Source organism: Paenibacillus sp. EB106-06-01-XG199 (assembly GCF_058791575.1).
Window position 1 is genome coordinate 519,045 of sequence record NZ_JBYTDQ010000002.1, and the last position, 115,343, is coordinate 634,387.

Annotated in this window: 111 protein-coding genes, 1 tRNA gene, 4 pseudogenes and 2 other annotated features (1 of these 118 only partly in view); of the genes and pseudogenes, 32 read left to right on the forward strand and 84 right to left on the reverse strand. The window is 50.5% G+C overall.

Annotated elements, in window-relative coordinates:
* Positions 1-126: 126 nt before the first annotated feature.
* Positions 127-546 carry a DUF2500 domain-containing protein gene (locus AC3WT9_RS08270; protein ID WP_341378336.1) on the reverse strand — a complete coding sequence of 140 codons (420 nt, stop codon included), beginning with the start codon at positions 544-546 and terminating at the stop codon, positions 127-129.
* A gap of 180 nt (positions 547-726) precedes the next feature.
* On the opposite strand from AC3WT9_RS08270, the gene AC3WT9_RS08275 reads away from it, so the two are divergent.
* The 4 genes from AC3WT9_RS08275 to AC3WT9_RS08290 all read left to right on the forward strand — a co-directional run bounded on the left by AC3WT9_RS08275 (position 727) and on the right by AC3WT9_RS08290 (position 3,814).
* Positions 727-1,092 (forward strand): hypothetical protein, encoded by a 366-nt coding sequence (locus AC3WT9_RS08275; protein ID WP_341092459.1) that lies wholly within the window; start codon positions 727-729, stop codon positions 1,090-1,092.
* Between the two features lie 75 nt (positions 1,093-1,167).
* A complete protein-coding gene (locus tag AC3WT9_RS08280; RefSeq protein ID WP_341092458.1) occupies positions 1,168-1,662 on the forward strand; it encodes a cation:proton antiporter regulatory subunit in 495 nt (164 codons plus the stop codon).
* 3 nt (positions 1,663-1,665) lie between these two features.
* On the forward strand, positions 1,666-2,913 hold the full coding sequence (locus tag AC3WT9_RS08285; RefSeq protein ID WP_341092457.1) for a cation:proton antiporter: 1,248 nt from the start codon (positions 1,666-1,668) through the stop codon (positions 2,911-2,913).
* Positions 2,914-2,944: 31 nt separating this feature from the next.
* Positions 2,945-3,814, forward strand: a complete 870-nt coding sequence (locus tag AC3WT9_RS08290; protein ID WP_341378334.1) for a YitT family protein — start codon at positions 2,945-2,947, stop codon at positions 3,812-3,814.
* Positions 3,815-3,942: 128 nt separating this feature from the next.
* Here the strand turns inward: AC3WT9_RS08290 and AC3WT9_RS08295 are convergent, their stop codons facing one another.
* From AC3WT9_RS08295 to AC3WT9_RS08310, 4 genes are all read right to left on the reverse strand, one after another.
* Positions 3,943-4,230, reverse strand: coding sequence for a stage VI sporulation protein F (locus AC3WT9_RS08295; RefSeq protein WP_341378333.1), 288 nt, complete (start codon positions 4,228-4,230; stop codon positions 3,943-3,945).
* Between the two features lie 66 nt (positions 4,231-4,296).
* Complete coding sequence (gene recG, locus AC3WT9_RS08300; RefSeq protein ID WP_341378332.1) at positions 4,297-6,348, reverse strand: ATP-dependent DNA helicase RecG; 2,052 nt, start codon at positions 6,346-6,348, stop codon at positions 4,297-4,299.
* Positions 6,349-6,361: 13 nt separating this feature from the next.
* Positions 6,362-7,222, reverse strand: coding sequence for a DegV family protein (locus AC3WT9_RS08305; protein WP_341378331.1), 861 nt, complete (start codon positions 7,220-7,222; stop codon positions 6,362-6,364).
* A gap of 83 nt (positions 7,223-7,305) precedes the next feature.
* On the reverse strand, positions 7,306-9,084 hold the full coding sequence (locus AC3WT9_RS08310; protein WP_341092451.1) for a DAK2 domain-containing protein: 1,779 nt from the start codon (positions 9,082-9,084) through the stop codon (positions 7,306-7,308).
* 191 nt (positions 9,085-9,275) lie between these two features.
* On the opposite strand from AC3WT9_RS08310, the gene rpmB reads away from it, so the two are divergent.
* Complete coding sequence (rpmB, locus tag AC3WT9_RS08315) at positions 9,276-9,464, forward strand: 50S ribosomal protein L28 (protein ID WP_019911441.1); 189 nt, start codon at positions 9,276-9,278, stop codon at positions 9,462-9,464.
* Between the two features lie 100 nt (positions 9,465-9,564).
* Here rpmB and spoVM read toward each other — a convergent pair whose 3' ends face one another.
* From spoVM to AC3WT9_RS08410, 19 genes are all read right to left on the reverse strand, one after another.
* A complete protein-coding gene (gene spoVM, locus AC3WT9_RS08320; RefSeq protein ID WP_020431362.1) occupies positions 9,565-9,645 on the reverse strand; it encodes a stage V sporulation protein SpoVM in 81 nt (26 codons plus the stop codon).
* A 185-nt stretch (positions 9,646-9,830) separates the two neighbouring features.
* A complete protein-coding gene (gene rpe / locus AC3WT9_RS08325) occupies positions 9,831-10,499 on the reverse strand; it encodes a ribulose-phosphate 3-epimerase (protein ID WP_341092450.1) in 669 nt (222 codons plus the stop codon).
* Between the two features lie 3 nt (positions 10,500-10,502).
* On the reverse strand, positions 10,503-11,408 hold the full coding sequence (rsgA, locus tag AC3WT9_RS08330) for a ribosome small subunit-dependent GTPase A (protein ID WP_341092449.1): 906 nt from the start codon (positions 11,406-11,408) through the stop codon (positions 10,503-10,505).
* Between the two features lie 106 nt (positions 11,409-11,514).
* Entirely contained in the window at positions 11,515-13,755 is a 2,241-nt protein-coding gene (gene pknB / locus AC3WT9_RS08335; RefSeq protein ID WP_341378330.1) for a Stk1 family PASTA domain-containing Ser/Thr kinase, read from the reverse strand.
* Positions 13,752-14,528 (reverse strand): Stp1/IreP family PP2C-type Ser/Thr phosphatase, encoded by a 777-nt coding sequence (locus tag AC3WT9_RS08340; RefSeq protein WP_341092445.1) that lies wholly within the window; start codon positions 14,526-14,528, stop codon positions 13,752-13,754. The genes pknB and AC3WT9_RS08340 overlap by 4 nt, the downstream gene beginning before the upstream one ends.
* Positions 14,529-14,534: 6 nt before the next feature.
* Positions 14,535-15,575 (reverse strand): dual-specificity RNA methyltransferase RlmN, encoded by a 1,041-nt coding sequence (rlmN, locus tag AC3WT9_RS08345; RefSeq protein ID WP_038590574.1) that lies wholly within the window; start codon positions 15,573-15,575, stop codon positions 14,535-14,537.
* Between the two features lie 179 nt (positions 15,576-15,754).
* Positions 15,755-17,239 (reverse strand): 16S rRNA (cytosine(967)-C(5))-methyltransferase RsmB, encoded by a 1,485-nt coding sequence (rsmB, locus tag AC3WT9_RS08350; RefSeq protein ID WP_341378329.1) that lies wholly within the window; start codon positions 17,237-17,239, stop codon positions 15,755-15,757.
* Positions 17,236-18,174 carry a methionyl-tRNA formyltransferase gene (gene fmt / locus AC3WT9_RS08355; protein ID WP_341378328.1) on the reverse strand — a complete coding sequence of 313 codons (939 nt, stop codon included), beginning with the start codon at positions 18,172-18,174 and terminating at the stop codon, positions 17,236-17,238. Before fmt ends, rsmB begins: the two co-directional genes overlap by 4 nt.
* A 5-nt stretch (positions 18,175-18,179) precedes the next feature.
* Positions 18,180-18,665, reverse strand: coding sequence for a peptide deformylase (def, locus tag AC3WT9_RS08360; RefSeq protein WP_038590565.1), 486 nt, complete (start codon positions 18,663-18,665; stop codon positions 18,180-18,182).
* Positions 18,666-18,776: 111 nt separating this feature from the next.
* Positions 18,777-21,308 carry a primosomal protein N' gene (priA, locus tag AC3WT9_RS08365; protein WP_341378327.1) on the reverse strand — a complete coding sequence of 844 codons (2,532 nt, stop codon included), beginning with the start codon at positions 21,306-21,308 and terminating at the stop codon, positions 18,777-18,779.
* Positions 21,308-22,543 (reverse strand): bifunctional phosphopantothenoylcysteine decarboxylase/phosphopantothenate--cysteine ligase CoaBC, encoded by a 1,236-nt coding sequence (coaBC, locus tag AC3WT9_RS08370; RefSeq protein WP_341092437.1) that lies wholly within the window; start codon positions 22,541-22,543, stop codon positions 21,308-21,310. Before coaBC ends, priA begins: the two co-directional genes overlap by 1 nt.
* Positions 22,544-22,883: 340 nt before the next feature.
* Positions 22,884-23,084: a DNA-directed RNA polymerase subunit omega gene (rpoZ, locus tag AC3WT9_RS08375; protein ID WP_038590559.1), complete on the reverse strand. Its 201-nt coding sequence runs from the start codon at positions 23,082-23,084 to the stop codon at positions 22,884-22,886.
* Positions 23,085-23,138: 54 nt separating this feature from the next.
* Positions 23,139-23,708: a guanylate kinase gene (gene gmk / locus AC3WT9_RS08380; protein WP_341092436.1), complete on the reverse strand. Its 570-nt coding sequence runs from the start codon at positions 23,706-23,708 to the stop codon at positions 23,139-23,141.
* Between the two features lie 18 nt (positions 23,709-23,726).
* On the reverse strand, positions 23,727-23,987 hold the full coding sequence (gene remA / locus AC3WT9_RS08385; protein ID WP_006209218.1) for an extracellular matrix/biofilm regulator RemA: 261 nt from the start codon (positions 23,985-23,987) through the stop codon (positions 23,727-23,729).
* 51 nt (positions 23,988-24,038) lie between these two features.
* Positions 24,039-24,935: a YicC/YloC family endoribonuclease gene (locus AC3WT9_RS08390; RefSeq protein ID WP_341378326.1), complete on the reverse strand. Its 897-nt coding sequence runs from the start codon at positions 24,933-24,935 to the stop codon at positions 24,039-24,041.
* Positions 24,936-24,973: 38 nt separating this feature from the next.
* Positions 24,974-26,848, reverse strand: coding sequence for a bifunctional homocysteine S-methyltransferase/methylenetetrahydrofolate reductase (locus tag AC3WT9_RS08395; protein WP_341092435.1), 1,875 nt, complete (start codon positions 26,846-26,848; stop codon positions 24,974-24,976).
* 397 nt (positions 26,849-27,245) lie between these two features.
* Positions 27,246-28,013 carry a Ger(x)C family spore germination protein gene (locus AC3WT9_RS08400; protein WP_341378325.1) on the reverse strand — a complete coding sequence of 256 codons (768 nt, stop codon included), beginning with the start codon at positions 28,011-28,013 and terminating at the stop codon, positions 27,246-27,248.
* A gap of 231 nt (positions 28,014-28,244) precedes the next feature.
* Positions 28,245-29,081, reverse strand: a complete 837-nt coding sequence (dapF, locus tag AC3WT9_RS08405) for a diaminopimelate epimerase (protein WP_341092431.1) — start codon at positions 29,079-29,081, stop codon at positions 28,245-28,247.
* Positions 29,082-29,164: 83 nt separating this feature from the next.
* The gene (locus AC3WT9_RS08410) at positions 29,165-31,981 is read right to left on the reverse strand and encodes a calcium-translocating P-type ATPase, SERCA-type (RefSeq protein ID WP_341092430.1); all 2,817 of its coding nucleotides are present in this window, start codon (positions 31,979-31,981) and stop codon (positions 29,165-29,167) included.
* 192 nt (positions 31,982-32,173) lie between these two features.
* On the opposite strand from AC3WT9_RS08410, the gene AC3WT9_RS08415 reads away from it, so the two are divergent.
* Complete coding sequence (locus AC3WT9_RS08415) at positions 32,174-34,087, forward strand: Rqc2 family fibronectin-binding protein (protein ID WP_341378323.1); 1,914 nt, start codon at positions 32,174-32,176, stop codon at positions 34,085-34,087.
* Between the two features lie 156 nt (positions 34,088-34,243).
* On the opposite strand, the gene AC3WT9_RS08420 is transcribed toward AC3WT9_RS08415, so the two are convergent.
* From AC3WT9_RS08420 to AC3WT9_RS08465, 10 genes are all read right to left on the reverse strand, one after another.
* A complete protein-coding gene (locus AC3WT9_RS08420) occupies positions 34,244-35,131 on the reverse strand; it encodes a PHP domain-containing protein (RefSeq protein WP_341380363.1) in 888 nt (295 codons plus the stop codon).
* Positions 35,132-35,153: 22 nt separating this feature from the next.
* On the reverse strand, positions 35,154-35,723 hold the full coding sequence (locus AC3WT9_RS08425) for a GNAT family N-acetyltransferase (protein WP_341380362.1): 570 nt from the start codon (positions 35,721-35,723) through the stop codon (positions 35,154-35,156).
* A gap of 86 nt (positions 35,724-35,809) precedes the next feature.
* On the reverse strand, positions 35,810-36,709 hold the full coding sequence (locus AC3WT9_RS08430; protein ID WP_341378322.1) for a selenium metabolism-associated LysR family transcriptional regulator: 900 nt from the start codon (positions 36,707-36,709) through the stop codon (positions 35,810-35,812).
* Positions 36,710-36,826: 117 nt separating this feature from the next.
* Positions 36,827-37,264: a hypothetical protein gene (locus AC3WT9_RS08435; protein WP_341097647.1), complete on the reverse strand. Its 438-nt coding sequence runs from the start codon at positions 37,262-37,264 to the stop codon at positions 36,827-36,829.
* A 373-nt stretch (positions 37,265-37,637) separates the two neighbouring features.
* The gene (locus tag AC3WT9_RS08440) at positions 37,638-37,901 is read right to left on the reverse strand and encodes a YlbG family protein (protein WP_020432997.1); all 264 of its coding nucleotides are present in this window, start codon (positions 37,899-37,901) and stop codon (positions 37,638-37,640) included.
* A 39-nt stretch (positions 37,902-37,940) separates the two neighbouring features.
* On the reverse strand, positions 37,941-38,381 hold the full coding sequence (locus AC3WT9_RS08445; RefSeq protein ID WP_038590509.1) for a YlbF/YmcA family competence regulator: 441 nt from the start codon (positions 38,379-38,381) through the stop codon (positions 37,941-37,943).
* Between the two features lie 46 nt (positions 38,382-38,427).
* Positions 38,428-40,416: a helicase-associated domain-containing protein gene (locus AC3WT9_RS08450; protein ID WP_341378321.1), complete on the reverse strand. Its 1,989-nt coding sequence runs from the start codon at positions 40,414-40,416 to the stop codon at positions 38,428-38,430.
* Positions 40,413-42,116: a DNA repair helicase XPB gene (locus AC3WT9_RS08455; RefSeq protein WP_341378320.1), complete on the reverse strand. Its 1,704-nt coding sequence runs from the start codon at positions 42,114-42,116 to the stop codon at positions 40,413-40,415. The genes AC3WT9_RS08450 and AC3WT9_RS08455 overlap by 4 nt, the downstream gene beginning before the upstream one ends.
* Before the next feature lie 121 nt (positions 42,117-42,237).
* Complete coding sequence (locus tag AC3WT9_RS08460) at positions 42,238-42,669, reverse strand: CBS domain-containing protein (protein ID WP_341092420.1); 432 nt, start codon at positions 42,667-42,669, stop codon at positions 42,238-42,240.
* Between the two features lie 77 nt (positions 42,670-42,746).
* Positions 42,747-43,916: a M20 family metallopeptidase gene (locus AC3WT9_RS08465; protein WP_341092418.1), complete on the reverse strand. Its 1,170-nt coding sequence runs from the start codon at positions 43,914-43,916 to the stop codon at positions 42,747-42,749.
* Between the two features lie 239 nt (positions 43,917-44,155).
* On the opposite strand from AC3WT9_RS08465, the gene AC3WT9_RS08470 reads away from it, so the two are divergent.
* Both AC3WT9_RS08470 and ftsW read left to right on the forward strand, forming a co-directional pair.
* Positions 44,156-44,503 (forward strand): YugN family protein, encoded by a 348-nt coding sequence (locus tag AC3WT9_RS08470; protein WP_341092417.1) that lies wholly within the window; start codon positions 44,156-44,158, stop codon positions 44,501-44,503.
* Entirely contained in the window at positions 44,500-45,744 is a 1,245-nt protein-coding gene (ftsW, locus tag AC3WT9_RS08475; RefSeq protein ID WP_341092416.1) for a putative lipid II flippase FtsW, read from the forward strand. The genes AC3WT9_RS08470 and ftsW overlap by 4 nt, the downstream gene beginning before the upstream one ends.
* Before the next feature lie 130 nt (positions 45,745-45,874).
* Here the strand turns inward: ftsW and AC3WT9_RS08480 are convergent, their stop codons facing one another.
* Positions 45,875-46,240, reverse strand: a complete 366-nt coding sequence (locus AC3WT9_RS08480) for an Asp23/Gls24 family envelope stress response protein (RefSeq protein ID WP_019911482.1) — start codon at positions 46,238-46,240, stop codon at positions 45,875-45,877.
* 155 nt (positions 46,241-46,395) lie between these two features.
* Between AC3WT9_RS08480 and cax the strand changes: the two genes are divergently transcribed.
* The gene (gene cax, locus AC3WT9_RS08485; RefSeq protein WP_341092414.1) at positions 46,396-47,466 is read left to right on the forward strand and encodes a calcium/proton exchanger; all 1,071 of its coding nucleotides are present in this window, start codon (positions 46,396-46,398) and stop codon (positions 47,464-47,466) included.
* Between the two features lie 105 nt (positions 47,467-47,571).
* Here cax and AC3WT9_RS08490 read toward each other — a convergent pair whose 3' ends face one another.
* From AC3WT9_RS08490 to AC3WT9_RS08510, 5 genes are all read right to left on the reverse strand, one after another.
* Entirely contained in the window at positions 47,572-47,874 is a 303-nt protein-coding gene (locus tag AC3WT9_RS08490; protein WP_038590492.1) for an Fpa/YlaN family protein, read from the reverse strand.
* A 148-nt stretch (positions 47,875-48,022) separates the two neighbouring features.
* Complete coding sequence (locus AC3WT9_RS08495) at positions 48,023-48,268, reverse strand: HPr family phosphocarrier protein (RefSeq protein ID WP_038590490.1); 246 nt, start codon at positions 48,266-48,268, stop codon at positions 48,023-48,025.
* 104 nt (positions 48,269-48,372) lie between these two features.
* Positions 48,373-49,488 (reverse strand): aminopeptidase, encoded by a 1,116-nt coding sequence (locus tag AC3WT9_RS08500; RefSeq protein WP_038590487.1) that lies wholly within the window; start codon positions 49,486-49,488, stop codon positions 48,373-48,375.
* A 98-nt stretch (positions 49,489-49,586) separates the two neighbouring features.
* Positions 49,587-50,474 carry a hypothetical protein gene (locus AC3WT9_RS08505; RefSeq protein ID WP_341378319.1) on the reverse strand — a complete coding sequence of 296 codons (888 nt, stop codon included), beginning with the start codon at positions 50,472-50,474 and terminating at the stop codon, positions 49,587-49,589.
* 139 nt (positions 50,475-50,613) lie between these two features.
* On the reverse strand, positions 50,614-52,626 hold the full coding sequence (locus tag AC3WT9_RS08510; protein ID WP_341092410.1) for a sensor domain-containing diguanylate cyclase: 2,013 nt from the start codon (positions 52,624-52,626) through the stop codon (positions 50,614-50,616).
* Between the two features lie 391 nt (positions 52,627-53,017).
* On the opposite strand from AC3WT9_RS08510, the gene rpsD reads away from it, so the two are divergent.
* Together rpsD and AC3WT9_RS08520 are read left to right on the forward strand one after the other, a co-directional pair.
* Positions 53,018-53,617: a 30S ribosomal protein S4 gene (gene rpsD / locus AC3WT9_RS08515; protein WP_038590482.1), complete on the forward strand. Its 600-nt coding sequence runs from the start codon at positions 53,018-53,020 to the stop codon at positions 53,615-53,617.
* A 170-nt stretch (positions 53,618-53,787) separates the two neighbouring features.
* Complete coding sequence (locus tag AC3WT9_RS08520) at positions 53,788-54,321, forward strand: GNAT family N-acetyltransferase (protein ID WP_341092408.1); 534 nt, start codon at positions 53,788-53,790, stop codon at positions 54,319-54,321.
* A 21-nt stretch (positions 54,322-54,342) separates the two neighbouring features.
* Here AC3WT9_RS08520 and tyrS read toward each other — a convergent pair whose 3' ends face one another.
* Positions 54,343-55,596, reverse strand: a complete 1,254-nt coding sequence (tyrS, locus tag AC3WT9_RS08525) for a tyrosine--tRNA ligase (protein ID WP_492407535.1) — start codon at positions 55,594-55,596, stop codon at positions 54,343-54,345.
* Positions 55,597-55,664: 68 nt separating this feature from the next.
* Positions 55,665-55,920, reverse strand: a binding site (T-box leader).
* A 137-nt stretch (positions 55,921-56,057) separates the two neighbouring features.
* Here tyrS and AC3WT9_RS08530 point away from each other — a divergent pair.
* A complete protein-coding gene (locus AC3WT9_RS08530; protein ID WP_492407536.1) occupies positions 56,058-58,967 on the forward strand; it encodes a transglycosylase domain-containing protein in 2,910 nt (969 codons plus the stop codon).
* A gap of 102 nt (positions 58,968-59,069) precedes the next feature.
* On the opposite strand, the gene acsA is transcribed toward AC3WT9_RS08530, so the two are convergent.
* Complete coding sequence (gene acsA, locus AC3WT9_RS08535; RefSeq protein ID WP_341092404.1) at positions 59,070-60,794, reverse strand: acetate--CoA ligase; 1,725 nt, start codon at positions 60,792-60,794, stop codon at positions 59,070-59,072.
* A 161-nt stretch (positions 60,795-60,955) separates the two neighbouring features.
* On the opposite strand from acsA, the gene AC3WT9_RS08540 reads away from it, so the two are divergent.
* Positions 60,956-61,588 carry a GNAT family N-acetyltransferase gene (locus tag AC3WT9_RS08540; RefSeq protein WP_076112048.1) on the forward strand — a complete coding sequence of 211 codons (633 nt, stop codon included), beginning with the start codon at positions 60,956-60,958 and terminating at the stop codon, positions 61,586-61,588.
* Positions 61,589-61,606: 18 nt separating this feature from the next.
* Here AC3WT9_RS08540 and AC3WT9_RS08545 read toward each other — a convergent pair whose 3' ends face one another.
* The 3 genes from AC3WT9_RS08545 to AC3WT9_RS08555 all read right to left on the reverse strand — a co-directional run bounded on the left by AC3WT9_RS08545 (position 61,607) and on the right by AC3WT9_RS08555 (position 64,195).
* On the reverse strand, positions 61,607-62,302 hold the full coding sequence (locus AC3WT9_RS08545; RefSeq protein ID WP_341092403.1) for a 5'-methylthioadenosine/adenosylhomocysteine nucleosidase: 696 nt from the start codon (positions 62,300-62,302) through the stop codon (positions 61,607-61,609).
* Positions 62,303-62,395: 93 nt separating this feature from the next.
* Positions 62,396-63,406, reverse strand: coding sequence for a catabolite control protein A (gene ccpA, locus AC3WT9_RS08550; protein WP_038590464.1), 1,011 nt, complete (start codon positions 63,404-63,406; stop codon positions 62,396-62,398).
* Positions 63,407-63,742: 336 nt separating this feature from the next.
* The gene (locus tag AC3WT9_RS08555; protein ID WP_341378314.1) at positions 63,743-64,195 is read right to left on the reverse strand and encodes a hypothetical protein; all 453 of its coding nucleotides are present in this window, start codon (positions 64,193-64,195) and stop codon (positions 63,743-63,745) included.
* A gap of 213 nt (positions 64,196-64,408) precedes the next feature.
* Here AC3WT9_RS08555 and AC3WT9_RS08560 point away from each other — a divergent pair, with 213 nt between their 5' ends.
* Positions 64,409-64,933, forward strand: a complete 525-nt coding sequence (locus AC3WT9_RS08560; protein ID WP_341378313.1) for a type 1 glutamine amidotransferase domain-containing protein — start codon at positions 64,409-64,411, stop codon at positions 64,931-64,933.
* 88 nt (positions 64,934-65,021) lie between these two features.
* Here the strand turns inward: AC3WT9_RS08560 and AC3WT9_RS08565 are convergent, their stop codons facing one another.
* The 7 genes from AC3WT9_RS08565 to aroA form a co-directional block, all read right to left on the reverse strand.
* The gene (locus tag AC3WT9_RS08565; protein WP_341092397.1) at positions 65,022-65,441 is read right to left on the reverse strand and encodes a sigma factor; all 420 of its coding nucleotides are present in this window, start codon (positions 65,439-65,441) and stop codon (positions 65,022-65,024) included.
* 186 nt (positions 65,442-65,627) lie between these two features.
* The gene (gene ptsP, locus AC3WT9_RS08570; RefSeq protein ID WP_341092395.1) at positions 65,628-67,394 is read right to left on the reverse strand and encodes a phosphoenolpyruvate--protein phosphotransferase; all 1,767 of its coding nucleotides are present in this window, start codon (positions 67,392-67,394) and stop codon (positions 65,628-65,630) included.
* Positions 67,391-69,277: a glucose PTS transporter subunit IIA gene (locus AC3WT9_RS08575; RefSeq protein WP_341092392.1), complete on the reverse strand. Its 1,887-nt coding sequence runs from the start codon at positions 69,275-69,277 to the stop codon at positions 67,391-67,393. The genes ptsP and AC3WT9_RS08575 overlap by 4 nt, the downstream gene beginning before the upstream one ends.
* Positions 69,278-69,459: 182 nt before the next feature.
* Positions 69,460-69,585, reverse strand: coding sequence for a hypothetical protein (locus AC3WT9_RS08580; protein WP_492407537.1), 126 nt, complete (start codon positions 69,583-69,585; stop codon positions 69,460-69,462).
* Positions 69,586-69,916: 331 nt separating this feature from the next.
* On the reverse strand, positions 69,917-70,585 hold the full coding sequence (locus AC3WT9_RS08585) for a putative endonuclease domain-containing protein (RefSeq protein ID WP_492407538.1): 669 nt from the start codon (positions 70,583-70,585) through the stop codon (positions 69,917-69,919).
* 230 nt (positions 70,586-70,815) lie between these two features.
* A complete protein-coding gene (locus tag AC3WT9_RS08590; RefSeq protein ID WP_340898839.1) occupies positions 70,816-71,250 on the reverse strand; it encodes a CoA-binding protein in 435 nt (144 codons plus the stop codon).
* Between the two features lie 94 nt (positions 71,251-71,344).
* A complete protein-coding gene (gene aroA / locus AC3WT9_RS08595) occupies positions 71,345-72,637 on the reverse strand; it encodes a 3-phosphoshikimate 1-carboxyvinyltransferase (protein ID WP_341092387.1) in 1,293 nt (430 codons plus the stop codon).
* A 112-nt stretch (positions 72,638-72,749) separates the two neighbouring features.
* Here aroA and AC3WT9_RS08600 point away from each other — a divergent pair, with 112 nt between their 5' ends.
* On the forward strand, positions 72,750-73,058 hold the full coding sequence (locus tag AC3WT9_RS08600; RefSeq protein WP_038590436.1) for a rhodanese-like domain-containing protein: 309 nt from the start codon (positions 72,750-72,752) through the stop codon (positions 73,056-73,058).
* A gap of 25 nt (positions 73,059-73,083) precedes the next feature.
* Here the strand turns inward: AC3WT9_RS08600 and AC3WT9_RS08605 are convergent, their stop codons facing one another.
* The 3 genes from AC3WT9_RS08605 to AC3WT9_RS08615 all read right to left on the reverse strand — a co-directional run bounded on the left by AC3WT9_RS08605 (position 73,084) and on the right by AC3WT9_RS08615 (position 76,056).
* Positions 73,084-73,626 carry a shikimate kinase gene (locus tag AC3WT9_RS08605; RefSeq protein ID WP_341378311.1) on the reverse strand — a complete coding sequence of 181 codons (543 nt, stop codon included), beginning with the start codon at positions 73,624-73,626 and terminating at the stop codon, positions 73,084-73,086.
* Positions 73,627-73,781: 155 nt separating this feature from the next.
* Complete coding sequence (gene gnd / locus AC3WT9_RS08610) at positions 73,782-75,194, reverse strand: NADP-dependent phosphogluconate dehydrogenase (RefSeq protein WP_341378310.1); 1,413 nt, start codon at positions 75,192-75,194, stop codon at positions 73,782-73,784.
* A 265-nt stretch (positions 75,195-75,459) separates the two neighbouring features.
* The gene (locus AC3WT9_RS08615) at positions 75,460-76,056 is read right to left on the reverse strand and encodes a YkzI domain-containing protein (RefSeq protein WP_076112069.1); all 597 of its coding nucleotides are present in this window, start codon (positions 76,054-76,056) and stop codon (positions 75,460-75,462) included.
* Between the two features lie 309 nt (positions 76,057-76,365).
* Between AC3WT9_RS08615 and AC3WT9_RS08620 the strand changes: the two genes are divergently transcribed.
* Entirely contained in the window at positions 76,366-76,989 is a 624-nt protein-coding gene (locus tag AC3WT9_RS08620) for a DUF1054 domain-containing protein (RefSeq protein WP_341092384.1), read from the forward strand.
* A gap of 107 nt (positions 76,990-77,096) precedes the next feature.
* Here the strand turns inward: AC3WT9_RS08620 and AC3WT9_RS08625 are convergent, their stop codons facing one another.
* A complete protein-coding gene (locus tag AC3WT9_RS08625; protein ID WP_341092383.1) occupies positions 77,097-78,386 on the reverse strand; it encodes an MFS transporter in 1,290 nt (429 codons plus the stop codon).
* An 89-nt stretch (positions 78,387-78,475) separates the two neighbouring features.
* On the opposite strand from AC3WT9_RS08625, the gene AC3WT9_RS08630 reads away from it, so the two are divergent.
* A complete protein-coding gene (locus AC3WT9_RS08630; RefSeq protein ID WP_341092381.1) occupies positions 78,476-79,951 on the forward strand; it encodes an aminotransferase class I/II-fold pyridoxal phosphate-dependent enzyme in 1,476 nt (491 codons plus the stop codon).
* 121 nt (positions 79,952-80,072) lie between these two features.
* Here AC3WT9_RS08630 and AC3WT9_RS08635 read toward each other — a convergent pair whose 3' ends face one another.
* Both AC3WT9_RS08635 and AC3WT9_RS08640 read right to left on the reverse strand, forming a co-directional pair.
* On the reverse strand, positions 80,073-80,396 hold the full coding sequence (locus AC3WT9_RS08635; protein WP_215175585.1) for a DUF1292 domain-containing protein: 324 nt from the start codon (positions 80,394-80,396) through the stop codon (positions 80,073-80,075).
* A gap of 91 nt (positions 80,397-80,487) precedes the next feature.
* Entirely contained in the window at positions 80,488-81,039 is a 552-nt protein-coding gene (locus AC3WT9_RS08640) for a copper amine oxidase (protein WP_341092380.1), read from the reverse strand.
* A 167-nt stretch (positions 81,040-81,206) separates the two neighbouring features.
* Here AC3WT9_RS08640 and AC3WT9_RS08645 point away from each other — a divergent pair, with 167 nt between their 5' ends.
* On the forward strand, positions 81,207-81,944 hold the full coding sequence (locus AC3WT9_RS08645) for an MBL fold metallo-hydrolase (RefSeq protein ID WP_341092378.1): 738 nt from the start codon (positions 81,207-81,209) through the stop codon (positions 81,942-81,944).
* Positions 81,945-82,112: 168 nt separating this feature from the next.
* On the opposite strand, the gene AC3WT9_RS08650 is transcribed toward AC3WT9_RS08645, so the two are convergent.
* From AC3WT9_RS08650 to AC3WT9_RS08660, 3 genes are all read right to left on the reverse strand, one after another.
* A complete protein-coding gene (locus AC3WT9_RS08650) occupies positions 82,113-82,349 on the reverse strand; it encodes a DUF3892 domain-containing protein (RefSeq protein WP_341092377.1) in 237 nt (78 codons plus the stop codon).
* Positions 82,350-82,434: 85 nt separating this feature from the next.
* Entirely contained in the window at positions 82,435-82,878 is a 444-nt protein-coding gene (locus AC3WT9_RS08655; protein ID WP_341092376.1) for a GNAT family N-acetyltransferase, read from the reverse strand.
* Between the two features lie 82 nt (positions 82,879-82,960).
* On the reverse strand, positions 82,961-83,176 hold the full coding sequence (locus tag AC3WT9_RS08660; RefSeq protein WP_341092374.1) for a hypothetical protein: 216 nt from the start codon (positions 83,174-83,176) through the stop codon (positions 82,961-82,963).
* A 159-nt stretch (positions 83,177-83,335) separates the two neighbouring features.
* Positions 83,336-83,601, forward strand: a binding site (T-box leader).
* A 211-nt stretch (positions 83,602-83,812) separates the two neighbouring features.
* Here AC3WT9_RS08660 and metG point away from each other — a divergent pair.
* Positions 83,813-85,477, forward strand: a complete 1,665-nt coding sequence (gene metG / locus AC3WT9_RS08665) for a methionine--tRNA ligase (protein ID WP_341092372.1) — start codon at positions 83,813-83,815, stop codon at positions 85,475-85,477.
* A gap of 130 nt (positions 85,478-85,607) precedes the next feature.
* On the opposite strand, the pseudogene AC3WT9_RS08670 reads toward metG, so the two are convergent.
* From AC3WT9_RS08670 to AC3WT9_RS08695, 6 genes and pseudogenes are all read right to left on the reverse strand, one after another.
* Positions 85,608-86,521: pseudogene (locus tag AC3WT9_RS08670) on the reverse strand (RNA-guided endonuclease TnpB family protein); the annotation flags it as partial.
* A gap of 18 nt (positions 86,522-86,539) precedes the next feature.
* A pseudogene (locus AC3WT9_RS08675) lies at positions 86,540-86,857 on the reverse strand (helix-turn-helix domain-containing protein); the annotation flags it as partial.
* Positions 86,858-87,258: 401 nt separating this feature from the next.
* A complete protein-coding gene (locus AC3WT9_RS08680) occupies positions 87,259-87,996 on the reverse strand; it encodes a creatininase family protein (protein ID WP_341092370.1) in 738 nt (245 codons plus the stop codon).
* A 212-nt stretch (positions 87,997-88,208) separates the two neighbouring features.
* On the reverse strand, positions 88,209-88,691 hold the full coding sequence (locus AC3WT9_RS08685; RefSeq protein ID WP_341092369.1) for an NUDIX hydrolase: 483 nt from the start codon (positions 88,689-88,691) through the stop codon (positions 88,209-88,211).
* A 21-nt stretch (positions 88,692-88,712) separates the two neighbouring features.
* Positions 88,713-89,147, reverse strand: a complete 435-nt coding sequence (locus tag AC3WT9_RS08690; protein WP_341092368.1) for an NUDIX hydrolase — start codon at positions 89,145-89,147, stop codon at positions 88,713-88,715.
* A gap of 127 nt (positions 89,148-89,274) precedes the next feature.
* The gene (locus AC3WT9_RS08695; RefSeq protein WP_341092367.1) at positions 89,275-89,811 is read right to left on the reverse strand and encodes a cupin domain-containing protein; all 537 of its coding nucleotides are present in this window, start codon (positions 89,809-89,811) and stop codon (positions 89,275-89,277) included.
* A 136-nt stretch (positions 89,812-89,947) separates the two neighbouring features.
* Here AC3WT9_RS08695 and AC3WT9_RS08700 point away from each other — a divergent pair.
* Positions 89,948-90,019, forward strand: a tRNA-Val gene (locus tag AC3WT9_RS08700).
* Positions 90,020-90,353: 334 nt separating this feature from the next.
* Here AC3WT9_RS08700 and AC3WT9_RS08705 read toward each other — a convergent pair.
* From AC3WT9_RS08705 to AC3WT9_RS08725, 5 genes are all read right to left on the reverse strand, one after another.
* Complete coding sequence (locus tag AC3WT9_RS08705) at positions 90,354-90,488, reverse strand: cyclic lactone autoinducer peptide (RefSeq protein WP_341092366.1); 135 nt, start codon at positions 90,486-90,488, stop codon at positions 90,354-90,356.
* Between the two features lie 2 nt (positions 90,489-90,490).
* On the reverse strand, positions 90,491-91,015 hold the full coding sequence (locus tag AC3WT9_RS08710; protein ID WP_341092365.1) for an accessory gene regulator ArgB-like protein: 525 nt from the start codon (positions 91,013-91,015) through the stop codon (positions 90,491-90,493).
* Positions 91,008-91,463: a hypothetical protein gene (locus AC3WT9_RS08715; RefSeq protein ID WP_342481729.1), complete on the reverse strand. Its 456-nt coding sequence runs from the start codon at positions 91,461-91,463 to the stop codon at positions 91,008-91,010. The genes AC3WT9_RS08710 and AC3WT9_RS08715 overlap by 8 nt, the downstream gene beginning before the upstream one ends.
* Positions 91,464-92,258: 795 nt before the next feature.
* Positions 92,259-92,546 (reverse strand): hypothetical protein, encoded by a 288-nt coding sequence (locus tag AC3WT9_RS08720; protein WP_341092361.1) that lies wholly within the window; start codon positions 92,544-92,546, stop codon positions 92,259-92,261.
* 222 nt (positions 92,547-92,768) lie between these two features.
* The gene (locus AC3WT9_RS08725; RefSeq protein ID WP_341092360.1) at positions 92,769-94,370 is read right to left on the reverse strand and encodes a helix-turn-helix domain-containing protein; all 1,602 of its coding nucleotides are present in this window, start codon (positions 94,368-94,370) and stop codon (positions 92,769-92,771) included.
* A 69-nt stretch (positions 94,371-94,439) separates the two neighbouring features.
* On the opposite strand from AC3WT9_RS08725, the gene AC3WT9_RS08730 reads away from it, so the two are divergent.
* Together AC3WT9_RS08730 and AC3WT9_RS08735 are read left to right on the forward strand one after the other, a co-directional pair.
* A complete protein-coding gene (locus tag AC3WT9_RS08730) occupies positions 94,440-94,646 on the forward strand; it encodes a helix-turn-helix transcriptional regulator (RefSeq protein WP_341092358.1) in 207 nt (68 codons plus the stop codon).
* Entirely contained in the window at positions 94,643-94,918 is a 276-nt protein-coding gene (locus tag AC3WT9_RS08735; protein WP_341378300.1) for a hypothetical protein, read from the forward strand. Before AC3WT9_RS08730 ends, AC3WT9_RS08735 begins: the two co-directional genes overlap by 4 nt.
* A gap of 220 nt (positions 94,919-95,138) precedes the next feature.
* Here the strand turns inward: AC3WT9_RS08735 and AC3WT9_RS08740 are convergent, their stop codons facing one another.
* A complete protein-coding gene (locus AC3WT9_RS08740) occupies positions 95,139-96,158 on the reverse strand; it encodes an ABC transporter substrate-binding protein (protein WP_341092355.1) in 1,020 nt (339 codons plus the stop codon).
* A gap of 283 nt (positions 96,159-96,441) precedes the next feature.
* On the opposite strand from AC3WT9_RS08740, the gene AC3WT9_RS08745 reads away from it, so the two are divergent.
* Both AC3WT9_RS08745 and AC3WT9_RS08750 read left to right on the forward strand, forming a co-directional pair.
* Positions 96,442-97,608: a LacI family DNA-binding transcriptional regulator gene (locus tag AC3WT9_RS08745; RefSeq protein WP_341092352.1), complete on the forward strand. Its 1,167-nt coding sequence runs from the start codon at positions 96,442-96,444 to the stop codon at positions 97,606-97,608.
* 182 nt (positions 97,609-97,790) lie between these two features.
* On the forward strand, positions 97,791-100,226 hold the full coding sequence (locus tag AC3WT9_RS08750) for a glycoside hydrolase family 94 protein (RefSeq protein WP_341378299.1): 2,436 nt from the start codon (positions 97,791-97,793) through the stop codon (positions 100,224-100,226).
* 197 nt (positions 100,227-100,423) lie between these two features.
* Here AC3WT9_RS08750 and AC3WT9_RS08755 read toward each other — a convergent pair whose 3' ends face one another.
* Entirely contained in the window at positions 100,424-102,388 is a 1,965-nt protein-coding gene (locus tag AC3WT9_RS08755; RefSeq protein WP_341378298.1) for a glycoside hydrolase family 127 protein, read from the reverse strand.
* A 170-nt stretch (positions 102,389-102,558) separates the two neighbouring features.
* On the opposite strand from AC3WT9_RS08755, the gene AC3WT9_RS08760 reads away from it, so the two are divergent.
* A complete protein-coding gene (locus tag AC3WT9_RS08760) occupies positions 102,559-103,431 on the forward strand; it encodes a helix-turn-helix domain-containing protein (RefSeq protein ID WP_341378297.1) in 873 nt (290 codons plus the stop codon).
* Here AC3WT9_RS08760 and AC3WT9_RS08765 read toward each other — a convergent pair.
* Complete coding sequence (locus AC3WT9_RS08765; protein ID WP_341378296.1) at positions 103,423-103,650, reverse strand: hypothetical protein; 228 nt, start codon at positions 103,648-103,650, stop codon at positions 103,423-103,425. The genes AC3WT9_RS08760 and AC3WT9_RS08765 overlap by 9 nt on opposite strands.
* Before the next feature lie 184 nt (positions 103,651-103,834).
* Here AC3WT9_RS08765 and AC3WT9_RS08770 point away from each other — a divergent pair, with 184 nt between their 5' ends.
* The 7 genes and pseudogenes from AC3WT9_RS08770 (at position 103,835) to AC3WT9_RS08800 (ending at position 107,644) form a co-directional block, all read left to right on the forward strand.
* The gene (locus AC3WT9_RS08770) at positions 103,835-104,353 is read left to right on the forward strand and encodes a DUF3231 family protein (protein ID WP_341097645.1); all 519 of its coding nucleotides are present in this window, start codon (positions 103,835-103,837) and stop codon (positions 104,351-104,353) included.
* A gap of 113 nt (positions 104,354-104,466) precedes the next feature.
* A complete protein-coding gene (locus tag AC3WT9_RS08775) occupies positions 104,467-105,048 on the forward strand; it encodes a YitT family protein (protein WP_341097644.1) in 582 nt (193 codons plus the stop codon).
* A 210-nt stretch (positions 105,049-105,258) separates the two neighbouring features.
* The gene (locus AC3WT9_RS08780; RefSeq protein WP_492407581.1) at positions 105,259-105,783 is read left to right on the forward strand and encodes a class I SAM-dependent methyltransferase; all 525 of its coding nucleotides are present in this window, start codon (positions 105,259-105,261) and stop codon (positions 105,781-105,783) included.
* A gap of 42 nt (positions 105,784-105,825) precedes the next feature.
* Positions 105,826-106,035, forward strand: a pseudogene (locus AC3WT9_RS08785) (alpha/beta fold hydrolase); the annotation flags it as partial.
* Positions 106,036-106,075: 40 nt separating this feature from the next.
* Positions 106,076-106,315 (forward strand): annotated as a pseudogene (locus AC3WT9_RS08790) (DinB/UmuC family translesion DNA polymerase); the annotation flags it as partial.
* 114 nt (positions 106,316-106,429) lie between these two features.
* A complete protein-coding gene (locus AC3WT9_RS08795; protein ID WP_341092341.1) occupies positions 106,430-107,197 on the forward strand; it encodes a threonine/serine exporter family protein in 768 nt (255 codons plus the stop codon).
* A 24-nt stretch (positions 107,198-107,221) separates the two neighbouring features.
* Complete coding sequence (locus tag AC3WT9_RS08800; protein ID WP_339225855.1) at positions 107,222-107,644, forward strand: threonine/serine exporter family protein; 423 nt, start codon at positions 107,222-107,224, stop codon at positions 107,642-107,644.
* A gap of 155 nt (positions 107,645-107,799) precedes the next feature.
* Here the strand turns inward: AC3WT9_RS08800 and AC3WT9_RS08805 are convergent, their stop codons facing one another.
* The 9 genes from AC3WT9_RS08805 to AC3WT9_RS08845 all read right to left on the reverse strand — a co-directional run.
* Positions 107,800-108,321: a GNAT family N-acetyltransferase gene (locus tag AC3WT9_RS08805; RefSeq protein WP_341092338.1), complete on the reverse strand. Its 522-nt coding sequence runs from the start codon at positions 108,319-108,321 to the stop codon at positions 107,800-107,802.
* Between the two features lie 2 nt (positions 108,322-108,323).
* Positions 108,324-110,345: a Na+/H+ antiporter gene (locus AC3WT9_RS08810; RefSeq protein ID WP_492407539.1), complete on the reverse strand. Its 2,022-nt coding sequence runs from the start codon at positions 110,343-110,345 to the stop codon at positions 108,324-108,326.
* Between the two features lie 275 nt (positions 110,346-110,620).
* Complete coding sequence (locus tag AC3WT9_RS08815) at positions 110,621-111,496, reverse strand: beta-1,6-N-acetylglucosaminyltransferase (RefSeq protein ID WP_492407540.1); 876 nt, start codon at positions 111,494-111,496, stop codon at positions 110,621-110,623.
* A gap of 67 nt (positions 111,497-111,563) precedes the next feature.
* Positions 111,564-112,439 carry a VOC family protein gene (locus AC3WT9_RS08820; protein ID WP_341378294.1) on the reverse strand — a complete coding sequence of 292 codons (876 nt, stop codon included), beginning with the start codon at positions 112,437-112,439 and terminating at the stop codon, positions 111,564-111,566.
* A 199-nt stretch (positions 112,440-112,638) separates the two neighbouring features.
* Complete coding sequence (locus AC3WT9_RS08825; RefSeq protein ID WP_341378293.1) at positions 112,639-113,376, reverse strand: metallophosphoesterase family protein; 738 nt, start codon at positions 113,374-113,376, stop codon at positions 112,639-112,641.
* Between the two features lie 39 nt (positions 113,377-113,415).
* Positions 113,416-113,802, reverse strand: a complete 387-nt coding sequence (locus AC3WT9_RS08830) for a hypothetical protein (RefSeq protein WP_341092329.1) — start codon at positions 113,800-113,802, stop codon at positions 113,416-113,418.
* Entirely contained in the window at positions 113,799-114,365 is a 567-nt protein-coding gene (locus AC3WT9_RS08835; RefSeq protein ID WP_341092327.1) for a GNAT family N-acetyltransferase, read from the reverse strand. Before AC3WT9_RS08835 ends, AC3WT9_RS08830 begins: the two co-directional genes overlap by 4 nt.
* Positions 114,366-114,381: 16 nt before the next feature.
* Positions 114,382-114,561: a hypothetical protein gene (locus tag AC3WT9_RS08840; protein WP_038590313.1), complete on the reverse strand. Its 180-nt coding sequence runs from the start codon at positions 114,559-114,561 to the stop codon at positions 114,382-114,384.
* A gap of 418 nt (positions 114,562-114,979) precedes the next feature.
* A protein-coding gene (locus tag AC3WT9_RS08845; RefSeq protein WP_038590310.1) for an Rrf2 family transcriptional regulator crosses the window boundary here: on the reverse strand, positions 114,980-115,343 show its 3' portion. 59 nt of this gene lie beyond the right edge of the window; only the last 364 of its 423 coding nucleotides appear in the window; its start codon lies off the right edge, out of view; the stop codon is at positions 114,980-114,982.

Here is a 115,343-nt window from a genome sequence, read left to right on the forward strand (position 1 = left end):
CTCATGTTATAAATTGGTGTATAGCAAATCACTTATATGGAGTTTTACCCAAAATTAACCGCAGAATTCTGAAAATTTAAGAACATTTTTCAAAGCTTGCTCAGAAACATCTGCAAACAAGGACGATTAGCCTTCAGTATTTTGAAAACAGGGATGCTCAAAGCCCTTAAACCTGGTTCCCTGATATACAAGCTCCCCCCGGTCTCCTTCAACAATCAATCCAAATGCCTTATTCGGTACCTGCAGTTCGACGCGGCGTCCATCTTGAAACTCAAATGTTACATAGTAGCTCGTATGGGCCCCTGAATCGCCTGATCCGCCCCAAACCTGTGTCCGTTTGGTCATTGCCGCAGCGTACACGGAGACCAAGGGACTGGCATTATTATTACTCCAGATGCTAATGGATTTGATGATAAAAAAGATAAAAAAACCAATCACCAGCAAAAAAATCAGCTTAAAAAAGAAAGGCATTCCATAGATAAAACTCCAAAAAAAACTGCCCTGCGGAAATTGCCCAAAACCGCTAATAAAGCTCTGTCCGTTCAAATCCATCTCTCCTCTTTCAAAAAAAATATAAAAAGTAAGATTTACTTTAAAATACGCTTTATTTCTCCATCAGTTTCAGTTTTTCAGCCTTGAAAAATGAAAAAAGATCTGATTTGAATTTGGCCCGGCTAAGAACGTATGTTATGCTTTATATACAAGATACAGTAAGGAGGTGATCTCATGAGGGCATATCTAGCGTATTCCCCCTACTCAAAACTGCTTCGGTCCGCATTTATTCCGATTCTTCTGTTTACCCTGATAGCCGGAGCCATCGGTGCTTTCAGCACTGTGGAGGATGAAGGGGAGACCTACAAATTTGAACGCTACGAGCATAAAATGGCGACACCGGTTCGTGCACATTCAACACCAATTAAAATTGTACCCGCTGTCCGCTTACCGCATCATGGGATCACTCCGGTAGTTCTGCCGGAATCTCCCGTACCTGTACTTGTTGTTTCGTTATCCCCAATTATTTACATTACGCTGAAGCGACTGCTGCTGCAACCGCTTAGATATACTTCAAATTTGGTGCATCGCCCCATTTAACGACAGAAAAAGAAATGCATATTGGCTCACACAGAAGAACAATCTTATGACATATCAATTGGAGGCTGGACTTTCATGAACTATAGAGAATCAGATCTGCCCGGAATCGGCAAAAAATTCCTGCTGCAAACGCGCAGCGGCGACAAGCTAGTGGTCATTGTGCATGACGACGGCAGACGCGAGCTGTACCATTTTGATTATGATGATCCGGATCAGAGTGTATCCATGGTTGCACTGGACGATGATGAAGCAAGGCATATCTCTGCCATTATCGGCGGAGTCACCTATAAGCCCAAGGCCCTGGAGTCCATTGAGGTGGCACTGGATGATTTGATCATCGAATGGTACCGCCTCGAGTCAGGCTTCAAATGTATCGGGCATACGATCGGCGAACTGGATGTTCGTGCACGTGCAGGCGTCACTATTATTGCGATCATTGAAAAAAACCACCAGAAACATCTAAGTCCTGGACCGGAAGTTTTGCTGAAGGCGAACTGTACCGTTGTTGCTGCCGGGGAGAGACATCAGCATAAGCAGTTCAAACACATTCTACGAAATGGATGTGGTTAATAGATGAGCCATTATATTATTTTTGAAGTAGGCCTGGCCATTGTCCTGATTGCGCTTGCCGGAATCATCTCCACCAAACTCCGCTTTTCTGTAATTCCTTTCTATATTCTTATCGGGATGGCCGTTGGGCCCCACGCCTTCAAAATTTGGCATCTCGATTTCCGCTTTATCGAAAGTGCTTCCCTGATCGAATTTATGGGCCGCATCGGCGTACTCTTCCTGCTGTTCTATCTGGGGCTGGAGTTCTCCGTGGGCCGGCTTGTCAAAGCAGGACGTTCGATCGTAACCGGCGGTACGATATATATCCTGATCAATTTCACACTGGGGCTGGTCTTCGGCTGGGCACTCGGTTTCCCTCTGGAGGAGATTCTGATTATTGCCGGAATCACCACAATCTCTTCCAGTGCGATTGTAGCCAAGGTATTGGTTGATTTGAAGCGAACCGCAAATCCCGAGACTGAAATGATTCTCGGCATCATCATGTTCGAGGATGTTTTTCTCGCAGTCTACATCTCCATTCTCTCGGGTCTTGTCCTCAGCGGCTCTTCGTCGCTTGGCGGCGTACTGCTGTCCGCGCTGCTCGCGCTTGGATATATGCTGGCCCTCCTCATTATCGGACGCAAGCTAGTTCCCTGGCTCAACCGCGTCCTGAACATCCGTTCCAGTGAATTATTCGCGCTTGTCATCTTCGGTGCCCTCTTTCTCATTGCCGGCTTCTCTGAAACGATCCATGTCGCCGAAGCGATCGGAGCATTGCTTGTCGGACTGGTGCTCGCCGAAACCGAGCATGTGAAACGGATTGAGAAACTGGTCATCCCGTTCCGTGACTTCTTTGGAGCCATCTTCTTTTTCAGCTTCGGTTTGACCATTGACCCGCTCTCCCTCGGAGGAGAAGCGTTCTGGTATTCATTAGCTGCGGTAATCATAACACTGTTCGGAAATTTCTTGGCAGGAATGCTGGCGGGACGCAGTGCAGGTCTCAGTCCGCGGGCTTCGTCCAACATTGGCCTAACTATCGTCTCCCGTGGGGAGTTCTCCATTATTATGGCCAATCTTGGCAAAGCGGGCGGACTGATGGCGATCCTTCAGCCATTCGCTGCCATGTACGTATTGATGCTGGCCATCCTTGGTCCGCTGCTGACAAAGGAGTCCAAGACGATTTATAAGCTCCTGGATAAGGTATTTAAATTCGAAAAGCGGCATCTCGCACGCAAAGCAAAACAAGCTGCCCCTGTACTCGACAAAGAGTAAATAGAGTTCCCTGTTGAAGGGAGGAACGTGTATGAAGAAACGTTTACGCGGGAAATCCCCCCCGCCACAGCACAAGGGAATCCGTTTTCTCTCCGTCATTGGCGGAGGACTGCTGGCCGCTGTCGGGCTGGAGCTGTTTCTGATTCCGCATAAGCTGGTTCCTGGCGGAATTGCCGGACTGTCTGCTCTGCTCGCCCATCTTACCGAAATGCGGCTTGGCCTGTTTCTGTTTCTGTTCAATCTGCCGTTTATTCTTTTGTCGCGCAGGCAGATTGACATTCGGTTTGCCCTTTATACGATGCTCGGGTTGATCTGCTTAACCATAGGCTCATTAGCCTTGCATCACTTTCCACCCGTTGTCAGTGAGCCGCTTGCTGCAGCAATAGCTGGTGGTCTCTGCCTTGGCTTTGGAATCGGTATTTCAATCCGCTTCGGTGGCATCAGCAACAAAACCAGTGAACAGGGTTATGTCTTGCTAAGCGGCAGCTTGCCGAAATCGGCGGAAACCGTCATTATGCTGCTCAACTGTTTCATCCTGCTATTCGGAGGAGTGCTGTTTGGCTGGGACCAGGCGATGTATAGCATTATCGCCTACCTGCTGGCCTTTGAAGGCATCCGGATCTCGCTTCGGGACCTATCGCGCTCCCAGGCTGTCTGGATTACCAGCAGCCACTGTGATGAAATCTCCAAAGCGCTCCACCAAACGCTCGAGCGGGAGACCAAACTTGTCCAGACTTCCGGGCCGGCGGGAGAGAAAGGCACACTCTTCTGTCTTGCCAGCAAGATGGAGGAAGCCACTTTGACTTCAATTGTGAAGGAATGCGACGAGGACAGCCTCATTGTCGTGCGCGCAGCGCAGGGCCGGGGCATCGCCGATTTTTTCCGCAAAAAAATCAGCTGAAAGATGACTCTGCCGGACTTTCCTGAACTGTGAATGGCTATAACCTATGAAAAAGGCGTTCCCGCTACTGCAGCGCGGGAACGCCTTTTCCTATCTGCCAGATCCGGGTCTAACAACCGCCCGTTTCTTCAACGGAACATGCCCCATAACCGGATCAGGTGAAACGTATTGCTCGGATCAATCTTCTGTGCGATCACAAATTTCACGATTTGCTCTTCCTGGGCTGACGACAGCTTCTCACCCATTACTGCCGCAGCATTGCGTACCAGCCTGCGCACAACTCCTGTGTCCTGCAGCTCTTGCTTGGAAATACCGTTAATCATATTTTTGATGCGTTCCTTGACTGCCGGATTCTTCATCTTTAGCTTGATGCGTTCCACCAGCTGCGGACTGATTCCGAATTGCTGATAACCCAAGCGCAGCACCTCCCGTCATATCCAATCATTCACAGTATATGAGGGCCGGTTGCCGCATGTGCCTATTTAATCGATAATATCCCCCTGGAATATTTGTTCGTTCTGCAAATAGCTCCGCAGCGGCGCATAATCTGGGGATGTCCAAAAGGAAGAATCCTTCAGCAGCTCCGCAGCATCGTCGCGCGCCTGCTCCAATGTCTCAAAATCCGCAGTCATATCCGCCAGCCGGAATTCCGGCAGACCGCTTTGCTTCGTACCAAAGAAATCCCCCGGGCCTCTTAGCTCCAGGTCACGGCGGGAGACCTCAAATCCGTCGTCCGTATCGGTCATGGCGGTCATCCGCTCCCGGCCGATCTCCGACTTGGGATCAGCCACAAGTACACAGTAGGACGCATGCTGGCCTCTACCGACCCGCCCGCGCAGCTGATGCAGCTGTGACAAACCGAAGCGGTCCGCATCCATGATGATCATCAGCGTGGCATTGGGAACATCGACGCCAACTTCTACGACCGTAGTGGAGACAAGCAGCTGAAGCTCGTTGCTGTAGAAGGCGCGCATCACTTCATCTTTCTCACCCGGCGTCATCCGTCCATGCAGCAGCCCAACTTTATAGTTCGGAAAGGCCTGGGACATCTGGACATGCAGGTCTATCGCATTCTGCACATCCAGCTTCTCCGACTCTTCGATCAGGGGGCAGATGAGATAGGCTTGACGGCCTTTATCAATCTCACGGCTGACCAGGTTCAGCACTCGCTCCATCAGATCATGCTTCACCCAATAAGTCGTGATTGGAACCCGTCCTTTAGGCCGCTCTGACAAAGTCGAGACGTCCATATCCCCAAAAACCGTAATCGCTAGTGTCCGCGGGATCGGGGTCGCCGTCATCGTCAGCACATCCGGGTTATACCCTTTACGCCGGAGGACACTGCGCTGGTTCACTCCGAAGCGGTGCTGTTCGTCGGTAACCACAAGCCCCAGCCCGCGGAAGAATACATCATCCTGTATCAAAGCATGGGTGCCGACCACGACGTCCAGCACGCCCATTTGAAGTGAGGCCAGCAGATCCTTGCGTTTGCGCCCTGAGACACTGCCCGTCAACAGGCCTACCGTGATGCCAAACGGCTCAAACATTTTGGTCAGCGAGCGCATATGCTGCTCGGCCAGAATCTCCGTCGGCACCATCAGCGCGCCCTGAAACCCCGACCTCACGGTGGCAAAGAGCGCAATCGCCGCAAGCACCGTTTTGCCTGAGCCAACATCCCCCTGCAGCAGCCGGTTCATGCAGTACCCGGACCTCATGTCCTGCAGAATCTCCAGCTCCACATGCTTCTGCGCATCCGTCAATTCAAACGGCAGACTGCGCACAAAGGAGCGGACGGTTGAGTTATCAACTGTATGCACTACACCGTCCATTCTGCCGTGGTTCAGCACCCGGAAGGCCTGCACCTTAAGCTGGAACAGAAACAGCTCTTCATACACCATTCTGCGCCGTCCCTGCTGGCCTTCGCGGGTATCCTCCGGCTGGTGGATCGTAGCAATCGCCCGTTTGCGGGGCATAAAATCATATTTTCGCATAATGACCTGCGGCAATATTTCCGGAATCATCTCTCCGAACTGCTGCATGCCCTGGTTAATAACCTTGCGGATCCAGGACTGGGTGATCTTGCCGCCCACAGAGTATACCGGCTGCAGGGTGCCTGTCTTGCCCTCCCCGCGGTCCGGGAACTCATAATCTGTCACCGTAATCTGGCTGCGCTTCTGGTCCCATTTGCCGGTTAGCACGATCTCCCGGCCGACAGTCAACTGCTCGCGCACATAATGCTGATTGAACCAAGTAGCGGTGAACATCCAGGGTTCAGCCACCATCTTGCAGCTTAAGCGCGACTTGCCGCCAAACCGCTGAAGTACAGGGATGCCAATCACCTTGGCCACCAGGGTAGCCTTGTCACCATGCTTCACTTCACTCAGCGAGCGGGGGCGGAAATCCTCATAACGGAATGGATAATACTCCAGCAGATCCTTTACTGTAAAAACGCCAAAGGCGTGGAGCTCGGATTGCTTTTGAGCGCTCACGCCAGTTATTTGCTTCACTTCAATTTTTTCCAAAGACAGGTTCATGTTCATCCCCTATTTACGCGGGCCAAATGAATACGGCTAAGGTACCGTTGCCGACATGGCTGCCTACGACAGGGCCGATGTTGGTCAGCACTTTCTCATTCAGGGTGAAGTGCACGGCTAATTCCTGCAGGAATTCTTCGCCGTAAGCCGGTTCAGCCGTATGACCCACAGCCACATTGATTTTGTCCACACCCGGCAGATCGTTTTTGAACAGCTCGATCATGCGGGCTATTGCCTTCTTCCGGCCTCTGACCTTCTCTACCGCATAAATGATGCCTTCCGCATCAATGGAGAGAATCGGCTTGATATTCAGCAGCGTGCCCAATATGGCGGATGCTTTGCCGATTCTGCCGCCCTTTTGCAGATATTCCAGTGTATCTACCAGGAAATAAAGTTTGCGCGATTGGCGCAGCTTCTCCACGGCTGACAGAATTTCCTCCGGGCTTATACCTTCTTTAGCCATTCTGGCCGCTTCCACTACCATAAAGCCGAAACCGTAGGATGCGGACAGGGAATCTACCACAGTGATGGCGTCCCCTTCCTCATCCAGCATCGATTTGGCCAGAACTGCAGACTGATAAGTTCCGCTAAGTCCGGATGATATATGAAACGATAGAATCGTACTGCCTTGATGACGCTCCAGAATACTGCGATACACATTCATATATTCCACCGGAGACGGCTGAGATGTGGTCGGCAGCTTCGCGGAGTGGGGAAGACGCTCATAGAACTGCTCCGGTGTCATATCCACATTGTCCCTGTACGCTTCCTCGCCGAACATTAATGTCAGCGGCACGACCTCAATGCCGTATGCTTCCGCCAGAGCCGGCGGAATATCTGAGGTGCTGTCTGTGACAATTACGGTACGATTCATGGGTTTCCTCCCCAAACTATGATTAAGCAGTCCGCACGAGGCGGAGTGTGCTTTGATGCTGACAGAAGGAATTCAGTCTCCGCCTATGGCTCTACCGAGAAAAGATAATAATACAGCGGCTGCCCGCCCTCATGAACCTCAACTTCAACCTGAGGATAAGTCTCTTCCAGCCAGCTGCTAAGTGACGCGGTCACTTCCGCTTCTGCTTCAGCACCGGTCAGAACCGTAACGATCTCGTCGCCGTTCTCCAGCATGCTTGTGAGCAGTTGCTTGCTTGCAGCGAGCAATTCATCGGAAGCAGCAACGATCTTCGAATTGGAAATACCGATATACTGTCCGGATTTGATCTCCAGCTCTTCAATCACGGTATCACGTACGGCGTTCGTAACCTGGCCGGATTTCACATGTGCGATGGCTTCCAGCATGTTGCTTGTATTGGCATCCACTGCATCATCTTCCTGGAAGGCAAATGCAGCGGCAATTCCCTGCGGGATGCTCTTGCTCGGAATCACCGTGATATCCCGTTCGTCCTCAAGCAGCTCTTTAGCCTGTTGTGCAGCAAGCACGATGTTGGAGTTGTTAGGCAGAATATATACATGCTTCGCCGAGATGGATGAGATCGCATTTACGAAATCCTCCGTACTGGGATTCATGGTCTGTCCGCCTGCTAGAACCGCATCGACCCCGAGGCTTTTGAAAATATCGGTAATCCCGCCGCCGGAGGATACGGCGATGAAGCCGTACGGTGCCATATCGTCCGCCGGAGGAACCGCCGGGGCAGGCACTACACTCTTCTCGTTAGGGATATCTGCAAACAGATCCGGCATTGGAGCGATATCCATACCGGTTGTCAGCAGATCGCGATGCTGCTCACGCATATTCAGAATATGGATCTGGGTGATCTCGCCGTAGAGCAATGCCAGACTCATCACTTCACCAGGTGTCTTGGAATGCACATGAACTTTGATCGTGTCGTCATCGGAAATGACGATGATTGAATCCCCATTAACTGACAACGCTTTCCGAAAATCTTCCTCATCAAAATCCGCTTTCACGGCTGCGCCAAGCTGGCGGTTGATGAAAAATTCCATATCATATAAAAATTCGATATCTTCCGTGGACAGCTGGGATTGCGCAGAAGACTGCACGGAGGACAATATATTCTCAGGTTTGGTGAGTACAGGTGCCGTTACAACGGCAGGTACCGGAGCTTGTCCTTGTACAGACGCCGGAGATGCGGAGACTCCGCTTGTCAGATACTGATGAAATCCTTCATAAATGTAGACCAGACCTTGGCCTCCAGAGTCAACAACGCCAACCTGCTTCAGAACAGGAAGAAGTTCCGGAGTATTGGCTAATGCCTCTTTGGCTTTGGCCAGAACCTCCGTCATAAGCTCCGTAATGTCTGTCGTGCGGCGGGCGTAATACACCGCATGTCTGGCAGCTTCTTTGGCAACGGTGAGTATAGTGCCTTCTACAGGCTTGACCACCGCTTTGTAGGCCGTATCCACTCCGGTCTGCAGTGCTGCCGCGAACTGTTGCGTGTTCAATTCATCATATTGGGCTGCAGAACGTCCAAGACCTCTGAACAGCTGTGACAAAATAACGCCGGAGTTTCCCCGTGCACCCATCAGGAGACCTTTGGAGAGTACTCCTGCACATTGTCCGACAGAGGCGGTATTATTCTTTTTCAATTCGTTCGCGCCTGCAGTCATCGTCAAATTCATATTAGTTCCCGTATCTCCATCCGGAACCGGAAATACATTTAAGGAATTGACGTGCTCTGCATGCTGCTGCAGCTTTTCCGCTCCGGCGAGTACCATTGCGGTAAAATCTGCTCCGTTTATAGAACGCTTACTCAATGAGAATTCCCCTTCCTAACTTCATGCCTAATCAATTCTATGATTAACTGGACATAATACACTAATTTATATTGTACTATAAGAGCCAAAAGAAATAAATGTTTTTGAATCGGTTGACGTAGCAAATTTTGCTGTGATATTATATTTAAGTATTGTTTTATGCAGGTGTTAGTAACAAGGAGGTGTAATCTATGTCCCGCAAATGTACTGTAACAGGCAAGAAACCGGGCAGCGGCAACCACGTGTCTCACGCAAACAACCGCAACCGTCGTTCTTGGGGAGTTAACGTTCAGAAGGTCCGCATCCTAGTGAACGGCAAACCGAAACGCGTGTACGTCAGCACCCGTGCTTTGAAAGCCGGCAAAGTTGAACGCGTTTAGTCTTGGATTATCCTAGACCTAGCGATATCTCATATGAAGCAAAAAGCACCCTTTACATACGTAAGGTGCTTTTTTTCATGTTTTCAGTTCTGATCCTTCCTCAGCTTTTCTGAAAAGTATTCAAAATCGCTTTAACAAAACCTCCCAAAAATCTTGGCAGCTTAAACGTGTAAAATTTCATCATTAACCCTCCCATCAATTCATGCCGTACGCTAGGAGACTTTCCTGTCTTTTCTGTTTGCGCAAACGAGCTGCAGAGCTCCCTTATGGAACAAAAAAAGGCTACATGAGATTTCTGCTCATGTAACCATATTTATGCACCCACAACTTGGCCTATACCTCAAGACTAATTAGGCGGCCGCCCGATTAACGGATTGCTGCCTCTGCTGCTTCACGGATTGCTTTGATGGCGGCAGCGCGATCACTGCGTCCAAACACGGCATTGCCTGCGACAAGTGCGTCTGCGCCCGCTTCAGCCACCAGGGGTGCCGTTGCTTCAGCTATTCCGCCGTCGACCTCTATGCGCAGCCCTTTGTGATTGGCTTCGTTCGCCCACTCCCGGATCTGCCGGATCTTACACAGTGTATGGGGAATGAAGGCTTGGCCGCCAAAGCCCGGATTCACGGTCATCACAAGCACCATATCCACATCCTCAAGCACCTCACGTACGGCTGAAGCCGGAGTCCCCGGATTGATCGCTACGCCGGCCATCAGGCCCAGCTCCTTGATCTGATGGATAACCCGGTGGAGATGCACACAAGCCTCTGCGTGAACCGTTATAACCGCTGCACCGGCTGCAGCAAAATCGGCAATGTAACGTTCCGGCTTCTCAATCATCAGGTGCACATCAAGCGGTAAAGAAGTGTGGGACTTCACTGCTTTGACAATGGGCGGACCCAGCGTAATATTCGGTACAAAATGACCGTCCATCACATCCACGTGTATCCAGTCTGCACCACTGGCTTCCGCTTCCGCTACTTCAGTACCAAGTGCGGCGAAATCCGCCGATAACAAAGATGGGGCAATTATAATCATCAGTTAGTACCTCCGCTTCTTGTCTTTCATTTCATTGTAGAACAGCTTGTAATGCTCATAGCGGCTGTCTGCAATTTCTCCATCCTGCCATGCCTCGATGACACGGCAGGATGGCTCATGCAGATGACTGCAGCCGCGGAACTTGCAATTCTCCGCATAAGGAGCAAACTCCCGGAAGCAGACCGACAGCTCCTCCACGCCGAGTTCTAAAAAGTCCAACTGGCTGAACCCGGGTGTATCGGCCACAAAGCCGCCATTACCGATATCCATCAGCTCCACATGGCGGGTAGTATGGCGTCCCCGGCCGAGCCGCAGACTGATCTCACCCGTCTCCAGTTCAAGACCGGGCACCAGCCGGTTCAGCAGCGTTGACTTGCCTACACCGGATTGTCCGGAAAAGACACTGATGACTCCGGCAAGCCGGTTGCGCAGCTCATCGCTGCCGGAGCCGGTTAAAGAGCTAGTAACCATCACTTCGTAGCCGATACGCTCATAAAGCTCTTTAACCATTTGCGTTGCTTTACCATCGTCATCCGCTAAATCCTGTTTGGTCAGCACAATCAGGGTGTTCAGACCGGAATGTTCGATGTGGACCAGAAACTTGTCCAGGAGATTCAAATTCATATCCGGCTCCCGCACCGAGAACAGCAGCACAGCCAGCTTCACGTTGGCAACCTGCGGGCGGATGAGTTCCGATTCACGTGGAAGCAACTCGTCAACCATCCCTTCCCCGTTTTCGGTCAGAACATAGATTATACGGTCACCGACGAGCGGAGCAACCCCTTTTTTCTTAAGAATCCCCCGCCCCCGGCATTGAACTGCCTCTTCCTCTGTCGCTATTACTCCGTCCCGGAGCGGCTTAACGTAATAATATCCGCTTAACGCTTTGATAATTATTCCTTCAGGCATACATAGTGAGCCTTCCTCTCCTGATTTTGCGCAAATGACCCAAGCTTGAAGCTCCCCGGGTCATTTCGCTGCCGCAGCTTCCCTGGTCAAATTCACCAGTTCAGCTTCAGCTTTTCTCTTTGGATATGTTTTTTTCCTTATTTTCACCATTTCTTTTGCTGTCATTCGCAAGTACATTTGCATTCTTGGAGTTGTCCAGCAAATATCCGGTCTGATTCTGACCTACTTCACCCGTATTTCCGCCTTCCTCCGTAGGTGGAGACAAAATCTCCGGTTCAATGGTCTCTTCCGGCGGACTTTCGGTTGGCGCCTGAGTAGGTTCAGGTGTAGGTACAGGTGTCGCTGTCGCCGGAGGCTCAGGCACCTGCACAGTTCCGTTTTTGGCATCCGAGTAACGGATCTCAAAAGCCTCAATATAATCTCCGTTCTGGTAGATTGAGACTGCTCCGTCTTTATTCGGGGCAAGGATCAGAGGTACGGATAAGACCTGACTCTTCGCGATCGTGCGGGTTCCCCATTCCTGCTGGGCTCCATCTTTGGTGGCATCAGAGAAAACAATACGGATTTGAGTCTTCTTACCGTCACTTGACGGAGCTACAGGCACTTTAAAGACATAATCAATAGCCTCCGGCGGAAACCCTGTGCTTATGGAAATGGAGACCTTGTCGCCTGGTGCAGCAGTATCCCCTTCTTCATAAGGCCATTGCTTCATCACCTGTCCCTTTTCAACGGAATAACTGGTATCTTCCTTGACCTCATCAAGAACAAGGCCCAGCTCCTCCAGCTTCGCTTTTGCCTGCTTCTGGGTTGAACCGGTAAGATCAGGCATAGTAACCGTGTCTTTGCCTTGACTGACATAAAGCTTAATAGAGCTCGTCTCGGGATCATAATCACTCCCCGCAGCCGGTTCAGAACGAATGACCTGTCCTTCAGGAATGTTATCATTGTGCTCTTCTGCCGGGGTGATCCGTTCCTCTTCCACACCCTCTGCAATTAGCGCTTTAACGGCTTCGTCGTAGGTTTGTGTGGACAATTCCAGCATTTTAGATGGAGTCTTTTCTGTACTGACCGACAGGATGATATGCGTTCCTTCTTTGACGATTGTTTCAGCTTTTTTACCCTGTTCCCATACGATATTCTCAGCGAAATCCGGGTTGTACTGCATAACCGGTTCCGCAATGAGTCCTACCTCATCCAGCATGGAAGTGGCTTTCTCAAGCGTTTGGTTAACCACATCCGGCACTGTCACTTCGTCAACGACCAGCTTGGCATTTACATACCACACAACACTGCCCATAGCGAGCAAGATTACAAGTGTAAGACTAATCCATAAAGCTGGGCGGCCCCATCTCCGCTTACCTGGGCTGGAAGGAATGATCTCATCCTCTTCCCGCTGCATTTGCATCCGGTCTTCACCGCCGCTGCGGTTGCCAAGCCCCCGCTGGAGCGGCTTGATCGCCGGAATAATCCGTGTTCTGTCCTCGTCATCCCCGTCATCGTGGAACAGGGATTTGGCTTCACTGCGCCGCTCAGGCAGCAGGCATGTCTCTAAATCCTGCAGCATCTGCTTGGCCGATTGATAACGTTCCTCCGGATTTTTACGCATGGATCTCAGGATTACATTCTCCACACTCTGCGGAATCAGCGGATTGAGCAGACGCGGCTCCTCAAATTCCTCCTGCAGATGCTTTAGCGCAACACTGATCGGACTTTCGCCCAGAAACGGCAGCACGCCCGTCAGCATCTGATAGAGCACAATACCCAAAGAATAGAGGTCAGATTTCTCTCCAGTGGTCACACCCTTGGCATGCTCCGGGGAGAAATAGTGCACTGAACCTACAACTGAACCCGTCTGGGTGATTGTAGTGGAAGTAACAGCACGGGCAATCCCAAAGTCCGTTACTTTAACCCGTCCATTGCGGCCGATCAGAATGTTATGAGGTTTAATATCGCGGTGAATGATCTGGTTCTGGTGGGCATGGTCGAGCGCATCGCAAATCTGTGAAGCGATACGCACCGATTCATCTACCTGTAACGGAGCCCGTTCCTTAATGATCTCATTCAGGTTCTTGCCTTCTATATATTCCATTACAATATAATGAACTTCGTCTTCTTGCCCCACATCATATATACTGACCACATTCGGATGTGATAAAGATGCGGCTGATTGCGCCTCCCGCCTAAACCGGCGGATAAATTCCTCATCATGCACAAATTGATTGCGCAGCACTTTAATGGCGACGTTCCGGTTGAGCAATATGTCATGCGCTCTATAGACAAGCGCCATACCGCCTCCACCGATCCGTTCGATGACTTGGTAACGGCCGCCCAATTCGTGACCGATCATCTATTCCACTCCTTTGTTTCGGGCACAGCGGCCTCTCCTTGATGTTCTAGCATAGCGAGGCTGATATTATCGCCGCCCCCAGCAAGCAATGCCAGCTGAAGCAACCGATCCGCTCTTTCCTCTAACGGTATTTCTTGTATTCCAGCAACCTTACCCATATGCTCCAGGCTGACAAAATTACTCAGGCCGTCACTGCATAGCAGCAGAAGTTCCCCCATTGCCAGATTGACAGGAGCCAGATCAGCATGGACCTCGGGATCCGTCCCCACCGCTCTTGTCAGCACGTTGCGGCGCGGATGGTTGTCGAGCTCCTCCAGGCTGATCTGGCCGTTCTTGAACAGCTCATTGACCAGCGTGTGATCCTCGGTTAATTGCGTAGCTGCACCGTCCTTAACCAGATAAGCCCTGCTGTCCCCTATATGGCCAATATATCCCGCTGACCCCTTCAGTAGAACAGAAACGACTGTAGTCCCCATATTATGGTACTTCTCGTCGCGCGAAGCCTCGCTGTGGACAATACCATTGGCTTCTGTAATTGCGGCAGCCAGCGCCTCCCGCAGCTCTTCCTCTGAAAGATCAGGCTGTAACCCTTCAAGGGCATTCCTCATCGTCTCCAAGGCGAGCCGGCTTGCGGTGTCGCCAGCCAAATGTCCGCCCATTCCATCGGCGATAATACCGAGAGTATAACCGTGGCGCGTCGCACCGATCCAGACCGAATCCTCATTGACGGTACGTACCCGGCCAATGTCGCTGGCATGAACTGTTCTGATCAAATATCCTCACCCCAACTCCATATGTTTGGCGCGCAGCTGTCCGCATGCGGCCGCAATATCATGGCCCTGCTCACGGCGGATGGTAACATTCACACCCTGATCGGCCAAAATACGCTGAAATTCAAAGATATCATTACGTGAAGTTCTTACATACTTGCGCTCCGGCACATGGTTAACCGGAATCAGGTTGACGTGGCACAGCATTGTTTTGAGGACCCCCGCCAATTCCTTCGCATGCTCTGGCTGGTCGTTTACTCCGCCGATCAGTGCGTACTCGAAGCTGATACGACGCCCAGTCTTGGCCTGGTAGTAACGCAGAGATTCAATCACGTCGTCAAACGGATAGCGGCGGTTCACCGGCATCAGCTTGGAGCGCAGGGCATCATTTGGCGCATGAATGGAAATGGCCAAATTGATTTGTGTATCTTCCTCAGCGAATTTGTAAATGTTCGGTACAATTCCGCTGGTAGAAACGGTAATATGGCGCTGGCCAATATTCAGGCCTTTTTCATGGATCATAAGACGCAGGAATCTCATCGTTGCGTCATAGTTCTCAAAGGGCTCGCCTGTACCCATAATTACAATGCTGCTGACACGCTCGCCGCGCGCATCAAGAATTTGCTGTGAACGGACGACCTGGGCAACAATCTCGCCTGCGGTCAAATCGCGTTTCAGCCCACCAAGTGTGGAAGCACAGAAGGTACAGCCGATCCGGCAGCCTACCTGTGTCGTTACACACACGCTATTGCCATAGTTATGTTTCATAATAACTGTCTCGATCGCATGATCGTCATGCAGACCGAACAGGAATTTCACGGTACCGTCCTTGGACTCCAGCTTCGTAATCTCGGTAAGGGCATTGATGCTGAACTGATCATTCAGCTTCATGCGCAGCGCCTTGGACAAATTGCTCATGGATTCAAACTCGCTTACCCGCTTTACATACAGCCAGTCGAAGATTTGCCCGCCGCGAAAAGCGGGCTCACCGTTATCTTTCGCCCACTGCTGCAACTCTTCCAAAGAAAAATCATATATTAAAGGTTTCATTATATTCAGCACCTGTTCTTTCATGAAGTATCAAAATGTATTGATTATACGCTTAGGTTATGCGTATTATTTCTCATTCTTCCTATTTTAACACAAATTTCAGAGACGGTAAAAGAAAGCCCGCCACGCACAATACCCTGCGGGCGGGACAACTGTAAATCCCTTGCCGATTTACTATTTTACAAGAGTCGTTCCAGCCGGGCAATATAGAACCCATCGCTTCCAAAATGCTGCGGCAGGAGCTGTATGCCCTCTCCTGCGGCAACTGCAGTTTCTTCAAGACGCTCCCATACAGTGGAGCTGAAAGTCACAGGTGCAAATCCAGGATTATTCTTTAGAAAATCAGCGACAATGCCGCTGTTCTCCGCCTGCTCTGTCGTGCACGTACTGTAGACCAGCACGCCCCCGGGTTTCAGCAGTCTGGCAACCGATTGCAGCAGCTCGCCCTGCAGGGCGGCAACACTGGCGACATCCTCCGGCTGCTTGCGCCACTTCAGATCCGGCTTGCGGCGGATTACGCCAAGGCCGGAGCATGGGGCATCCAGCAGGATGCGGTCAAAGGATTCCGGCTCAAGCGTATCCACAAGCTCAAGTGCATCGCGGCTGCCTGTTGTTATGGACTCCAGGCCCAGCCGCAGCGCCTGATCTGCAATCAGCTTTGCTTTATGTTCATGCAGATCATTGGCATAGATGCAGCCTTCGTCTTTCATCAGCTCAGCCATATGCGCGCTTTTGCCGCCCGGGGCAGCGCAGCAATCAAGCACGTTCATTCCCGGCTTAGGATCAACAGCTTCAGCCACCAGCATAGAGCTCTCATCCTGGATCGAGATGTATCCATCACTGTACCAGGAGGTTAATGCCAGATTACCTCCACCTTTTATAACAATCCCGTACGGGCTTACTCTTGACACAGAGGCTTCCATTCCCTCTTGCTGCATCTGTGCCAGCAGATTGTCCCTGCTGATCATCGTTGTGTTCACCCGCACGCTGACCGAAGGTGGTTCATTATTGGCCGCACACATGGCTTCAGCCGTTTCTATACCATACTCAGCTGCCCAGCGCTGCACCATCCAGAGCGGATGCGAATGGAGAATGGAAATCCGTTCCTCCCCGCTGAGTCCTTCTTTCAGTACAGGCAGGTTACCGGCCCGCAGCACGCTGCGGAGAACCCCGTTGACCATTCCCGAAATCCCTTGGTGTCCACGCTTCTTGGCTATATTCACAGCCTCATTTACGGCTGCATGTGATGGAATCCGGTCGAGATACATGATTTGATACAGACTAAGGCGCAGCAGATTGCGCACCCAAGGCTGCAGCTTGGCGATTCCCTTAGTCACGAAATCTCCCAGTACATAATCCAGCGTTAACATCCTAGAGATGCTGCCGTATACCAGCTCGGTGACAAGTCCCGTATCTTCCCGGCTAAGCCCCGATTTCTGCAGACTGCTGTTGAGCAGCAGGTTACTGTAAGCTCCCTGCTGTTCGACCCGGACGAGAACATCGAGAGCTACCTCACGGGCAGAGTCTGCCGACGATTTGCCGCCAGCAGCGCCCTTGCGGTTTGGTTTGGCATTTGACCCTTTTGCGCCAGGCCCCGTATTCTCCACTTTCGAAGAGGGGGCCTGTCCACTTCGTCCTGCGCCATTGTGGCCGCCCGCGCTCAACCGAGCACCGTCCCGGGCTTCATGGCCGCGCCACGGCTGAAGTCGCCAGCGCTCATCGCTTTTTTGCCAGCAGGCTGCACTGAGGTCAACAGCACAACTCCGTCGCCGGTCTTCACCTCGACGCCCCGCTCGTTAACAGCTAATACCGTGCCTGGCGCAGACGTTCCACCTGTGCTGTTCCCGTCAGGCTTTGCTGCTGCCCACACCTTGAATGTTTCACCGTTCCAGAGTGTAAACGCGCCGGAGAACGGGACCAGTCCCCGAATGCGGTTATAAATTTCGCGCGATCCGGCATTCCAGTCAATCCGCTCGTCTTCCCTGCTGAGATTCGGCGCATAGGTGGCTTCACTGTCGTCTTGGCGCGTAGCCTGAAGGCGACCGGTAGCCAAACGCGGCATTTCCGCCTTCAGCAGATCCCGTCCGGCAAGACTCAGCTTCTCAAACAATACCCCTGAAGTATCTTCATCTCCGATGGGAACCTCAACCCGCGATATCATATCCCCGGTATCCAGCCCTTCCGCCATGTACATCAGCGTGACTCCGGTGACCTGCTCACCGTTGATAATACAGCGCTGAATCGGCGCTCCACCACGGTATTTCGGCAGCAGCGAGCCATGAACATTGACACAGCCGTTCACGGGCAGCTCCAGCACCGATTTGGGCAGAATTTGACCGTATGCCGCAGTAACAATCAAATCCGGCTTATAGGCGGCAAGCTCTGATACGGCTTCCGGCCGGCGCAGCCGTTCTGGCTGCAGGACGGGCAGCCCCAGAGACAACGCCGCCTCCTTCACCGGAGTTGGAACAAGTGTCTTCTTGCGGCCTTGCGGCCGGTCAGGCTGGGTGACAACAGCCACAACTTCGTAGCCTTCCTCCACCAGCATCTGCAGGGAGGGCACCGCAAAAGCCGGCGTTCCCATGAACACTATTTTCATTTCATTCACTCCTCGGTTTCACTGCGTTCAGCTGTATATTCATATACCTTCTCGGCAATATCCGTGAACACTACTCCGTTGAGATGATCGATTTCATGCTGAAAAGCACGGGCCAGCAGACCGCTTCCCGTAATCGTCACTTCCTTGCCTTCACGGTCAAGGCCACGCACCGTAACAGTCTCCGCGCGGCGCACATCGCCATTTAGCCCGGGAATACTCAAACATCCCTCAGGTCCAAACTGTTCGCCTTCCATACTGAGTATTTCCGGGTTGATCAATTTGATCAAACCATGCTCCTCATCGGCATCCACTACGATCAGCCGTTTCAGGATACCCACCTGCGGTGCCGCCAGGCCAACGCCTTCAGCGTCATACATCGTGTCCGCCATATCGTCCAGCAGCTTCTGGACATTGGGTGTTACTTTCGTTACTGTTTTCGCTGTCTTGTGCAGCACTTCATCCGGTTCTTTCACGATCAGCCTGATTGCCATTACCAAAACACCTTCCTTGTTCTGAACATTTCTATAGTTAGAAAAACGAATTAATAAACCCAATCATGCTTAGAGGCAATATTTCCTTACCCATTGTAACATGTCTTCCGGTTACATCAACATCTGCGGATCAACGTCGATGCTGACCTGCAGTCCTGTGTCACGGACCGAATCCTCCAGCTCTTCAGCCACCTGCTTGGCCAGCCCAATCGCATCTATGGCTCCCCGCCATTTAATGATGCACTGGAATCTGTATCTGCCCTTCAGGCGGGGCAACGGTGAAGCCACCGGTCCCAACAGATCGAGCGCGTCCGTGGACAGCTTATCCAAGCTGCCGTACCAGCGGAGCTGTCTCGCTTTGCCCTGAAGGTTCAGCGCATAATTCTCGGCTAGACGCAGCAGCAGCGGCAGCTGTTCATGTGACAGGGTCACGAGAATCAGCCGGCAATAGGGAGGATAATGCAATTCTTTGCGGTGCTTCAACTCCTCACGGACAAAGGAGCTGTAATCATGGCCGCTGGCATGGATAATCGAATAATGCTCGGGGGTATAGGACTGGACCACGACTTCACCGGGTAGCTGATGCCGCCCCGCCCGCCCAGCCACCTGGGTAAGCAGTTGAAACGTCTTCTCCGCCGCGCGGAAATCAGGCAAGTTGAGTGCAGAATCCGCCGTAATAACTCCGACGAGTGTAACATCGGGGAAATCCAAACCCTTCGCCACCATCTGCGTTCCGAGCAGCACATCCGCCTTTTTGTCCCTAAACTGGTTCAGCAGCTTCTCATGCGAGCCCTTTTCCGTCGTTGTATCCACATCCATCCGGATTACGCGGATGCCGGGGAAAAGTTTGCCTAATTCTTCTTCCACCCGCTGTGTGCCTGTCCCGAAGAAGCGGATATGCTCACTTCCGCATTCAGGGCATACCTTCGGCGAAGGTTCCGCATGGCCACAGTAATGGCATCGCAAATTGTCGCTGCGGGCATGATAGGTCAGTGAGATGTCGCATTCCGGACAGCCCGCGACATAACCGCAGCTCCGGCACATCACAAAGGTGGAAAACCCTCTGCGGTTCAGCAGCAGCACTGTCTGCTCCCCGCGTTCCAGCCTGCTCTCAAGCGCAGCGTGCAGCCTGCGGCTGAACATGGAGCGGTTACCTTCCTTAAGCTCATCGCGCATGTCTACCACATGCACCTTTGGCAGTTCATTGCCAAGCGCACGGCTCGGCATCTCTAGCAGAACTGGAGAGAAGTGAATATCGCTTTGTGCCCGGGAAGCATGATAACTCTCCAAAGAAGGAGTGGCTGAGCCAAGAATTACTGCAGCTCCGCCTTGCTCTGCCCTGCGGACAGCCACATCGCGGGCATGGTACTTCGGATTCTCCTCCTGCTTATAGGAGCCTTCATGCTCCTCGTCCATAATAATCAGTCCAAGATTAGCGAATGGCGCGAATACCGCTGAACGTGCTCCGACGGCAACTGCCGCTTTGCCCTCACGGATTTTGCGCCATTCGTCGTATCTTTCTCCGACAGACAAGCGGCTGTGCATCACCGCCACTCCGCTTCCGAACCGGCCCTTAAACCGCTCAACCATCTGCGGAGTGAGCGCGATCTCGGGAACCAGCACCACCGCCTGCCTGCCCTGGTCTACTACCCGCTGGATGCACTGCAGGTAAATTTCCGTCTTTCCGCTCCCGGTTACCCCGTGCAGCAAAAACACTTCATGCCGCTGCTCATCCACCGTCCGGATAATCCGTTTATATACGGATTCCTGTTCGCCAGTCAGCGGCAGCGGAGTGCTCGGTTTGAAATCGCGTCCCCGGTAGGGATCGCGGTACACTTCAATTTCGCTGATCTCAATGAAGCCCTTGTCTTCCAGCGACTTCACGGTACCGGCTGTAACCTGCAGTACCGACAAAAGATCCTTCATTGGCATGGGTAGCATCGGCTCCATGTCGATCAGGAAGGCCAGCACTTCCTTCTGCCGTGCTGAACGTGCCGGGAAGCTGCCCAGTGATTCGCGGGCTGCGGCAACGCCTATCCCCAAATCTACAGCCTTCAGCTTCTTTTTGCCCATTTTATCCTTAATCGACTGGCTCTCGGACAGCACTCCCCGCCGCAGCATGAACTTCACCGTCTCCGCCGCATCTGGAAACGTCCGGGTCAATTGCTTCATGGAGACCTCCCCGGCACGTCTGACAAAATCGGTGATCTGCTGCTCCTCCTGGTCCGTATCCAGAAACAGCGGAAACAATTCATCCTCAGGGCTCCCTGCTTCCTCTGCCGCTTCTCCGAGGGAGATCAGGCGCTCGGCTTTGCCCTTAAGGGCAGTCGGAAGCATAGCCTGCAAAGCGGAGATCCGTCGGCAGGCATATCTTTGACTCATCCAGTCCCCAAGCTCTACAAGCTCTGGCGACAAAGGCGGGAGCAGATCAAGCACTTCTTGGATGGGTTTAAGGGAAGGGCCCGAGCCGGTCTCTCCCGATTCCAGTGAGACAACAAAACCCTGTACAGTCCGGTGACCAAAAGGAACAGCCACTCTGCTGCCCACTTCAATCCACAGTTTCAGGTCAGCGGGAATCAAATAATCAAATGGCCGGTCAGTGCTGCGCACGGGAACATCGACAATGACCTTGGCTATATCCATTATAAGGCAGCTCCAGCGATACGCTCTGCTGCGAGTCCCAGCAAGCGGCGCGCCACTTCATCTTTGCTTACCAGGGGAATATCCAGCACAAGGCCTTCGGCCCCATAAATAGAGACAATATTGGTATCCGTGCCAAATCCGGCCCCTTCCGCAGCCACATCATTAGCCACAATAAGGTCCAAATTTTTGCGGACCAGCTTGTCCTTCGCGAAGGCTTCGGCGTTTCCTGTCTCGGCAGCAAATCCGATTAGGAACTGCTTGTCCTTCATTTTCCCCAGACTCTCCAGGATGTCGGTTGTCTTAACCAGTTCAAGCGTCATTGTATCGCCGCTCTTTTTGATCTTGGATGGGGCACTCTGCTTAGGACGGTAATCTGCTACAGCAGCGGCCTTGATCAGAATATCGCATGCCTTCCACCGGCCGGCAACCGCCTCATACATCTCCTGGGCTGACTCTACCCGTACCACTTTGATGTCCGGGTCCTGCGGGGGCTTCTCATCCGTACGCGCAGCAATCAAGGTAACCTCAGCACCCATGGCACGCGCAGCACGGGCCAGGGCAAAGCCCATTTTGCCGGAGGAGTCATTGGAGATATAACGGACCGGATCAATCCGCTCCACCGTCCCTCCAGCCGTCACAATAACTTTTTTACCGGCCAGCGGACCGGATGCAGCGCTGTTCTGAAGAGCGAAGAAAGCATCCACACAGCTCACAATCGTCGCCGGCTCCTCAAGCCTGCCTTTGCCTACATAACCGCAGGCCAGCAGCCCTTCACCCGGTTCAATAAACTGCACACCACGCCCGGCAAGAGTATTCATATTGCTGATTACCGCCGGATGCTGGTACATATGGACGTTCATTGCCGGTGCGACCATAACTGGAGCGGTCGCGGCCAGCAGTGTAGTGGACAACATATCATCGGCAAGGCCATGCGCCATTTTGGCGATGATATTGGCCGTAGCCGGTGCGATCAGGACAAGGTCGGCGGCATCGGCGAGGTCAATATGCGATATCGATGACGGGTCGCGTTCCTGGAAGGTATCGCTGTATACCCGCTGCTTCGAGAGTGACTGCAGTGTCAGCTCAGTAATGAACTGTTTAGCCGAGGCTGTCATAATGACATGGACTTCGGCTCCTCTTTGTGTAAGCTTGCTGGTCAAATCCGCTGCCTTGTATGCAGCAATTCCCCCTGTAATGCCAAGAATAATCGTTTTACCCTTGATGTTGTTCAACATGATCTCCCCCCTGTTCCTTTCCTGCGCCAAAGCTCTATAGTTCGGATATAAAATGAAGAAAACTTGAAATTCTAATATTTCGGGCAAGAAGAAACGGCTGCGTCGGCCTATCTCGAGACGGCATCCGTTTCTTCAATGATATAAGGATAATATAGCGTAAATCCTCTAGCCTTATCTCTTTAAAAAAATAACAACCTTCCGGTTGTCAGGAACAGCCCGGTACGGGCTATGGGTCACTAGGTTCATGCGCTGTCAGCCCCTTAACCTAAGAAGAAACGGTAGCGCCGCCTTATACAAAGGCGGTGTCCGTTTCTACAGTAGGCATGGCAAGCTATCCGGACTATTCTTCGCCGCGTGTTACAATGATGCGGTCTTCATAAATTTCTTCCAGGGCAACGCCAACAAACTTGTGGGATCTCGGCGACTTGATATCAGTCTTGCCGCCTTCACGGAGAGCTCTTGCCCGGCGGGCAGCTGCGACAACCAGCGAATACTTGCTGTCGACTTTGGTCATCATTTCATCAATAGATGGATATAGCACGTAAGACACCTCTTCATCTTTTACTGTTAAATATGATCAATCTTGCTGTGCATATCATCTTACCTTACAATGTTCGGCGATAATAATGCTTTCTATTCGCTTACAGGCCAGATCAATCTCATCATTCACTACGGCATAGTCATAATGCCGGATCAAACCAATCTCATCTTCTGCTACGGACATGCGGTGGTTAATCACATCAGGATGCTCCGTACCGCGACCGCGGATGCGGTCCTTCAATTCGTCCATGGATGGAGGAAGAAGGAACACAAAGATGCCTTCCGGGAATTTGTCTTTGACTTTGAGAGCTCCCTGAACCTCGATCTCCAGAATAATATCTTTTCCGCTCTCGAGTGTTCTTTCCACAAAATCACGCGGAGTACCGTAATAATTGCCTACGTACTCCGCATACTCCAGCAGCTGGTCCGCTTCTATCATTGCCGTGAACTGCTCTCTGCTCTTGAAAAAATAATTGACGCCGTTCTCCTCACCCTCACGCGGACTGCGTGTGGTGGCGGAAACGGAATAGATAAGCTCGGGCATCTTCGGCCGCAGCGCGGTACAGACGGTACCTTTACCAACGCCGGAAGGGCCGGACAATATGATCAGCAATCCTTTTGACATAGTACACTCCATTTGTTGTTATTCGTCGTTATCATCATCTTTGCTGGATAAGCGGTGTGCCACAGTCTCCGGCTGAACGGCCGACAGAATGACATGATCGCTGTCTGTAATAATGACGGCCCGCGTCCGGCGGCCGTAGGTCGCATCGATCAGCATATGCCGGTCTCTGGCCTCCTGGATAATACGTTTAATTGGTGCAGATTCCGGGCTGACAATGGAAATAATGCGGTTGGCCGATACGATATTTCCAAAGCCGATGTTGATTAATTTGATTGCCATGTTCCGGTTGTTCCCCCCATAAGTTACATCTTTGCTTGATTGAACTACCTGTTATTCTAAGTTCGCTGCTTGCTCGCGTATCTTCTCCAGCTCAGCTTTCATATCAAGCGTGAGATTCACTAGAGTCAGATGGTTGCATTTCGACCCGATTGTATTCGTCTCCCTGTTCATCTCCTGAATGAGAAAATCCAGTTTGCGTCCTGCCGGCTCGCTTCCCTTCAGCAAAGCTCTGCATTGTTCAAAATGACTGTACAGCCGGGTAAGCTCCTCATCAATGTTACAGCGGTCGGCAAAGGTAGCAATTTCCATTCCGAATTTATGCTCCTCAAAAGGGAAAGTCCCGTCATTCAGCGCGTTCAGCCGCAACCGCAGCTTATCACGGTATTCAACTACTACTGCAGGAGCAAGTGCGGCCATTTCAGCGTGCAGCTCCTCCAGATGCCCTAGCCGGCGCGTTAGGTCAGCGGCAAGATAACCGCCTTCCCGGGCGCGCATTTCCAGCAGGGATTGAAGGCTTTGCTCCAGCCCCAGTTCAAGCATCCCGGAGTACTCTTCAAAGGATGCAAATCCTGTGGCGGCTGCCTCCTCCTTGAGCTCCATTACACCGGGCATAGAAAGTATATCACGTAAAGTCAACTCACCCGTAAATCCGAACTCGTCCTTCAGCGCTTCCGCGGCTTTCAGATAGGACTTGACCGCCGGCCGGTTCAGCATCTGAACGGAGGCTGTCTCTTCAGTGATTTCTCTATTTATGACGACATCTACCCGTCCCCGTTTGATATGATGCAAAACTATTCTTCGCAGCATATCCTCATAACCCGTCCAATCCCGGGGCATCCGCAGCACAACTTCGCAGTAACGGTTATTCACCGATTTGACTTCGAACGTAATCTTGTAACCGCCGAATTGCAGGGATGATTGACCGTATCCGGTCATGCTAAATGACAACGGAATCACATCCATTACACTATTGTAATTGATTATTACTAGCGAAACAAGGGGGACAATTTGCGCCCTTGTTTCTCCCAAATGTACTCCAGCAGCTGGACGCTCATCTCGTAGAACATGAATGGCGTCATCAGATAGATGCCGTTAAAATGCTCTGTCGCCGCATCCAGCAGCTCTTTGGCGATGGCCACGCCTTCAGCCCGGCCAACCTCTCCTTCAAGACCCTGCATACGGCTGCGTACCTCTGCGGAGAGCTGAATACCGGGAACCTCGTTATGCAGGTATTCTGCATTGCGGCCACTTGCCAGTGGCATGATCCCGAGGAATATCGGAATATCCAGATGCTCAGTCGCTTTGGCGATACGGGCGATCAGCTCAGGATCATACACCGGCTGGGTCATAATATAATCCGCGCCGGAAGCGATCTTCTTCTCCAGCCTCTCCACCGCCTTGTCCAAATGTTTGACATTGGGATTAAATGCGGCTCCGATCACAAATTTCGCCTTCTGCTTCAGCGGCTTGCCGGAGAACGCAATCCCGTCGTTCAATTGCTTAATCATCCGGATGATTTCAAAGGAAGTAAGATCATATATCGAGCTGGACCCCGGCAGATCCCCGAAACGGGCCGGATCTCCGGTCACCGCCAGCACATGGTCGATGCCAAGCGCATCAAAACCCATGAGATGTGACTGGGTCCCGATCAGATTCCGGTCACGGCAGGCTACATGCACCAGTGGCCGGAGTCCTGTACGGGCCTGAACCAGATGCCCGAGAGCCATGTTGCTCATCCGAGTTACGGCGAGTGAATTATCCGCAAGGGTCAGCGCATCTGCACCTGCTCTACGCAGCGCATCTGCACCTCTCATAAACTTGGCGATGTCCAGATCACGGGGAGGGTCAAGCTCTACAATAACGGTGTGGCGCTCCTTGACCAGATCGACAAGTGTCGGTTCGCCGCCGCTGCGGCCTTCATCCTCGCCGAGATGTTCCTGCACCACAATCCGCTCCGGGCTCTTCTTCAGAGTCGGTTCTGGCAGCGGCTGCGGAGCATAATCACGCAGTGCAGCCGAGATTTCAGCGATATGCTGAGGAGTAGTCCCGCAGCAGCCGCCGATGATCCGGCTGCCCAGCCCGGCAAACACAGGAGCCATTTGGCCGAAATAATCCGGTGTGGCGCCATAGCGGTACTGCCCGTCCACATAATCCGCTACTCCGGCATTCGGATATACCGACGCCGGAAGGGTCAGACTGCCCTGAAGCGTCTTCAATGCACGCTTGATACCGTTGGGACCGGTCCGGCAATTGAAGCCGATCACATCCGCTCCGTCCTGTTCCAAAATGCGGAAGGCTTCAGGCAAAGTCAATCCATCCAGCGTTCGCGCCGTTTCATCTACAGCAAGCTGGCAAATGACCGGAAGTCCGCTGAGCTTCCGCACCGTCCGCAGTGCCAAATGCAGCTCTTCCACATCGTAGAAGGTTTCCAGCATGATGCCGTCCGGCTGCTCTTCCAGCAGTGCGGTGATCTGCTCCGTGAAATAACGCTTCAGCTCCGACGAAGAAAGATTTGCCCGTTTGCCGGCACGAATGGAACCTACCGCACCGACTACATATCCTGCATCACCGGCAGCTTGCCGGGCAATTCTCACACCTGCACGGTTGATTTCCCCAACCTTTGATTCCAATCCGTATTTGGACAGCCTGTCATAATTGGCAGAGAACGTATTGCTCTCCAGCAGCACGGCTCCAGCTTCAATATAGCTGCGATGCACGTCTTCAATGACCCCTGGAGAGGTCAGATTCAATTCTTCGTAGGAGATGCCGACAGGAAACCCTTTTTGATATAAAAAGGTTCCCATGGCTCCGTCCCCGACCAAAACATTCGTATTCCACGCAGAGCGCAAATCCGGCTTCACCGCAAGAACCTCCCCTATACTGTCATTAGTTTCATACTAATGTAACATAAATCGGGTTGGATGATAAGCATTCAAGCCCAAAAGCCTAACCGCTCCATCACTGCCTCTGCATGGCAAGAAAAGAAATGATTCATACTAGCCTTATTCTTATTTAAGGAGGAGGCTACCTTGAAAAAAAGAACAAGAAGACTACTGCTGCGCAAATACGCTGTAATCCTGTTATAATTTACACTTTCCTTGCTTTACTTGTATTTTAGCGACTGGCTGTTCGGTTATGGAATGGGCTACATCAGATATATCAGAACTACCTGCTCTATTCTGCCTCGGAGAAGCTGGCTGCGGCAATCATGCTGCTGTGTCTGCTGATTCCAGACCTAATCTATTGGGTTCGCGGCAGTCAGCCCGGGCGGGGGGCCGAGAAATTGCTCTTCAACGCCGTGATTATAATTAGGATGGCTGGGATAACCACTATAAACAGAGGATATACCATATACAGCAGCCTTCCCCCTTCATCCAGATGTTCGATAAAGCAGCGGGCGTCCAGGATGGAGGTGAACAGGATAATCAGCGCGCAAGGATAGATCATTTTCCTGTAAGGGATACCGAACAGCTCGGATATTTCAATCAAGGCAGCGGTAAAAAATTTAATTTTGTTATGCAAGAGTACGGTACCGAGCACAGTGTAGCCTTCCAGCCAGCCCTTCAGCTTATCATCCTTAAACGCTGCTATGCCGGACACCCTCAGAATAGCTTTCGGAGCAATTGTCTTCAGATTATCGTTGGAATCCGCTACATCTCTGTCGTTATATCCGAACTGTTTGGAGGTTGTCTCGAGCTTCTCTACCAGATCGTTGGCGGGAATTTTGCTGAACACGGTCATAGTTAACAAGAGGTCAATCGCCGGCTGGCCTCTGGAAATAAAGAATAGACTGGTGAGCCGTGTATCACTCTCCCGTTCCAGCACATCCAGCATATCCTTGATTCCTTCACGGGCAAACTCCTCCGAGATGACAAGCACCCGGACATGGGCAAGAGACAGGAAACGCGCGGTTTGCCGCGAAGCGTTGGCAAGCGCCTCGAACATCGTACGGCCGCTGCCGGTATATAAAGCAACCGGTGAAGTACTCCGGTTATTCTCTCCGGAGATTTCCTCCGAGACAATCACCTACTTAAGAATCAGAGGTGCGAGTTCAGAATCATGGCCTGTCGTAACCCTCATGTTGTCAGGCATTTCAGCCCTCGTCTGCTGCGGGAATTTGCTTGCCTCATCTGCCACAAGGGCAACCGCAGGATCGTTCTTATATTTGCAAAAAGGATGACCTGCAAGCGGGCAGCTTGAGGTCATCCTTTTGGAATGCACACCTTATTCAGTTTGGATACCGAAATCCCTGCAGGATTAAACTTCTACCGAGCCGGTATATACAACCTGGGCAGGACCGGTCATATAGACATGGTTGTCATTCTCATTCCACTCGATAAACAGATCGCCACCCTTCAGGCTGATCGTGGCCGAGCGGTCCGTATGGCCATTCAGTACCGAGGAGACCAGCGTTGCGCAGGCTCCGGTACCGCAGGCCAGTGTCGGTCCGGCGCCGCGTTCCCAGACACGCATATCGACATGGCTGCGGTTTAGCACTGTCGCGAATTCTACATTCACTTTTCTCGGGAAAAGCGGGTGCACCTCAAGCTTCGGCCCCCAGGTCGCAAGATCAAACGACACGGCGTCCTCCACATAGATTACACAGTGCGGATTGCCCATGGATACGGCCGTAAATTTGAATTCCGTTCCGTCTGCCTCAATGGGCTGGTCCAGCACAGGCTCGGCATCTATCGCCACCGGAATCTGCAGGCCCGATAATACAGGTTCTCCCATATCGACCGTAACCGTCTCCACCACGCCGTTCTTCACCTGCAGGGATACCTTTTGTTCACCGGCGCCGATGGTTTCAATCACAATCTGCTCCGAGCTGACGAGACCCTGCTCATATACATATTTGGAGACGCAGCGGATTGCATTTCCGCATTGCTCCGCTTCTGAGCCGTCCGAATTCATAATGCGCATCATATAGTCTCCGCGCTCTGACGGAAGAATGTAGACAAGACCGTCGGCTCCGATGCCGAAGAACCGGTTGCACAACGTAACTGCAAGCTCAGAAGCATTGCCCGGCAGTGCCTGCTCACCGAATACGATAATAAAGTCATTGCCAAGTCCGTGCATTTTTGTAAATTCCATTGAAAATCCCACTCCTAAAAGTTTGTTAGCATTCACTTCTTCCGAACAAGCATACCTTAAGGAGTGGGCTTAAGCTATTGACTTTATGCTGAAATTTTTGTACTTTTTATCATCGTCCGGCCTCCGCTGCGGCTGCGGTTCTTCTTGCCGCCCCACACGCTGCCCGCTCCCATCAGGAAGGTAGGGATACCGGCGGTGACCAGCACCAGGCACCATTCGCGGAAGCTAAGCGGTACGGTCTTAAATACCGGCTGCAGCAGCGGCAGATACATAACAGCCAGCATGAGCACAACGGATGACAACACGGCGAGCACCAGATATTTATTCTGGAAAGGATTGCGGTGGAACACTGAACGGGAACTGCGGCAGTCGAATACATGAATAAGCTGAGCCATAACCAGTGTGGCAAAAGCAACCGACTGTGCGCGGATGAGCTGCTGCGGGCTGCCTGGATCAATACGCAGCGTCAACCAGAAGGCGCCCAGGGTGCACAGACCGATCAGCAGGCCCCGGCTGATGATTTTCCAGCCCAGGCGGCGGGCAAAAATATTCTCCTTCGCTCCGCGCGGCTTGTGCTCCATCAGATCCTTCTCCGGCTGATCCACGCCCAGTGCCATCGCAGGCAGTCCGTCGGTGACCAGATTGACCCAGAGAATCTGGATTGGCACCAGCGGCAGCGGCAGCCCCAGCATCATAGCGAAGAACATGGTCAGGATCTCTCCGACATTGGAAGCCAGCAGGTAACGGATAAATTTGCGGATATTCTCGTAAATATTCCGCCCTTCTTCTATAGCTGCCACGATCGTTGAGAAATTATCATCTCCGAGAATAAGCGCTGATGCTTCTTTAGTAACATCGGTGCCGGTGATCCCCATGGAAATCCCGATGTCCGCCGCTTTAATTGCCGGAGCGTCATTCACACCATCTCCGGTCATAGCCACAACATGGCCCCGCCGCTGCAGAGATTTGACGATCCGCAGCTTATGCTCAGGGGAGACGCGGGCGTATACATATACAGAGTCTGACACCTTATCCAGCTCATCATCAGTCATCCGCGTTAGCTGGGAGCCGCTCAGAACGGTCCCACCCCGCTGCAGAATGCCAAGCTGGTGGGCAATGGCTTCGGCGGTAGTTCCGTGGTCACCAGTAATCATCACCGTCTTGATTCCTGCCCGCCGGGTAATGCTGATCGCGTCGCGTACTTCACGGCGCGGAGGATCGATCATTCCGGCCAGTCCGATAAATATCAGCTGGGATTCCGCTTCTTTTTCACTGTCTGCTGCTTCGCCTGATCGCAGCTCACGGTAAGCCATCCCTAGTACACGCAACGCTCCGGAAGCCATCTCCTCGTTCGCTTCCAGCACCTTCTGGCGCAAAGTCGGCGTACAAGGGACAACCCCGCCTTCCCACAGCATATAGGAGCAGTTGCTCAGCAGCACATCCGGCGCTCCCTTGGTGCAGATCATACGTCCGCCGGGATGCCCCACGATCACAGACATCAGCTTGCGCTCAGAATCGAAAGGAAACTCCTTCTCTCTGGCATACGTTACAGCAAGCGACTGGGCAGTAAGCCCCATCTTCGCGGATAAAGCGACTAATGCGCCTTCGGTAGGATCGCCCTTGAGCTCCCATACCGACTGGGTGTCTGCCGCCTTGTCCGTTTCACCCTTATCCTTTCCCTTGCGTTTCCCTCGGCTGTCACTGGACAGAGATTCAACAATTTCGGCATTGCTGCATAAAGCCCCGACCTGAAGCATGCGCCGCAGGCTTTGATCATGTTTGAGATCAACGGCCCGCCCCTTCTCCATCACTTGTCCGCTGGGAGCATAACCTTCGCCCGTCACGTCCAGACTGCGTCCTCCCGTCCACAGCCGCGTTACCGTCATCTTGTTCTGGGTCAGGGTGCCTGTCTTGTCAGAGCAGATTACGGAGGCGCATCCGAGAGTCTCCACCGAAGGGAGCTTGCGGACGATCGCTTTACGTTTAATCATCCGCTGCACACCAAGTGCGAGCGCGATGGTGACAATCGCCGGCAGACCTTCCGGAATGGCTGCAACTGCAAGACTGACGCCTGCCAGGAACATCGCTGTAGCGGGCTGACCGTGCAGAATGCCAGCAACGACTACGACAATGGTCAGACCGAGCGAAACGTAGATCAGAATCTTCCCAAGCTGCTCTAGACGGTGCTGCAGCGGCGTTTCCTGCGATTCAGTATTTTGGATCAGATCGGCAATTTTGCCCATCTCGGTATCCATCCCTGTACGGACTACAACCGCCTTACCTGTACCCCGTGTTACCATCGTCCCCATGAAGCCGATATTTTTCTGGTCCCCCAAGGGAATCTCCTCGGCATGAATCGGTTCCGCGTGCTTAGAGACGGGCAGCGATTCACCGGTCAGTGCAGATTCTTCGGCATAAAGTGCACTGCACTCCAGCCAGCGGATGTCAGCCGGAATCCGGTCGCCGCTTTCCAGCAGCACGATGTCGCCGGGCACCAGCATTTTTGCCGGTATAACTTCCTGCTTCCCGCCCCGCAGCACTTTGGCAGAAGGTGCCGAGAGCTGCTTGAGTGCCCGGAGTGAACGCTCGGCACGGAATTCCTGGACAAAACCCAGAACTCCGTTGAGTAAAATAATGGCGATGATCGTAATTGCATCCAGATATTCACCTAAAAGTCCGGATACTAGCGTCGCCCCCATCAGCACAAGCACCATAAAATCCTTAAACTGATTCAGCAGCAAGGTGATCGGAGAAACTGTCTTCCCCTCCGAAAGCTCGTTATACCCGCTCTCTTTGCGTCTTTCCTCCGCCTCCTCTCCGCTTAGGCCTACTCCAGGATGAATGTTCAGCATCCTCTGCAGTTCCTCCGCACCGAGCCGGTGCCAACTTTTTTGTTCCATGACTATTCTTTCCCCTCCCGGTCGTTTCTTGACTTCCGGCGGCGCACAGCTTTTCCACCTGTTCATGACAAAGTCTATTCATGGTCGTCCCAAAATATCACAGCTTCATAGCTTCTCCTTTTGCGCGAATGTGTTAAAGTATGGCATCATAGAGAAGAGAAATTTATTATTATGCGACAGGAGAACATTATCATGGCATTAGACGGCATCGTTACAAGAGCGATCGTGCATGAGCTTGGGCCTTTCATCGGTGCACGCGTCGGCAAAATATATCAACCAAACGCTCACGACCTTATCTTCATCCTGCGCGGCACAGGCGGCGGAGGCAAGCTGCTGCTGTCGGCCAATCCGACCTACCCGCGACTGCATCTGACGGACCGGAACACGGTTAATCCTGCAGAAGCACCGATGTTCTGCATGCTGATGCGCAAGCACTGCGAAGGCGGCACGATTGAGAGCATCACCCAGGTCGGCATGGAACGCATCATTCATATAAACATCAAGACACGGGATGAGCTGGGAGACGTTTCGGCCAAAAAAATTATTATTGAGCTCATGGGACGGCACAGCAATATCATTCTGACCGATCTCTCCACGGGCACGATTATCGACGGTATTCATCACGTTACCCCATCAATTAGCAGCTACCGGAATGTCATGCCCGGCATCGCCTACCTGGAGCCGCCGGAGCAGCACAAGCTGAATCCGCTGGAGATCGGCAAAGAGGATTTTGTTACTTTGTTCACCTCGGCAGAAGAAGCAGTACTGCTGGCAGGCACCCGGGAGGAAGAAGAGCCCGAGGAGATTATTGAGGGCGAGATTGCGGACCTGCTGCGGTCTCTGGAAGAGCCCAAAGCGGATGGTTCAGGCGGTCCATCGCCAGCAGCCGATCCAATCGGATGGATGGTGCATGCCTTCAGCGGCATGAGTCCGTTGATTGCCGGAGAAATTGTGCGGCAGCGCAGCGCCGGCGGTTCCAAAGCCGCAGAGCCCGGATGCGATCAGCAGGATGTTGGTTCTGACGACAGCAGCGGGAATCCGCTCCTGTTGTGGGAGGCCTTTAATCAGGTGCTGGCTCCGGTGCGGGAATTCCGGTTTTCACCGGTTATAGGAACGAATGCCAAAGGCAAACCCGTTTTCTCTGCAATTCCGCTGGCATTGCCGGATGAAAGCTTGAAGCACTACAGCTCGATCAGCGCTTGCATGGAAGACTATTACGGGGATAAAGCGGAGCGGGATACTGTAAAGCAGCGCGTCAGCGATCTGATACGCTTCCTGGGCAATGAGCGGAGCAAAAATATTAAAAAGCTCGCCAATCTCCAGAAAGACCTGGAAGAAGCGGAAGATGCTGACCGTTACCGGATTTGGGGCGAGCTGCTGTTTGCGTCACTGTTTGCCGTGTCCAAGGGCGACAAGGAAGCCCGGCTGGTGAACTATTACGATGAGAACCAGGCGGAGACGACCATTCCGCTTGATCCGCTGCTGACGCCTTCGGACAACGCACAGCGTTACTTCAAGAAATACAACAAATACAAGAACAGCCTTCGGGTCATCGGTGAGCAGCTGATCAAAACCCATGAAGAGATTGCTTACATGGAAACACTGCTGCAGCAGCTGGCCCACGCCTCCCTGAATGATATCGAGGAAATCCGCGATGAGCTTGTCAGTCAGGGTTACATGCGCGACCGCAGCAAAAAGGGCAAAAAGAAGAAGAAAACCACCCGTCCTACCTTACAGGTGTTTACCTCCTCCGAGGGCGTAGACATCTATGTCGGCAAAAACAACCTGCAGAACGAATATGTCACGAACCGGCTGGCTTCTGCCAATGACACTTGGCTGCACACGAAAGATATCCCCGGCTCGCATGTCGTGATCCGCAGCGAAGAATTCGGTGATGCTACCCTGGAGGAAGCGGCTCAGCTTGCCGCCTACTTCAGTCAGGCCAAGCAGTCGAGCAGCGTGCCAGTGGACTGCACCCTGATCCGGCATGTCCGCAAGCCAAGCGGTGCAAAGCCCGGCTTCGTCATTTACGATCACCAGAAGACACTGTTTGTCACACCGGATGAGGCGCGGATCAAAAGTCTGCCGAATGCTTTGAGAAGCTAGCTCCGGGCCCTTCTTAATTATTTCAAATATTTGGACATACCAAAGAACCTCCAAGCCTGACGAAGCATCGTCTCGGGCTTGGAGGTTCTTTAACTTTGTGGTCTTTCAAATCGTGATCCCTGTGGTTAATCGGATTAAGCAGGCGTACTTAACTCTCTATCCCTTCAGCCGCTCCAGCACATCGGCAGAGACCGTAACGCTCCCCAGATCACCGTGGAAGATTACACCCTGCCGCGCACCGTGAAAATCCGAGCCGCCGGTAACAACCAGGCCAAATTGTTGGGCCATCGCCAGATAACGCTCCTCATCGGCGGGAGTATGGTCGGAATGATAGGCCTCAATGCCCCGCAGAGAGCTTCGGGTCAGAATGCCGCGTACCAGCTCATCATCGCCGTAGATGCCGGGGTGAGCCAGTACTGGAGTGCCTCCGGCTTCAATAATCCACTCACAGGCCAGCTCAGGTGTAATCCGCGGGGGAGAGACATATGCCGCCGCACCAGTTGCCAAATATTTATCAAAGGCTTCGCGCATATCCGCTGCCGCGCCCAGCCGTACGAGTTCATCAGCGATATGGGGCCGCCCGATACTTTCATCAGGCTTCAATTCGCGGCCGATCCCTGCAATAACATTGTCCAGCGTAATATTGATGCCGAGTCCGCGCAGCTTGCCGATAATAGAGTCATTGCGCTTGGCACGGGTGTCCCTTTGTTCTGCAAGCCGCGAGAGAAACAGCTCCTGCTGTGTATCGATATAATATCCAAGCACATGAATCTCCTTACCTTCTGCACGGGTGCTGATTTCTACGCCGGGTACAACAGTAATCCCGTACTTCAGGCCCGCTGCCAGCGCTTCGGCAACGCCGCTTACCGTATCATGGTCGGTAATCGCTACTGCGGCCAGCCCTTTATGACGGGCAATCCGCACATTTTCCGCCGGTGGCTGCATCCCGTCCGAAGCCTGTGTATGGGTATGTAAATCACATCGGCCCTGTAATCCTGGTTTAGCACCATCTATAGGGTTGCTCGCTTCCACATCGTTCTCCATCATGCCACTCCTTGTCCCAAGTTTATAATGTACCTGCAGACTCCCATTCTTCACGAAGAATTCCCATCTTAATGGCATCATAATATTCGCCCCGCACAATCCGCGCTTTGCGGACACGGGCTTCCTCCACCATCCCGCATTTGGCCGCCAGCCCCATCATCCGGGCGTTGCCGGACCAGGTGCCTATGCCGAGACGGACTGTATCCAGCGAATTGAACAGATATTCCATCCACATACTGAAGGCTTCGGTACCGTATCCTCCAGACCAATAACGGGAGTCATAAATAGCAATTCCGATTTCAAACCAATTCGTGACTTCCGAAACCCAATATCTGCCCACGCTACCCTTAATCTCACCATCAATCTCGATAATCAAACGGTTCCGCGGTTTATCCGTACCCACAAGTGCCAGCATCCCGTTATATTTTTCTGCAAATTGTGCATAGCTTACTTGTTCCAGCGGTTCGTAGGGACCATCCCATTGCAGAAACTCGCGATCTTCTGCTTCATAATAGAAATTATAGATTTTACGGATATCCTCTTCCTTCAGGTCCCGCAAGACAACCTTCTCTCCGCGCAGCAAAATGGCCATCATCAGACTCCCCTATCCCACTATTTTCCGCATACCTCTCCTCATAAACTTCATACCATGGGATTCCGCAGTACCATCCTAATCGCCTACCGGTCGTTCGCGTGCTGGCGCAAAAAGGTCAGAAACGTAACCGCAGAGATCGGCAGCAGTGTTGATTTTAGATGAATCGCATAGAATTGTCTCTTAAAAGAAGTATCTGACAGATTCACAATCTTCAGCAGCCCCAGTGTCACCTCATGCTTAACCGAGGAGGCTGAGATTATAGTCAGACCCAGACCGGCCTCCACCGCTGATTTTACCGCGCCTGTGCTGCCCAGCTCCATCACGACTCGCATTGCGGCCGGATCCAGCCCCTTGGCTATCAGCTGTTCTTCCATCACCCGCCGTGTTCCAGAGCCCTGTTCGCGCAGCACAAACGGATACTCCAGCGCTTCCTCTAGTGTAACTTCCTCCCTGTCTGCAAGCGGATGCCCACTGGGGACAATCAGGTTAAGCTCATCGCCCATGACCGGTTCAATCTCCATATCGGGATGGGACACCGGCGCCTCAATCAGCCCGAAATTTAGCTGGTGTTTGTTAATTTCCTCCATGATCTGCGACGTATTCATCACTTTCATCATGATCGAAATATTCGGATACGCTTTGCCAAAAGGGCCCAGCAGACGCGGCAGTACATATTCTCCAATCGTCAGGCTTGCCCCGAGCTGCAGTCGCCCCTCCAGCATATGGGTAAAGGCCGACATTGCCTGATCCGTCTCCCGCATCAGTTGAATGCTGCGCAGCGCGAAGGGCATAAGCGTCCGGCCGGCCTCGGAGAGCACAATTTTTTTACTCGAACGGTCGAACAGCTTGGCTCCGAAATAGTCTTCCAATGCCTGTACCTGCATCGTTACCGCCGGCTGCGTCATATGCAGTGTCTGGGCTGCAGCAGAGAAGCTCCCCCGTTCAGATACCGTATAAAAAATATGAAGCTGATGAAAATTCATGCACTCAAAGCCCCTTCATAGATCATAAATTATTCTAAGTGGAAAGCATGTAAATTCATATATTTTAAAAAAGGCATGCAGCCACCCGCCGCATACCTTCTTTGTAATTGCTGTGCATTATTTGCGTTTGCGGCGCTTCTTCATCAGCTTCATGCGGCGTGAGTTGCGCATACGCGAATAATAAGCTTGCAGGTCACGCAGTTGGGGAGTCGCGGAGATCCGCCCCAGATAAGATACGATTACCATTACATACAGCGGATGCCCGGAGAGGCTCGTTACATCTTCCAGCTCCCTAAACTCGGCAATGACTAACGTATCCTCGTCAATCAAATACGCGTTATGCTCCTTTTGCTGGTAAGGTTTGATCCGGTTTTGCTTCAGACATTGCCACATCCATGCACTGAGTTGTCCGCTGTCACTGCTGTCCGGGTTAATCCGGTCCAGATAGCGGCTCTTGGCATGATTGGTAATCACAATATCAGTGACCCTGTAGTCATTCAGCATGATGTGGAAGGGTTCAAACGCCCCCCACCATTCCATCCCCTTGCCATGCATTATCATCACACTCCACCGAAAGGGTCTTGGCATGCTCTTATTGTTGTCAATCTTACCGCATTGACGCGGGTTGTTCAAGCACTCCCCTAATCAGTGAATGCGAAACACCAGTGTTAGTTGCCGGACCCGTTTGCGATTCTGTCTGCGTCATCCACAAGACTGCTGCCTTTGATCATTTTGCATTTTTTCTTGATCCGCTCCGCCTCACCCGAAATGGCTTCGATGGAATCTTAGTTCAACTGATATAGCCCACCAATAAAAAAACCTCTGCCTGCAACAGTAGGCAAAGGAATACGAGGAAAGCCAAAACAGGTGCATAAAAAAACAGGCGCCAGCGGCACCTGTCATCCTTCTAGAGTTTCAGCTTCAGGAATTACAATCCGTAATAACGGGACTTGTCCGGTCCATTACTAGTGTATTCCGTCTTCAACTCATTGCGGTAAGATCTTTCAATCTTGCGCACGTAGGAAAGTCTGCGGACATTCTTCATAACTTCCTCGGCACGTTCCGCATTCACATACATGACCGCATAATGCATCTTCCGCGATACATAATGCAGTGTTCCATATTTCTCCAGATTACGCGCCGCCTTTACGTCGCTAACCCATACGATATATCCTGTCCGTTCCGCAAACATTAGCTCATCCGCCTTTCTTTCTCTCCCTCTCAGAGGCGCTTATCCGCAGGAGCATTTGCCTCCGCTGCCGCATCCGCCACCCTTAGGATTCGGGTCATTGCTTGGAACCTTGATGCTCTCCGATACTGAGAACGCAATCGCTTCCGACATGGAATGAAGAATATCATCCAGCGTCTTCTCGGCCAGCTTGAAGCGGGCAACTTCCTCGAACTGTTCAAGTTCCTGCTCCACCCGAGATACCTCATCCTTAGCCGAATGATAGTTCGGGTGAAAATGTCCGAACCGCTGTGTCTCTTCGAACAGCTCCTTCTTGTTCTGCAGCTGTTTGACCATGGCCTGGATTTCCGGGTTACAATCTACCCGGCCTTTCCAGTATAAGTAATCCGACACTTCGGCCGATTGGTTAATCATGTCGCCTAATTCATAGGCGTATGTCAGCACTTCGGCCATATCGACCGTATTCAACTCCGCTACGCTCATGAACTTCAACTCTTTTCTACGTTAATGTTCTACCGTAAACAGTAGACTACCTTATCATAACATAACCACTTGCTCCAGCAGAAGAAGAATTTCTCAGCTCTGGAGGAATCAGCAGCTTCATTTCCTCCCAATCTCCCGGGTCCAGTTCCATTTCCGCATCACGAATCTGTGAATTGGAATCCAGCAGGCATCCGGAGACTCTCCAGGGATGTCCGCTGATCCGCCCGGGAATAAAGTCGCAAACTTCATCTCTTATGGAAAGCCGGACTTTAATCCCCCACTTCAGCGCCTGCTCCATCACCTTTTGGGCCGTGGAGCCATGATACTTCCGCCATTCCTTGATCCACATTTGCGGAACGTTTTCTTCACCTGTCCAATTGCTTTCATCCACTTCAGCTGAGGACAGCGGTAAGGGCTGATAAATAGCTTCTCCGCCAAGGATTCCCCGCTTGGGGTCCGGAGCCGGGAGAACGAAGTCCGCCACTGGCAGGCCGGGATCGCCTAGATCAAATAGTTTTTGCTTCACGCTGCCTTCCCTGCCGCCGATGATCCGCGGCGGGGCTATTCCGGCTGCCGCAAGCTCCTTGCGCACCTGCTCCACCTGATCTCCCTGCACGATAAAATGAAGCGGGCCTACACGGGTGAGGCTGCCGCCAAGCCGGGGATGAGCAGCAATATCCGCTCCATCTGCCTCACTGTTGCAGGACAACAGAATCACCTCGGAGAATGCCGTTCGGCCAATCCCCTTTGACCACTGTCTTAAAGATAGGTCCACCTGTTCCGGCAATCCCCCTTGTGCATGGGCAGCCAGCCAGGAAATCGCCGTCTCTGGCGGCAGTCCCTGTTCAGCAGCATGCTCCAGCCTTTCCCGGGTCAGCCTGAAGCTCCACAGATCATCACTATGCAGCAGCTCCGCGCAACCGCCAAGCGTCCAGCGGATAGTGTATGGCACTTCCGGCGGCACCAGTACCTCGAAATCCGGCTGAACAATAAACGACTGAAGGGAGGAATCTTGTAATATCTGCTTCTCCACAGGCGCTGGAGCATTCAGGTCTTCCACTGTCCCGCAGCCGGGAGCTGGTCTATCCGCAGTGAACCGATTCATGCAGCCGTCTCCTGCCTCCCCGCCTGGATCGGGCGAAGGCTTGGAGTCCGTCCAGCGGAAGCACCAGTCCCCGTAATCACTATACCCCAGCTCGCACCAGCCAAACCCGGCCAGAAAGCTAAACCAGGCCAGACAGGAGGCTTCGACTCCTGTTTCAGGATAATCTGCCGCAAGATTTAACTTATGCAACCTGTCCAGAATATCCGGCAGGGAGAACCATTGGCCAGGCGCGAACTCTCCAGCGGAAATACAGTATCGAAAATGCTGCCTGACTGGCTCCTGCAAGCCGTAGCGGTTCAAGATCAGGTTATACAAAATATCGTTCATCTGCAGCTCATTGAGCGCAAACCATTGATCCAGCCTTTCCATCTCCAGCATATAAGCCTCACTCTGCCGGCTGATCAGTCCAAGCATGAGCATAAGATCAACCATAACCATGGCTGTCAGAGGCTGGGGCTCAGCATAAGCATCTCCGGGAATCAGACCCCGTAAATGCTCTTCGCGCAAAGAGAGAAGTGCTGCCAGACGGCTGATATTCTTCTTGTGGATCACACCTTTGGCAGTCAGAGGCAATCCTTCACGCGCTGTGAACAGCAACGCACGAAACAGCTCACCCGGCAATCCGCTGCCTGCGGCAAGCTTGAGCATTACCTTGTCGCCTGCCACTGGCAACGGCCTCATGGAGAAGAAATGCTGGTGGATAGCTGCGAGCTGCCGCACGGGAATTTGATACAGCTTCTCCCCCCATATTTTCTGCCGCAGCTCCAGCACTCCAGCCTGACGAAGCTCCTTCAGTGCAAGCTGCTGCTCGGCGCGGCACAGGGTGGCAGGACGTAAACTGTCTGCCTTCTCTGCCGCAAAGGGCTGGGCCGCATGGACCGCGCATATCATTTTCAGCACTTCCTGCGCTTCGGGCGATAACCCGATCATAAAACCGCCTCCTCTTGCGTGTCCACGCCTCTGACGGCGTAATCGTAGCCTTGCTCGGTCAGAAACAGCCGCCGCCGCAGAGCAAAATCCTGTTCTCTGCTGTCCTCCGAGACAAGTGTATAGAAATACGCTTTATTCTCACCCGGCTTCGGGCGCAGAATCCGGCCCAACCGCTGGGCTTCCTCCTGCCGTGAACCAAAGGCTCCCGAAACCTCGATCGCCACCGAGGCATCTGGAAGATTCACGGCAAAATTGGCCACCTTGGAGACCACCAGCACCCGCAGCTGGCCTTCATTGAAGGCAGCATACAATCGGCTTCTTTCCCGCTGGGGCGTTTTCCCCGTGATCAAGGGCGCCTGCAGGCTTTCGGCCAGCAGCTCCAGCTGATCCAGGTATTGGCCGATGACCAGTACAGCAGCACCGGTATGGGACTTAATGATCTTAGCGGCAGCCGCTGCCTTGGCCGGATTCCCGGCAGCAAGCCGAAACTGTTCTTTTCCGCCAGCATAGATATACCTGCTCCTTAAGCCGGAGTCCATGGGTATCAACATCTCTACGCAGTCCACAGCGGCGATCCAGCCCTCTTTCTCCAGCGACTTCCAGGGCAGATCATAACATTTCGGCCCGATGAGGGAGAATACATCCCCTTCCCGTCCGTCTTCTCTGACAAGCGTGGCGGTAAGCCCCAGACGGCGGGTCGCCTGTATATCCGCCGTAGCCCGGAATACAGGTGCCGGAAGTAAATGGACCTCGTCATAAATGATTAGTCCCCAGTTCCGTTCATTAAACAGATTCATATGCAGAAACGGTCCGTCTTTGGCCCGGCGATGCGTCAGTATTTGGTAAGTTGCCACAGTGATTGGACGTACTTCTCTTTTCTCACCGGTATACTCCCCTACGGCATTTTCATCCAGATCCGTCCACCGCAGAAGTTCATCACGCCATTGTCCTACGGAGGTAGAGCTTGAAGTCAGAATCAGCGTCTCGCATTGCAGATCTTCCAACACAGCAAGACCTACAACCGTCTTGCCCGCCCCGCATGGCAGAACGACAACACCGCTGCATCCGCTACCCCCAATCCCCCGAAACGTACGGACAGCTTCCTGCTGATAATCGCGAAGTCCGAATGAGACTCCCGGTTCCAGCTCCAGCGCCTCCACTCCCCGCCAGGACAGACTCAAAGTCTGCCCTTCACGATAACCGGCATAATCAAGCACAGGATAGCCCAGCCTGGTCAGTTCCTGTTTCAGCATCCCGCGCTGTTCAACGGGACAGACGCTTTCCTGGAGGAGGTGCCTCCGCAGACCCAACGCCTGTAAGGAACTGTGCCCTTCCAATTCATCCAACAGTCCGGGTTGATTGGCACGTAAAATAATATAGCGGGGATCCCCCATATGAGCATACAGCCCCAAGCTGCCGTACCGGGACATCAGCTCACCAATCTCCTGCTCCAGTCCGGCAGGAAGCCCCCAGCGGGAGAGGTTTTTCAGGCTCGAAATAATGTTCTCCGCTGTATGACCGGAAGCGGCGGCATTCCAGAGCGACAATGGTGTAATCCGGTAGGTATGGTAGGCGGCAGGGCTTTTGACAAGCTCCGCATAATCCACCAGTGCAATTCTTGCCGCCTCAAACCCGGGATGAGCGCAATCCAGCAGAATTGTCCGATCTTTCCGGGTGATGCAGGACCCTGTTCCATTCATCGAATCCCCTCCTGTGCTTATGTCGTATTCAACCCTGAGCTGGAGTATGTATCCCGCCCGCAGGATAGCGGAAAAAGCCCATCTCCGCACCAGCGGACATGAGCTTCCCTTGTATTACTATTCAGTGCAGCTGCCGCTGCGAGATTTCGCTGAGCGCTTCTCCCGCTTCGTCCGCGAAGATACGCTTTACCGCCAAATCGCCAAGCGATACGATGCCGATCAGCTTCTTCCCCTGGACCACCGGCAGGCGGCGGATTTGTGCTGAAGCCATTAGTTCAGCCGCCTCATCCACAGATGCAGATTCGGAAACAGTGATGACCTCTTTGCTCATCACCGTTTCCACGGAGGTTGACCCTGAATGCTTGTCCGCATAACCTCTAAGCACAAGATCCCGGTCTGTAATTACGCCAATTAATGTTTCTCCATCATTAGAATCAACGACAGGAACAAATCCGGTGTCATAGTCTCTCATCTTAACGGCAACCTCATATAGATTATCGAGCAGTGTAACCGTAGCAGTGCGCGTGGTCATTACCTCTTTGACTGTCTTCATTAAACCTTCCTCCTGTCATATCGCTATGTTATACGGGAGTAGGTTTCCCAAATGTATTCAAATTATACGGCAAAAGATTATTCATTCAGACAAGAATCAGCCATCGCCACCAGCAGCTTGGCTCCATGCAGCATGGCCTCTTCGTCAAAATCGAATTTGCTGTGGTGATGCGGATAAACCGCCCCTTTATCCGGATTGCCAGCACCCACAAAGATGAAACAGCCGGGAATCTCTTTGACATAATACGAGAAATCCTCCGCCGGCATAAGCTTCTCCATATGGACAACCTCTGCGGAATCACCTAGTGCCTTAGGAGCCACGCGGAAAAAACGGTTGAATTCCGCTTCATGATTGACAAGCGGCGGGTACCCCATGAGGTAGTCAAGCTTGGATTCCGCACCATATGCTGCAGCTATAGAGGCTGTAAGCTCTTCAATTCTCCGCCGGATTAAGTACCGCGTCTCCTCATCAAACGCGCGCACCGTTCCGGTTATCCGGCAGCGTTCCGCGATGATATTCTGGGCAGAACCTCCCTGAATCGTTCCTACGCTGACAACAGCGGGACAGAGCGGATCAACGGAACGGCTGACAATGCTTTGCAGTGCAGTGACAAGCGCTGCACCAGCCACAATGCTGTCGATGGTGCGATGGGGCATGCCGCCGTGTCCGCCTCTGCCGGTAATATCAATAAAAAACTCATCCGCAGAAGCCATTAGCGGTCCGGGCGCACTGCCGATGGTGCCCAGTGGAAGCGGAGTCCATAGATGCAGACCATAGATAGCATCTGCCCCCTCCAGCACGCCTTCGGCAATCATGCCCTGCGCTCCGCCGGGGCAAATCTCTTCCGCCGGCTGGAACAGAAACCGCAGTTCTCCTGTGATCTCTTCACGGCGGTTGCTGTAATACGAAGCAGCGGCGAGTAGCATGGCTGTATGCCCGTCGTGGCCGCAGGCATGCATGACCCCTTTATTCTGTGAGGCATACTCGCTGCCGTTCTCCTCCGTGATATTCAGGGCGTCCATATCCGCGCGCAGAACCACAGTTTTGCCTGGCCGTGTTCCCTTAAGGATTCCTGTCAGTCCATAACCGGCTCCGCTTCTTCTTACCTCAATTCCGAATTCAGCCAATCTGGCCGCTACATAAGCTGACGTCTCCTTCTCCTGGTACGACAATTCCGGATGACGGTGCAGATGGCGGCGCCATTCCACCATTTCCGGCAGCAGCTGTTCAATTGCTAACCTGTCCATATTCACTCCATTCCCTTCTCCCGATAACCCGCTCCGGCCAAGACAGCAAGCGCTTCGCATCTTCATATCCCAGCCGCAAAGAGCTATATTTCTTTTATTGTAGCAGAAACGCAAAAAAGTGGGTATCTCCAGGCCCCGCCTGCCCTTGCGCAACCTTGGGAAACATACTATCATGAGGTAGACGTCTATAATTGCGATCAGAAATAATCATTATACTTCATAAAGGGGATATGTGCGCTATGATATTTGAGAACACGGGCCTCGTAGGATTGAAAAGCGATCTTCTCTATCTGGACGAAAGCGCGGCTAAGGCCGGGTTCATCCGCTGGCAATGGGAATACTATCGCGCCACTTACGACTGTAAGATCGAAGATCAGCAGAACGGCGGAGAATACTTCCTGCGGATCAATACGCGCGCTGTCGAAGGAAAGCTGGAAAAGCCGGAGACCATACTTACCATTGAAGCCGTTTACTTGGGTAAAGCAACCTTTCCCCATGGCCTGGAGTATACTTCCCCTGTGCCGCAGCCTGTACTGGACACTGCCGCCAAGCGGATACATGAACTGAAAGAGCTGTTGGAAGCTTGAGTAGCGTAAAGGGAAAGACAACCAAAAAAGTCAGCCTGCCCAAAAGAGGAACACCCGACTTCCAACTGCTTATTCTCACTTTGCTCCTTGTCGGCTTTGGACTGGTTATGGTTTTCAGCGCCAGCTCCAGTCTCACCCTGGCCAGTCATAAATTCGGCAATGATTCGTTGTATTTTGTAAAAAAACAAGTTGTCTTTGTCGTACTGGGAACCATCGTCATGTTTACGGTCATGAATATCCATTACAGCAAATTCAAAAAGTGGTACGTGCCCATCTTCATCCTTACCTTGATTCTGCTGCTTGTAGTGGCTTTTACGGAGCGTATCAACGGTGCAAAAAGCTGGCTGAGCATCGGGAAGCTGGGCATCCAGCCTACCGAGCTGGCCAAACTCTCAATTATCCTTTATTTATCTGCACTTATTTCCAAAAAAGGCGAGCGGCTGAGGGATTTGCGCACCGGTTATATTCCGGTGATGGTCATTGTGGGAATTGTGGCCGGTCTGATTATGATGCAGCCGGATCTAGGCTCCTGTCTTATTCTGATAGCTACCAGCGGGCTTGTCATTTATGCCGGGGGGGCCAGTATGAAGCATATTCTCGGTTCAATCGCCTTGCTAGTGCTGGGGGTTGGACTTGTAATGGGGGCAAAGACAGCGATTGATTCCTTGTCCCCGCCTACAAGTGAGAACATGGCCGCCAATGATTACAGAAAAGACCGGATTTCAGCCTTCCTGGATCCCTCTCAAGATGCTTCAGACAGCGGCTATAATATCATGCAGTCTTTGATTGCCCTCGGAGAAGGCGGAACTACAGGCTCCGGATTTGGACAAAGCGTGCAGAAACTTCATTACCTGCCATATCCGTATACTGACTTTATATTTGCGATAATCGGGGAGGAGCTTGGGTTTGTTGGAACCTCGATCTTTCTCCTGCTGTATCTGTACTTTATCTGGCGAGGCATTCTGATTGCACTCAGGTGCACCGATCCCTTCGGCACACTCGTCGGCATCGGAGTCATGGGGCTGATTGCCATCCAGGCCTTTGTCAACATCGGCGGGGTGACGAAGACGATTCCGTTGACGGGGGTAACCCTGCCTTTCATCAGCTATGGAGGTTCCTCTCTGCTTGTTTCCATGCTGTGCATGGGAATCATGCTCAGCATTTCGAGAGAAACCAACCGTCCCGCCAAGGAGGAGGTCACGAAATCTGTAACCACCGTCAGAGGTATCCGGGCCCGCTAAGGGTACATAGAAGGATAATTTATAGAGTGAAGCATATAAATTATTATACAAAAAGGCAGTCCGGAGAGAACCTCCCGGACTGCCTTTTTGTCATGCCCCGCGACTCACTTGGAGAGACGGGAATAACCGCTTACGAAATTTCGTCATTCTTAAAGGCTACGCCTTCTACTTTGACATTAACCTCAACAATATGAAGCCCTGTCATGCTCTCCACTGCTTCGCGCACATTCTGCTGAAGCATCCGGCATACCTCGTGGATCGGAGTTTCATAGAGAACAATAATACGCAAATCAACGGCTGCTTCAAGCTGTCCCACTTCAACGGTAACACCCTTTTGCACGTTTTTACCGCTCAGACGCTTAGCCCAGCCTTCTGACAAGCCGCCTGACATGGCCGCAATTCCCGGAGTCTCCAAGGCAGCCAAGCCGGCAATTTTCGAGACGACATCATTTGATATCCGTATGTTTCCCATTTCCAATTGAAGTTGTTCCGCCATGCCATATCCCCCCTACACTCATTATCAATTATTGTAATTCGAAAACAGGCTAAAAAGCAAATGACATTCTATCATGCCCGTTTACACACTGGATCAATTTGGTTATATTGAATTATGAATTCAACCTACATATACAAGACTGGAGTGTGCCACACTTGAAAAAATGGATTTCACCTTCGCTAATGGTCATTACTTTCCTACTTAGCGCAATTGGTCACTATGCAGATTGGGACCACACCCTTCAGTTCGTGGTATCTGCCATCGCCGTTATTTTTGTGGCAGGTTTCCTGGGCCGGGCCACAGAAAGCGTAGCCCATTACGCCGGTCAGCGGCTTGGAGGTTTTCTTAACGCAACCTTCGGCAATGCGGCCGAACTGATCATCGCCTTCTTCCTGGTCAAGGAAGGGCTGTATGACATGGTTAAAGCCTCTCTCACCGGTTCGATCATCGGTAATCTGCTGCTCGTTCTCGGGCTCAGCATCTTTGCCGGCGGCATGAAATTCAAGGTTCAGAATTTCAATGTCACATTGGCCGGGCTGAACGGTTCCTTGATGATCGTGGCCGTCATTGCCTTGTTTGTTCCCGCCATGTTCTTCAACACCCACTCCATCACGGAGAAGGACACCGATGTGCTAAGTCTTGTTGTCGCTGGGCTGCTTATCGCTGCTTATATCGCCTGGCTGGTCTTCTCCATGATAACACACAAGAAATACTTGGAGGATGTCACTGTGGACGGCGACGAAGAGCTGCCGAACGAGCACGCGCCCATCTGGTCGAAGAACAAATCCATTCTCTATCTTGTACTGGCTACAGTGATGGTCGCTTTCGTCAGTGAATGGCTGGTGGGTACACTGGAGACCTTAACCGAACGTTTCGGGTTCAGTGAGCTGTTCGTTGGTGCATTCCTTGTGGCGATTATCGGTAACGCCGCGGAGCACAGTGCCGCGATCATGCTGGCGATGAAGAACAAGATCGGCGCCGCCGTGGAGATCGCCGTCGGCAGCAGCCTGCAGATTGCCTTGTTCGTAGCCCCCGTTCTGATCTTTGCCAGCTACTTTATGGGCGATACGATGGATATTGTGTTCACCATCATCGAGATCGTCGCCATCGCCGTCTCTGTGTTTATTGCTAAATCGATCATACAGGACGGTGCGACCAACTGGTACGAAGGACTTCTGCTGCTCGTTGTTTATATGATTCTAGGTGTCTCTTTCTACCTGGTATAAGGTTGACCCCCGCCGGAAGCTGCTACACTTCATACAAAACAAAAAACGCACATGAGCGGCCCGGCGGTCCTCATGTGCGTTTTTATAAATGGTTAGAGACTTGGCTTACAGCTCGCGCTCTTCCGCCTTCTTATTCAGAGCTTCGTACAACACGGCCAAATTGCGTTCCAGCTCGCTCAGCACAAGCTTGCCCGTTTGCTCAGGCACCAGTCCCGCTCTGACCGCAAAATCGACCTCTTTGGAGAAGCCGTACATCTGGGTATCCAGCACTTCCTCATAGAGAGGGCAGTAACGAGTCGCCAGATTCTCCATCTGCACTTCGATGAGCTTCTGAATTTTATCGGCATCTTCTTGTAGAAGAGTGATCGCTTTAAGATTAAGCTGTTCCTGCAAATCCGATGAAGTCATGCATTTTCCCCCCCATGTCCAAAAGTTACAGCTGCAAATGCTATTTAGTTTAATATTAGTCGAAATCCGAACCCAATACAAGAATTCAGTTTTTAATATATATAAAAACGCCCCACCGCAAGGGCAGGACGTCTTCGGAAATAGTAGATTACTCCGCAACAACTGTAAAATTCAAACCGTGTTTGGCAAAAACTTCACTCATTGCTTTTTTCGCTTCTTCGGCATCTGTGCCATGAACATGAAGCTCGTAGCTTTGGCTGGAGACCAGAGTAGTGAACAACCCAAGAATACTCTTAACATCAATATACTTGTTGTCCGCTTGAAGAACGATAGAAGAGTTGAACTGGCTTGCCGTTTGGGCAATATCCACGATTGCCGCATTGTTACTGGACATAGGAATCCCTCCGCAACTTGATTATGGAACAAAGTCTTTTCTAATCAATTCCATGATACATTGAATCCGCTTACTCGCGCAAGGTGTTTTCTTTTTATTACATCTTATTTCAGGTTTTCCGGGTTCAGACCTTGAAGTTCCGGAATAACGAAGATACCATCCTTGCGGATCAGCACATCATCAAAATAGATTTCTCCGCCGCCGTATTCCGGACGCTGAATCAGCACCAGATCCCAGTGAATGGACGAGCGGTTGCCATTATCAGTCACATCATAAGCCTGGCCCGGGGTGAAATGCAAGCTGCCGGCGATTTTTTCATCGAACAAAATATCCTTCATCGGATGGAGAATGTAGGGGTTGAAGCCAATGGCAAATTCACCGATATGGCGTGCGCCGTCGTCGGAATCCAGAATTTCGTTCAAGCGAACCGTATCATTGCTGGACGCTTCGACAATTTTGCCGTTCTCGAATTTGAATTTTACATTTTCAAAAGTCACACCGTTATAAAGTGTCGCAGCGTTGTAGCTGATCGTGCCGTTGACGGAATCACGAACTGGAGCGCTGTAAACCTCGCCGTCGGGGATGTTTTTTTGGCCGGAGCATTTCTCTGCACCGATGCCCTTAATGGAGAACGTGAGCTCTGTTCCAGGTCCCGCGATACGCACCTTATCGGTTGCACGCATCAGCTCAGCAAGCGCATCCTGCGCTTTGTCCATTTTGGCATAATCCAGGTTGCACACCTCGAAGTAGAAGTCTTCAAATGCTTCCGTAGTCGTATTCGCCAGTTGGGCCATGCTCGCATTAGGATAGCGCAGAACTACCCATTTGGTGTGCTTCACGCGTTGTTCACTATGTACCGGGTGGGAATATAGGGAATTGTACAGCTTCATATTCTCTTCCGGCACATCAGCCAGATCATTGACATTCTCTCCTGCACGGATACCGATATAACAATCCATTTGCTTCATCCGGTTCAGATCAATCTCGGCCCAGGTCTGCAGACTCTCACGGGTAGCATATTGAAGCATGCTGCGCAGAACAGTCCGGTCCGTCAGCTGCACGAATGCGTTGCCACCGGCTTTGCCGACTTCCTCCACAACAGCTTTAATTAGATCTCTTTCGCTGCCGATCATTTCAACGAGCACGTTCTCGCCCGGCTGCACATTTACGGAATACCCTACAAGGTTTGCCGCAAGCTTCTGAATTCTTGGATCCTTCATTCTTCTCTCTTCCTTCCTCATCACTAAAAATAAGCATACTATTCTATTGTAGCACGCCAGCTTAAGAGCGCAAGATCTCATGGTCAGTCAGCTCTGCTTCACCGGTAACCATAAAAATCAACTTTGGTGATGTAGGTTTCTTCGGCGTCACTTCCTGCAGCAGATGGATAGTTTACCTTCCGGGTCCAGGTCAGCCGCTTGGGCAGATTGCGCTTCACATCCACCTTCAGATAATACACCGATGAAATTTCGGCTTGCTTGAGCCTCTGCCGCAGCTCCTCGTCCTTCTGCTCCCATAATGCCATCATTGCCTCATTGACCTGTTTGGGCTTGCCTGCGGCCTCCTGTGGCTTGCTGTCACCGGACGGACGGATCAGCAGCATCTCTCTCTCCAGTTCGGCAGACAGCTGTTTCCTTGCCTCTCCTGGTGTCAGCTCGATCCGAAGTTCTTTGGTCCCTCTGGCGGCTCCTGCCCGCTTCGTTACCTTTTTCTCATTGCCCTCCAGTTCTTCCAGCTGAAGCAGCGGATTGAGCGCAGGAAGCGGATTACCGGCATTCGCTGCTGGAGTACCGGTCAGCATTGTCCATTCCCCATCTTTTTTCTCCAATTGCGTGTAGTATGCCTCGGGAGTTTGTCTCTGTTCAATCTTTTTCAGACCAGCTTTAGCCGCTGACTTGGTCTTCCCATTCTCATCCGGCAGCAAAGTATACAGACTTACCTTGTTGTGATCTGCAACCTTTCCACCATAATAGAGCGCTGATTGCTCAACCGGCTTCCCTCCCAGCAGTAATGCAGCAGCACCTTCAAAGGATACTCCGTCCGTACCATCCATCCCGGCCAGAACGAGACTCAGCTCCTGGTCAGCAGGCTTATCCGAAATGGCCCCACAGCCGCTGCATAGCAGGCAATATAAAGATAGAACTACAAGGATCGTCTCGCGCCGCCATAAAGGTAATTTCATCGTGTTCAAGCCTTTCCCGGTCAAATGTAGTTGCTCCTACAAATTCACCCGGAGGCGGAGCCGAGGCCAAATAGAAGTACCCGGGTGAACAATTAATAATAGGTTCCCCCTGCTGCCCGGGCTTATACTTTGATATATTTTTCAAAAAAAAGAATCCCCGCCGTCAGGCGAGAGGATTCTTTGCCGTATTATCCACTTTCTTGGTATCAATGACAACCTGATTGCGGCCGTTATTCTTCGCTTCGTAAAGTGCCATATCGGCCCTGTAGAACAGCGACTCCACACTCACCCGTTCATCTGTCCAACTCCATTCCGCGATGCCGCAGGATACAGTAACACGAGGCTCGGTCTCACCCATTACCCGCTTGCGGATCCGTTCGGCTACATAAAAAGCCTGCTGCACCCCCAGCTGCGGCAAATAGACCGCCAGCTCCTCCCCGCCCCATCTGGCAGCGATATCGCCTTGGCGGATGGAGGACTTCACAATTTCGCTCACCTGCTTCAGAATTTTGTCCCCCTTCTGATGGCCATAGGTATCATTGACCGTCTTAAACTGATCAATATCAACGACAATCAAAGAACCGCAGAAGTCCGACGTCTGCCTCTCCTTGATCTCCTCATCCAGGTAATGGCGGGCATAAAGACCGGTGAGACTGTCACGGTTGGCCAGGAACCGCACCTCAGCATGCAGCCGGGCGTTTCCTACAGCAAGCCCGATGTGGCCCGCCATCGCCTGCAGCAGCCTAAAGCTGTCATAGGAGAAGAAATACGGTTCCCGGTGGGCAAGCATAATTGCACCGCGTACTTCTCCGCCTACATTAAGGGGGGTGGCAATCAGCGACTGCGAGCAAGTTGCGTCCATGAGCTTCGAAGAGGGTCCCGGCGTATTTAAATAGTCCGACAAAATGATCGGCTCACCTGTAGTGTAGACATTGCCTCCCAGCCCCTGCCCTACTTCTATAAGTTCATTGCGCAGCGGAAGATGATTGCAGGCAATCGCCTCCAGCCCGCCTTTCTCTTCATTCATATGCAGAATGCAGCAATAATCGGCAGCAAACATCTCCAGCAGCTCTTCAAAGGCATACTGAAAAATATCACCGAGCCGCAGGCTTTGGTTCAAACGCTGTGTCATTTCATTGCTCATACGCAATTCACGAATAAGCTGGTTGGAGCGTTCATACAGCTTGGCATTCTCAAACGCTGTCCCGGCCGTATCGGCAACCATCGAGAGGAAACGCAGGTCAACCTCCGAAAAAACCGGTTTATCCATAATCATATGGAAGACACCGTACACGCCCTGCTTCCCTCCGAGCGGGAGGCCGACCTCCACATGCTGACTGTCCTCGCGCCCGGCATGCAGTGCTACCCGGCCGTCCTTGAAGGCACGCGCGCAGACATCATCACTATCCCAAAGCAGCGGAAGCGGCTTTACCTGCGGATGCGTGCTGCGGTGGTCCTGTGACATAAACAGCTCCAGTCTGGCACCCGGATACATCGCGGCAATACTCTCAATGACCTCGGTAAGTACGGCATCAACATCAATGTTGTCGTGCATCCGCTGGACAATCTGGAACAGGAGCGAACGGCGGATACTCTCCCGCTCGGCATGCTGGTACACTCCCGCTAGATCTGATACAAAAACATGCTCAAACCTGCGGTAAAAGCAGGTCTGGAAATGCATGGCCATTGCTTCAGCCGTATTCTTTCCACCCTGCTCATACTCCACGGCAGTCATGGAACAGGCAAGCAGAGCAAAGATTTCCCGTTGACCTCGGGTAAACACCGGCAAGGTCAAAAGGTACACAGCTTGTCCGTTCTTCTGCTCCGGGACGGCATTGGCCTCTCCGGAAAGCAGGCTTAGCCCTGCGGCTTCCGCCCATTGCGCATCCCAGCCCTCCTCCCGGATATTGCCGGCATCTGAGTCTAAAGGTTCAATCCATTTCCCTTCAGAATCCAGCAGACCCCAGTTCCATGATTCCGCGAAGGGAGGAACAGCCAGTCCACGCCAGTCCCCGAAGCTTTCCGCAATCAAATTGGCTGCATACGGGAAATCATAGGATACAATATCCGTTTCCCTGAGCCATGCGGCGGGATCTATCATATCTCCGCTTGATTGCATAGTGTCCTGCAACAGCATACGAGTGTCTTTGCGGCCGTATGCTTCCTGAACTGACATAAGCGGATCCCCTTTGCGTCTCATATTATTAATCTTCCGATAACATCTAATTAGCTATATTTTACTCTCTTTTTTCCTGTATTGCATTATATTTTCCTGATTTCAGGGATTTTTTTTAGGACCAAAGAACTAACGACAAAGATAGACAAAATCTCCTTAAAGATGCACTTGACTTTAACTGTTGTTTTCATATAATATTTATTGTTGAACAAGACTGTAAGAAGTCTTAATTGGGCGTAACGTTGTGTCACCCTCTACGCATTTCGTTACTGCCAGGGCAGCGGCTGAACTTCCCTGGCAGTGTGAAACCATTTGACGCTTTCACGGATACGGATTGCGGCGCAAATAGGCCCTACAATGAAATTTCAAATATAAAGGAGTCTACTATAACATGGCACGTTACACCGGACCTAAATTCAAACTCAGCCGCCGTCTGGGCATTTCCCTTAGCGGTACAGGCAAAGACCTGAAACGCCCTTTCCCACCAGGACAGCATGGCGCTAACCAACGCAGAAAAGTAAGTAACTACGGAATGCAGCTTTTGGAAAAACAAAAACTGCGCCACATGTACGGCTTGGGCGAAAAGCAGTTTAAAACTCTTTTCACTAAAGCACAAAAGATCCAAGGTATCGCGGGCGAAAACTTCATGTTCCTGCTCGAAAGCCGCCTGGACAACCTGGTTTACCGTCTTGGTTTCGCTAACTCCCGTGCAGGCGCACGTCAGTTGGTATCCCACGGACACGTAACTGTTAACGGCAAAAAAGTCGACATCGCTTCTTACCGTGTAAGCGTGGGCGACGTTATCGGCCTTCGCGAAAGAAGCCGCGCTATGACTTCTATCAAAGAAGCTTTGGAAAACCGCTCCCACCTTCCAGCTTACCTGGAATATGCTGACGGATCTTTCGAAGGTAAATACATCCGTTTGCCAGAACGCGCTGAGCTGTCCCAAGACATCGATGAGAAACAAATCGTCGAGTTCTACAACCGTTAAGATTTCGCGAACAGCGAATGCAAAGCAAAGCCTCCGGAGAATTCCGGAGGCTTTTTTGTATGCTTGTTCTTGTGCCAGGCGAGATAATTCTATTTAACAAGTCTTTTCCATTCCTTCTTAATTAGCTTCTGTGGTAAATTCAGGATAACTACTGAATCGGAGGAACCTGAATGCATCTAATAAAAGATAATTTAGTCATTCGTGAAGCAACTGCCGACGATGCGCAAACATTGTGCAACTGGTGGAACGATGGAATGATCATGGCCCATGCCGGATATCCGGAAGGTCTCGGTACTACAGTCCAAGAGACTCTGGATATGCTTCAGACCGCTAACGGCTGCAACCATCGCCTGATTCTGGAAATTGATGATGTGGCCATTGGGGAAATGAACTTCAGAATATTAGCCGGGCACTGTGCAGAGATTGGCATTAAAATCTGCAACTTCAATCACCATAATCAAGGATTCGGGAGTGCGTTTCTTACAATGCTTATCAGCTACCTGTTTAAGCAGATGAAGATTCAAAAAGTCATACTGGACACCAACCTTAAGAACTACAGGGCGCAGCATGTTTATGAGAAGCTCGGCTTTCGCAAAGTTGCGGTTCATCATGACTCCTGGAGAAATCAGTTCGGGGAACTGCAATCCTCAGTTGACTACGAGTTAACTAAAGAGAATTATGAAATGGAAGTTTCGGCAGATTAGACTGCATTATGCCATTTACCCCTAATCTAGGGTTAATTTGGCAAATTTTCGCTTGCCTACCTGGATAATGTCGCCCTCCTGAGGCTGGATTTCTCCGTTCGGATCCTCCTGCTTCACCCCGTTCAGCTTCACTGAGCCCTGCTGGATCGAACGTTTAGCTTCGCCATTGGAGCCTGCAAAACCAAGCAGCGTTAACAGCGTGACCAGCTTGATTGTGCCGCTCAACAGCTCTTTAGCCGGTATGCAGATTGTCTCAATATCCTCCGGGAGCGCACGCTGCTGGAATACCGTAATGAAGTGCTGCTGCGCGGCCTCCGCGGCTGCTGTTCCATGGTACATTCGTACTAATGTATATGAAAGACGCATTTTGACATCCCGCGGATGGGCCGTCCCGTCGGCCAGACCCGCTTTCAAGGCAGCGAACTCCTGATTGCTGATATCTGTAGCCATTTCGTAGTATTTCAGCATCATCTCGTCCGGCACGGACATCGCCTTGCCATAGATTTCATTAGCCTCTTCATCAATGCCGATGTAATTCCCCAGACTCTTGCTCATCTTCTGCACACCGTCGATTCCTTCCAGCAGCGGCATCAGTATAACAGCTTGCGGTTCCAGGCTATATTCCTTCTGCAGTGTACGGCCCATCAGCACATTGAACTTCTGGTCCGTGCCTCCAATCTCTACGTCCGTCTTAAGAGCAACGGAATCCATCCCTTGCATCAGCGGGTAGAAAAATTCATGAATGCTGATGGCCTGTCCGCCCTGGAAGCGTTTGGAAAAATCGTCGCGTTCCATCATCCGGGCTACGGTTACTTTTGCCGCCAGTTTTACAACATCTGAGAAGGACATCGGGCTGAGCCATTCCGAGTTGCAGAAGATCTTTGTTTTCTCCGGATCAAGAATCTTGTAAATCTGCTTCTTGTAGGTCTCTGCATTACGCTGCACATCTTCTTCGCTAAGCTGCCTCCGCGTCTCGGATTTGCCCGTAGGATCACCGATACGTCCGGTAAAATCTCCGATAACCAGCTGCACCTGATGCCCTAGCTCCTGGAACTGGCGCAGCTTATGAATCACAATGGTGTGTCCCACGTGAATATCCGGCGCCGACGGATCAAGACCCAGTTTGATCTTTAGCGGAATACCCGCAGCGACGGATTTGATCACTTTTCGCTTCATTTCCTCCTCCGGCACTATTTCCACGGCACCGCGCGTGATCACTTCCATCTGACGCTCAACTTCCTGCTGTTGGTTGATTGAAAGCTCTTCCCATGTCATTCCCTTATTCCTCCCAGTTTTTCAGCACTAATCATTCCAATGAACGCAAAAAGAGCCTCTCATTCATCCCAAGGGACGAGTAAGAGGCTCGCGGTACCACCCTAATTAAAGATTTGCCGTGCCGGAGCACAAGCATTCTCTTTCACTTCATTGCCATAACGGGCTTGCACCCGGTCCAGGACTACTGAACAAGCGAAATGCGCTTGTAGTTCCTCCGGACAGCTCCAGACTGTAATTCAAAGGGGCCTGCTGCCGGTTCGCACCACCCACCGGCTCTCTGAAACACATGGCTTTCCTTCTACTGATGTCTTTCTACGCTTTTCGAATATCCAATTGAGTAAACTTATACCATAGGACCTTTTAAAAAGTCAACACCTCATGAATTCGACTTTCAGGCAGAAGCGCATTCAAATACGCCAAATTGTGCTATAATAGTTCCGTTAAAAGGAGGATTATCGTCGATGGTTGAGGAGAACAAAAAGAAGACCGTAAAACAGCATCCACCCCGAAGATCCTGGCTCCGCAGGTTTGGTTCAGTCGTTAAGTGGATGTTTATACTCGGCATACTCGGCATTCTGTTTGCTGGTGGTGCCTTGGCAGGCTACATAACTTCCATTGTGAAAGATGATCCTGTGCGCACCGAGGAATTGATTCAACAGCAAGTCAGCTTGAACGCCGTGACCGGGTTTGCCTATTTCCGGGATGGGCAACCGATCGGTCAGCTTCGAACCGAAGAAGACCGCAGGCTAATTGAATTCAACGATATTCCACAGCTTGTGATTGATGCAGTCCTCGCTATAGAGGACAATAACTTCTATGACCATAAAGGAGTGGATTTCAGCAGTACCCTTCGTGCCGTCAAGCAGAAGCTGCTCAACGAATCGGTCCAGACCGGGGGCAGTACGCTTACCCAGCAGCTCGCAAGACGTGTATTTCTGAATCTGGACCGTACGGAAGACCGCAAAGTGAAGGAAATCCTGCTCTCCCTGCGGCTTGAACGTTTTTTATCCAAACAGGAAATTATTACGGCATATCTTAATAAGGTTCCCTTTGGGAACGGCTCCAACGGTTATAATGTGTTCGGTATCAAAGCCGCATCAAAGGGAATCTTCGGCGTGGAGGACCTGGAGAAGCTGAATGTTGCGCAAGCTGCCTATTTGGCCGGTCTGCCCCAGCTTCCTTCCAAGTATTCCGCGTTTAACGGAGTGGGTGAATTTAACGAGACGGCGTTTAACAGAGCCATGGATCGCCAACAGCTCGTACTGCGGCGGATGCTGGAAGAGAATAAAATCACTTCCTCCCAGTATGATGAAGCGCGCCTCTTTGACATCAAAGGCTCTCTGGCACCGCATTCTAAGAAGGCCTATGCTACATTTCCTTACTTGATGCTGGAAACCGAACGCAAGGCGGCAGAGATCCTACTGTCGATCAACGAAGACAAGAAAGAAGCGAAAGATACCACGAGTCCGGCAGAAGACACAGTGCTTCTGGAGGAAGCCCGTCAGAAGCTAATGACCGGCGGATACCGTGTATACACTACGATTGACAAAAAAGTATACAGCGCTATGCACAGCGTCTCCGAGAACAGTGATAATTTCACAAAAGACAGCAAGGCGAGAGGCAAGGAACAGACAGCCGGGATGATGATTGAGAACAAGACCGGAGCCATCCTGGGGATGATCGAAGGCCGGGACTTCAACATTGAACAGATGAACTATGCTACGCAGATGGTCCGTCAGCCCGGCTCGACCATGAAGCCGATTGCTGCTTATCTGCCTGCACTTGATGCGGGTCTGATCCAGCCTGCCGGCATACTCGACGATGCTCCAATCATACTGAAGGATGGCTCCAAGGGATTCCACATCCCGAAGAATGCCAATAACCGTTATCAGGGTCTGGTTACCGCCCGCTATGCACTTAACAAGTCTTTGAACATTCCTGCGCTCAAGCTGTTTAATGAGAAGGTTGGCATCAAAGACTCCTGGGCCTTTTCCAAGAAGCTGGGGATTACAACCATCCAGGATGAAGACTACAGTGCAAAAACCGGTGTAATCGGCGGTCTGCGTTATGGTGTATCCGTCGAGGAACTGACCAATGCCTACTCCTCCATCGCGAACAATGGCGCTTTTACCGATGCCTACATGATCGAGAAGATCGTCGATTCGGAAGGGAAAGTCGTTTACCAGCATAAGGTCAATCCGGAGCAGGTCTACTCCAAACAGACGGCATACCTCATGACGGATATGCTGCGCACAGTCATTACCAACGGAACTGCCAGCACTGTCAGAAAGAATTATAAACACTTCAAGGACGTGCCGATTGTCGGAAAAACGGGTTCTACCCAGAATTACGGCGATGTTTGGTTTATGGGCTATTCACCTGATGTCACTCTCGGAATGTGGGTTGGCTATAAGGAGCAGATCAATACGCTCCAGGGAGATGCCCAGAAACGGCAGGCCCAGACGTTATGGACCAAGGTCATGAATGCTGTTATTAACAAGCGGCCTGAGCTGTTCGTAACGAAAGAGTTCAGTAAGCCTGACGGCATCGTCAAAAAGACGGTTTCGGCATATAGCGGCAAGCTGCCTACCTCTTTAACCGACAAGTTTACTACAGACATATTCAATGCCAAGTATGTTCCGACGGAAAGTGATGACGGAATATCCAAAGCCAAATACATCACATACAAAGGCGTGAATTATATCCCGCTGGAAGGAACCCCTGAGGATTTCCTAAAGGAGAAGATCGTGGTGAAACGCGAGAAGCCGATTCAGGATCTGGTCAAGGAGCTGCTCGCTGCTTTCCCTGCAATGAAAGAGCACAAGGATTTGTCATATTATATGCCGGCTGATGCCAAAACCGATTTCCCGACCGAGGTTGATCCGCGTGTCGACGACGGTACGGCTCCTGCTGCTCCAGGCGAAGTAAGTGTGTCCTACAACAGCGGCAAAGCTGTAATCAGCTTTACGCCTAGCAGCTCATCAGACGTTGTAGGCTACCGGCTGTACCGTTCCATGAAAGGAGGCCCATTCAAGAAACAGCTTGTACTGTCAGCCGGTGAAGGCAACTCTTTCTCATCGGGCACACCTTCCAGTGTGAATGCCACCTTCTACGTGGCCGCCGTTGATGTAGCCGATCATGAGTCAGCTTCCGGCAGTGTAGCCGGAGGGGCTACCCCGACTCCCGAAGCGACACCTACTCCGACAGAACTGCCGGGGACAGAACCAACACCGGAAGGGGAGACTATACCGGGTGCCACCGAAGATCCCGGTATGATCATCGTTCCGCCAGTGAACGGAACGGAGACACCTCTTGACAGCGGAAGTGGAAGTAACGCTGCCGGAGGAAATGCTACCGGCAACGGTCAATAAACGCTTTAGCGGATTGCCTGAGGCAATCCATACAGAACAGCAAAAACACCGTTTCCGCGGATTCGCGGGAAACGGTGTTTTTTGTTATGCTGCCGGCATGGCTTAGTCCTCAATGGTCGACAAATCCCCTTCAGGCAGATGCAGCTCCCAGGCTTTCAGCACCCGGCGCATAATTTTGCCGGAGCGTGTCTTGGGCAGCTTATCTTTGAATTCGATCTCCCGGGGTGCTGCATGAGCGGATAAACCGGCTTTGACAAAAGCGGCGATCTCTTCCTTAAGCTCCGTGGTCGGGTAATAACCTTCCCGCAAGGAAATAAACGCCTTGATGATCTCTCCCCGCAGCACATCAGGTTTGCCGATGACCCCAGCCTCGGCTACCGCCGGATGCTCTACCAGCTTGCTTTCCACCTCAAATGGACCAATCCGTTCACCAGAGGAATTGATTACATCATCTATCCGGCCCTGGAACCAAAAATAACCATCCTCATCCATATAGGCTGAGTCACCCGAGATATACCATCCCGGAATCCGGAAATACTCGTCGTATTTGGCCTTATTGTTCCAAATGGCACCCATCATGGACGGCCAGGGTGTTCGTATCGCAAGATTGCCCATAGAATACGGCGGCAGCACATTGCCCCGGTCATCCAATATCGCTGCTTCAATGCCCGGCAGCGGACGTCCCATGGAACCCGGCTTAATATCCATCCTCGGGTAATTGCAGATTAACTGCGCGCCTGTCTCTGTCATCCACCACGTATCATGAATGCGCTGATGATAGAATTTGTCACCCCAGCGGACAACTTCCGGATTTAACGGTTCCCCTACGGATAGCACATGGCGCAGGCTGCTTAGGTTGATGCCCTCCAGGCTAGCCTCCCCTGCTCCCATCAGCATGCGGAAAGCGGTAGGTGCACTGTACCATACAGTAACTGCGAACCGCTCAATCGTCTTGTACCAGTCCTGCGGGCTGAAACGCCCGCCCCGCACCACATTGGTTACTCCGTTCAGCCAAGGGGCAAAGATGCCATAAGAAGTACCGGTGACCCAGCCTGGATCGGCCGTACACCAATAGACATCATCAGGCTGCAGGTCCAGTACAATTTTGCCGCTATAATAGTGTTGGATCATTGCTCTTTGTACATGATAGACACCTTTGGGTTTACCTGTGGAACCCGAGGTGTAATGCATAATCAGCCCGTCATCCAAACTGAGCCACTCGGGCTCAAGTTCAGCTGAAGCTGCCACCATCTCTTGTTCAAAGCCCAATAGCCCCTGCTCCACATCGGTTGCACCGCCGACAACAATAATATGGCGCAGTTCCGGCAGCTCACTCTGCTTCACCCGGTGCAGCAGCTCCGGTGTAGTCACCAGCGCCACTGCGCCGCTGTCCTCAAGCCGGTCCTTAACCGCCGTTTCCATAAATGCCTCGAATAGCGGACCAGCCACTGCTCCGATCTTAAGAATACCCAGCAGACTGAAATACAGCTCCGGCTTCCGCGGCATAAAAATAAAGACGCGGTCTCCTTTACCAATGCCGTGCTTGCGCAGAACGTTGCCGAACCGGTTGGAGCGTTCCTGCAAATCGGAAAAGGTATATCTTTCCTCTCTCGAAGAATCGCTGTAAAGTAAGGCGGTTGACGCCCCACGGCCTTCCTGCACATGACGGTCCACGGCTTCATGGGCCATGTTTACCTTACCGGTACTATACCAGGAGAAGTCCTTCTCTACATCCTCCCACCGGAATTCGCTGACTGCCTGGGAATAATCCGCCATATTTGCGTTTTGCACGCGGCCCGGCAAAATTTCGCTGTGGACTTGCCCCATTACTATTGCCTCCCTTACTAGTTTGATTTAAGCTTTAAGGGCGAGATTCATTTCCATGAAAATCCTGTCAATGTATTAAATGTGAAGTTTTTATGTCGGAATTAGTATATCACAGCAAGCGGTTACATTCCATATTTTAGTTAAGCGAAGGGAGCCCATTCATGGAGCACCGCAAAATCCGCGTTTCCCATACCTTTGTATATAACAGCAAGAACATTACAGTCAGTGGACCTTTATCTCCTGGCCTGCTGGAGGGCCTGCATATGCATCCTGATCTGGATGCCTTCCGCAAACCAAGCGAACAGCTGGAAGCGCTCATAGACATCGCAGGCCTGCCTGAGGGGCGGGTGATCGCCGCTGTTGAGGACCAAACTGTTATAGGCTATGTAACCTTTCACTATCCGGATGAAATGGAGCTTTGGTCACAGGGGGGAATGATGGATCTTATTGAGCTGGGGGCTGTAGAGGTAGCTAACGGATATAGAGGGAGCGGGCTTGGCAAGCTGTTAATTTCCACCGCCTTTGAGCGGGAACAGTTGGAGAACTGCATCGTATACACCACGGAATATTACTGGCACTGGGACCTGAAAGGCAGCGGGCTTGATGTATGGGCCTACCGGAAAATGATGGAGAAGCTGATGAAAACCGTAGATATGGTATGGTATGCTACGGATGATCCGGAAATCTGCTCTCATCCGGCCAACTGCCTTATGGTCCGTATCGGACGGGAAGTTCCGATGTCGTCTCAGGAAACCTTCGACAGAGTGCGCTTCAGACAGCGCTTTATGTATTAGGATAACCCGCTCTGCAGATCACATTGCCTTCAGCATATATTCAAGTATGGCATGGGAACGCTCGGAAGCCTCTACTGTGAATTCGTGGTAATTGACATTCGCTGAACCGTCAGCCTTATCTGACATTGAACGGAGGATGACAAAGGGGATTTCATTCATGAAACACACCTGAGCAACAGCAGCCCCTTCCATCTCGGCGCAGGCGCCGTTCAGCTCCAGCCGCAGCTTGGCGACCAACTCCGCACTGGCTATAAATTGATCACCGGACAATACAACTCCGGTCACCGATTGCTGCTTAAGGTCATGACAGGCTTGTTCAGCAAGCTGCACCAGTGTTTGATCTGCCGGAAAGGCGGAAATCTCCTGATAAGGAATAACCCCTCTGGGGTATCCCAATGCAGATACATCCATATCATGCTGAATACACTGCGAAGAGATCACGATATCACCGATGTCCAGTCCAGGATGGACTGCACCTGCTACTCCTGTGAACAATACCCGCGAGACGCCGAAGGTGTCCAGCAGAATTTGCGTCGTGACCGCCGCGTTGACTTTGCCTACCCCTGATTTGCACAACACAGCCGATTTGCCAAACACCGTCCCTGTGTAGTACTTTATGCCTGCCTTAACTGTTGTCACCCTATTGTCCATACTCTCCAGCAGCAGTTTAATTTCTTCATCCATGGCTCCGATTAATCCGAACACTTCACTCATCGCAACTCCTCCTGATTAATAATTATATGTATACAGCATAAAAAGCCCCAAAAGGAGCTTTTTATGATCTTATATGCTACTTGTAAGCTTGTATTATTTGTTTACATGATTGACGGACAAGCGGAGAATCGTTTCATGCGGCAGGATGACACGCGGATTCTCAACGGTTTCCTTCTTCATCAGCTTCGTGAGCAGTCTCATGGCTACCGCACCCAGGTCATACATTGGCTGGGCTACAGTCGTCAATAGAGGGCGAACCATCGAAGCCATGCGGATGTTATCCACACTGATGATCGAGAAATCATCCGGCACCTTAAGGCCCTCATCCTGTATGCTGTGAATGGCACCAATTGCCATTTCATCTGTTGCGGCAAAGATCGCAGTTGGTTTCTTCTTAAGGCCCAGGAAGTACTTCATGGCTTCGACACCGGATTCGTACCGGTAATTACCGATCCGCACGAGATCCTCCTGGTACTCAATACCTGCAGCTTCCAGTGCTTTCTTATAGCCATGGAAACGTGCATAACCGTTTGCAGGATCCTGCAGCGTTCCGCTGATCATTGCAATCTCACGATGACCGTGGCGGATAAGTGTGTTGACAGCGTCAAATGCAGCATTCTCATGATCGATATCAACCGAAGGATAGGTTCCCTTCTCATCACGTGTTGCGCAAAGAACAATCGGAACGGCAGAAGTCTGGAAGGCTTGGATATGTTCTTCCGTCACTGTTCCGCCCATGAAGAGCAGCCCGTCCACTTGTTTCTCAAGCAGGGTGTTGATGACCCGGATTTCCTTCTCTTTACGCTTGTCTGCGTTACACAGGATAATATTGTAATGATACATATTGGCGATATCTTCAATCCCGCGTGCAATTTCAGCAAAAATCGAGTTTGAGATATCGGGGATGACAACCCCAACAGTTGTCGTTTTCTTGCTGGCGAGTCCTCTCGCCACGGCATTTGGACGATAGCCCAAACGCTCAATCGCTTCAAAAACCTTCTTCCGGGTCTGCGGTTTCACATTGGGGTTATTATTCACAACCCGTGATACCGTAGCCATAGATACGCCTGCTTCTCGAGCTACATCGTAAATGGTTACCGTCAAATTACTCTCTCCATTGCGATAAATTTTATCGTTCGACTAATTAAAATTATGATACGACACTTTGTACAATTGTGCAATGATAACGCTTCATTTTCCTTTCAAAATTCTTTCAAAGGCTGAACACATCATCCTGACGCGGGCTGTATTCACTAATGCTTCAAAGTAGCTCTCCACTCGCAAAACTGAAAATGTCAGCAGCCAGGGAAGGGGTGAAAATCAGCAATAGTTCTCATCCGCACAGCCACAATTCAACTAACCTGGTACTATCGTAACAAAAAGCGCGTGAAAAATCCAACATTCGTGAAAAATTTTCATTGATTTTGCAGAAAAACTTTTTCATTTAGCGCTTTTTGTACATTGTAACGTCAATTGTGACAATCTTTGAGCCGTTTCTTCCATCCATTTCAGGTCAGCCAGATCCCCGGCAACTCGATAAACATCAAGCAACAGATCAATACGGCTTTGAATAGCCGAGCGGATGCTCTCTTCCAGCTCAGAGATACCGCCGTGGAAAAAGCCCGTGGAAAAAGTTTCCTTCAGCACATTGGCCCATTCATTTCTGTCAGCAAGAGAAAGATGGAGCTTGGCAGGATGCTCCCCCATCTCACCGATCAGTTCGCCCAGATCCCGTTTGATAAAGGGCAAGGGCTCGTAACGGGCACATAATCCGCAGGTGTAGACCGGAACATGGGTAATTTTTATCTTACCGCTATAAATCAATGTATGCATATGTATAGTCATAACTCCGCCACAGCCGCATGTTTTCTTTACCAGAATGTCTTTTTTCATCTCCCACACCTCAGGAATAATATTGAAACAACACGAGAGTCCGCCTTTTCAATAACTATATTCGACCTCTCTCTCCATAATCCCTTCTGATTTGCATAAAAAGATTTATTTGGTAAATAATCCAGTGTTTTCAATACCTTGAGATGACTTCATATTTCAAATTTGATAGAATGTACAGGACAAGCATCACATTCCTGAAAGGAGCTGCTGAACATGAGACTGGCCGGTAAAAAGGTCATCGCACTTGTTGACGATGAATTCGAAGATTTGGAGCTCTGGTATCCTGTATACCGGGTAAGAGAAGAAGGAGCCAAGGTGCATCTGGCAGGCCTAACGAAGGGCAAGACTTATGTCGGCAAATACGGGGTTCCCGCCACAGCTGAATATTCCTGGGATGAGCTCAGCGCAGCCGATTACGACGGCATTCTGGTACCGGGAGGCTGGGCACCCGATAAGATCCGCCGTTACAGCGCGGTACTGAAGCTGGTACAGGATTTCAATGAAGCCAAGAAGCCGATCGGCCAAATCTGCCATGCAGGCTGGGTGCTGATTTCAGCCAAAGTCCTGGAAGGCGTAACCGTTACTTCTACGCCCGGCATCCGTGATGACATGGAAAATGCCGGAGCCATCTGGAAGGATGAGCCCGTGGTAACTGACGGGCACATTATCTCCGCCCGCCGGCCACCGGATCTGCCGCCTTACGGCAAAGCCTTCTGCGATGCACTAGCCGGAGAATAAGCTGAAAGCAATCTCCTCACGAGGATAAACAAGCCCTGCCTCTCCGACTTGCCGGAGTGCAGGGCTTGTTGCCGCCTAAGGCAGCTATTTACGGATGGAAAGGGATACCGTTTCCTTCAGCGGATTCGGGTAGCCGTTCAAGGTGAACGTCAAGGGCCTGCTCCATGTCCAGCTTGCGGTCACTGGTCATTTCCATCACTCCAGTACTGCCTGTATTCGCAGGCTCTACGGAAACTAACCGTTTTCTCCGCTTCAGTTCATCGTTGCAGCAGTTGATCAGAATTCGTGTCACCCAAGGTGCAAACCGTTCCGGATCTTTGAGACTTTTTCGTTTGCTCCACGCCCGGTACGTAGCTTCCTGCAGCATTTCGAGTGCATCTGACTCACTGCGGAAGTAACTGAAAGCGATCCCGTATAGTATTTTCTTCTGCTCTGATACGAGCCGGATAAAAGCCTGTCCACTCTCATCACCAAACTGTACCCGTTCAGCCTCCATTAGATTTTCCATTCTCCGTTGCTTTGCCTCCCTCACACAGCAGCCTCAAAAAGCGCCTTTTTGTACTTTCATCTATACTGACTCTCTCAAGGGGAAAACGGTTTTACTTTTTTTATAAATGGCGGTTCAAGATCAGTAACGCAAAAAGTCCGGCGCTATCGCCGGACCCTTCACTTCATCGATTCTGATTGCCTAAGACTAGGATGTCTTCTCTTTCGGATCTCCACCCATACTCAGCGATAAGCCGCTCCGTCCTGCAAATGCGCTTAGCATCTCTTCTGTCTGCAGACTGGTACGGTGCCGGAAGCATGCTTTGGCCATCTCTCTGGCTTCCGACGCCAGTGTGTTCAGCGTACGATGCTTCACCCGCAGCAAGGCCTGCGGCGACATACTCAGCTCGCTGATCCCCAGCTCCAGCCAGAGCGGCAGAGAACGTTCATCGGCAGCCATTTCACCGCAAATACTCACACCGATGCCTACTTGCCGCGCAGCTTCCACTGTCATGCGAATCATGCGCAATACCGCTGGATGATAAGGGTGATACATATGGGCAATCTGTTCATTCATCCGGTCAACGGCCAGCACATACTGCACCAGATCATTTGTCCCAATGCTGAAAAAGTCCACTTCTTCCGCCAGCAGATCCGCGATCATAACGGCAGCCGGAACCTCAATCATGATGCCTACCGGTACATTGCGGTTATACGGAACGCCTTGCTCGTCCAGCTCTGCCTTGACCTCATTCAGCACCGCTTTGGCAGCTTGTACTTCTTCTACGGAGGAAATCATCGGGAACATCATCTTTACATTGCCGTAGTGGCTGGCACGCAGGATCGCAGTCAGCTGTGTTTTGAACATATCTTTGCGGTCGAGACTGATCCGGATGGCACGGTAGCCCAGGAATGGGTTCTGCTCGTCAGGAAGCTGGAAATAATCCAGATGCTTGTCTCCCCCGATATCCAGGGTACGGATCACAACGGTGTTGCTGCCAACCTTTTCGGCAACGAGCTTGTAAACCTCAAACTGCTCTTCTTCCGTCGGGAAGGAATGACGGTCCATGTACAAAAATTCTGTACGGAACAAACCAACGCCCTCCGCTCCGTACTTCAGCGCCATATCCAGCTCTTTGACCGAGCTGATATTACCGGCTAGCCGCAGAGATACACCGTCTTTGGTGATGGCCTCCACAGTAGCAAGCAGCTCCAGCTGCTCTCTTTTGCGCTGCTGCTTATCGCGTCTCGCTGCATAGTCTCTTACCGTAAGCTCGTCCGGATGAAGCTGCAGAATCCCGGTTTCACCATCGAGCACCAGCAGATCTCCGGTCTGGATCGGATTGGTCAGCTTGTTCTCCAAGCCAGCCACCAGCGGAATACCAAGCGCCCGGGCCATTATGGAGGAATGGGAAGTTTTGCCGCCCATCATGGTGACAATTCCCAGCACATAGACCGGATTCAAATGAACCAACTGAGAGGGAGATAACTCCTTCGCCACCAGTATATAGGGCTGTGTATCAGACGGCAGAGTTACCTCGGGTGCACCCAGCAAATGCTTCAGCAAACGGTTGCCGACATCCTTGATATCAACTGCCCGCTCTTTCATATATTCATCGTCCAGCAGATCAAACATCGCTACAAAATGGTCAATGGCTTCCTTAACCGCCACTTCAGCCGCCTTGTATTGGCGTTCGATAATGCCACGGATTTCACTCATGAACACGGGATCATCCAGAATTGCCAGATGGGCGTCAAAAATGCTCGATTCCTCCGGCCCCACGACCTCCCTGAATTCTCTTTTGATAAACTCAATTTCATCTTTCGAGGTGCGGATTCCTTCGTATAAACGCTCAAATTCCTTGGCCAGATCCACCGGATTTACCTGCGTATCCGGCAGGCTCCATTCCCAGTTCGGCAAGACAAAGGCCTTCCCGATGGCAACACCTGCTGCAGCGCCTATGCCTTGTATCATGCTTCAATCCCTCCAACATTGCTTTCATGTAATACCACGGACATTACGGACGATTGCCCCTTTTTCACAGTTTTAAATGGAGCATAGCTCCAGGATTTCACACGGTCAGGGTTGGTAATCACCATCGGTGTAGCAAGCGAAGCCGCATGTTCACGCAAAAAGGTAAGATCGAATCTCACCAGCAACTGGCCCGGCTCCACACTGTCCCCTTCCTGCACAAGCGCCTCAAACGGCCCCTTAAGCTGTGAAGTGTCGATCCCTATATGCATAAGTACCTCCAGCCCTTCGGGCGTTGAAATGCCCACTGCGTGCATTGTAGGGTACACGTGCATCACCTTGCCAAACACGGGTGAGACCAGCTCCCCTTTATCCGGGAAAAAGGCCACCCCGTCCCCAACCAGCTTCGCGGCGAAAATATGGTCCGGCACTTCCTCAATCGGCATCATTCGGCCCTGCATTGGAGAACTGAACAGCACCTGCGGCAGATCACGAAGCATCAGCTTGTCAATCTCCTCACGGATCAGCTCTGAATAGGTGCCGAATACCACCTGCACGTTCCCGCCGCCCAGCTTTATAATTCCGGCCGAGCCCAATCCCTTGAGCGCCCCGGTATCAATGAATCGGTCATTATGCACAGTTAATCTTAAACGGGTGATGCAAGCCTGAACTTGTACGATGTTCTCTTTGCCCCCGAGCGCCTCCAGAATGAGCGGAGCCTGATACGGAATATTCCCCGCCCAGTCGCCCAGTTCAGAGCCTTCCTCACGCCCCGGTGTCGGAATCTGGAAACGGCGGATCGCCCAGCGGAACACGTTATAATAGACAATCCCATAACCGATCCCGATCGGGATCAGCAGCCAGGCGCGCTGCGACAGATGCAGGTTGAGGATAAAGTCAATTACCCCCGCCGAATAAGAGAACCCATGATGGATGCCAAGCGAATAGGTCAACACCATCGCAAGACCGGACATGACTACGTGCAGCGCGAATAAATATGGCGAAGCGAACAGGAAAGCGAACTCAATTTGCTCCGACACACCGGTCAAAAAGCAGACCATTGCGGCACGCAAAAAGGTTTTGCGGATCTTCGGCTTCAAATCCTCCCGGGCTTCCTGAATAATAGCTAAGGCAATCGCCGGCAGTGCGAACATCATGATCGGAAAAAGTCCGGCCATAAAGATGCCCGCAGTAGGATCTCCCGCAAAAAACCGCGGCAAATCCCCCTGGACGACCGCGCTGCCGTCAGGAGTAGCAAAGCTGCCCAGCTGAAACCAGAACACATTATTTAGAATATGATGTAGGCCAAAGGCCGTAAGCACCCTGTAAAGCACCCCGTAGACAAACACGCCATATCCGCCGGTCGCCTGTATATCCCGGAAAAGCACATCCAGCCCTTGCTGAAGCAGCGGAGAAACACCGAGCATCACCCAAGCGAAGAAGGCCGAGAACAGGCCCATGAACAGCAAAACAAACCGCGAACCTCCGAAGAATTGTATGGCTTCTGGAAGCTTGATATTTTTAAACCGGTTATGCGCCACGCCGGCGACAATCCCGAGTATGATTCCGATTAATGTAGCAGGCTGAACATCCCCATTCCCCATATGGGTAACAATCCGGTCATAAGTGAACATTCCAGCCAGTGCAGCCAGCCCAGCCGGTCCGGCCTGATTGGACAACCCCCATGCTACGCCGACAGCAAACAAATAAGGCATGAAATAAAATATTCCCTGCCCCGCATATGTAGTCACTTCGGATACCGAAGAAAGTCCCCATGCAGACCACGGTAAGCTGCCCAGACTAAGCAGGATGGCGGCCGCCGGAAGCACCATGGTAGGAAGCATTATGGCTCTGCCCAACTGCTGCAATGATCCGAGCCAATTCAAGGTGACCCTCTCCTTTCATTCTATATTGAATGGTACGCGCTGCGACTGCTTTTGTCAAAAGAATGCGGCAAGAATTAGGATACCACGGTTCCCGTGATTATGGGAAACTTTATTCGTAATTTAGTGTAGTCTGGATGCTGTTCGCTGCTGTGAAGGAAACAGAGAAGTAGGCCCTACGAGGCTTAATAACAAATCATTAATGAGCATGCGTGGGCATGGGGAGACGATCCAGCCACTCCAGTCACTCCAGTCACTCCAGCCACTCCAGTCACTCCAGTCACTCCAGTCACTCCAGTCACTCCAGTCACTCCAGTCACTCCAGTCATTTAAGTGTATTCTGTACAACTAAAATAGCACTTTTAAACAGTAATATTAGTTTAACTGCACTTTATACATCTACAAATCGCATTTCCTGCTCCAAGGAGCCATTTAGCAACTTTTAGTTGTACCAAGTGCAGCTATACTTCAAAAAAGAAACTTTCAACATCATTTAGTTGCACGAAGTGCATCTATTCCATTTTCATCCTAATATTCAATCAAAACTCACCCTAGTTCCTTAATTCCATCTACACCTCAATCAGACTGCATTCAAGAATGCAGGCAAGATTGCTTTGTTTTGCTTTTCATTTCCCTATCCACTTACCATATTTGATCAGCCTGCATTGCTTTTACTTCGTAGAACCGCACCCTCTGCTTTGAATTTACCGGTTTGAGTAATCCTTTGTCACTGAGTGACTGTAACAGCCTCCGGGCCGTACGATAATTAACCTGGAAATAGTCGCACACATCCTTGGGGCGGAGCGGTTTAGCAATACGCCAGGCCAGGCGCAGCACTTCTTTCTCTTCGGACAAAATATCTGCGGCTAGCGTCTTTTTAGCTAAATAAGGCGCAAGTACCAGCTGCAGGAGCATCCGGCAAACTTCGGGACGCTGCTGAACATCGTCGAAGAAAAAGTGGAGCATCCTCCAGCCCATCCCGGTGAGGAAACTATCGCGGTTCAAGGAATAGCTGAACTTCTCGCGGTCCATATCTTTGACATGACTTTGAAAGCCGTCGCATTCGATCCCGAACCGGCCCCCATTTTGCGGCAGAAAAGCGAAGTCCAGAAACTGCGATTTGCGGTTCCAATCGTAAACTTCATATTCTGGATGCAAATGCTCAAGCGATTCAAACAGCGGCCACCACACATTCTGCAAAAACAGCCGCTCCGCAAAATTGTGACCTCTGACCAGCCTCCCCTTACGCTCCCCACTTCTCTCCGACGTATGCTGCTCGATGAATAAACGATGTGCTGCCTCAAACTCCATCTGATCCCCTCCCGGTAAATAAAAAAGAACGCCCACCTCCCGCAAACTAATTACGGGTAAATGGACGTTCTTCGTCTAATGCCAGTATAGCAACACAACCTGGCTATTTCTAGATGAAATAGGATCAGAGCAGCAAAACTTGCTGTATACCTTCCTTCCCCACCTAGGCTAAAGGGTTCCGGGGTTCCAGAATTACGAGAGTACTGGTTCCTCCCCCGCCCCCCTAAATACTACTGCCGGCTGCGCCCGTGCATCGTGATCGCTTCCTCGACCTTGATGCAGCGGTCCATGATCGCCGTCATGCCGTGCTCTGCGGCAATGTCAGCAGCCTCCTTGCTGATAATGCCCTGCTGGAGCCACAGCACATGTGCGCCGATATCAGCTGCCTCCTGCGCCACTTCGGCGCAGTATTCGCTGCGGCGGAACACATTGACAATGTCCACCGGCTCCGGTATTTCAGCCAGCGTATGGTAGCATTTCTCCCCTAGAATCTCTCCGTCTACTGTAGGGTTAACCGGAATAATCCGGTATCCGCGGCTCTGCATCGCATAAGCCACCATATAGGAGGTACGGTCCGATTTGTCAGAAAGACCTACAACAGCAATATTACCTGCGGAAGCAAGAATATCACCGATTTGCTCCCGGGTCGGGTTCTCAAAGCTCATGTTTGTTACCCCTTTCGCTTTAGTGCCGAATCAGCAGGTGAAACCAAAACTTCCTATTATAAGCGGACTTCACCTGGATCAGCATCCTACATTGTTATTGTACCCACTCCACATTTGCTCCAAGCGCACGCAGGTGGTCGAAATATTGCGGATAGGACTTGGCGACATGATGGGCGTCCTTAATCAGCAGCGGCTTACGGGCACGAAGGCCCACTACCGTCAGCGCCATAATTACCCGGTGATCATAATGCGCATTGATCGTTACTCCGCCTTCGACACCCTCAGGCATGCCGTGCACGATGATCTCATCGCGGCGCTCCTCAACCTTGGCTCCGGCGCGGGTCAGCTCCGCCAGATAGTCGGTAATCCGGTCGCATTCCTTATAACGCAAATTCTCCACGTTGTAGAAACGCGAGGTCCCTTCGGCAAATACCGCCGCCGCCACCATCGCCAGCACGGCATCGGTTGCCGCATCGCCGTCGAATTCCACAGCCTTTAGAGTGCCGTTCCCCTGCACATGCACTGTTCCGTCTTCGTGAGTAAGCGGTACTTCCATCATACGCAGCACATCCACAATTGCCCGTTCTCCTTGCTTGCTCTTCTCGGCAAGCCGGTGAATTTTCACATCCGATTGGGTGACAGCCGCTGCCGCAAGCACAGCCGCAGATCCCGGATAATCCCCCTGCACAGTGTAAGACTTGGCCGCATAGGCCTGGCGCCCCGGCACCTTAAAGGACATATAATCGTCAGCAGCATGAACTACGATTCCTGCCTGCTCCAGCACCTCCAGCGTCTGGCCGACAACAACCTTCGACTTCAGATCATCCAGTACGACGATCTCGCTGTCCTCTTCTAGCAGCGGCGTCAGGAAGAGCAGCGCACTAAGATACTGTGAGCTGACTGCACCGGAGACGGTAATCCGGCCGCCAACCGGCTTGCCGCCGCGAATGGTTATCGGAAGTCTCCCATTATTATGCTCCACTTGAACACCAATCTGGCCGAGTGCTGCAATGAGGTCATCATGCGGGCGTTTGCCCAGAGAATCCGGGTACGTGTTCACGAAAGTCACCTCCGGGCTCAGCGCAGCTACAGCCATCAGAAAGCGCAGGACGGCCCCGGCATTCCCTACATTAAGTTCCTTGACGTCACGGGGATGCCGGCCAAAGCCTTGAATGACAATCTTCTCTTCATCCTCCGTAAGCACTGCTCCAAGATCGGCAATACATCTGCGGATCGCATCGCTGTCCTCACTATGTGCAGGATAGTAGATCGTGCTGACGCCCTCGGATAGAGCGGCAACAAGCAGGTAACGTGTAGTGTAATTTTTGGAAGACAAAGCTCCAAATTCTCCTTGCAAAGCTGGCGTCGGCCTAACAATAACGTCCATGATATAAGCGCTCCTTAGTTAATGTAGTTGATATATAGTGCTTCGTTTGACAGGCTATTCTCCACTTGTGTTATCATTAAACCAATCTTCCGATAGAAAAGAGGTCACAACCATGAATGAGATCCCCCAAATTACACCGCAGGAATTGCGGAAGCGTCTGGAGACAGGCGAAGACCTTGTATTGATAGACGTACGTGAAGATGATGAAGTCGCCTTCGGGATGATTCCCGGCGCTCAGCATATCCCAATGGGCGAGATTCCGCAGCGCACGGAAGAGCTCCCGGCAGAGACCGAGATCGTCTTCATTTGCCGCTCAGGTGCCCGCAGCCAGCGTGTCTGCGAATATCTGCAGCAGTTCGGCTTCAAAGGCTCCAACCTCAGCGGCGGAATGATTGAATGGAATGAAAGTGCAGAGGCGTAAGCCGCACACAAGTATACTTAAAAGCTCAACCGCGGTAATGCATTAAAATATGCTGCGACACTTCTGCCGCACTCAGCTCCGAAGTATCGACTGTGCAATGCGCGAAACGGTAAGCCTCCCGGCGCTGCTCCATGATGGTGCGGACCCTTTCCTGCGCGTTGCCAGCGAGCAGCGGCCGGTTCTGATCTCCGCTGACGCGGGATAAGATGACTTCTTCCGTGGCCGTAAGCGCCACAACAAGCCCATTTTCCAACATCATCCCGGCATTCCCTGGAGCCAGTGCTGCACCTCCGCCTGTCGAAATAATTCTGCCCTCTCCTTCAAGCATCCGCTGAAGTACTGCAGTTTCAACCTTACGGAAATACGCTTCACCGCCATCGGCAAAAATATCGGCAATACTCTGGCCTTCACTCTCTATAATGACATGATCCAAATCAACCAGTTCAAAGCCCAGTTCCTCCGCCAGCATGGCACCCACTGTTGACTTACCTGTGGCCATCATTCCTACAAGGATAATATTTTTACGCAAGGTATTGTAACTCTGTTGTTGTTCTAACTCCCCAGTCATGACTACCCTCCAACCGCGACATTTGTCATATCATAACACAGGGTCAAAACTTTGCACAATGCGATTCCCTTCCTGTAGATTCCGAAAAAAAGGCCCGAAAGCCTCCCGGGTGCGGGAAGCCGTTCGGGCCGCTGATTGCAGCAGAGCCAAATAACCTATTCAGCGAGCCAGTTGTGGTGGAAGACGCCTTCCTTGTCCACACGCTTAAAGGTATGGGCGCCGAAGTAGTCACGCTGTGCCTGCAGCAGATTCGCAGGCAGGCGTTCCGTACGGTAGCTGTCATAGTAGGCCAATGCACTTGCGAACCCGGGAACAGGAACCCCTTGAGTTACAGCAGCGGCAACAACCTTACGCCATGCGGATTGGTACGAACCCATGATGTCTTTGAAGAACGGATCCAAGAGCAGGTTCTTCAGCTCTGGATTGGTTTCATAGGCATCCGTGATATTCTGGAGGAAACGGGAGCGGATAATGCAGCCGCCGCGCCAGATTTTGGCCAGACTGCCGTATTTCAGATCCCAGCCGTATTCGTCGGAAGCTACGCGCAACTGCGCAAAGCCTTGCGCATAGGATACGATTTTGCTCGCGAACAACGCTTTGCGCACATTTTCGATAAATTCTGCTCTGTCACCTTGGAAAGGCTCGGTTTCCGGTCCGCTCAGCACTTTGCTGGCTTCTACACGCTCATCCTTCATTGCAGACAGGAAGCGTGAGAATACAGATTCAGTAATCATGGACAGCGGCACGCCAAGATCAAGCGAGCTCTGGCTTGTCCATTTGCCTGTTCCCTTTTGGCCGGCGGCATCGAGGATAACGTCAACCATCGGTTTGCCGGTTTCTTCATCATATTGTGCGAAAATATCCGTTGTGATTTCGATCAGATAGCTGTCCAGCTCGCCGCTGTTCCACTCTTTGAAGATGCTGTGCAGCTCTTTGGCATCCAGACCAAGCACATCCTTCAAAAGCTGGTAAGCTTCGCAGATCAGCTGCATGTCGCCGTACTCGATGCCGTTGTGCACCATTTTTACATAGTGTCCTGCACCGTCCGGTCCGATATATGTACAGCAAGGCTCTCCGTCCACTTTGGCCGAAATTGCCGTAAGGATAGGTTCAACAAGCTTATATGCACTTTCTTGACCGCCTGGCATAATGGAAGGTCCTTTAAGCGCGCCTTCTTCACCGCCGGAAACTCCGGTACCGATGAATCGGAAGCCTTTTTCTTCCAGTTCTTTGCTGCGGCGAACCGTATCAGGGAAATAAGCGTTGCCGCCGTCGATAATAATATCGCCTTGATCAAGATGCGGCAGAAGCTGCTCAATTGTGGCATCGGTAGCTTTGCCCGCCTGAACCATGATCAGAATTTTACGCGGTACTTCGAGTGATTCTACAAACTCTTCAATGGAAAAAGTGCCCACCAGATTTTTGCCTTCCGCTTCGGCAACAAGATCATGTGTCTTCTCCGGGGAACGGTTGAATACCGATACGGTAAAGCCTCTGCTCTCAATGTTTAGAGCCAAATTTTTACCCATTACCGCTAAGCCAATTACGCCGATTTGTTGTTTTGCCATCTGGTCCTCCACCCTTTGCATCCTATATTTTTGTGAAATCCATTTCTCGCAGTATAAGAATACCACCCTTTGTCAGATACAGCAAAGTTCCGCCTGCGAAATAGAGATCAATTTCATTGACAAAGTCCTTAAGTTGAAGGAAATTGCTCACAATGACTATTTTAACGTTTTTACCGCCAGAAGTGAACCCCTGTCCACAAGTTGAAATACAAAGTTAGGGCACCCCTGCTGAGGGATGCCCTTAACCAAATGAAGCCGATCTTTGTTACCATTCAAGCATATTTAGCTCCCGTTGCAAAAAGCTGAGTTCAGCCATACAGGACTCTGCAAGTGCAGCATCTTCACTGCGAAGGGCCTCATTTAACCGGTCCAGCTGTTCATCAACCTCAATCCTCCGCTGGCGGATCCGCTCTTCTCCTTCACCGGAGTAAAAAAGCTTTGTCAGCTCCTGATCCGTGAGCATCGGCCCTTTCTGATACAGTACACGCTGCTGATACCCGGAAATTTCCACCAGACGGATCACTTCACCAAATAAAATATTCTCAATGATAATCTGGCGGTCACGGAAACGTTTGACTACGGCATGACCTCGCATATCGCCAATCAGCTTCTCCATCCATTCGGACAGGCGCGCATCACGGATCATATAATCGCCTACCAGCTTGTAACCATCCTTAATCCGCTGGAAGCGGAGCTTTACCAGCTTGCGGCCGGTGCGCACCGAAATCAAAAAAACACTTTCATTCTCACTCCAGTAAAGGGAATAGCCATCTTTTATCAAGTCCTTAATGAGATCCTGTATATGCTGTCGGTCAAACCGCAGCTCCAGATTGCAATACTCCACTTCGTCATTTTTGTTCACGGCACTCCCCCCTAACAGCTTTGCTTCTGCAAAACCAGCTTTATTAGCTTTTTTCCTAGGTAAAATTGACTGCCGGACCTCCACTTGCGATCTTAACTTTGCGTTCGTCTTACTCTTATTTTATACTTCATTTTATGTAGCGGTAACTTGGTTTATTGACTATTTTTACCCGTTTCCTGCTAATCCCAAACGCTTCCCGCTGTTTTTACTGGATTTAGAGGCTTTGAGATGGAAATATGCGGCAGCTGCAGCAATTTCAGCAATGCTTACATGCATGCGAATCTATCTTTTGAACAAGGAGACGCTATAATGCCATTTCAAGGATTTACACATGATGATTTTGCAGTATTTCAAATTGAGGGCCTGGAGCCGAGAATGGATGCCCTCATTGCCCGGGTGCGGCCTAAACTGAATGAGCTTGGCAACGAACTTGCTCCAGTCCTGTCCGCGCTGTGCGGAGAAGAAATGTTCCCGCATGTAGCCAAGCACGCCCGGCGCACCGTTCATGCCCCGAATGATACATGGGTGGCCTGGGGCCCGAATAAACGCGGGTACAAGGCTCTGCCGCATTTCCAGGTCGGTATGTTCTACAGCCACTTGTTTGTTGTTTTTGCCATTATCTATGAGAGCTCCAACAAGGGGGTCTTCGCGGATGCACTGGCGAAGCAATCTGCAGCTATCCGCGCCGGGCTTCCGGGAAGCTATTTCTGGTCGACCGACCACTTGGATCCTAAGGGAATCCGGGAATCAGACATGGACGACCGGCAGTTCGCCGAGCTTGCCCGCAAGCTGAAGGAAGTCAAGAAAGCCGAGATTACGTGCGGTCTGCGGATCGGCAAAGATGATCCGATTTTGTCGGATGAGGATAAGCTACTTGAGCTTATCCAGCAGACCTTCGAAACGCTGCTACCCTTGTACCGTATGTCCTTCTAGACACATACAAAGTCTATGGCTGCAATAAAGCCGCAGGTTGACGGATGATTCACTCCGTCAGCCTGCGGCTTTATTGGTGTCACCGGCCGATGCCAACCCGCTCCAGATCAGCTTGTTCCTGTCTTTAATTTTGTCCGATGGACAATAAGCAGATGCAGTCCGAACAGCAGCACCATCACAAATGAGCTGGCCAGAAAAGGAGCGCTATGGCTGACTGAATCCCACAGTCTGCCTGACAGTACAGGGCCTGCTACCATGCCGGAGCCTTGGAGTGTCAGGAAAAGGCCCCATACGGTGCCCCGCTCCCCCTTAGGCACCTGCAAGGCAATAAAGGCGTTCCAGGCCGGAAGAATAAGTGCATAACTAACACCAACCAGCGCAACAGCGCAGAAGGCCAGCGGCAGCCAGCGCACCTGGGAGAAGAAGGCCAATGAACCGGCTGCCAGCAGAAATCCAATGTTCAGAAACACCGTAGTCCCAATCCGGTCCACCAGTTTCCCGGCGGGAATGAGCGCCAGCACCGTGATCCCCCCACCGGCAATGAGCAGCAGGCTGAACTGATTCGGCGTGACATGCAGCTCCGAATGGGCAAACAAAGTCACTACCGGTGTCATAAGGCCGATGGCGAAAGCCTGCAGAAATAATGCCGGGAACAGCAGCCGGCTTACCTTCAGCGAGCTTCTGACCGCGTGCATCGTCCGCTTGAGGCTCTGCAGCGGCTGAAACGGTTTGCGCTGTTCTACAGGAACTTCTTCACTGTGGATGTCACGTACAACATGGGGAGCATGTCCACCAATTTTGGACGGGAGCAGCAGGGCAACGGCAGCAACAGCAGCTGCGCATCCCATAAGCACAAGAAATACCGTGCGGTAGCTTTGACCGCCATGATCCATCAGAAAATTCATCGTGATCGGCCCGATCCCGGTTCCGGCCAGCGAAGCCATCTCTACCGCACCCATCGCCGCACCGCTGCTGCCGCTCTTCGTAGAACCGGCCAGCTCCGTAATCCCTGTCATTGTGCAAGGCCACAGCGGGGAGGTTCCAATTCCAAGAATCAGGCAGGCTATGGATAAACTGACCGCATCTTTAGCATAGACAATCATCCCTACCGCTACTACCAGCAGCAGCAGGGCGCCCGTCATTGTCCAGCGGAAGCCGATACGCTCCATCACCCAGCCGAACGGGCTGCGGAAGAGGTTGTCCCCCAGATATTGCAACGCAAAAGCAAAGCCTACCACCGTTACCGACAAGCCGAGGATATTCTCCATATACACAGGCAGGAGGGCGACAAGCAGCGAGCCTTTCACAAATTCCACCAAAAAGATAATAGCCCACATTTCCATAATGAAGGGCGAGGCCAAGCTGATATGCATACGTTGTGCTACTTTGCCAGACATTAGATCACATCCTAGTATTATGTTGATTGATTTGTTATACTGATGCTTGCTTGAAAAAAACTATTCGCGAAAGGTTGTGACAGCATTAAATGGATCAACACCGTACTCCCCTCTTCACTGCTCTCAAAAAGCATGCCGCTGGAAACCCAGTTCAATTTCATATTCCCGGGCATAAGAAGGGGCTAGGAACCGATGCCGAATTCCGTGAGTTTATCGGCGATAACGCTCTATCCATAGATTTGATCAATATCGCACCGCTTGATGATCTTCATCAGCCTACCGGCGTAATACAAGAAGCTCAGAAGCTGGCTGCGAAGGCTTTCGGCGCCGACTATACGTATTTTAGCGTACAGGGCACGAGCAATGCCATCATGACTATGATCCTCTCTGTCTGCTCAGAAGGAGACAAAATAATTGTGCCGCGCAACATTCACAAATCCGTGATGTCGGCAATTATTTTCTCCGGAGCCAAGCCTGTTTTCGTCTCACCTGTTCAGGATGAGAATCTTGGGATAGACCACGGCATTACCACCAGCTCGCTGGAACGAGCATTAAGGCGCCATCCGGACGCCAAAGGAGTTCTAGTAATCAATCCAACGTATTTTGGCGTATGCGCTGACCTGCGTTCGATTGTTGACCTGGCCCACAGCTACGGGGTTCCCGTATTGGTGGACGAGGCACATGGAGTATTGATTCATTTTCATGAGGATCTTCCGGTATCAGCCATGCAGGCCGGTGCCGACATGGCGGCAACCAGCGTTCACAAGCTGGGCGGCTCCATGACGCAGAGCTCGGTGCTTAACGTGAATGCCAAAACCGGGCTGGTCAACCCGCAGCGGGTACAGACGATTCTCAGTATGCTGACAACAACTTCTACCTCATATATTTTGCTTGCGTCACTGGATACTTCCAGACGCAATCTGGCTCTGAATGGCCATGAAATGGCCGAGAGAACGATAGCCTTGTCCAATTATGCCCGGGAGGCCATCAACAACATCGACGGTCTGTATAGCTTTGGCAGAGAGATTCTTGGCACAGAGGCCACCTTTAATATTGATCCAACCAAGCTTAACATTCATGTCCGCCATTTGGGAATAACCGGTTATGAAACAGAAAATTGGTTGCGCCAAAAGTATAACATCGAAGTAGAACTAAGCGACATGTATAATATTCTTTGCCTGATTACGCCTGGTGATACCCAAGATTCCGTAGATAAGCTGCTTTCCGCCCTGCAGGTATTGTCAGCCATCCATTACAGCAAAGGTGAGATCTATGAGCTAAAGGTGCAGGTGCCGGAAATTCCACAGCTTGCCCTTATTCCAAGAGATGCCTTTTATGCGGATACTCAGGTAGTTCCGTTCCGCGAATCCGCAGGTTATATCATTGCGGAATTCATCTATGTTTATCCTCCGGGCATTCCGATTTTGCTCCCTGGTGAAGTAATTACCCAGGATAACATTGATTATATCATCGACCATGTGGAAATCGGGCTGCCGGTCAAAGGTCCGGAGGACCGCAGCATCAACTTTGTCAAGGTAGTCGTGGAAGCCGATCCGATCTCTTGATCGGCCGGCCTTCCGCAAAACATAGGCATTCATACAAAAACCCGATACTTTAGGTATCGGGTTTTTGCATACAAGCCTCAGGGCTGAATCCACGCAACCTCAGGCTGTGCTACACTGAAATCTATTCTTGCTGGGCAAGCAGCTCGTTGTAAGCTTGTTCAACGGCTTTCCATTCAGCTTCATCTTCAATGTTGTAAAGCACCATTTCTTCATCTTCTTCTTCCATGCGCAGAATGATGCCGTCCGCTTCAGGGTTTTCGCGTTCCAGCAACAGCGCGTATAATTTCTCGCCCACATCGAACGTTTCTACCAGCACCATTTCTACATCTTCGCCCTGCTCGTTCGTCAAGGTCAGCACAAACTCCTCGTGCTCATGGTCGTGATCATGTCCGCAACCGCATGCTTCACCATGTTCATGGCCATGCTCATGTTTGTGATCGCTCATTGAAATACCTCACTTTGAATTGAATTATCCTACATTTGGTATCGTAACACGTATGATAAGTTCAGGTCAATTTGAGGGCAGTGCAAAATACCTAATCTAGTGCAGTGATTACCTTCTCTGACACAAGTACGTAATCTACATTCTTGGAGGCTTTAATATAGAAGCCCACCCGGTACTTCCCGGACTCTTTAAAATCATAGGTGAACTCTGAGGTAGAGAACCAGAAATCTTCTTTTTTCGAACCGCCCAGCTCCTGCGACTGAATGTCCTTCACATTTCCCGATGGATCGGTAATGGCTACTTTTACTGCTGTGATGCTATCTGTCAAGCTGTCCACCTGTGACAACACCTTAAATTTGAGTTTTCCGATATTCACGTTACCAAATACATCATCGCCCTTATACAGAATAATCTGTACATTCGGCTTAAGAATGGTCACTTTGCCTGAACCGTCCCAGTTCACGACGCCTCCAGCCTCCCTGGCCGGGATATAAGCCTTGCCATCAATCAAATAGCCGCCATCAGCCATTTCCTTCCCATTGTTCCATACCCTGATTTTCTGATTTACAGCGTCCGCGAACAATAATGAACTTCCCATCAGGGAAAATACAACTACGCACAGAGCAACTTTTTTCCACCTCATAAGCAGAGACCCTCCAAATAATTCATGCTGTTAATATATACTGCCGAGGGTGACACAAGTTGCGCCGAAGTGCGATGAAAATTTCATTTCTGTCATCAAAATGTTACTATATTGAAAATATAACGTTAACCTGCTTTGGCAACAATTAGAACTGGAGGATTTTCGGTATGACTATACAACTGCAAATGATAGGTACGGGTGATGCTTTTTCCAATACCTACCATAATAACAACGGGCTGCTGCTGGATGGCAACTTCTCGCTTCTCATAGACTGTGGTGCTACAGCCCCGCTCGCCATGCATCAATTAGGGCGATCGTTCCGTGAGGTGAACGCGACGCTAATCACACATATCCATAATGATCATGTCGGCGGGCTGGAAGAGCTGGCAATAGAGTTGATGCAGGATAATAACCGAAAAATGCAGCTGCTGTTGCCAGAGACACTGCTCAAACCGCTGTGGGATCACATCCGCAAGAGCGCTCGCTCAAAGGAAGCCCGTGCAGATTCCCTCGAAGAAATGTTCAATGTAACCACCCTGCGTCCAGGTGAGTCTTACACCCTTTCCCCGGAAATTACACTGCAATTGATTCGCACCCCGCATATTCGCGGCCGGGACAGCTACTCGCTGCTGCTGAATAACGATATCTTTTACAGCGCCGATATGACCTTCCAGCCTGAGCTGCTGATCAAGCTTGTCCGCAAGCACGGCGTCCGGAAGATTTTTCACGACTGTGAGCTCAGCGGATCGGGGCAGGTTCATACTACCCTCCGGGAACTGATGTCTTTGCCTGATGATGTACGCAAGCTGATCTATTTAATGCACTACAGCGACCGGAAGCCTGAATTTGAGGGGATGACCGGAGACATGGAGTTTCTTGTTCAGCATGAGATATATGAGCTTTGAGGTTCAGTTTCCCGTATCTTTATTAACTGCAGTTTATAACCTTGAAGCTGCAAGTAGAAATAGAAGGATAACTTATAGCGTGAAGCATACAAATTCTTATATTTCAAAAAAGCCGGACAGGCAGTGTCAACTGACACTGCCTGTCCGGCTGTTCTTATTTATGCGGTTTTAGAATTGCGGCAGCTGATCCAGATTATTCGTGGGATCGCCATCCGCATCGCCACGGATGTATAACTCGCCATCTCTGCCTTTGAACACATTCACTCCGGCTATGCTTCCCGCTTGAATCTCCTGCAGCGCTTGCTGGTAGTCCAGCACACGTCCTGAAGAGGTCTGGAACTTCATCAGGTCGCCGTCACCGTTTCTTTGGGCCGCTGTAAACCGTTCACGTTCATTGTTCATCACTTAGGATCTACTCCTTCGCGCTCGGATTGGCCAATAGGCTCAACTCTAGCTTGCCCCGCTAACGAAAGAATATGTACTTTGAGGTTTAAAGCGTTTTCTGCATTCTCACATGCAAAATACCTGCATCATAGAATGGCTCTGGAGAGATCACTTCATACCCCAGCTTGTTATAAAAGGCTTCCGCCTGGCATTGTCCATCAAGGATGGATGATTCGAGGCCCAGCTCACGGGCAAGCTCCTCCAGCGCCAACAGCAGGATACGCCCGTATCCCTTGCTGCGGTAGTCTTTGTCGACTGCGATACGCTGCATTTTCGCAGTGCCTGCTTTATAATAAATCAATCTTCCGGTAGCTACCGGGAGACCCTCATCCATCAGCAAGATATGATGCACATTGTCGCCGATTACATCATACTCATCAATTTCCTCTTCTTCCGGTACCTTTTGCTCTTCAACAAATACTTTTTTGCGGATGTCCAGTCCCATCTGGAGCTGTTCATCTGTCGTTACATGTACGATTTCCGCCGCCATACTTCCACAGGTCTCCTCTCTTTATATAAAAACGATAGTTGACCCATTATACAGAATTTTCATTACGCTGTGAAGAGAGCCTTTATTCAACCGAATAGACCTCAGTGGAAATCGAGCGTTCGTATACATCCTCTAATACAGGCGATAAAGGGCTGTCTAAACCTTCAGGTTTTCCATCCAAACCAGTCATGCTCTGGATCTCCACAACACTCGGCGCCTGATAGGACGAAGCACATCCAACTGCCGTCAGAAGCAGCATTAAACAGACCACCGCTTCCCAAATCTTAATTCTGCGCATCCCTTTCCCTCCTATCGTCTTCTGCTCTACACAGCTTTGACGATTCGTGAGTTTATTAAACTGATTAGCGGTCTTTGATGAATCCAGATTCAAAAACCGCATTAATCGCTTGACTTCTACCGCGTTCCTGCCGTAAGATAACCATTAATTAGGATAACCACAAAAGCTAAGAAGAGAAAGAGTACCTTGGCCAATCTTTCACAGAGAGCTCCGGACGCTGAAAAGGAGCAAAGAAAATCCAAGGGAATATGGTCTCTGAGCTGCGCATCGAACCCCTCCAGGAGGGTTGTAGGCTGCGCCGGAACCCGCATCCGTTATCGTGCTAGGGTATACCCGCGAACAGCGGACGTACCTGAAGAGGTGAATGCCGCAAGGCATTGATGAAGTTGGGTGGTAACACGTGAGCACAGGCTCTCGTCCCTTTTGGGGACGGGAGTCTTTTTTGTTGCCCAAAAATGCTCCCGGGGCGAGTGGGAGTAAGGCTCACAAAACTTGAGCATATGCTTCCGAAGCGAGTTTTTTTCGAAGGACAATCTGGAAGTAACGCTCACAAAACTTTAGTATATGCTTCCGAAGCGAGTTTTGTTCGAAGGACAATCTGGAAGTAACGCTCACAAAACTTTAGGAGGAGATAAAATGTCCAATATCTTTATCGGAGGGGCGTGGCCTTACGCCAATGGCTCTCTGCATCTGGGAAGACTGGCAAGCATTCTGCCCGGTGACATTCTGGCCCGTTACCACCGGGCTAAAGGTGATCGGGTGCTGTATGTGTCCGGCAGCGATTGCCATGGTACACCGGTGGCTGTCCAGGCAGCCAAAGAGGGCGTAACGCCGGGTGAATTCGCCGACCGCTATCATGAGGAATTTGCGGAGTGCTTCGACAAGCTTGGTTTCACTTACGATTTATACACGCGGACAGATCAGGAAACCCACCACACGGTCGTTCGTGAGCTATTTCTTAAACTTCTGGACAACGGGCACCTGTACAAAAAGACAACGCTCCAGTGCTACTGCGAGCAGGATCAGCGGTTTCTACCTGACCGGTACGTGGAGGGAACGTGTCCGGTCTGCGGGCAGCAGGCACGCGGCGATCAATGCGATTACTGCTCCACCCTGCTCGACCCGTCCGATCTGCTGGACAGATCCTGTAAAATCTGCGGAACCCCTCCGGTACTGCGGCCTACAGAGCATTACTATCTTTCTCTTTCAAGCTTTCAAAAGGAACTGGCAGACTATGCGGAATCATCTCAGGGCTGGAGGGATAATGCCGTCCGGTTGACTCAGCGTTATCTGCAAGAGGGGCTTCAAGACCGCGCGGCTACCCGTGATCTTGATTGGGGCGTGGATGTGCCGGTAGACGGATTTACCGGTAAAAAAATCTACGTATGGATCGAAGCGGTCAGCGGCTATCTGTCCGCCAGCAAGCAGTGGGCCGCAGAGTCAGGAAACCGTTGGGAGGATTTCTGGCTGGAGAATCGCGACAGCGCCGCTGAGGATGGCAAGGCAACTTCTTATTATGTGCATGGGAAAGACAACGTGCCTTTTCATAGTCTGATTTGGCCGGGCATATTATTGGGAGTGGGCGGATTGCATTTGCCTGACCGTCTGTTTGCCTGCGAGTACATGACGCTGGAGGGGCAGAAATTCTCTACCAGCCGCAACTGGGCGGTCTGGGTACCGGATATTCTAAGCCGCTATCAGCCGGATTCAATCCGGTACTTCCTGATTGCGAACGGCCCCGAGAAGCGTGATACCGACTTCTCCTGGAGGGAGTTCATCCACAGCCATAATGGCGAGCTGCTCGGTGCCTTCGGCAATTTTGTAAACCGCAGCCTGGCCTTCATAAATAAAGCCTTCGGGGGTTGTGTGCCGGAGGGAATACTGGAGCCTAAGTGGAGAGCGAACTTCGACACCTTATACGCCGAAGCCGGCAGGCTGATCGAATCCGGGAGTTTTAAGGAGGCTCTGGAGTTTATCTTTGGTTATATTCGCCAAGCCAATAAATACTTTGATGAACAGAAACCCTGGCTGCAGATCAAGGAAGACCGCAACACCTGCGGAGATACCCTCTACACCTGCGTACAGATCATTGCTAATCTGGCTAATCTGCTGAATCCGTTCATTCCTTTTTCCTGTGATGAGCTCCGCATCTTCTTGTCCCTTGATGAGGCTGGATGGCAGCAGTCCTCTGTTCAGGCAGGACAGAACATCCATGAACTGAAGCTGCTCTTCGAACGCATTGATACTGTACGGATTGAAGAGGAAACAGCCCGGCTGGAGAGCCAGATGCTAAGTAACTAACCCTTTTGAATCTCCACCACTTAGCTGACGCTTGAAGGAGGGATTCTTGCGAACAGAGGAGCAACCTCCTCTTATGGGCAAGCGACCCCTGCGTTCCCGCAGTTCTACGTTTTATTTTTATAGGTAATTGCTATACCGCTAACTGTTTGATATTATGAGCCGTATTTTCATCCCGATCATGGTGTGTTCCGCAAGCTACACATGTCCATTCTCGAATCGAGAGGTTCTTCACTTCGGGATGGATCGTGCCGCAAACGTGGCACTGCTGACTGGTCGGCTCGAAGGTGCCGGCAACCCGGAGGGTTCGTCCATACCAGGATGCTTTATACGTGAGTTGTCGCACCCATTCGCCCCAGGAGGCATCAGCGATGGACTTGGAGAGTTTGGGATTTTGAATCATATTCGCCACACGCAGATGTTCGATGCTGATCGTTTGGCACTCACGGATCAGCTTCGTTGTCATCTTGTGGAGAAAATTGTTCCGTGAATTTGCAATGTGTTCGTGAATACGGGCAATGTGTTTCTTGGCTTTCTTCCAGTTGGAGCCCCCTGGTGTGCGTCTTGCCAAACGCCGCTGCCATAGCACAAGCTTTTTCTCGTATTGACGGTAAAACCTGGGGTTGGCAAAATGCTCCCCGCTTGAGCACACAGCGTATTCCTTAAGCCCCAAGTCAATGCCGATATGTGCATCTGCTTGACAAAATACTTATCGCTGGCGTTTTGCCGTACCGTAGCGGACAGTATACGACCCTCCAGCTTCCGAGAGTTGGCGAAACGCATCCAGCCGAGCTTGGGAAGCTTCAATCGGTTGCCTTCAATGGCGATATTTCCGTTCGTGAATTTCGTGGTGTAGCTTTGTACTGGATGCTTCCGGCTTTTGAAGCGCGGAGCTTGATTTTGCTTTTTGAAAAAGCGGTCAAAGCTATCTGCCACATGCCGAACGGCAGACTTTAAAGCAATACTATCGACTTCTTTGAGCCAGTCATATTGTGTTTTTAGGACGGGGAGCTGTGTCGCACAGGTCTGATAGGACAAGCCTTTGCCCCCTTTTGTAGTATTTTCTTACAGTATAGCACATATGTTCGCTGCCTCTTCATTCCAGGCAAGAACCTCGGAACTTTCATTGCTGATGAAAGACGGATAGGGCAGCTGCCCGATGATTTCCCTCCACTGCGGATTAAACGTTGTACTAATAGAAGAGACAGCTGCACGCTCATGGGGATTCCATAGCTCGAACAGATGTTGCTGCTCATCCGGCGTCAGCTGCAGTGCCCTCCCGATATTCTCGATGATATCCCTGGATGCGGTTACTTCTCTGCCCTGCTCCAGCCAGGTATAATAAGTTGCACTGACACCTGCCAGCATAGCGACCTCTTCCCTTCGAGTCCCTGTGTTCTTCGTTGGCTATTGGATGCTTTAAACCCTGCCTGTTCAGGCTGAAACCGGTTTCGGCGCGATTTCAGATAATCGCCGAGCGTTTTGGCTTTACTATTCGCATTAAGCATATACAACCCCTTCTCACTGAATCATTACGATCCATTTAATTTAACACGTTCCATACTTAAACCTTTGTCCGTGCTTGCTTCCCTCAACGATCCACTAGCAGCAACTATCACGGAGTTAAGGCGTCTATTTTAATGAAATTCCATTAATTGTTATCCATTAAAACGGATGTTCATCATTGAGCAAGCCTGCACGTTATGTGTCCCACAGCGTCAGAATAAAAAAAGCGCCCGAACAGTTATAAATGCAACTGCTGCGGACACAATTTTGTTCAACTTTTACTGAGCTAAAGCAATTCCCTGCAGCATTGCTGCAATGGCTTCAACGGAACCGTTCCACAGCTTCTCGCCAAGATCCCTACTGGCATGGGTTGGGTCACCTATAACGCCTGTTGTGGAATATTTGCCAAAATCCAGATTGGGATCATCCCATTCCGGCTCACTGCTGCCAGGATTAAAAATCTGCGCTTCCCTAATATCCTCAGGATGCTTATAAAGTCCCAGAGAAGTAGTGAAGCTGTCTGCATGACCACCCGGAATGTCGGGATCAGCATGCCTGCACCAGATCTCATGAAACGGATGATGGGGAAAATCTACCTTGGCTTTTCCCTCATATTCCTGATTGAACCTTACTGCCAGATTGCCCAGCAAGTGACCGCCGCAGCCGCGAAAAATAACCAGCTGTCTAAAGCCTTGGTCCACCAGGGAAGTCAGAACAGCGTATATTACATCTTCATACAGCTTCTGCGGAATATCGATAAAGCCGTATCCAAAGCTGCGGTGCTCCGGTGTAGGTCCAAAAGGAATTGTCGGTATCACCAGGGACTTGACTCCATATTTCAGTTTGGCCTGCTGCGCTGCTTCAATGGACAGCTCTGTGGCCAGCCATGTATCAAAATCAACGGTGGAGTGTGGACCCTGCTGCTCCGTACAGCCCGTCGGAATAATTGCCAGATAACCTTCCGCTGCTTTTTCTTTAATTTCCAAAAAGGTGAGCTTTCCGTATTCGACTGTCATTTGAATTTCCCCTTAGGTTGTCTAATAGTAATTAGTCGAAGCGAGGTGTTTGTTTATGCGCAGATTTTCATTGTGGCTGCCCTCCTAACCTTTCTTGCCGCAGGCCTTCTTCTGGATTTCCTGATCCATATCCTTAACATGAAACGAAGACAGCGCTTTAGCAACATTTGACCCTGAACGAGAAAAGAAGGCTAGCTACAGCTATCGAAGCTCTATACCTTCCGTTTCAGCGAGACGGCAAAATCCGGTTTGGTCTCATAGGCAATGTAGGATACTGTCCCTGCAAAATCCAAATAAGCCTGATAACGCGTGCGGATCGCCGGGCTTGTGATCTTGTCCAACACAAGCTCCTTAGCCACCCAGCAGCTTTCCGACGTTTCCTCTGAAACGGCAAGTTCTCCGCCCACCGGTTTACATACATAATCCAGCATTACTTTCGTCGGAACATCGGTGATGCCGTCATGCCATTTGTACATTCCCGTATTCGAATACACTCCGATCAGGTGAGAGACCTCGGTATCTATTCCGCTTTCTTCCTGAATCTCCCGGATGAGTGCATCCATCAGATTCTCTCCGGCCTCCACTTGCCCACCGGGGAATACCCAGCCACCATGAAATGTTTTGACCAAAAGCACTTCTCCCTGCTCATTCTCCACGATCCCGCCGACAGCCACAATATGAGTTGGCATAGCCATGTTATTAACCTCCCATGATCTTTATAGTTGAATATTGCACTGCTCAGCAAATTCATTGATTTTGGACAGCAATGCAGGATAGATCATCGGATAGGTTAACTCTTCCGGCACCTCCGTGAACCCGCATATTTCTTCCATTTCATAGGCCGGCAATTGTCCGAACTTATTAACGGTGGCCAGGTAGAGCTTTCCGAAACTATCCGGCATTGACTCTCCGGTAACCGAATAAATACTTATTGGAAATAACGTATAGTCTTCCGCTCCTGTCTCTTCATACAGTTCTCTTGCCGCTGCTTCATCAGGCGTTTCATTCTCGTCAATATGTCCACCTGCAAATTCCCATGTGGTCTGTCCACGCTGCCGAGCTAATATCCACTGCTCATTATGCCTTACGATAATAACGACGTAGGTTAGATTTTCTTCCTTTATTTCCGTTTCGTGTATAGTAACTTTCATTCACAAACATCTCCTTAGTCGGCAAAACCGATAGAGTTTTGGTGCATTACCGGATGCGACGTTCCTATTATCTCTGGTTTTAACCTATGTATAGAATGCCTTGATATTTCTTCCAACAGGAAAAGAATCACTCACCACTGTCTTCTCCCCGCTTCTCCTCACCCTTGCCCTGAGCGTTCAATTGCGCCCATATCTCCCGGGTCAAATCTTCGCCTTTATAATAGTCCACCCTATCCTCCGTTTCATACAGCTCTTCATACGGCAAAATATTGATTTTCCCGGAGTCAGGGTATTCCGCAACATCCAACCCGTTATTCGTCCGTAAATCGAGATAGCGGCAAGGCGTCTCCGTATGATTGAACAGCTGATGCGCACCTGATGGACCGGTTTCGAAAAATACCGTATCGCCCTCATGGACTTCCTGTAACCCGGCGGGAGTTCTTAACATAGCACCGCCCGCCAAAATCACAAACAGCTCTTCAGCATTTCTATGAAAGTGATACGGATACGAGTACTTGCCCGGGTCCAATGACCGGATATCAAAAATCAAATGCTTAGATTCTACCATCCCCGCCAGCTTCTCGCTGGTGTGCCAAGCAAATTCCGGAACCGGAGACTGCCTTTGTTTAAAAGAGATATTCTGTTCATTGAAAATGGTCGCCATGGAATTACTCCCTACGCATAAGTTATTTTAATCCGAGCATAGAGACTATGGAACAAGTTGTAAGTGAGTAAATTCATAGGCCGTGAAAAAAACATTGCCATCTCCTCACATCCTGTGGTATTATAAATTTCGTTGCAGGACGGTAGCTCAGCGGGAGAGCACTATCTTGACAGGGTAGGGGTCATGGGTTCGAACCCCATCCGTCCTATACTGCATCACTACGTAAAACTCCTTATTTTATAAGGAGTTTTTTCTTTTCTATCCCCACTCACATCCCACTTTTACCGCGTGAAAAATTGATTTGGGGACGGATTGGGAACGGAATTGAAAAAAAGAGTTACCATAAAGGCAACTCAATTGAAATTGATTTGTGTAGTTGTTAAATTATTATTTTTACTGACTTCTTTGTGATGCCTCTAGAGTGCTTAGCCAGTATTTCAATCCGTATGGACGAGTATCCTATATATATATCTCACAAATTCCCGTTAATACCTTTTGGGTCTTGATTCACAGATATGATACTCAAACGGACCACTCCAATATTATTTAAGTAGTTCTTCTGGAACTTCAGGTTGATGCACATACAACGCACTGTTTGTATTTGCAATGAATATCGCTACCATCGATAAGCATGTCGCCAAACCAGACACGATTCGAACATTCGCTTTTTTCAACATCTTTACTTCACCTCCTTTCTGGCAATTAATAGACTTAGAGATTGAGCAAAAAAACTCACGGCTATAGCAGATGAACAAATCATGACATTTGTAGCAACCAAGATCAGGCCGATTATTTTAAGCTTCGGATAGTGACGCTTGGGGATTCTAGTCTGCTTTTCAATTCCAATCGGCGCTAACCACAAGATGATCAAAAAACTGATTGCATTCATAACCTGTACAACTACTAAATTTACGTTAATAAAAGATAGCGCAGTAAACAATGTCGTAGTAAATATGACACACGCTACACCCGACTTAAGGTGAACACCGCCCGACGATTGCCGTAGTAATGCAAAAGAAATTAATATCGTTAAAGCTTCAGAAAAATTACCTGTGAGCAAAGATATAGCAAGTGTAATGACGATGATAAAAACAACATTTAGCACAACCTCTAATGCATACTTTAGAACCGCTTGCGATGCGGGGTGATCAGGAACAACTTTTTTTATATTGTAGGCTATCCTCTCAGATATACGATCAATCATTTTCTTTTTCCTTCCCGGTAGAGTAATAGATGAAGAAAATTGAGATCATTAAAAAGAACAATATATTCAAATAAATTTCGTTGTAATATAAAAGAATTGAGATTCCAATTAAGAAAATTATGATGATCGTCGTTAAAAAAATATCTTCTAACTTAAATCGAAGTTTCTCTATGTCAAAAGTAAAGCCTTTTCCTTTTCTGTAGTAGTGCCAAAAAAAGGAGCAAATAACTACGGAGGTGAGTACTTGTAATATGTATCCATTGCTTTTATTCCCTTCTATTGCTCCTATTGAACCGAATAAGATAAGTACAATAACAGTTTGTATGACTGCAAAAATAGCATATCCTGATATAGTTGCAATAACGGACAGTATGAGGGGCATCCTAACAACTGCAGCAAAGAATAATATGAATATTACTATCAGTATTAAAGGTGCGATATTGCTCATATCAAACTCTTTCCTCACCAAATAGCTCTGCAAATTTATTATTAAAGTAACAAACAAGGCTTGCCAAGCATGATGTTTCCACTTGAATCTAAAGAGCGACATAATCAAATAATAAATAGACATGAGCTCAATAGTCGAAAAGAACATGAATAGAATTGGCTCCCATGACAACACACAACACCGCCTGACATTATTTTCATTCAATGCATTAATTATAAATCCGAAATAGAGTTACCGTATACTACTTATTTACTACGAATTAGGTCTTTCAGGCGGCAATATCTCAAAACAATTCCCGCCATCCGCGAGCGCCACAGCAAGAACGGTCTATCTATAAGTCGCAAGTCTGAAGACGAAGAAACCGCCAGCTCAAAAAGCCCGGCGGGTTATCATATCATTGGGTCAACCACACGAAACCAAGGCGGATAAGCTGAACATCAAATATCCATTCAAGAGTAGCGTTTATCCCTCTAGAGCATCATTTATATATTGAACAAACAATTTGTCCGAGAACAGAACAACCTTATTGTCCTTCGTCAGCATATAGATACTTTTAGCATCCGCACTTACATACACAGTATTGATCAGCTCATACAACTTCTGAATAACATCGCAAAGACTCCTCATATTTTCCGATCCGTTTATTTTGCGCCCCCTCCCCTAATTATTCAATAAGCATACAAAATGTGCCAATATACGTCAAAGAATAAACAGAAACAAACCCGCCAGGCACAAGCCCGGCGGGTTATGATACACATGCTCTACATCCAAATCTATCTTCCGTCGTTTTTAAAACTAGAAATCAGCAGTAGCAATTTGAATTGTACCTGTAGCAGGACCAACAGCTGTGGTCTGGAGAGCGGCTACCAACAGTAAAGCAACTTCCAACGTGAGGCTATTGGTTGGAGGTATTACATAAGTGATGACAGGAGCGTTGACACGTGTAACTACAAGATTGATCGGAGCCGGACCGTTATTATTAACGGTAATTGTAGCATTTGCTCCACCGTTCAAGTTTTCAAAATAAGATTTACCAACATTGGCCGCCAGAGAGTAAAACTGCTGGGGTAAGAGAATCGACATAAGAATCACCTCCTAGAACTAGATATTGTATTCTATTCTTCCAAAGAAGAAATGTAATAGATAAGTGGATCAGTACCAAAACACATTTTACAATTATTACATAGTGGTGAAACTATCTTCTATGGCTTAAATTCAATCGCAATTAGATATAAAAAAAGACCCCGCCGGCATCCGGCAGAGTCAAATCATTCATGAACTTATCCCTCATAGGTAAACCGGCCTTTAGGCCAGTACCCGCAGCACATCCTCGATCTTCCGCTGATGCGAAAGCACACCATAATTCATCCAGGCCATAAAATCCACCTCGTACACGTTGCGGTTGCGCACAGCGGGCAGGCTTCTCCATAGCGGAGTATCCAGCAGCTCCCGGCCTTCACCTTCCTGCCGGTCAAAAGTAATGAACAAATGATCCGCCGTCAGGCCTGACAACTCTTCACTTGTTAGGCTCACACGCTTCTGTCCCCGGGTGAGCTGCCGGACCAACGGATGCCGCTGGAGCCCAAGATCCTCATGCAGTACGCTTGCCGTATATCCCAGTTCCTCACATCCATAGAGCGCGACTCCGCAGGAAGATATCCTAAGTAAGGCTACCGTCTCTCCCCGGACGCTGCGGCTGAGGATCCGCTTCGCCTGCTGGGCCTGCTGCTCATAATGGCCGATGACCTCCTGTACATGCTCCGTTCTGCCGAAGACAGCAGCTGCTGAGCGCAGTGTTGCACGCCAGTCTTCCTGGTGAAACGGGAGTCTGAACAGCGGGGCAATCCGGCGGCACTCACCCAAATGCCAGCGCTGAAAGCCGTCATCCAGTATAATCAGCTCGGGCGTGTAACGGGAAAGCTCTGACCAATCTCCGGTGGAAATATCAAACGTTGGGACCTGATCCAGACCCAGGTACTCTTGCTTGCCCCACTGTGCATGACAATATTGAGCCACCGGAGTAATGCCCAAAGCCAGCAGATAATCCTCCAGAAAAGGCGCGAATACACGGACCCCTTCCTGATGAAGGCTCCTGTATTGACCGGGTGTAACACCTACTGCTCCCTTGAAACGCCGGTTAAAATAATACTCATTGCTATAGCCGACTGTCAGTGCAATATCATGCAGACGGTCCTTGGTCAGAAGCAGCTGCTGCTGCGCCCGTTCGATACGGAGGCCGTTCAAATGCCCCAAGGGAATCTTGCCGGTAATCTCTTTAAAAAGCTGAGTATAACGCGCGCGCCCAATACCTGCAATCTCTGCCAATTGATCGACGGATACCGGTTCACTGTAATGCTCCTGCATATAGTGAATGGAACGTTGTACCGCCTCATGATCATTATTTGTCTGAACTGCCGGGGAATTGGCCCGCATGATCAGCAGCAGCAGCTCCTGAAAACGGGTATGACCCGCGAACCATTCGATGTCATCGGGACTCCTGCGGCTATGATAAATGGAATCCAGCAGCAGTGTACATTGGGAAAAAGGTCTGCAGCTTAAGAGACCCGGCTGGAGCATGGCATTCCCGGGCAATTTCCTCTTTCCGCGGTGTCTGCCATCCCCAGTGCTGATAACCTCAAAAGCAAGCCGGTAAAAGCTAAGCCCCCGCTCTCCGGCCTGAATACTGTTCATAGATCCAGCCTCAATCAGAAAGCCTGCACCTTTGTCCAAAGGATAACGCCTTTCCTCCGCTTCGAGCCAGCCCTGCCCTTCCGATACTATGATCAATGTGTGCTCCTGAAACACAGCCATTTGTCCGTTTCCCGCAGGGGATTGGGCTATTGCTTCTATGTTAGTCAAGCTGTATAACAGCTTTTTTCCAGTGCTTTCACTGAGCAGTTCTGCCATTCTCCCGCCCCCTAATTGAGAATCATTTTCATCTCCTTAGTGTAAAACAAAAATGAAAGCCTATCAACTATGCAAAATCATATCAAAAAGTTTCGACAGCAAAAAGATATATCACAAGGCAGGTTAGCAGATTTATGCAATGTAAGCAGACAGACCATAAATGCCATTGAAAACAACAAATATGACCCAAGTTTGCAATTAGCTTTTGATATTGCCAAACATTTAGCAGTTAGAATTGATAAGTTATTCTTACATGAAGGGAGAGAAGAGGAATGAACACCCGAAAAATAGGTGCAACCGCAGTAGGGGCAGCCACTCTAATTGTGGTGGCCTTTACCATCTATAAGGTCATGGTTGGAAAAGACGTTGGATTTAACGAAATAATAACAATCGCAACGCTGGTAATGATGTTTTTTCCTATGATCACCTGGGGAACCAAGGCAGACAAAGATGGTATATTTGAGGATGACGAGTTAGGAAAAAAGATTACGGAGAGAAGCTCGAAAATAAGTTACTTTCTTCTTCTTTTTTTATACTTGGAGCTTTAGTTGCTGATGAAATCGTAAATGAAACAATGAACATTTTTTTATTAGGGGTATTAGGATTAGCAATGATTACTTTACCCATTGTTGAGTTTCTAGTGAGTAAGAAGTATCGCTAGCGGGAACGTCAGTTCAATAAAAAAGCGGCAGTCCAGGACATTATTTCTCGTCCATGGCTGCCGCTGTTTCTTTTATGAGGGGTTAGTCTTTCAGTTTGCCTGGCGTTTCATTTCACCATTGCTTTCAGCAGATCATCAAGCTTCATCGAATTGGCTGTAATCGCGCCGGACTGCCAGTGGGAGCGTTCCATTCTGTAAACATTCCCGTTCTTCACCGCAGGCAGGTTCTTCCACAACGGACCACCCAGAATTTTGATTGCTTCCTCATTCTCCGCGGTATCCCATCCTCCGTTGTCAGGGAATACAATGATATGATCCGCTTCAAGATCTGGTATCACTTCTTCGGAAATAATGGACTGAAATTCAGTCATCTCCGCAGCCATAGGGACGGGAGTCAGACCAAATTGGTCATAGACCACACCCGTAAATCGGTTTTTGACACCAAATAACGCAAAGGTTTTCTCGGCAACGTTAAGCCGGATTACAGCTACCTTCTCCTGCCCCAAAGCCTGCTGCAGCTTGGCTTTTCCATCCGCCACCTTCTGGTCATACTCCGCAAGTACAGCTTCGCCCTTTTCCGGAATGCCCAGCACCTCTGCGATAGCTGTGAGCATTTGTCTTGAATCCTGCAGCACTTTCTCCGGCAGACGGTAGGTTGGCGCTACCTTGGAGTATTGTTCGTATTTTGCTGCATCTGCTCCTCCGTCCGCAATGATCAAGTCCGGATTTTTTTCCAACAATGCCTCAATACTCCCGGTAATATCATATTCCGGCACGTCCAGATTCAAATAATCCTGCTTGCCCCAGCTGGGATGATACCATTGCACGACCGGGGTAACGCCTAACGCCTTCAGATAATCCTCCACATAGATCCCTGCCACCCGCTTAGGACTAACAGGAATTTCAACCTCTCCGAATTCCCCGACGACAGTCCGTGTGCCATTTCCGGCTGAAGTATCGGTGCTTGCATCGGTGGATGTATTGCTTGCTGCGGTTGGATTCGCCGCATTCTCTGTTTGAACGTTTTTTCCTCCGGCAGCATTATTATTTGTGCCGCAAGCCGCCAAAGCGGACATTGCCAGTACAAGTACAGCTGTCCAAATACATTTTCGACCCCAACTTGCCATTGATCTCTTCACTCCTATACATCATTGTGATTGATTATCATTCTCAATAATCCTAAGGACAATAGTAGCACGTCTTCATCAGCTTTCAATGCACTTTCTCTGCGACAATCTTATACAAACTTCTAAATTGCATAGTATCTCACGTCGATTTGCAAACCTTTAAGTAAAAAACGACCCTGCCAGCAGCTGGCAGAGTCAAGAGTTCATGAACGTATATACTACATACAAGCTGGGGATATCTTCAATTTAACACCTGATTGTTAATAGAGTGTGTGGAGAAATCATGGAATGGATAAATTATGAGCAAGGCAAATTCTTTAACCGGGTGATTGATTTCTGTAGCGATTTATTTTACAATGAACTCATAAACGCGCGTTTATTTAAAGGGGGCACTATGCGCAGCGAAGATATTGCTAAGCTCGCCGGGGTATCCCGTAGTACGGTATCCCGCGTGATCAACAACTATTCCAATGTCCCTGAAGAGACCCGGGCCAAGGTGCTGAAGGTTATTGAACAGCATCAATACGAGCCAAACAGCTTTGCCCGGGCTCTGGCCGGCAAGAAGACCGATACGATCGGCCTTTTCGCCATCAGCATGAACGAGAAGGAGAATGCAACCCGGATCTATCAGAACAATTACTTCGCGCCTTTCGTCGATGCCGTAGTCGACACGTCGAATGCCCGCGGCTGTTATGTGCTGATTCATACCGTATACTCTCCCGACGATTTCCTGAAGGTTAAGCAGGCTTTCCTGCAGAAACGGATTGACGGCGGCATTATCGTCGGCACCCAGAAGGATATTGATATCGTACGGGAAATGGTTGGACTTGAATCGCCGCTAGTGCTGATCGATTACGACATTTCGGAGATTATGTCGGAGCATCTGGACCGCAATCATCTGGCCATTGTAAACTCCAAGGACTATGAGGGCACAGTCGAAGCCATCGAGTATTTGATCGGCCTTGGCCACGAAGAAATCGGCATGATCTGCGGACGAATGAACACGTACTCCGGACGGGAACGCTATATGGCATACGAGGATACGTTGAAGCGGCATGGATTGCAGATCAATGAGAACTTCATCCTGCAGGGTGATTTCTTGAAGGAGAAGGCTTACGAAGAGGTCAAGAAGCTGCTGGAGTCCGGCGGCCCATTGCCGACAGCCTTCTTCTCGTCCAACGATGATATGGCTATTTCAGCGATGGAAGCGTTCTCCGAACACGGAGTCTCCGTGCCTGAGGATATGTCCATTGCCGGATTCGATGATGTGCAGCTTGCCTCGCGTATTCATCCCAAGCTGACCTCTGTACGTCTGCCGATTTATGAAATGTCCAAGGCCGCTGTCGAGAAAGTAATCGAGCTGTGCGATTCCGTTCAGCCGACCTTTAGCACCATCAGCTTCCCGGCCAGGCTGGTCAAAAGAGACTCCTGCCTGCCGCCGAAGAAGTAAGGCTCCCTGCAAGAATGCTGCATCATCCGTCCAGCGTATACCATTTCGCTGGATGTACCAGCATTTCTTTAAGGAGTGGCAATCATTATTATAATGTTTTGCAGGAAAATCCCTTTGCCCCGAGGGAATTTTTTCTGAGCTCTATAAACGCGCGTTCACAATTGAAAGGAGACTTTCCTCTTATGAAATTCGGAACTTTTGACGACACTCGTAAAGAGTACGTAATCAACACCCCTAAAACACCTTATCCATGGATCAACTACCTCGGTAACGAGCAATTTTTCGGCCTTATCTCCAATACTGCCGGTGGTTACACCTTCTATCGCGATGCCCGGATGAGAAGATTGACCCGCTACCGGTATAACAATATTCCGCTGGATACAGGCGGACGTTACTACTATCTGTATGACGACGGCGATTTCTGGACCCCGGGCTGGATGCCGGTCAAACGCGACCTCGATTTCTACGAGTGCCGCCACGGTCTTGGCTATACTTCCATCACCGGCGAACGCAACGGTATTTCTGTGAACCAGCTCGCTTTTGTACCGATGGGCCACAATGCCGAAGTACACCGCCTTGTTGTGAAGAATACCGGATCAGCTAAGAAATCGGTGAAGCTGTTCTCTTTTGCCGAGTTCTGTCTGTGGAATGCCCAGGATGATATGACCAATTTCCAGCGTAATCTGAGCACTGGCGAGGTTGAAGTTAAGGATTCCGTAATCTATCACAAAACAGAATACCGTGAGCGCAGAAACCACTATGCTTTCTATTCTGTAAATAAAGAAATCGCCGGCTTTGATACCGACCGCGAGTCCTTCGTGGGTATGTATAATGGCCTGGATGCTCCACAAGCAGTAGCTGCCGGGGAAGCAACCAACTCCGTAGCCAGCGGCTGGTCGCCAATCGGCTCTCATGCACTTGAAATCACGCTGGAACCAGGCGAAGAGCAAAGCTTCATCTTCGTACTCGGCTATATCGAGAACCCGGAAGATGAGAAATGGGAATCCCTGAATGTCATTAATAAAAAACCGGCGCAGGCTGTCATCGAGCAATTCGCTACAGACGCTCAAGTGGATGCTGCTCTGGCTGTTCTGGCTGCACACTGGGATAACCTGCTGTCCAAATATCAGATCACAAGCGGCGACGACAAGCTGAACCGTATGGTCAACATCTGGAACCCATATCAATGTATGGTTACCTTCAACATGTCCCGCTCCGCTTCCTACTTCGAATCCGGGATTGGCCGCGGTATGGGCTTCCGCGATTCCAACCAGGACTTGCTCGGATTTGTACACCAAATTCCTGAGCGCGCCAAAGAACGTATTCTGGACATCGCCGCTACCCAGTTCGAAGACGGCAGCGCGTATCACCAATACCAGCCGCTGACCAAAAAAGGCAACAACGAAGTCGGCACCGGCTTTAACGATGATCCGCTTTGGCTGATCCTGGGAACGGCTGCCTACATTAAGGAAACCGGCGACACTTCCATTCTGGATGAGCAGGTTCCTTTCGACAGCAACCCGGACAACACTGCTACCCTGTTCGAGCACTTGAAACGCTCCTTCGAGCATGTCACGAATAACCTCGGACCTCACGGCCTGCCGCTGATCGGCCGCGCGGACTGGAATGACTGCCTGAACCTCAACTGCTTCTCTACCGAGCCAGGCGAATCGTTCCAGACGACTGCCAACATCGAAGGCCGCGTAGCGGAATCCGTCTTCATCGCCGGTCTGTTCGTCTTTGTTGGACCGGACTATGCGGAAATTTGCCGCATGCGCGGACTTAACGATGTTGCTGCGGATGCCGTAGCCAAGATCGACAACATGCGTGAAATCACGCTGACCCATGGCTTCGACGGTGACTGGTTCCTGCGCGCTTACGACCACTACGGCGACAAGATCGGCAGCAAAGAAAACGAAGAAGGCCAAATCTTCATCGAGCCGCAAGGGATTTGCGTAATGGCCGGTATCGGCGTGGAAGACGGTCAAGCAGCCAAAGCTTTGACTTCCGTTGAGGAACGTCTGGACACAGATTATGGTATCGTGCTGCAGCAGCCGCCATACTCCAAGTACTACCTGAACCTGGGTGAAATTTCTACGTATCCGCCGGGCTATAAAGAAAACGCCGGTATTTTCTGCCACAACAACCCATGGATCATGATTGCTGAAACGGTACTGGGACACGGCGACAGAGCATTCGATATCTATAAGAAAATTGCTCCGGCTTATCTGGAAGACATCAGCGAAGTTCACCGGATGGAACCTTATGTGTACTCGCAAATGATCGCTGGTAAAGATGCCGTACGCCACGGGGAAGCGAAAAACTCCTGGCTGACGGGTACCGCTGCCTGGAACTATGTAGCCATTACCCAATCCATTCTCGGCATCCAGGCTGATTTCGCAGGTCTGAAAGTAGATCCTTGTATCCCTGCTGAGTGGGACGGATTCGAAATCACCCGCGTCTTCCGTGGAGATACTTATGTAATCACTATTAAGAACCCTAACCATGTCTCTAAAGGTGTTGCCAGCCTCACTCTCGACGGGGCCGTTGTAGAAGGGAACATCATCGCTCCTGTTGGCGACGGTGCAGTGCACCAAGTGGTAGTTGAGCTGGGCTAAATATCTGCCGTGACAACATGTTAACCGCTTGTTTATTAAACGGGTCTCGTCTTTGCAAAAAGACGGGGCCTGTTTTTTTGTGGGAGGCTCACTTTCTGGTAATCCAAGGACAATATTCTAAAAAAAGCAACCCAATGCATCCGGCATACTTGCGGGATGCATTGGGGTTGCTTTCCTTTTTGATAACGTGCTGCCGCTCAAGCCCTGCCCTCTGGTATCCACACCTTCATCTCTCCGCTGCCGCGGTTACCCCACAGATAATAAGGGACAGCTGTAACCTTAACGGATTCCAGCGGTGCTTTCTCCCTGCTGTACAGACCTCCGCTCCAGCCGGACGGATTGACACGGAAGCCGGTCCCTTCAACGACTACGGCTCCGCCAGGCAGCGAGTCTGTAAAGACCTCTGTGAACTCCCCTGTCTCGTTCAGAGTGATAGAGCTCAGCGGCTCACTGTTATCGTTTGCCTCGAGGCAATAGACGAGCGGTCCCCGTTGAATAGCAGTTTTCTGCGCATCAGCGCGCAGCTCGGGATGGGCATAGACACGGTGCGCTTCCATCGGAATGCTTACCTCTATGGAATCCCCGGCAGACCACACTCTGCGGATCACCCGGTAACCCAGTTCCCGGTCTGCGGTAGGATCCAGTACTTCGCCATTGACGCTGATCTCCATGCTGCTGCACCAGGAAGGGACGCGCAAGGCAATGCCGAATTCCGCAGCTTCTGCCGGATTGATCTTCAGCGAGACCTTTCCTTCCCATGGGTAGTTACTCTCCTGGGTTACATTAACCTCCGTTCCCCCAAGCGTGCCCTTCCATTCACTGCCAATATACAGATTAGTGTGCAGGGTATCCCCGTGAACCGTGTAAATATATTGGTTCAGCGAAGTCAGCAGCCGGGCCACATTGGGCGGACAACAGGCACAGCCGAACCAGCCCTGCCGCTCCGCCTTCACATGATGTTTACCCGGATTGCAGCTGCAGGCCTGCGGCCATACCTCCAGCGGATTGACATAGAAATAATGCTTGCCGTCCTGCGCCATGGACCCCAGCACATTATTGTAGAGCGCCCGCTCCATCACGTCCGCATACCGGGCTTCAGGGGTTAACTCCAGCATCCGCCGGGCAAAAAAGATCAGGCCGATGGAAGCGCAGGTTTCCGCATACACCGTATCGTTGGGCAGATCATACTCGAAGGTGAACGCCTCCCCGAGATGGGTGGAACCGATTCCCCCTGTAATATACATCTGCTTATCCGTCATGTTGTTCCACAGCCTTACACAAGCATCGCGCAAAGCGTCATCATCGTTAAGCATCGCAAGGTCAGCCATTGCTGAATACATATAGACTGCACGTACGGAATGCCCTACCGCTTCGCTCTGCTCACGGACCGGAATATGCGCCTGATTGTAGGCTGGATCGAGATGGTCAGTTTGCCCGCTCCAGTGCGTGATCCGCCCCCGGTTCTCCCACTCCTGCCGCAGGAAATTCGGTTCCTGGCCGCGCTCGTCGATAAAAAAGCTGCTGAGCTTCAGATATTTCTCTTCACCGGAAAGACGGAACAGCTTGACCAGTGCCAGTTCAATCTCCTGATGCCCGTCATAGCCTTTTAGCTTGCCTTCCTCCGGTCCAAAGACCGAATCGATATGATCGACCATCCTGCGCATAATATTTAGCAGCTTGTCTTTGCCTGTAGCCTCATAATACGCAACCGCAGCCTCGATAAAATGTCCGGCGCAGTACAGCTCATGGCAATCCTGAAGATTGGTCCAGCGTTTGCCCGGCTCCTTGATTGTGAAATAGGTATTGAGATATCCATCCGGCTGCTGCGCTTCGCCGATCAGGTCGATAACTTCATCTGCCTGCCGCTCCAGTATGGGATCACGCTTAAGGCTCAGGGAGTAACCTACTGCCTCCAGCCACTTCGCAACATCGCTATCCTGAAACACCCAGCCGTGAAACTCTCCTTTCTTTCTCCCTGCGGCAATCTCGAAATTGGCAATCGCATGACTGGGCTCTGCGTCCGGTACCCGGTCATGCAGCGCCTCGTATTGGTATGGAATGACTACATCCTGCGCCAGCCTGATGTAACGTCCCCAGAATTCATCCTGAATCTTTACCGATTGCTGCTTGTCTGTCTGCTGCGTTTTAATAGTTCTGCTCATTTGCCTCGTCCCCTCCGCTATATTTCATTCTCGCTATTAGCAATTATAGAGGGTAGAATAAATAAAAAATACAATCATAAACAACTCTGTTTTTGTACTATTTCACACTCAAGATTGCGAATAAAACCAGAACTCCAGGCTTCCGACAATTCGCTTTGAAAGGAGTAATCATGACTTTCAGTCCTTCTTATATCCATCTGGCTGCTCCGCCGTTCCCCTACTTTCTGGAATGCGACCGCACCGTATATCAGCCGGGGGATCAGCACCCGAACCGCAACCGTATGGGGAAATTCGATCTGATTATTGTAGAACAGGGCACGCTGTTTATTGGCGAAGATGAGAAAGAATGGGAGGTTGCGGCCGGGCACACTTTGCTGCTGCTGCCAGACCGTTATCACTACGCTGTCAAACCTTGCGAGGAGATCACCACGTTTGTATGGATCCATTTTCACACGGTGGGGGAATGGATTGAAGCCGGGGGCGATCCGGTGTATGCCGGCCGGGAAGCACATTTCCAGCAGTTTCTTACACATCCGTACACGATCCGTGTACCGCAATTTGGTCCGCTCCCGGACCCCTTTGAGCGGAGCGGGCAGGCGGAGCTGCTCCTGCAGCTGAGCCGGGACAGACGGTCAAGCGCGGTATGGCAGCAACAGCGGATCTTTGAGGAGATGCTGCGGATGATGGATCTTGCGCAGCAGGACGCTGCAGGCAGCCATGCTGCCGAGATTGCGGAGCAGACGGAATCCTACATCCGCAACCATTACGCAGAGGCGCTCACCAATGGCTCACTCGCGGATGTCCTCCATTTTCACTATAATTATCTCGCCCGCTGCATGAAGCGAGTCTATGGGCTGACGCCGATGGAATATTTGACGGATTACCGCCTGGAGCAGGCCAAGCTGCTGCTGCTCAAGACAGAGATCCCCATTTCCGGGATTGCGGAGCGCACAGGCTTCGAGAGCGCTGCCTACTTCTCACGGCGTTTTGCCCGCAAAGTCGGCATCTCACCGCTGCGCTTCCGCAAGCGTTATTCACGGTAAGCCGAATCCCTCACTAGCGAGAGCACGAAATTCATACAACTCCCGGCTGTAGGACAGTTCCCCGATACGGACACAATTAGGGGTATATTCTCTAATCTGCCCGCCAAACTCCAGAATATCATCTTTTATTTCTTTCACGGCGACCGCGACTTTGACTTCGGACAGCGCGGCCGCCAGCAAATCAATATCACTCTCCAGCAATTTATATGTATAATCCATCCAACCTTCACCCGCCTTGCTGCTTTTATGTATTTAATCGTAATATTTACTATTAATATACATTGTTTTGCTATCCTGTACAAGTCTAATTGCTTAACCCAACCCTTCCTTCGAATAAAACAGAGGTTGCCGGACAACCTAACTTCACGTATTACCACCTTATCAGTGAAGGAGTTTTGTAATGATGGGAGTTCTAAACGGCAATCCCAAAGATGAACCGCTGCACTATGGCGAAATATTTAATCTATGGCAATTTTCCGCTACCGCCAAAATGTCATTATCCACCTTACAGGCATTTCATTATCACGCTGGCGATCAGGATCTAAAAAAAATAATTGATGATCTTATGGACCAGTCGCAGCAGGAAATAAAAGATTGCGACAAGCTGCTGAAGACCCATGGCTTCACACCGCCCCCTGCACTGCCCGACCGCCCCTCCGTTAAGCTCGGGGATATTCCTGCCGGAGCCCGTTTCTCCGATCCGGAAATCGCCGCTTCCCTTGCTGGGGCTGTTTCCCTGAGCCTAGTCGTATGCAGCCAGATTATGGGGACTTCCATCCGTGAGGATATCGGGGCCATGTTCATGAAAAATCATGCTCAAATGGCCGCTTTAGGAATGGCTGTGCTGAAATTGAATAAAAAGAAGGGCTGGCTGGTACCTCCGCCGCTGCAGCTCAAAAAGCAGGAGCCTGCTTTGGTCTAGTAATATCCCCGTCCCGCCTAATCCTGCGCAAGCAGGATTTTTTGCTGTATAGCTATTTTTTCCCATACCCAAGCATATTCATTAAGACAGGCCTAAATATGGAGATGTTGAATATGCGCTCAAGTGCAAGGTACGCTATTATTTTGCTGGGAAGTTTGCTGATTGCTGCAGGAACTAATTTTTTTCTGGTCCCCTACAAAATTCTCGATGGGGGAGTCATCGGCATCGCCCTCATTATCAACTATATGTCCGGCGCAAAAATTGGACTGGCCATTGTCCTGTGCAGCCTGCCGATTTTCTTGCTTGCCTGGCTTAAAGAAAGGGACATCTTCTATAACAGCGTGCTGGGTTTGCTTACCTCCTCGTTTTTCATTGAAGTCCTCGGACCGCTCCAGTATCATTTCCTGTACTATATTGAGCTTGGCTCCATCTCCAGCGCCATTCTCGGCGGCTTTCTGATGGGGAGCGGTTTCGGAATTATGCTGCGGTTCAAGGCCAGCACAGGCGGAACGGATCTGCTCGCAAAGTTTATGAAACGCTATATTCCGCTCAATGTCGGCGTTATTATTTTTCTGACGGATTTCCTGATTATCGGCGCGGGTGGCCTGCTGATCTCCAAGGAAACCTTCTTTCATTCGATTCTGACGATCTTTTCCGGCGGAGTGGCCACGGGGTTATGTACGCTCGAAAAGTAAGCCTCTTGACTAGATGGAAATAACTATGCACATTCACGATCGTACGTTCGTATTATAATCAGATTATACTTTCATGAATGTTTTTCAAGCTTATAGGTTAAATTATCTTTCGTGACTTAATCCGAAAGATGGTGAATTCCCATTAATATTCCGTTCTCGCCTAGACTTTATCATTGGTTTGTCCGTCCGAAATGGTTTACTAAAAAATATATTCACAATCATGTACAATCCCATTTTACATTTGATGGCCATACTGTACTAGATTTTGGCTCCGGTACTGGGGCTAATTGTTCTATGTTTCATCCTTTATATTATGTTGGGATTGACCCTGATGCCAAACGAATTGATTATGCAAAGCGATTATATACCCACCATATATTTCAGGTTTTAGAAAGTAAGAGATTCCCATTTGATAATGATTCGTTCGATTACATACTTATTATCGCTGTGTTGCATCATGTTTCTTCGGACGAAATATCAAGTTACATGAAGGAATTTCAAAGAATTCTAAAACCTAACGGAACCATTATCGTTATGGAACCATGTTTATGCAAGAAAAACCCGTTATGTAATAGATTTATGAAATGGTACGACAACGGGGAGTATATTCGTAATGAAGAAGAATATATTCGATTGTTTAGAGATCATAATTATGATTGTAAGGTCTTAAAACGGTTCCGAAAATGTTTTTTATATCATGAGTTATTTTTCTTAGTAAAACCAAAATCACTGTAAAGAGAGGTGGAGTGTGACGATAATACTGTAAACGGATACTCAATGCATGCAGCCGGAACGATCGCGTTTTCCAATGCCTGGGCGCAAACTAAAGATCTATCTTTGTTTCGGGAATTATTCAACGATGCGAACAAAGGGAATGCCAAAATGTTGCATCAACGACTGCCGAAAAGTGAACTGGTTTACATTAAAAAAGTCGATCACCGAATTCCGACGAAAGCCTCCGAACCACTAAACGCACTGATCAAATGAAGCTTAAGCAGGAATGGACTAATCATTATCCCCCACCAATGCCACCAAGCTGGTCTATGCAGCAGCCGTAGAGCTATTCCGGCGGCACTGGGACAACCAGCCCGTGCGCAGGATTAACCTCAGTCTTTCCACACTCTCCGACGAAAGTGAGTACCCGCTGACACTCTTCGAATCAGCCCCCGCTACCGCAAGCTTGAACGGGCTACGACAATCTCAAGAACAAGTATGGAGATACAATTATCGGCCGGGCTGCGTCTTTCAACGATCCAGGACAAATTAAGGATCGGGCCGGTAAAATTGGAAGACACAACAAATAAAATGAATAAGGGTTGATATTTTCAGGTATTGCGGCGACAATCGAATATATAACATTCCCGGGGAGGATCGAAAGAAGTTGGATAGCACAAGCAATAACAGCAATACTTCCACGCATGAAATTATCGATCTCTGCCTGCTGGCCGGTAAAATCATGCTGCAGAGCGGTGCGGAAACTTACCGTGTGGAGGATACCATGACGCGTATGGCTGGGGCTCTCGGTTTTCCCGGGGCGCACAGCTACGTGACGCCAACGGTTATCATGTTCACAACCAGCAGAACCGAACCGGTGAAGCTCTTCCGGATTGCCGAGCGGACGACCGATTTGCAGAAGGTGTCGGAGGTCAACGACATCTCGCGCCGGCTGAGCGAACGCCAGCTCAGCGCGGCAGAAGCCCGCGAGCGCCTCGGCGTCGTGGATGATGCCGCACATGCCTATCCGGCATGGCTGCAGATCGCCGCAGCCGCCCTCACCGGAGCCTGCTTCACAGTAATGTTCAAGGGGAGTCTGTGGGACGCCCTTCCGGCATTGCTGGTGTCGGGGCTTGGCTTCGCCGCTGCTACCTATCTGCACCGGCTCGTACAGATCCGATTCTTTGCAGAATTTACCGCCTCATTCCTGATCGGGCTGTTCGCGTTCTTCTCCGTCAAATTTGGCATTGGCCGGGAAATGGACAAGATTATCATCGGCTCCGTCATGCCGCTGGTCCCGGGCCTGCTCATTACCAATGCGGTGCGTGACCTGATGGCTGGGCATCTGGTTTCCGGCCTCTCCAAAGGTGCCGATGCGTTCCTGACCGCATTTGCGATCGGGACAGGCATCGGACTTGTGCTGTCGCTTTTTTAACCCATGTGAAAGAGGTAGCAATTCATGATTTTGCAACTGATAACCAGCTTTATCGCCGCTGCATCCTTCTGCATTCTGTTCAATGCCCCGCGGCGCGCGCTGCTGCAATGCGGCTTGGCCGGAATGGTAGGCTGGATCCTGTATTTGGAGCTTGATGAAAGATGGGATACGGTAATCGCCACCTTTGCGGCAACCGTAGTCGTCGGCGTCATCAGCCAATTCTTTGCCCGTTCCTTCAAGATGCCGGTCATTATCTTCAGCGTCGGAGGGATTATTCCACTTGTCCCGGGGGGACTTGCGTATGATGCTATGCGCAAATTCGTGGAGAATGACAATAACCAGGCGATTCAGATCGCCGTACAGGCGTTGCTGCTCTCTGGAGCGATCGCCACGGGACTTGTGCTCAGCGAAGTGCTTGGACAAATGTTCCGCCGGAAGAACAAGTAGACACGCGCAGGAAAGCGTCTCCCCTTACCGATCACCTATAGCTATGGCTACAGGCGCGTTTCGGCTAGAGCTGCTTGGTCTATAGCGCATAAAAAGTCCGCCTGCGTCAAGGAATTCATCCTTGCCGCAGGCGGACTTTTGGGTATAGGGGATATTTACTGCAGCTGGCCAATGATCTTCTGGTAGCTGACAATATCCAGCCATCTGCCGAACTTGCTGCCGATCTCTTTGAACAGGGCACTCTGCTCGTATCCATGCTTCACGAACAACCGGCGGCTCGGCTCGTTATCAGCACACACCGTAGCCACCAGTACATGAAACCGGAGCTCCGCGGCCCGCTCTTCAATAAAGCGCAGCGCATGGCCGCCCAATCCCCGGCCGCCGCAGCCCGGCTTCAGGTAGATGCTGATTTCGCCGGAGGTATCATAGGCCTGCTTATTTTTATGTCTGGCAATCAGCACATAACCCAACATTTCGCCGTCCTGCATAATGACATAGGATTTGAACCGCGGATCGCCGCTCAGCACCGACTGGCGCATTTCCGGCAAACTCTGCGGATCGGTGTGAAAAGTAACTGTAGTGTTCAACACGTAATAATTATATATATCCAGCACTTCAGCCAAATGCGCTTCCCCGATTTCTTCAAATAACAGCCCGCTCGCAGTGATTTCGCCCATTGTTAATCCTCCCAGATTGATGTTTCTAATTGATCCACGAACCGGCGCAGCTTGCCGGCGACCTTGAGATTAATCGCTCCGTTCTGGTACATTTGCTGCACCGTGTCGCGCTGCTCCTGAATTGCCTTCAGCTTCAGCTCCAGCTTCTCATCGTCGATTACGCCATCCTTGCTCCAGCCTTCCCCCTGCTCCAGCCGTGACTCCAGCCGCTCATATTTGTCAATAACCCGCTGCGAAGCCTGGCGGTTTTCTTCGCTCATCTCGGCGCTGACCGCTGAGACGGCGGCCTGGCACATCGCGATCTTCGCTTTCCGGGCACTCTCGGCATTCTGAACCGCCCGCCGTCCTTCCTCACCGTTAAAACGGCCGGTGAACAATCCCGAGAATAAGCGTTGAATCTCAGTCAGGGAGAATTTGACCTGTGTATCGAACCGCCGGCACAGAACAGCCTCCGTATGATCCAGCAGTTCTTCCATCTTCACTGCAACCGGAGATTCAATCTGACCTTGCTCCAGCATGCTCCGCAATGCTGCCCGTTCCGCATCGAGGCCGTTCAGCCTCGCTTCAATGCCAAGCCGGCGGAAGCGTTCCGTGGCCACATCATTTTCCGGTTGGGGAGCGCACAGTCTGTCTATCTTATCGGTAAACTCTAGCAATGCGGGCTGCGTTGGGGAACCGAGATTCTCCGTCGCCAAGCTCCGCAGCATGGTCATTCCTGCATCAATCACTACCGATCTGGCTGCAAGCTCCGTGTTCTGCGGCTGGGCGGTTTCGTCAACCGCCTCTTCTTTTCCTGCAAGGATAGGCAGAAAGATACTGGCAATCACCAGCGACATGAGAATAACACCTGCCGCGAGCGCAATGATTAAATCCCGTTCCGGAAACAGGGAACCATCTCCAACAACCAGTGGAATGGAGAAGGCCCCGGCCAAGGTTACAGCTCCGCGGACACCTGAGATCGAGATAATCAGCTGTGTTTTGAGCGGTGACTTCTCTGTCTTCAGCCTGCGGCTCTCTACTAGCGAATAGACATACACCCAGAGGAAGCGGAGTACAATGAGCAGAGCCGTAATTGCCAGCACATAGCCGGCCACCATAAAGTTATTCAGCGTTTCATCCCGGTAGATGACTTCAACAACATCGGGAACGGAGATGCCGAGGATGAGGAAGACCATCCCGTTCAGGATAAACAGCAGCACCGACCAGGTACTCGCTGACACAAGCTGCAGCTTGTATTGCGGAGATACAGCCCGGTCTTTCTCAATGGCATATACGATACCGCCGGCAACAACGGCTAAAATGCCGGATACGCCGACTTCTTCACTAATCAGATAAATAATGAACGGAGTCAGAATCTGCAGCAGTACATGGACGGTAACATCCTCCATGCCTAATCTGCGGATGAGCACGCTGAGCCGGATAAGCAAAAATGACAGCAGCGCCCCCAGCAGCAGCCCTCCCGCCGCGATGAGGATAAAGCTGAACGTTGCTTTGGGCAGTGAGAACACCCCGGTAACCGCAGCAGCAATGGCAAACTTGAAGGCCACCAGACCGGAGGCGTCATTCATCAATGACTCGCCCTCCAGAATCCGGTGAATGCCCTTCGGCAAATGAACCCTTCCGGCCAAGGCGCCTACCGCCACCGCATCAGTCGGCGAGAGAATGGCCGCCAGTGCAAACGACGCCGCCAGTGGAATCGAGGGTATCATCCAATGGATCGCATATCCCGCTACAAAGACGGTGACAAAGACAAGGCCCAGCGCCAGCAGCAGAATGGGTGCTCTAAGGTTCCAAAGTTCATCGCGGGGTGTCCGCTTGCCGTCATTGAACAGAAGTGGAGCAATAAATAATACAAAAAACAGCTCAGGCTCAAAGGTCATATGTATTCCAGTAGGCATCAGTGCAGCAATAACACCAAGTCCAATCTGAATCAGCGGAATTGGCACAAACGGGATAAACCGGTTCACGATGTTGGAGGCCGCGATCAGCCCCAGAATTAACAGTACGGCAAGAAAGGTCTCCAATCTGCATCAACTCCAAAAATGATTTTCCCATTATTATATCCTAAACGTTTATATAGGGGCATGCAATTCTCAACTTTATGTTTAGTCGAAAAGTTCACCGCCTACAGTGCCGTAGGAATGCCTTTCTCTCCGCGTTGTCACAGGGGGAAGCGTAACTGGATGCAGAACAAGCAGGAGGCAAGGCCGGTAGATCCGGCCTTGCCTCCTGCTGAAATTCCGCCGCTCCCGGTAATCGAATCAGGATTGAAAGGCTTTTGACCCGGTGGTCCTAAGGTTCACCCCTTTTGCAGGAGGTTCTCGACAATACTGCGGTCTACATCCAAGTCAAACTTGCGGCCCCAGAAGCATCCCTGTCCTTGTGTGCGGATTCGTTCGTAATCCACCGCCCTGAGCGTTCTTGGAAACTCCGGCCCCGTCTCCCAGTCTGTATAACGTTTGATTTCATTCACTACATTATCCTTAAACGGACTATTCAAAATAATTGAATGAAAGAATATCTCATCACCGCAGAATGAGTTCTTGAATAAACGGATGTAACCTGGTGAAGTACGGGTGAATTCCAGAATATACTCCATGCACTCACCGGTAATCGACATCCAGTTTGAGCCTTTATACAGTTTATCCGGGAGATGCTTCAGACTCCGCTTAAGCCAAGGCACCGACATCACCAGATTAATGTACCGGTTACGCACCTCGGAGACTGCTTTTACCCGCGATACAAGAAATTTTGGATAATAGACAGAAACCCGATAGTAGCAGCCCCACATCTCCGCTTCATTAGGCAGTTGCAAATACTTCACAAATTCCTTCCCCTCGTTCTTCTGGAAGAACTCCACAATCGTTCCATTGGAGACAAGGGGCAAATCCTGCCCGCTTATAATATGAATATAATTATAGTAACCCTGCTGCTTAATCAGCTCAAAACCTTTAAGAATACATTCAATCTGGCTGTAATGTCCCCACTGCACTTCAACAGGATCTTTTACAAAATGAATATGTTCACGGTGAACAATTTGCTCTTCTATGCCGCTCTTCTTGTCTACATGCAGGAAAAAATCCACATGTTCATCACTTAAACGATCAATCAGCAAATTGATCTGCTCAGGATTTTTATGACAAAGGATTACGTATGCCATCTTGAATTTTTGCAAAATTTACACCCTTTCACTCATTCATTTCCAATTATTATAGGGGAATGAGTGAAGATGGACAAGCAAATTATTCCGATTGCGAGTTCACCATCAGCTTCAAACCGATGTTCCATGGATCTTTGAGCGATACAATGCCATCTGCCTCAGTTACTGTATAACCAGCCTTCCGCATACGCTCAGATACTTCCGCCAGCTCCTGTCTGCTTGACAGCAGCAGTGTAAAATAATCAATGCCGGGTGCATCAGACGGAGCCGCCGGAGCACCCTGCCCCGCCCAGATATTGAGGCCCATATGGTGATGATAACCTCCCGCCGAGATAAACAGCGCCGAGTCTCCATAATGGGTTGTTGGTTCAAAACCCAATGCATCCACATAAAATTTCTTCGCTTGGTTAAGATCACCTACATGAAAATGCACATGTCCGATCACGGTGCCGGCAGGAAGGCCGTTCCAGGTTAAGCCTTCCGCAGCGGCCAGCAGACCGTCGACATCTACCGGGTCCGTAGTCATAATATAATCCCCTTCTGCATCGCGTTTCCATGTATCACGCGGCCGGTCCCGGTACAGCTCAATCCCGTTATTGTCCGGATCCTGAATGTACAGCGCTTCACTTACCAGATGATCCCCCTGGCCGATATGAATCCCAGAGTCAATCAGATTGCGCAGCGTGAGACCAAGGCTGGGGCGGTCAGGCACCAGAATGGCGAAGTGGTATAAACCCGCTGCCGAATTCCGGCGCAGGATTTGCGCGCCTTCAATCTCCCGCAAGACGAGCAGTACATGCTGCCCGTCTGCTGTCATCTCCACCTGGCGCCCGGCCTGGCGCAAGATCTTCAATCCCACAACATTCTGGTAAAAAGCGAGCGAACGCTCCAAATTACTTACTCTTATCTGCACTAAACCAATTTGCACACCCTCATGCAATGTCGCTGTTGCCGTCATAATATCTCCTCCTGAATAAATGCTGATGTCCGTGTCTAGCCGCTTATTGCAGCTTAGTCTTTACACCTTCCATTTTTGCAATTCACACTTGTAACTGTTTCCGTTACATATTAACTAACTTTAGTATAGTTGCACTCCATAAGTTTGTCAATTACTTTTCTAAAAAAGAAAAGCCAGACCCGTCAGGTCTGGCTTAGCATTAGTGATCGACGCCCTTGCCTCTATACTCAGCAGTTCTAAGCTCCTTAATATAGGGTTCCAAGTCAGGCATATGCGATTCCTGTGCCTGCTGCACAGCGAGTTCGATATCGTAGGGAACTCTGACGAATTGCAGATTTAACTGTGTCATTGCACGATCTTGATACCTTCCCTCCATAATTAAATACGAGGCCTGGGTAAGATCGAGCGGATTCCCTACACTGCCTACGTTCAGTAACGTCCTTCCGTCCAGATGCTGAAGGTACGCATTATGAACATCCCCATATCCGGCTATATCCGCCATGACTGGTTCCTTGCACAATCCGGAGGGCAGGAACAGGGATAAACGCTGTTCGTAATCATCCCAGGGCTGGACCCGCTCATTTAAGCTCCGCGGTGAGGCATGGAATAAACGGATGAACTTTCCGCTCATCCAGAATTCAATCGAGAACGGCAGAGAATTCAGATAATTCAGGCGGTCCTGGCCGAGCAGCTCCCGATGCCATTGTACAACGGCGATTTCGCTGGGCCGGCCGATGAATTCATCCCAGTTGCCCATCACAACTTCTTCGCAGTGCTTCTTCACCAGATCAACTGCCAGGTCTGAGCTAGGTCCTTTGCCGACAATGTCTCCGAGACAAAAAATCCGGGTGATGTTACGCCCGTGTATATCCGCGAGTACCGCTTCAAGAGCCGGCACATTGCCATGAATATCAGAAATAATTGCAATTTTCTCCACTGAAGTTCCTCCGTTTGGGTCCATTCTTATCTTGCTTAATCATTTTAGTAATTTGTTGCCGCTGTATATTCTTTTCTCTGCGGTGGCTGTCCGAATCCAGTTCAATAAGTCCTCCCTATTGAACAAGAACTCGTCATCAATTTTAATATAAGGAAGCTTTGCTTTTGTAAAAGGTCCATTATTGCTCAGAATTGCATTTTCTGCTTTCATAATATTGAGCACCTGCTCTTCTTCCAGCCCCAGAAAATATGCAGCCTCCTGAAGCGTCATTAATGCCTTGTCCTGTTGCTGCAGCTGAGTGTTCTGGGCTTGCAAAGCATTTCCGCTGCTACCCGCCTTTTCATAGCTGATGACCAGGCAGCCGACAATAAAACAAACACCAAGAATGAGGCTGGCCCCCAGTATAGATAAATGGTTATTCTTCATAAAGTATCCCCTAATTTCGTACTGCCCGCATATTCAATCAGCCAGCAGTCCCTGAATTCTCCCTCATGCCATTCATGCTCTACAAGCAGCTTCCTCCGCACAAAACCAAGTTTCTCATACACTCTCAGTGCCCGGTGGTTCCAGCATTGCGGGTCCATCACAATTTTGTCCGCCTGCTTCGACTCGGTAAGATATTTAACCGTCTCCCCCACAAGCTGCGAGCCAATTCCTTGATTCCAAAATGCAGTTTCGCCGATAAACTGGTCCATGCCGTAAATTCTGCCTTCAAAATCCGTATACCCGTACTCCGCTTTCTCTTCAGCCTCAATAGGATAGAACTGTATGTATCCAACATCCTGCGATTTATAGCAGACAATCCCGCGTGTGATTTCCCCGGCATCCTCTTCATAAAAGTGCTCCAGCACCATCTCCATTGTATGCGGACGGTCACGGCCTTCATAATACTCTAACAGAAGCGGATCGGAAAGCCATTTCGTAAGCAGCTCCGCATCGGGAGGCACCAGTCTTCTAACGCTTAGTTCCTGATTGTGATATAAAATCAATGCAAAACTCCCCCTTTTACAGGCGTTTATCAATAATATGCTTATTCTCCTTAATTTCTTTGCGCAGCAGCCTAATCTCCTGAATCAAAATATCCAGTTTGTGCGAAGTTTTCGAATCATCTATCGCTTTTCTAATAATCAGCATAAATACCAAGAGGCTTAACAAGCCAAGAATCACAGCCAGAAAGGTCATCATTCAAATCCCATCCTCTTTCACAAAATCATTTCAATTCGCATGTCTTGTGTCAGTCTAATTCATTTGGAATATTGTGTAAAGCTCCCTCTACGTTATCTCGCTCTCCATTTCCTTATACAGGAACAAAAAAGTGACCCTGCCAGCTTCCGGCAGGGTCAAGGTCTATTATAAGGGGGTCATGTGACTACTATAACCGGCAAAGCTTAAATCCGGATGAAAATTTAATAAAGGTTTGCTGAATTTTGTAGAATCATCGGATTGCAGCAAACCAAAAAAATTGGAGCCTGCCGAGGCACGGCAGGCTCCTAGCAAAATGCATCCACTGGGGGGTGGAGATCTTAAATATACTCCTGAAACCTTAAAGAAACATAAGTTTTTGCTAAAAGTTTACTTAAATTACTCAAAATCCCCTCCCTGCTCAGTAAACAGGGATCTGATTTATAATCTGGTCCAAGGTAACCTCCTGCAGCACATTCTCCATCGCTTTCTGGGCGAGGGAGAATACAGGCACGATGGCACCGGCGATGTTCTTGCCAACCGGACAATCGGGATTCGGGTGCTCATGCACGGAGAATAAGGAATCTTCCTCTACCGCATTAACCGCCCGATAAATCTCCAGCAGCGTAATCTCAGCTGCAGTGCGGTTCAGCTTGGCTCCGGCCACACCGGGACGGACATCAACCAGTCCCGCTTTGTTCAGCATGCCTGTAATTCTGCGTATGACCACCGGGTTGGTATTGACACTGCCAGCGATCCACTCGGAGGTGCTTTTGCCTTCCTTG

Coding starts and splice junctions, on each gene's coding strand:
- AC3WT9_RS08275 (WP_341092459.1), top strand. CDS start 727: ATGAGGGCATATCTAGCGTATTCCCCCTACTCAAAACTGCTTCGGTCC.
- AC3WT9_RS08280 (WP_341092458.1), top strand. CDS start 1,168: ATGAACTATAGAGAATCAGATCTGCCCGGAATCGGCAAAAAATTCCTG.
- AC3WT9_RS08285 (WP_341092457.1), top strand. CDS start 1,666: ATGAGCCATTATATTATTTTTGAAGTAGGCCTGGCCATTGTCCTGATT.
- AC3WT9_RS08290 (WP_341378334.1), top strand. CDS start 2,945: ATGAAGAAACGTTTACGCGGGAAATCCCCCCCGCCACAGCACAAGGGA.
- recG (WP_341378332.1), bottom strand. CDS start 6,348: ATGAACCTGTCTTTGGAAAAAATTGAAGTGAAGCAAATAACTGGCGTG.
- AC3WT9_RS08305 (WP_341378331.1), bottom strand. CDS start 7,222: ATGAATCGTACCGTAATTGTCACAGACAGCACCTCAGATATTCCGCCG.
- rpmB (WP_019911441.1), top strand. CDS start 9,276: ATGTCCCGCAAATGTACTGTAACAGGCAAGAAACCGGGCAGCGGCAAC.
- spoVM (WP_020431362.1), bottom strand. CDS start 9,645: ATGAAATTTTACACGTTTAAGCTGCCAAGATTTTTGGGAGGTTTTGTT.
- rpe (WP_341092450.1), bottom strand. CDS start 10,499: ATGATTATAATTGCCCCATCTTTGTTATCGGCGGATTTCGCCGCACTT.
- rsgA (WP_341092449.1), bottom strand. CDS start 11,408: ATGCCTGAAGGAATAATTATCAAAGCGTTAAGCGGATATTATTACGTT.
- pknB (WP_341378330.1), bottom strand. CDS start 13,755: ATGATCGGTCACGAATTGGGCGGCCGTTACCAAGTCATCGAACGGATC.
- rlmN (WP_038590574.1), bottom strand. CDS start 15,575: ATGAAACCTTTAATATATGATTTTTCTTTGGAAGAGTTGCAGCAGTGG.
- fmt (WP_341378328.1), bottom strand. CDS start 18,174: ATGAAAATAGTGTTCATGGGAACGCCGGCTTTTGCGGTGCCCTCCCTG.
- def (WP_038590565.1), bottom strand. CDS start 18,665: ATGGCAATCAGGCTGATCGTGAAAGAACCGGATGAAGTGCTGCACAAG.
- priA (WP_341378327.1), bottom strand. CDS start 21,308: ATGGATATAGCCAAGGTCATTGTCGATGTTCCCGTGCGCAGCACTGAC.
- coaBC (WP_341092437.1), bottom strand. CDS start 22,543: ATGTTGAACAACATCAAGGGTAAAACGATTATTCTTGGCATTACAGGG.
- gmk (WP_341092436.1), bottom strand. CDS start 23,708: ATGTCAAAAGGATTGCTGATCATATTGTCCGGCCCTTCCGGCGTTGGT.
- remA (WP_006209218.1), bottom strand. CDS start 23,987: ATGGCAATCAAATTAATCAACATCGGCTTTGGAAATATCGTATCGGCC.
- dapF (WP_341092431.1), bottom strand. CDS start 29,081: ATGGAATTTACAAAAATGCACGGACTTGGCAATGACTTTATTATCGTA.
- AC3WT9_RS08410 (WP_341092430.1), bottom strand. CDS start 31,981: ATGGAACAAAAAAGTTGGCACCGGCTCGGTGCGGAGGAACTGCAGAGG.
- AC3WT9_RS08415 (WP_341378323.1), top strand. CDS start 32,174: ATGGCATTAGACGGCATCGTTACAAGAGCGATCGTGCATGAGCTTGGG.
- AC3WT9_RS08420 (WP_341380363.1), bottom strand. CDS start 35,131: ATGGAGAACGATGTGGAAGCGAGCAACCCTATAGATGGTGCTAAACCA.
- AC3WT9_RS08425 (WP_341380362.1), bottom strand. CDS start 35,723: ATGGCCATTTTGCTGCGCGGAGAGAAGGTTGTCTTGCGGGACCTGAAG.
- AC3WT9_RS08430 (WP_341378322.1), bottom strand. CDS start 36,709: ATGAATTTTCATCAGCTTCATATTTTTTATACGGTATCTGAACGGGGG.
- AC3WT9_RS08435 (WP_341097647.1), bottom strand. CDS start 37,264: ATGCATGGCAAGGGGATGGAATGGTGGGGGGCGTTTGAACCCTTCCAC.
- AC3WT9_RS08440 (WP_020432997.1), bottom strand. CDS start 37,901: ATGTTTGCGGAACGGACAGGATATATCGTATGGGTTAGCGACGTAAAG.
- AC3WT9_RS08445 (WP_038590509.1), bottom strand. CDS start 38,381: ATGAGCGTAGCGGAGTTGAATACGGTCGATATGGCCGAAGTGCTGACA.
- AC3WT9_RS08450 (WP_341378321.1), bottom strand. CDS start 40,416: ATGATCGGGTTATCGCCCGAAGCGCAGGAAGTGCTGAAAATGATATGC.
- AC3WT9_RS08455 (WP_341378320.1), bottom strand. CDS start 42,116: ATGAATGGAACAGGGTCCTGCATCACCCGGAAAGATCGGACAATTCTG.
- AC3WT9_RS08460 (WP_341092420.1), bottom strand. CDS start 42,669: ATGAAGACAGTCAAAGAGGTAATGACCACGCGCACTGCTACGGTTACA.
- AC3WT9_RS08465 (WP_341092418.1), bottom strand. CDS start 43,916: ATGGACAGGTTAGCAATTGAACAGCTGCTGCCGGAAATGGTGGAATGG.
- AC3WT9_RS08470 (WP_341092417.1), top strand. CDS start 44,156: ATGATATTTGAGAACACGGGCCTCGTAGGATTGAAAAGCGATCTTCTC.
- AC3WT9_RS08480 (WP_019911482.1), bottom strand. CDS start 46,240: ATGGCGGAACAACTTCAATTGGAAATGGGAAACATACGGATATCAAAT.
- AC3WT9_RS08490 (WP_038590492.1), bottom strand. CDS start 47,874: ATGACTTCATCGGATTTGCAGGAACAGCTTAATCTTAAAGCGATCACT.
- AC3WT9_RS08495 (WP_038590490.1), bottom strand. CDS start 48,268: ATGTCCAGTAACAATGCGGCAATCGTGGATATTGCCCAAACGGCAAGC.
- AC3WT9_RS08500 (WP_038590487.1), bottom strand. CDS start 49,488: ATGAAGGATCCAAGAATTCAGAAGCTTGCGGCAAACCTTGTAGGGTAT.
- AC3WT9_RS08510 (WP_341092410.1), bottom strand. CDS start 52,626: ATGTCAGTTCAGGAAGCATACGGCCGCAAAGACACTCGTATGCTGTTG.
- rpsD (WP_038590482.1), top strand. CDS start 53,018: ATGGCACGTTACACCGGACCTAAATTCAAACTCAGCCGCCGTCTGGGC.
- AC3WT9_RS08520 (WP_341092408.1), top strand. CDS start 53,788: ATGCATCTAATAAAAGATAATTTAGTCATTCGTGAAGCAACTGCCGAC.
- tyrS (WP_492407535.1), bottom strand. CDS start 55,596: ATGACATGGGAAGAGCTTTCAATCAACCAACAGCAGGAAGTTGAGCGT.
- AC3WT9_RS08530 (WP_492407536.1), top strand. CDS start 56,058: ATGGTTGAGGAGAACAAAAAGAAGACCGTAAAACAGCATCCACCCCGA.
- acsA (WP_341092404.1), bottom strand. CDS start 60,794: ATGGGGCAAGTCCACAGCGAAATTTTGCCGGGCCGCGTGCAAAACGCA.
- AC3WT9_RS08540 (WP_076112048.1), top strand. CDS start 60,956: ATGGAGCACCGCAAAATCCGCGTTTCCCATACCTTTGTATATAACAGC.
- AC3WT9_RS08545 (WP_341092403.1), bottom strand. CDS start 62,302: ATGAGTGAAGTGTTCGGATTAATCGGAGCCATGGATGAAGAAATTAAA.
- AC3WT9_RS08555 (WP_341378314.1), bottom strand. CDS start 64,195: ATGAAAAAAGACATTCTGGTAAAGAAAACATGCGGCTGTGGCGGAGTT.
- AC3WT9_RS08560 (WP_341378313.1), top strand. CDS start 64,409: ATGAGACTGGCCGGTAAAAAGGTCATCGCACTTGTTGACGATGAATTC.
- AC3WT9_RS08565 (WP_341092397.1), bottom strand. CDS start 65,441: ATGGAAAATCTAATGGAGGCTGAACGGGTACAGTTTGGTGATGAGAGT.
- ptsP (WP_341092395.1), bottom strand. CDS start 67,394: ATGATACAAGGCATAGGCGCTGCAGCAGGTGTTGCCATCGGGAAGGCC.
- AC3WT9_RS08585 (WP_492407538.1), bottom strand. CDS start 70,585: ATGGAGTTTGAGGCAGCACATCGTTTATTCATCGAGCAGCATACGTCG.
- AC3WT9_RS08590 (WP_340898839.1), bottom strand. CDS start 71,250: ATGAGCTTTGAGAACCCGACCCGGGAGCAAATCGGTGATATTCTTGCT.
- aroA (WP_341092387.1), bottom strand. CDS start 72,637: ATGGACGTTATTGTTAGGCCGACGCCAGCTTTGCAAGGAGAATTTGGA.
- AC3WT9_RS08600 (WP_038590436.1), top strand. CDS start 72,750: ATGAATGAGATCCCCCAAATTACACCGCAGGAATTGCGGAAGCGTCTG.
- AC3WT9_RS08605 (WP_341378311.1), bottom strand. CDS start 73,626: ATGACTGGGGAGTTAGAACAACAACAGAGTTACAATACCTTGCGTAAA.
- gnd (WP_341378310.1), bottom strand. CDS start 75,194: ATGGCAAAACAACAAATCGGCGTAATTGGCTTAGCGGTAATGGGTAAA.
- AC3WT9_RS08620 (WP_341092384.1), top strand. CDS start 76,366: ATGCCATTTCAAGGATTTACACATGATGATTTTGCAGTATTTCAAATT.
- AC3WT9_RS08625 (WP_341092383.1), bottom strand. CDS start 78,386: ATGTCTGGCAAAGTAGCACAACGTATGCATATCAGCTTGGCCTCGCCC.
- AC3WT9_RS08630 (WP_341092381.1), top strand. CDS start 78,476: ATGGATCAACACCGTACTCCCCTCTTCACTGCTCTCAAAAAGCATGCC.
- AC3WT9_RS08635 (WP_215175585.1), bottom strand. CDS start 80,396: ATGAGCGATCACAAACATGAGCATGGCCATGAACATGGTGAAGCATGC.
- AC3WT9_RS08640 (WP_341092380.1), bottom strand. CDS start 81,039: ATGAGGTGGAAAAAAGTTGCTCTGTGCGTAGTTGTATTTTCCCTGATG.
- AC3WT9_RS08645 (WP_341092378.1), top strand. CDS start 81,207: ATGACTATACAACTGCAAATGATAGGTACGGGTGATGCTTTTTCCAAT.
- AC3WT9_RS08655 (WP_341092376.1), bottom strand. CDS start 82,878: ATGGCGGCGGAAATCGTACATGTAACGACAGATGAACAGCTCCAGATG.
- AC3WT9_RS08660 (WP_341092374.1), bottom strand. CDS start 83,176: ATGCGCAGAATTAAGATTTGGGAAGCGGTGGTCTGTTTAATGCTGCTT.
- metG (WP_341092372.1), top strand. CDS start 83,813: ATGTCCAATATCTTTATCGGAGGGGCGTGGCCTTACGCCAATGGCTCT.
- AC3WT9_RS08680 (WP_341092370.1), bottom strand. CDS start 87,996: ATGACAGTCGAATACGGAAAGCTCACCTTTTTGGAAATTAAAGAAAAA.
- AC3WT9_RS08685 (WP_341092369.1), bottom strand. CDS start 88,691: ATGGCTATGCCAACTCATATTGTGGCTGTCGGCGGGATCGTGGAGAAT.
- AC3WT9_RS08690 (WP_341092368.1), bottom strand. CDS start 89,147: ATGAAAGTTACTATACACGAAACGGAAATAAAGGAAGAAAATCTAACC.
- AC3WT9_RS08695 (WP_341092367.1), bottom strand. CDS start 89,811: ATGGCGACCATTTTCAATGAACAGAATATCTCTTTTAAACAAAGGCAG.
- AC3WT9_RS08705 (WP_341092366.1), bottom strand. CDS start 90,488: ATGTTGAAAAAAGCGAATGTTCGAATCGTGTCTGGTTTGGCGACATGC.
- AC3WT9_RS08710 (WP_341092365.1), bottom strand. CDS start 91,015: ATGATTGATCGTATATCTGAGAGGATAGCCTACAATATAAAAAAAGTT.
- AC3WT9_RS08715 (WP_342481729.1), bottom strand. CDS start 91,463: ATGAGCAATATCGCACCTTTAATACTGATAGTAATATTCATATTATTC.
- AC3WT9_RS08720 (WP_341092361.1), bottom strand. CDS start 92,546: ATGTCGATTCTCTTACCCCAGCAGTTTTACTCTCTGGCGGCCAATGTT.
- AC3WT9_RS08725 (WP_341092360.1), bottom strand. CDS start 94,370: ATGGCAGAACTGCTCAGTGAAAGCACTGGAAAAAAGCTGTTATACAGC.
- AC3WT9_RS08730 (WP_341092358.1), top strand. CDS start 94,440: ATGCAAAATCATATCAAAAAGTTTCGACAGCAAAAAGATATATCACAA.
- AC3WT9_RS08735 (WP_341378300.1), top strand. CDS start 94,643: ATGAACACCCGAAAAATAGGTGCAACCGCAGTAGGGGCAGCCACTCTA.
- AC3WT9_RS08740 (WP_341092355.1), bottom strand. CDS start 96,158: ATGGCAAGTTGGGGTCGAAAATGTATTTGGACAGCTGTACTTGTACTG.
- AC3WT9_RS08745 (WP_341092352.1), top strand. CDS start 96,442: ATGGAATGGATAAATTATGAGCAAGGCAAATTCTTTAACCGGGTGATT.
- AC3WT9_RS08750 (WP_341378299.1), top strand. CDS start 97,791: ATGAAATTCGGAACTTTTGACGACACTCGTAAAGAGTACGTAATCAAC.
- AC3WT9_RS08755 (WP_341378298.1), bottom strand. CDS start 102,388: ATGAGCAGAACTATTAAAACGCAGCAGACAGACAAGCAGCAATCGGTA.
- AC3WT9_RS08760 (WP_341378297.1), top strand. CDS start 102,559: ATGACTTTCAGTCCTTCTTATATCCATCTGGCTGCTCCGCCGTTCCCC.
- AC3WT9_RS08765 (WP_341378296.1), bottom strand. CDS start 103,650: ATGGATTATACATATAAATTGCTGGAGAGTGATATTGATTTGCTGGCG.
- AC3WT9_RS08770 (WP_341097645.1), top strand. CDS start 103,835: ATGGGAGTTCTAAACGGCAATCCCAAAGATGAACCGCTGCACTATGGC.
- AC3WT9_RS08775 (WP_341097644.1), top strand. CDS start 104,467: ATGCGCTCAAGTGCAAGGTACGCTATTATTTTGCTGGGAAGTTTGCTG.
- AC3WT9_RS08800 (WP_339225855.1), top strand. CDS start 107,222: ATGATTTTGCAACTGATAACCAGCTTTATCGCCGCTGCATCCTTCTGC.
- AC3WT9_RS08805 (WP_341092338.1), bottom strand. CDS start 108,321: ATGGGCGAAATCACTGCGAGCGGGCTGTTATTTGAAGAAATCGGGGAA.
- AC3WT9_RS08820 (WP_341378294.1), bottom strand. CDS start 112,439: ATGACGGCAACAGCGACATTGCATGAGGGTGTGCAAATTGGTTTAGTG.
- AC3WT9_RS08830 (WP_341092329.1), bottom strand. CDS start 113,802: ATGAAGAATAACCATTTATCTATACTGGGGGCCAGCCTCATTCTTGGT.
- AC3WT9_RS08840 (WP_038590313.1), bottom strand. CDS start 114,561: ATGATGACCTTTCTGGCTGTGATTCTTGGCTTGTTAAGCCTCTTGGTA.